A 115,343-nucleotide genomic window follows, 5' to 3' on the forward strand; every position below is an offset into this window, starting at 1 on the left:
CTGACGCGCTATCATGTCAGTCTCGTTCCGCGTCTGACGTACCTCGGGCAACGGATCAATCAGCGGATCTTCCAGCATCTGACGGTTCCGCAGATTGTCGCGCAAGTCCTCAAGGATCATTCGATCTTGCGTGATGCCTTCGAATTTCGCCTCGGCAGCGAATACCCGGTGCGCGAGTATTGCGTGCAATACGCCGAGAGTGATCTGGCCTTCATTCAGCGGTTGTGTGCAGAGGTCGGCATTCACTACCACTTCCAGCACAGTCCCGAAGGCCATCTATTGGTGTTCGGCGACGACCAGACGGTGTTTCCACGTCTGGCTGAGTCGACGGTATATCTGCCGGGCAGCGGCATGGCGGGCGGAGCGCGGGCGATTCAGCGTTTCAACGTGCGGGTGGAAACCCGCACCAGCGTGGTGACCCGGCGCGATTACAATTTCATCAAGCCGCGACTGCAGTTGGAAAGTCGTGTCGACGCTGAGCAGCGCCCAGTGCTGGAGGACTATCACTTCCCTGGCAATTTCAACGATCGTGAAACCGGCAAGCATCTCGCCCAGCGGGCACTTGAGCGACATGTCGCCGATTACCGTCAGGCCGAAGGCATCAGCGACGAATCCGCATTGGTTTGCGGACATTTCCTGCAACTGACCGAGCATCCGCGCCATGACTGGAATGACCTGTGGCTGCTGACTGCCGTTGAACACCATGGCCGCCAGCCGCAAGTGCTGGAGGAATCGGTGACCAGCGATGGGGAAGGTTTCCAGGGTTACCGTAATACCTTTCTCGCCACGCCGTGGGACGTGTTCTTTCGCCCGTCGCTGGGGACGGAAAAGCCACGGATGCCCGGTTACCAACCGGCTGTTGTGACCGGGCCGAAAGACACTGAAATCCACTGCGACGAGTACGGCCGGGTCAAGGTGCAGCTCGCATGGGATCGCGACGGAGAATTGAACGAGCATTCCAGTTGCTGGCTGCGCGTTGCCACTAATTGGGCCCACGACCGTTACGGCAGCGTTCTGATTCCGCGAGTCGGCATGGAAGTGCTGGTCGGCTTCATCGATGCCGACGCTGACAAACCCTTGGTCGTGGGCTGCCTGCCCAACGCCGCGACACCGATCCCGCTGGATCTGCCAGCGGACAAGACCCGCAGCATTTTCCGCACTCAGAGCAGCCCCGGCGGTGGCGGCTACAACGAACTGCGCATCGAGGATCGCAAAGGCTCCGAGGAAATCTACCTGCGCGCCCAGCGCAACTGGACGCAGCATGTGATGAATGATCAACAGGTGCAGGTCGACAACCAGCGCAGCATCGTCGTCACCGGCACCGCCCGCCATGAGTTAAAGGCTGATGAGCAGCGCATCACCCACGGCCGGCGCCAGACTGAAGTGAAGCAGGACGACCATCTGAGCGTGATCGGCGACCGGCATATTCGCGTGAGCAATCAGGCGATCAGCGCCAGTGGGCAATTCCACGTCAGCGCCGGTCAGCAAGTGGTCATTGATGGCGGGGCGAGTGCGACGATTCAGGCCGGTGGGCAGTGGATCAACATCGGTCCCGGCGGCATTTTCAGCAGCGTGCCGATTGTCGTGGGCGGCGCACCGATGGCGGCGATGAGTGCCGCACCTGTGGCGCCGGGATTGCCGGAGAAACTCACCGCCGCGCCGGCAGCCATGCTGACCGCCGCACAAATCATGAGCCTCAAGGGTGATGCGCCATTCTGCGAAGAGTGTGAACGTTGCAAGGACGGTCTCTGTGCAGCCTGATTTTCTTTTGCCTGCCGAATGGTTGGCGCGGGAACCGTTGAGTGCATCCGAGCAATTGTTCGTGGTGTTCAGCAATGCCAGCGAGGCGAAGCCGCTTGAGGCCTGGCCAGAAATGGCGAGTCCGATCTGGGCCGAGACGATCTATGCCGAGTGGGATGCGGTGATGCCTTACGTGGGAATTGTCGCCGCTGACAGTGAGTTTCTGCATTGGGTCGCCACTACCGAGTCGCAGGATTGGGGATGGCTGGCGGTGTCTTCGGCAAGCCTTGAAGAGGTGGTGGCGCACTTTCGCAGTCTCACCCAAGTGCTGATGCCGGGCGGCAAAACGGTGTTTTTCCGTTTCTGGGACGGGCGCTTTCTGTTGCCGATTCTTCAGGCCGATAAGGTGGATGCGGCACAACTGTTTCCGCTGATCGGGCGTTGTTTGATCAATGGTCAGGCGCTGGGAATTGGCGGCAGGGCGCAGGTGTCGGGGCGGGCATTTCCGTGGTGGCAGGTGCCGGCTTCGGTGCTGGCGCAGCAGGGTAATGACGTTCGAACGGCCAATGCGTTGCAGTGGTTGAGCGAGGAACATCCGACACTTTTCGAAGCCTTTCCAGAGGCAGTTTTGCGTTGCAAGGTGAGGCGGTTTTTTCAGGTTTCAATGTCGGAAGAATCGTCGCGATTGGCGTTGCTGGCGTTTTTGCTGGCAGAGTCAGAGTGAGTTTTCGGGGTGAAGGTCTCGGACGATTCCTTCAAGTTGCGGCGGTTTTCATGAACGGGTAGGCGGTGGGTTGCTGGGATAGTCTTTTCGTTGTCACTGCGAGAGTGGTGGCAGGGTGAAAGATCTTTTGACTTTGATGGGTGGAATGTACGCATCCTGAGTGTTGATAAAACTGTTGAACGCCTCGGAGTTGTAGACCTTCAGGCAGCCAAAAAACACGACTTTTTCATTCGAGTATTTGCTGTTTGAAGGTGTCTGCTCGTAAGCCGTCAATACGTAGTTTCTGGTTTCTTTATAGGGGTCGTGCAGTACTTGCAGTGTGTCTTCATTTTGCAGGATGGAATGCATGCCTGTGCCCATGAACGAATAGGCATTGGCGGACAGTGCAATGTCTTTTTTAAGCGCGGAGTGTTCGTTGAATGACGCCAGAATGCAGTGGCTCAGGCCATGGTTTTTGAGTGTCTGGCGTGCCTGTTCAATGTGGGTTTCGTCGGCAAGGGCGAGGTATGGGCTAAGCAGGCTGAATAAGCAGATGATCAGATATCGCATGAGCTTTTGACTTCCTGTCGTTCATGGTTAGCCAGTTTAACGCCATAAAAGCAAAGCCCCTCACCCTAGCCCTCTCCCAGAGGGAGAGGGGACTGACCGAGTTGTCTGGGTGATGGACGCCGACTTGCGACTTCAGTGGTGAACTTCGCTTGGCCAAGCCTGAGATCACGCCGATTATTCAGGTCGATGTAACTCGCAAGATCACCACCGTCAGTCCCCTCTCCCTCCGGGAGAGGGCTAGGGTGAGGGAAAGGCTTTTGTCCGCTCGGCTGCGAACCCCTGACTTGCCGCCCGGTAAAAGGTAAACTTTGCGCCCTTCGCAGGAGCAGCCATGAATTATCGTCACGCCTTCCATGCCGGCAATCACGCCGATGTGTTCAAACACCTGACCTTGACCCGCCTCATCGCCCTGATGTCGCGCAAGGAGCAGCCGTTTGCCTATCTCGACACACACGCCGGCATCGGTCTGTATGACTTGCAGGGTGATCAGGCCAACCGTACCGGTGAGTACCTGGAAGGTATCGCGCGCTTGTGGGATCAGCCGGATCTGCCGGCGCTGACCGCCGACTACATGAAGGTGCTGCACGAGATGAACCCGGATGGCCAGTTGCGCTATTACCCGGGGTCGCCGGAGCTGGCGCGGCGTCTGACGCGGCCGCAGGATCGGGTGATGCTCAACGAAAAGCACCCGGAAGACGGCGTACTGCTCAAGGACAACATGGCCGGTGATCGTCGGGTCAAAGTTCATCTTGGCGAAGGCTGGCACGTCGCTCGAGCGATGTTGCCGGTGCAGGAAAAGCGTGCGGTGATGTTGATTGATCCGCCTTTCGAACAGCTCGACGAGATGCAGCGTTGTGCGGCGTCGTTGAAAGAGGCGATTGGCCGGATGCGTCAAACCGTGGCGGCGATCTGGTATCCGGTGAAGGACCAGCGTGCGTTGCGTCGGTTCTATCAGGATCTGGCCGGTACCGGTGCGCCGAAGTTGCTGCGCGTGGAACTGCTGGTGCATCCGCTGGATACGCCGAACAGCCTGAACGGCTCGGGCATGGCGATTGCCAATCCGCCGTGGGGCCTGGAGGAAGAGTTGCGTGAGTTGCTGCCGTGGTTGTCGAAGAAGCTTGGGCAGACCCAGGGTGGGTGGCAGATGGATTGGTTGATTGCCGAGAGCTGATCACTGACTGATCGTTCCCACGCTCCGCGTGGGGACGCAGCCCGGGACGCTCCGCGTCCCAACAGCGGACGCAGAGCGTCCATTGAGGCATTCCCACGCAGAGCGTGGGAACGATCCGTCGACGGGGTCAGTTACCCGCCAGGCTCGGTGGCATGCACACGCCGGTGCCGCCAATCCCGCAGTAGCCTTCAGGATTCTTCGCCAGATACTGCTGGTGATACGTCTCGGCGAAGTACACGGTCGGAGCCTGTTCGATCTCGGTGCTGATTTCGCCCAGACCTGCTTTCGACAGCTCAGCCTGGTAGGTCGCTTTGCTTTTCAGCGCCGCATCCAGATGCTCAGGCGAGGTCGCGTAGATCACCGAGCGGTACTGCGTGCCGATGTCATTGCCCTGACGCATGCCCTGCGTCGGGTTGTGCAGTTCCCAGAACATTGCCAGCAGCTCTTCGTAGCTGACTTTATCCTTGTCATACACCACCAGCACCACTTCCGCGTGGCCGGTCAGGCCCGAGCAGACTTCTTCGTAAGTCGGGTTCGGCGTGAAACCGCCGGCATAACCGACGACCGTGCTGACCACGCCTTCGCGCTGCCAGAAGCGGCGCTCGGCGCCCCAGAAGCAGCCCAGACCGAAAATGGCAAAGTCGACGTCCTGGAAAAACGGGCCAAGCAGTGGGGTTTCTTCGAAAACGAAGTGCTTTTCAGGCAGGGTCATCGCGGTTTCGCGGCCGGGCAAAGCTTGTTCTTTAGTCGGGAGCACGTTTTTGTTCACCAGAATTTCCGAGCGCAGAACCATGATCGTTCCTCTCAGTCAGGTTGGAGGTAAAAAGTCAGACCGCCAGTGTGCCCAATGATGCCCGACTTCGCACTATCCAAATGTGGGAGCGAGCCTGCTCGCGAAAGCGGTATGTCAGGCAATGTTGATGTCGACTGACTCTCCGTCTTCGCGAGCAGGCTCGCTCCCACAGGGGGAGTGTCTTCTAGAGGAACAGCTTGTGGTGATCAGAGGCAGAGCGGGCCGCGCGGGTAGCGTTTCAGCGCTTGAATGAGTTCTGCGCCGGGGATCGGCCGGTCGAACAGGTAACCCTGGCCGACGTCGCAACGATGCCGACGCAGGAACGCCAGTTGTTCGGCAGTCTCGATGCCTTCCGCCACGACCTTGAGTTTCAGGTTGTGGGCCATGGCGATCACTGCTGAGGTGATTTCCATGTCGTCCTGATTGTCGGGGATTTCGTGGATGAAGCTGCGATCGATCTTGATGATGTCGATCGGGAATTTCTTCAGATAGCTCAGCGACGAGTAACCGGTGCCGAAGTCGTCCATGGCCAGCGTCAGCCCGAGGCGCTTGAGCTGGTCGAGCTGCAAGTGCGTGTCTTCGGTGGCTTCCAGCAGCAGGCCTTCGGTCAGCTCCAGTTCAAGCAGATTGGCCGGCAGCGCTTCTTCCTTGAGAATGTTGGCGATGGAGGCGACCAGATCCGGATCGGAGAACTGTTTCGGCGACAGGTTGATCGCCACCTGCAGATTGCCCATCCCAGCAGCGGTCAGCGCTTTGCTCATGCGGCAGGCCTGACGGGCGATCCACTTGCCGATCGGAATGATCAGGCCGGTTTCTTCGGCGACGCTGATGAACTGGTCCGGGCGGATCATGCCGCGTTCCGGGTGATTCCAGCGCAGCAGCGCTTCCATCCCCAGCAGACGCCCGCTGCGCAGGCACAGCTTGGGCTGATAGAACACGTCCAGCTCGTTCTGGGTCAGGGCGCGACGCAGGTTGTTCTCGACGAACAGTTTGTAACTGGCCTCGGCATTCAGCGCTTCGGTGAAGACTTGCACCTGATGTTTGCCGTTGGCCTTGGCCTTGTGCAGCGCCAGACCGGCGTTACGCATCAGGGTTTGCGGGTCGCGACCGTGCAGCGGCGCGCAGGCCAGGCCGACCGAACCGGTAACGCTGATCAACTGGTTGTCGACGAACATCGGTTTATCCAGCGTCGCCAGCAATTGGTTGGCGATCTGCTGGCCGGTCGCCAGATCGGTATCGTCGAGCAGCACCGCAAACTCGTTACTGGCGAAGCGCGCGAGGCTGCCGCTCGGGCTCAGACTATTGCGCAGACGCCGGGCCAGACTGATCAGCAGCTTGTCGCCGGTTTGGTGACCGAGGCTGTCGTTGATCCGTTTGAAGTTGTCGATGTCCACCAGCAACAGGCTGATCGGGGTATCGCTATCGCGGGCGAAGCGTTCGTCCAGATTGCGGATAAACGCCGGGCGATTGCCGAGGTTGGTCAGGTTGTCGGTGTAGGCCAGACGCTCGATGCGCTGCTGCGCCAGTTTGGTCTGGGTGATGTCTTCGTAGATGCCGATGTAGTGGGTCAGTTCACGGTTGTCGCCGTAGACCTTGGAGATCGACAACTGGCCCCAGTACGGTTCGAGGTTCTTGCGGCGGCTCTTGAATTCGCCCTGCCAACTGTTGCTCTTGGCCAGCGCCGAGGGCGCGTCGAACAACAATTCACTGAGGTTTTCCAGCGCCGGCAGCTCGGACAGGCGCTGGCCGTGGACTTCCTCGGTGGTGTACTGGGTGATCGCGGTAAAACTTGGATTGACGTACTCGACCACGCCGTCGCAATTGACCAGCAAAAACGCGTTGGCGCTTTGCTCGACCGCACGCTGGAACAGGTGCAGGGCGCTGGTGGCGGTGCGGCGGTTGTGGTTGTTGATGACTTGCGCGAACTGGTCGGCCAGTTCCCCGGCAAAGGCGATTTCGTCGGACTGCCAGGCGCGGGTGACGCCGGTCTGCTCCAGACACAGTACGCCGACGACCTGGCCGTCGACGCGGATGCTGGCGTCGAGCATCGCGTTGACGTCGCGCGGGCGCAGGGCCTCGGCCATCTCGCGGGTACGCGGGTCACGCATTGCATTGTGCGCATCGATGGCGCGGCTGCCGTGCAGGGCGTCCATGTAGTCGGGAAAGCCGCTGATGTCGATCACGTCCGGGAGAATGTACTCCTGGGTCGCGCGGTGATACGCGGAGATCGGCACCAGATGCTGGCCTTCGAGGTTCCACAGGCTGGCGCAGTCGATCTCATAGATATCGCAGGCGCAGCGGGTGATCAGTTCGGCGGCTTCTTGCAGCGAGTTGTGCGTGCTGTAGCGCTGGCGCGCGAGCAGCAGAATCAGGTCCTGCTGGGCGCGTACGCGCTCCAGGTGCTGCAGTTGTTCCTGCTGGGCGCGCTGGTTGAGTTCCAGAGCGATCTGCAGGCGGGAATTCTGGGTTTCGAGGTCAACGGAGGGCAGTGGCGGCGCTTCGTCGAAGACGTGATCGACCGCCAGCAGATAGCCGCGCAGCAGATGACGGTTGTGTTGTTTGTAGGCTTCGCCCAGTTCCAGAATGCTCAGCGCACCGGCCGCGGTGTGCAGGGTGTATCGCACCAGATAATGCGGGCTGGCGGTCAGCTGTTGCTGGATCGCGTCGTGCAGTTGATAACGCGCTTCGGGTTCCATCAGGCTGGCGTAGGGGGAGCCGACCAGCGCGCAAAGCTCGACAGCCGGCTGACCGAACTGGCGTTCACAGTTGGGATCGAGAAACAGCATGGCCCAACTGGCTTCATTCAAGCGCTCGAAACGCAGCATGCCGAGCCGCGAGGGCACAGGCAACTGCGTCACTACCTCGGCCGCCATACGGCTGGCGGCATCGGGTTGGCTCTTCATGAAGGGAACTCGCTTGGAAATATGCTGAACGCGCCGGGCTCGCGCCCTCTTTACTGTTGCCTGCGGCAAGGTTGCATCATTGCGGCACCGACTGACAAGAGAGATGAAGGCCAAGTGCTATAAGAATATGTCGGCTGCACTGAACATTTCTCCAGCGTGCGCTGAAAAGTAATCCAGTTGAATTGAAAGAACGCCGTTCCAGAGCGGTTCGTGCCCCGCAACGGCGTCCTTTGACTGGAAACTCAGCGCAGAGGAATGCTGATCGATTGCATGCGTTTGCCATCGCGGTCGTGGTAATTGACCTGAATCTGCCCGGCCTCGACCACCATGTGGGCGAAATTGTCTTCACTGACCACCGTGCTGGTCAGCTCATGCCGGTAATCGCCCGCCGCCGTGCGCACCAGCGGCTGATTCAGAATGAACGTGGACGCCTTGGCATAAGGCAGCAGTTTGCTGTTGCACAGCGGCGAGGAGACCACGGTGTGGACTTCGAAGTCCGGGTCTTCGCTGTGGGTCAAGCGAGCGGTCAGCGAGCCATGTACGTCTCCGGAGATGAACACGACATTCTTGATGCGTCGGGTGCGGATGGTCTCCAGCAGGCGCAGGCGCTGCTCGGGAAAGGCTTTCCAGGCGTCATCGCCGTGGAGCTTGCGGTCCGGATAGAACATCACGCTGGTGACCACGAACTTGACCCGCGCGGTGCTGTTGCTCAGCCATTTGAGCAGGGCCTGTTCCTGTGCCTCGTCGAGGATGCGTCGATCATCGGCTGACAAGTTGCGGCGGGTACGACTGTCAGTCACAAACCATTCGATATCGCCGTCGCTGAATTGATACCAGTATTGCTCAAGTGTCGAGTGATCTACTTCACCGTTAGTTGTCAGCGGATGTGCCGGACTATGACTGGCCTGATACAGATCATAAGCGGCCATGGCGTTACGGTATAAGTCGTCGTCGGATGTGCTGGCATTGGCGGGCCAGTTATCTTCGATTTCGTGATCGTCGAGAATCATGTAAGTCGAAGTGCCCGACATCAAACGTTGAATATTCGGTTGGGAAAACGCGGCGCGGTACTTGCTGAGGATATCTTTGTATTCGCGATCGGGTGCGAGCAGATTCAAATCGTCGACGTAGATTTGGTCGCCGGTCATCATTACTGCGCTGATCGGCGGTTGTATGCCTTCGATCACCTGATTGATGGACGCGAAGATCCGGTCGCCCAGTTGTGGCAGGGAAGCGATGCCGGCGGTCATGCGCAGATAGCGGCAGGAGCCGACGATATAGGCTCTGGGCTGCCGGGCTTTGCTGGAACGAGTGCGCAGGCGATAAATCTCGCGCGGCCATTGCAGCGGCAGTTCGGCGACGCTGTCCGGGGTATGCACGGGACTCATCGGACTGAACCAGCCGGCCTGATATTCATACTCGGTATCGCTACTCAAGTTATTGATTGCGAACACATGCGACATATCACGCCACTCGCTCAGGCGCGCAAAGTTACCTTTTGACCACGGTTGTGCACCGGCGGCGCGATAACGTACGCCGGCAAATACCAATGCATTGTTCTGCCGGTCGCCACGCATGAATATGCGTGCGTGATTAGTTGTAATGTGGCCGATAATCGGGCCGATAGTTGGTTTTAACATGTCGAATCCATTCGAATGAATTTTAATAAATATGTAAGTTTGCAAGTGTTGCTTAGTTGAATTGGTTGCGCCTAGGTTAGTTGCGTATTGAATAAAAAAGATCGGGGCCAAGTCGACCAGGGCTGTGGCCGAAATCAGCGCAGCTTGTGGGAAAAAGACGAGAAAGGATTTTCTTCAGGCAAAAAAAAGCCCCGCCAAACTGACGGGGTTGAGGTACGAGCGTGTGGCGCTCGAAAGGGTGCAGCAATCGGCCCTCCGTTGCCGGAGGGCCGATCGAGTTACAGCAGGATCGTGCGAATGTCCGCCAGCAGGCTGCCCAGACGCTGGGTGAAGCGTGCGGCAGCGGCGCCGTTGATCACACGGTGATCGTAGGACAGCGACAGCGGCAGCATCAGTTTCGGCTGGAAGGCTTTGCCGTCCCAGACTGGCTGGATGGTTGCCTTGGAAACACCGAGGATCGCCACTTCCGGCGCGTTGACGATCGGCGTAAAGCCGGTGCCGCCAATGTGGCCGAGGCTGGAAATGGTGAAGCAGGCGCCTTGCATGTCGTCAGCGGTGAGCTTCTTGTCGCGGGCTTTGGCGGCCAGCGCAGCGGCTTCGGCTGCCAGTTGCAGCAGGCTCTTCTGGTCGACGTTCTTGATGACCGGTACCAGCAGGCCATCCGGGGTATCGACGGCGAAGCCGATGTTCACGTATTTCTTGCGGATGATCGCTTTGCCGCTTGGCGCCAGCGAACTGTTGAAGTCCGGCAGCTCCTTGAGCATGTGCGCGCACGACTTGAGCAGCAGCGGCAGGATGGTCAGCTTGACGCCGGCCTTCTCTGCAACGGCTTTCTGCGCCACGCGGAACGCTTCCAGCTCGGTGATATCAGCCGAATCGAACTGAGTCACGTGCGGGATGTTCAGCCAGCTGCGGTGCAGGCTCGACGCGCCGATCTGCATCAGGCGAGTCATCGGCACTTCTTCGATTTCGCCGAAACGGCTGAAATCGACGACCGGAATCGGCGGGATGCCCGCGCCACCGGTTGCGCCAGCAGCAGCGGCCGGTGCTTCCTTGGCCTTCTGCATCATCGCTTTGACGTAAACCTGCACGTCTTCTTTCAAGATACGACCGTGCGGGCCGCTGGCACCGACAGCGTTCAGCTCGACGCCGAACTCGCGGGCCAGTTGACGCACGGCTGGGCCGGCGTGAACTTTCGCGCCCGGCTTGGCCGGTGCGGCGGCTGGAGCGGCGGCAGGTGCAGGTGCTGCGGCAGCCGGAGCTGCAGCGGCAGGAGCACTTGGTGCAGCAGCGGTAGCTGGCGCCGGGGCAGCAGCAGGAGCCGCGCCTTTGACTTTCAGCTTCAGAATCAGGTCGCCGGTACCGACTTCGTCATCCAGCTTGATGGAAACGCTTTCCACCACGCCAGCGGCAGGCGATGGAATTTCCATGCTCGCCTTGTCGGATTCCAAGGTGATCAGCGATTGATCAGCTTCGACGGTGTCGCCAGCCTTGACCAACACTTCGATGATCTTGGCTTTGCCAGCCGAACCGATGTCCGGAACGTGGATGTCCTGAACACTGTCAGCAACCGGTGCTGCTGGCGCGGCTGCCGGAGCAGGCGCGGCGGCAGCGGCCGGTGCAGCAGCCTGAGCCGGAGCGGCCGCAGCAGGGGCCGCAGCACCCGCCACTTCGAGGTCCAGAATCAGGTCGCCAGTGCCGACTTCGTCGTTGAGCTTGACGCTGATGGCCTTGACCACGCCAGCGGCAGGCGACGGGATTTCCATGCTCGCCTTGTCGGATTCCAGAGTGATCAACGATTGATCAGCTTCGACGGTGTCGCCGACCTTGACCTGAATCTCGATGATCTGCGCCTTGCCCGACGAGCCGATGTCCGGCACGTGCACTTGCTGAACCGAAGCGGCAGCAGGGGCAGCCGCTGGCGCGGCAGCTGCAGGAGCGGCAGCCGGTTTGGCTTCAGCTTTTGCAGCCGGCGCAGCAGCCGGAGCAGGGGCCGCTTCAGCGGCGCCCTCGACTTCCAGCTCAAGCAGTTCGTCGCCTTCTTTGAGACGGTCGCCCAGCTTCACTTTCAGGCTCTTGATGACGCCGGCTTTCGGGGCCGGCACTTCCATGCTGGCCTTGTCCGATTCCAGGGTCAGGATGCTCTGGTCGGCTTCGATACGGTCGCCGACCTTCACAAACAGTTCAATTACTTCACCTTCACCGCTGCCGATGTCAGGTACGCGAATGAGTTCGCTCACAAAATGTCTCCTCAGCAGTCCAGTGGGTTGCGTTTTTCCGGGTCGATGCCGAACTTGACGATGGCCTCAGCCACCACCTTAGGTTCGATATCACCACGGTCAGCCAGTGCTTCCAGGGCTGCCAACACCACGAAATGACGGTCGACTTCGAAGAAATGACGCAGTTTCTTGCGGCTGTCGCTGCGGCCGAAACCGTCGGTGCCCAGGACTTTGAATTCCTTGGACGGTACCCACTGACGGATCTGCTCGGCGAACAGTTTCATGTAGTCGGTAGAGGCGATGACCGGACCTTTACGGCCGTTCAGGCACTCTTCGACGTAGCTCAGCTTAGGCTTCTGGCCAGGCTTCAGACGGTTGCTGCGCTCGACAGCGAGGCCGTCGCGACGCAGTTCGTTGAAGCTGGTAACGCTCCACACGTCAGCGCCAACGTTGAACTCTTCACGCAGAATCTTCGCCGCTTCACGGACTTCACGCAGGATGGTGCCGGAGCCCATCAGCTGTACGTGGTGCGCCGCATCGCGGGTGTCTTCTTCGAGCAGGTACATGCCTTTCTTGATGCCTTCTTCGGCACCGGCCGGCATGGCTGGCTGCTGGTACGACTCGTTCATCACGGTGATGTAGTAGAAGATGTCCTGTTGCTCTTCGGTCATCTTCTTCATGCCGTCCTGAATGATCACCGCCAGCTCGTAGCCGTAGGTCGGATCGTAGGTGCGGCAGTTCGGGATGGTCGCGGCCAGCAGGTGGCTGTGACCGTCTTCGTGTTGCAGACCTTCACCGTTCAGGGTGGTACGGCCGGCGGTGCCGCCGATCAGGAAGCCACGGGTACGGCTGTCGCCAGCGGCCCAGGCCAGGTCGCCAATACGCTGGAAGCCGAACATCGAGTAGAAGATGTAGAACGGCAGCATCGGCTGGTTGTGGCTGGAGTACGAAGTACCGGCAGCGATGAACGAGCTCATGGCGCCTGCTTCGTTGATGCCTTCTTCAAGGATCTGACCTTTCTGGTCTTCCTTGTAGAACATCACCTGGTCTTTATCGACTGGCTCGTAGAGCTGGCCGACGGACGAGTAGATGCCCAGCTGACGGAACATGCCTTCCATACCGAAGGTACGGGCTTCGTCCGGGATGATCGGAACGATGCGCGGGCCGATTTCCTTGTCCTTGACCAGTTGCGCGAGGATCCGCACGAAAGCCATGGTGGTGGAAATTTCACGGTCGCCGGAGCCATCAAGGATTGCCTTGAGGGTGTCCAGGTCCGGCGTCGGCACGCTGAAGCTTTGTGCGCGGCGCTGAGGCACGAAGCCGCCCAGTGCAGTGCGACGCTCGCTGAGGTAGCGGGCTTCGGCGCTGTTTGGCTCTGGCTTGAAGAACGGCAGGTTCTCCAGCTCTTCGTCCTTGACCGGGATGTCGAAACGATCGCGGAACAACTTCAGGCTGTCGACGTCGACTTTCTTGGTGTTGTGCGCAGTGTTTTTCGCTTCGCCGGCACCGGTGCCATAACCCTTGATGGTCTTGGCGAGGATGACGGTTGGTTGTTCTTTGTGGTTGACCGCTTCGTGGTACGCCGCATAGACCTTGTACGGGTCGTGGCCGCCACGGTTGAGTTTCCAGATCTCGTCGTCGGACAGATCAGCAACCATCGCCTTGAGTTCTGGCGTGTTGAAGAAGTGTTCACGGACGAACGCGCCGTCTTTGGCTTTGTAGTTCTGGTACTCGCCGTCGATGACTTCGTCCATGCGACGTTGCAGGATGCCGTCGACGTCTTTGGCCAGCAGTGGGTCCCAGAAACGGCCCCAGATGACTTTGGTCACGTTCCACTGAGCACCACGGAACACGCCTTCGAGTTCCTGGATGATCTTGCCGTTGCCGCGAACCGGGCCGTCGAGGCGCTGCAGGTTGCAGTTGATGACGAAGATCAGGTTGTCCAGCTTCTCGCGGCCGGCCAGGGAGATCGCGCCCAGGGATTCCGGCTCGTCGCACTCGCCGTCGCCCAGGAAGCACCAGACTTTCTGTTTGCCCGGCTGGATGAAGCCGCGGTGTTCCAGGTACTTCATGAAGCGTGCCTGGTAGATCGCCTGAATCGGACCCAGACCCATGGATACGGTCGGGAACTGCCAGAAGTCAGGCATCAGCCAAGGGTGCGGGTAGGACGACAGGCCCTGACCGTCGACTTCCTGGCGGAAGTTGTTCATCTGGTCTTCAGTGATGCGGCCTTCCATGAATGCGCGGGCGTAAACGCCTGGCGAGGTGTGGCCCTGGAAGTAGATCAGGTCGCCGCCGTGTTCGTCGGTCGGGGCCTGGAAGAAGTAGTTGAAGCCGATGTCATACAGGGTCGCACTGGAAGCGAAGCTGGAGATGTGACCACCCAGGTCAGAATCTTTCAGGTTCGTACGCATTACCATGGCCATCGCGTTCCAGCGTACCAGCGAGCGAATGCGGCGTTCCATGAACAGGTCGCCAGGCATGCGTGCTTCGTGGGTTACCGGGATGGTGTTGCGGTAAGGCGTGGTGATGGCGTAAGGGAGCTGCGAGCCGCTGCGGGTCGCGAGTTCGCCCATACGGGTCATCAGATAGTGAGCACGGTCTTCGCCTTCTTTGTCGAGAACCGATTCCAGGGCGTCCAGCCATTCCTGGGTTTCGACGGGATCGAGGTCTTGCATGGCTTGCTCCAGGGCGGAAAGGCTTCCAGAATCGGTTGCCTGAGTTTGCGACTGGCCTTGTGGGCAGACGATTTAAAATTCTTGGATTGCCGATAGGTTGTTCCGGCGGCGTGTAGTTTTACTACAAATCTTCCGGCATTTCAGCCTTTCGAATGTATAGACGAGTAGTAAAACTACAGAAGAATGGCTTGTGGCCTCCGGCTGCGTTGTGAGAATAATCGTTAAGGTTGGTCTTTTGCCATCCGAAAAAGGTGAAACTTTGATGTTCGCTGCCAAAGAGAAAGAAATTTCAGCTATTTCTAACTTTTGTTCGACAGTCCTCCGGGTAGCGGGTTTTCACCAATCACTACAAGCGGCCATTTACACGCCGATCAAGGATAGACCATGACCCTGCCCGTGCTTGCCGAACTGCCCGCCATTCTCCTGCCGTTGGTCACTCGATCCGAGCAGTCGTTCCGTACGGCCGTCGCCGCGCTGGAAGACGATCATGGCTTTGTGAACTGGACGCCAGAGCGCTGGGCGCAGTTCGCCCGCGTCACCGCCGCCAGTGAATTTGTCATTGAACAGAGCGTTCGTGACCCTTTGATGTTGTTGTCGCTGGTGCAGTCCGGCGAACTCGACCGGGCCTTTGCGCCGGGTGAATTGTGTGCGCAGATTGCCGCCGCGGTGAATGCTGCGCAGAGTGAAGATGAACTCGGCCGCGCCCTGCGCCGCCAGCGCGCTCGCCATCAAGTGCGGATCATCTGGCGTGACCTCACCCGTCAGGCCGATCTGGTGCAGACCTGCCGCGATCTCTCGGACATGGCCGACGCCACTATCGATCAAGCCTATCAATGGTTGTACAGCCGCCATTGCGAACAGTTCGGCACGCCGACCGGCCGCCGCAGCGGTGAGCCGCAGCAAATGGTCATCCTCGGCATGGGCAAGCTCGGCGCGGTCGAGTTGAACCTGTCTTCGGATATCGATCTGATCTTCGCCTACCCCGAGGGCGGTGAAACGGTGGGCGTTAAGCGCTCGCTGGATAATCAGGAATTTTTCATTCGCCTCGGCCAGCGCCTGATCAAGGCGCTGGACCCGATGACCGTTGACGGTTTCGTCTTCCGGGTCGACATGCGCCTGCGCCCGTACGGCTCGTCCGGCGCGCTGGTGCTGAGCTTCAATGCGCTGGAGCAGTATTACCAGGATCAGGGCCGCGACTGGGAGCGCTACGCGATGATCAAGGCGCGGGTGGTGGCCGGCGATCAGGTCGCGGGCGCGCAGTTGCTCGACATGCTGCGGCCGTTCGTTTATCGGCGTTATCTGGACTTCTCGGCGATCGAAGCGCTGCGCACCATGAAGCAGTTGATCCAGCAGGAAGTGCGGCGCAAGGGCATGGCCGACAATATCAAGCTCGGCTCTGGCGGCATCCGCGAGGTCGAGTTCATTGCTCAGGCCTTTCAACTGATCCACGGCGGTCGCGACTTGAGTTTGCAACAGCGTCCTCTATTAAAGGTGCTGAGCACGCTGGAGGGGCAAGGCTATCTGCCGCCGGCAGTGATCAGCGAGTTGCGCGAGGGCTACGAATTTCTCCGTTACACCGAGCACGCCATTCAGGCGATCGCCGACCGCCAAACGCAGATGCTGCCGGATGGCGCGCAGGATCAGGCGCGCATTGCCTTCATGCTCGGCTTTGCCGATTGGGATGCTTTCCACGAAAACCTGATGTTCTGGCGCGGTCGTGTCGCTTGGCACTTCGCTCAGGTGATCGCCGATCCCGATGACGATGAAGGCGCCGAAAGCGAAGTGGTGGTCGGCGGTGAATGGCTGCCGCTGTGGGAAGAGGCGCAGGACGAAGAAGCGGCCTGCCGTCAGTTGGAAGAGGGCGGTTTTGCTGACGCGAGCAAAGCCCTGAAAGCGTTGGCCGGATTGCGCAGCAGCCCGCAGTTGCGCGCGATGCAGCGGTTGGGGCGTGAGCGGCTCGATGCCTTTATTCCGCGTTTGCTCGCGCAGGCAGTGGAACACGCCAACCCGGATCTGGTGCTTGAGCGGGTGTTGCCGCTGGTGGAGGCGGTTGCCCGGCGTTCGGCTTATCTGGTGTTGCTGACGGAAAACCCCAGTGCCTTGCGCCGCTTGCTGACGCTGTGCGCGGCGAGCCCGTGGATTGCCGAACAGATCACGCGCTTCCCGCTGCTGCTCGATGAATTGCTTAACGAAGGTCGCCTGTTCAAGCCGCCCTTGGCCCCAGAGTTGGCTGCCGAGTTGCGCGAGCGCCTGACGCGGATTCCCGAAGACGACCTCGAACAACAAATGGAAGCCCTGCGTCATTTCAAACTGGCGCACCGCTTGCGCGTCGCCGCCTCGGAAATTGCCGGCAGCCTGCCGCTGATGAAAGTCAGCGATTACCTGACCTGGCTGGCCGAGGCGATTCTCGAGCAAGTGCTGGCCCTGGCTTGGCGCCAGACCGTGGCCAAGTACGGCACGCCGCTGCGCACCGACGGCACCTTGTGCGATCCCGGTTTCATCATTGTCGGTTATGGCAAAGTCGGCGGTCTGGAACTGGGGCATGGTTCGGATCTGGATCTGGTGTTCATTCACGACGGCGATCCGCAGGCGGAAACCGATGGGCCGAAGTCGATCGATGGCGCGCAGTTCTTTACGCGGCTGGGGCAGCGAATCATTCACCTGCTGACGGCGCAGACCAACTCCGGTCAGCTCTATGAAGTGGACATGCGTCTGCGCCCATCCGGTGCTTCCGGGCTGTTGGTGAGTTCCCTCGGCGCGTTTGCCCGCTATCAGGAAAATGAAGCCTGGACGTGGGAACATCAGGCCTTGGTGCGTGCGCGAGTGCTGGTCGGCAGTCAGGATGTCGGCCAGGCGTTCGAGAAAGTTCGCGCCCAAGTGCTGGGCAAGGCGCGCGATCTGGCCACGCTGCAACAGGAAGTCAGCGAGATGCGCGCGAAGATGCGCGATAACCTTGGCACCAAGAGCACCGCAGCCGGTACGGCAGCAAATGCCTTCGACGCCACGGCGCCGTTCGACCTCAAGCAGGACGCCGGTGGTATCGTCGATATTGAATTTATGGTGCAATACGCGGCTCTGGCGTGGTCGCAAAGCCACCCGCCATTGCTGCGCTGGACCGATAACATCCGCATTCTGGAAGAGCTGGAACACGAAGGGCTGATGCCTGCCGAAGATGCCAGCCTGTTGCGCGAGGCCTATAAAGCCTACCGCTCCGCCGCCCACCGGCAGGCCTTGCAGAAGGACGCCGGGGTAATTGCGGGAGACCAGTTTGCCGACGAACGTCGGCAGGTTTTGCGGATATGGAAAGAGATGGGGCTAAGCTGATCCGCAGATGTATGAATGAATGCAAAACCCTGTGGGAGTGAGCCTGCTCGCGATAGCGGAGTATCAGACGACAACGATGTTGAATGTAACGACCCCATCGCGAGCAGGCTCACTCCTGCAATAGATCTGCGGTGAGTCGCAGATGTGTGAATAGATGCAAAACCATGTAGGAGCGAGCCTGCTCGCGATAGCGGAGTAACAGTCGACAGAAATGTTGAAGGTAATGACCCATCGCAAGCCGCCGGTGTTCCCACAGTGATTATCGAGGCGGGGAGGCGTAAATGCCTCCCCGGTTCGTTTATGGAAACCACATGAATATTCTGATCGTTGGGCCCAGTTGGGTCGGTGACATGGTGATGGCGCAGACACTGTTTCAGTGTCTCAAGCAGCGCCACCCGCAATGCGAAATCGACGTGCTGGCCCCCGAGTGGAGCCGGCCGATCCTTGAACGCATGCCTGAAGTGCGCAAGGCCTTGAGCTTCCCGCTCGGCCACGGCGCGCTGGAATTGGCGACGCGTCGGCGCATCGGTAAGTCCCTGCGCGGCCAGTACGATCAAGCGATCCTGCTGCCCAACTCGCTGAAGTCGGCGCTGGTGCCGTTTTTCGCCGGCATCCCGAAACGCACCGGCTGGCGCGGTGAGTTTCGCTACGGCCTGCTCAACGACGTGCGCACCCTCGACAAAGAACGTTATCCGCTGATGATCGAGCGTTTCATGGCGTTGGCCTTTGAAGCGAACGCCGAGCTGCCGAAACCGTATCCACGTCCGAGCCTGCAAATCGACCCGGTGACCCGCGAAGCGGCGCTGGCCAAATTTGGTCTGACCCTCGATCGTCCGGTGTTGGCCCTGTGCCCCGGCGCCGAGTTCGGCGAGTCCAAGCGCTGGCCGTCCGAGCACTACGCCAAAGTCGCCGAAGCGCGCATTCGCGAAGGCTGGCAGGTGTGGTTGTTCGGCTCGAAAAACGATCACGCGGTGGGCGAAGACATTCGCGCCCGGTTGATACCGGGCCTGCGTGAAGAATCGGTCAACCTCAGCGGCGGCACCTCGCTGGCCGAGGCCATCGACCTGATGTCCTGTGCTGACTCGGTGGTGTCCAACGACTCCGGCCTGATGCACGTTGCCGCCGCGCTGAACCGCCCATTGGTGGCGGTCTACGGCTCGACGTCGCCGGGCTTCACCCCGCCGTTGGCCGAACACGTCGAAGTCGTCCGGCTGGGCCTCGATTGCAGCCCTTGCTTCGACCGTACCTGCCGCTTCGGCCATTACAACTGCCTGCGCCAGCTGATGCCGGACGCGGTCAACGATGCCTTGCAGAAGTTGCAGGGCTCTGTGGTCGAGGTTCAATAAGTTGCGGGTACTGTTGATCAAGACTTCATCGCTGGGCGACGTGATTCATGCGTTACCGGCGCTGACCGACGCCGCCCGGGCCATTCCCGGGATCAAATTCGACTGGGTCGTGGAAGAAGGCTTCGCCGAGATTCCGACCTGGCACCCGGCCGTTGGCAAGGTGATCCCGGTGGCGATCCGCCGCTGGCGCAAAAACATCTGGAAAACCATCACCAGTGGCGAATGGAAACGCTTCAAGCAAAGCGTGCGTGCCAACAAATACGATTTGGTCATCGACGCTCAAGGCCTGCTGAAAAGTGCCTGGCTGACCCGTTACGTCAAAGCCCCGGTGGCGGGTCTCGACAAAGGTTCGGCCCGCGAGCCGATGGCTTCGCGTTTTTACGATCGCAAATTGGCCGTGGCCCGTGGTCAGCACGCCGTCGAGCGGGTGCGGCAGTTGTTCGCCATCGCCCTCGGTTACGACTTGCCCAAAGGTCTGGGCGATTACGGCCTCAACGTTGAACGTCTGGTCGAATTGCCGCGCAAAAACGCCTTTGTGGTGTTCCTGCATGGCACCACGTGGGACACCAAGCACTGGCCGGAAGCCTACTGGCGTGAACTGACCGAACGCGTCGGTTACCTCGGCGTCGGCGTCAAACTGCCGTGGGGCAACCCGCAGGAAAAGGCTCGCGCCGAGCGGATTGCCGCAGGCTTCAAACACGCCGAAGTGCTGCCAAAACTCAATCTGGCCGGCGTGGGCAAAGTCCTCGCCGGCGCGCAAGCGTGCGTAGCGGTGGATACCGGTCTCGGCCATTTGGCCGCAGCACTCGACGTGCCGACCATCTCGCTGTTCGGCCCGACGAATCCGGGCCTGACCGGCGCCTACGGCAAATTGCAGATTCACTTGGCCAGCGACTTCCCGTGCGCGCCGTGCCTGCAAAAGAAATGTACCTATCAACCGACCGCGCAGGATGCCCGTCAGTTTGACCTGAAGCGTGAACAGCCTCTGTGCTTCACGCGTCTGAACCCCGAGCGTGTCGCCAGCCGACTGAGCACGTTGTTAATGGCTGAGGAGCTGCGCTGATGCAATTGGCATTCGTCCTGTACAAATATTTCCCGTTCGGTGGCTTGCAGCGCGACTTCATGCGCATCGCCCTCGAATGCCAGAAGCGTGGTCATCAGATTCGCGTCTACACACTGATCTGGGAAGGCGACGTGCCGCCCGGTTTCGAGGTGCTGGTGGCGCCGGTCAAGGCGTTCTTCAACCATCGTCGCAATGAAAAACTCAGCGCATGGATGGAAGCGGATCTGGCCAAGCGCCCGGTCGATCGCCTGATCGGTTTCAACAAGATGCCGGGGCTGGACGTCTACTACGCCGCCGACGGCTGCTTTGAAGACAAGGCGCAGAACCTGCGCAACTCGCTGTACCGCCGCTGGGGCCGTTATCGTCACTTCGCCGAGTACGAGCGCGCGGTGTTCGCCAAAGACGCGAAGACTGAAGTGCTGATGATTTCCGAAGTGCAGCAACCGTTGTTCATCAAGCATTACGACACGCCGATCGAACGCTTTCACCTGCTGCCACCGGGCATCGCTCAGGATCGCCGCCGTCCGGCAGATGCCGACGAAATCCGCGCCGGTTTCCGTGCGGAATTCAATCTGAAGGATGACGAACTGCTGCTGGTGCAGATCGGTTCCGGCTTCAAGACCAAAGGCGTTGATCGCAGCCTGAAAGCGCTGGCCGCATTGCCCGCTGAACTGAGAAAGCGTACGCGGCTGTTTGTAATCGGCCAGGATGACCCCAAATTGTTCCAGATGCAGAGTGCGACTTTAGGTCTGGGCGACAACGTGACGTTCCTCAAGGGCCGCAGCGATATTCCGCGTTTCCTGCTCGGTGCCGACCTGTTGATTCACCCGGCGTACAACGAAAACACCGGTACCGTGTTGCTTGAAGCGCTGGTCGCCGGTTTGCCGGTGCTGGTCAGCGCGGTCTGCGGTTACGCCCATTACATCGCCGAGGCCGATGCCGGGCGAGTGCTGGACGAGCCGTTCGATCAGGCGCAACTGACGCAATACCTGACTGACATGTTGAAAGATGACGCTGCACGGGCGGCCTGGAGCCGCAATGGTCTGGCTTTTGCCGAGACGGCCGACCTCTACAGCATGCCGCAGCACGCGGCCGATGTGATTCTGGCGGAGCACGCTTAATGAAGTTGATGCTGGCTGAACCGTTCAAAAGCCTTTGGGCCGGACGCGACCCGTTCGCCGAAGTCGAAGGCTTGCAGGGCGAGGTATACCGCGAGCTGGAAGCGCGTCGGACACTGCGTACGGAAGTCGATGGCAACGGATTTTTCGTCAAGATCCACCGCGGCATCGGCTGGGGCGAAATCTTCAAAAACCTGCTGACCGCCAAGCTGCCGGTACTCGGCGCAGGCCAGGAGTGGAAAGCCATCCAGCGTCTGCAGGAAGTCGGCGTGCCGACCATGACTGCCGTCGCGTACGGCGAGAAGGGCAGCAACCCGGCGGATCAGCACTCGTTCATCGTCACTGAAGAACTGGCGCCGACTATCAGCCTGGAAGACTTCAGCATCGACTGGGTCAAGCAGCCGCCCGAGCCAAAACTCAAGCGCGCTCTGATCGCCGAAGTCGCGCGCATGACCGGCATGATGCACCGCGCCGGCGTTAACCATCGCGACTGCTACATCTGCCACTTCCTGCTGCACACCGATAAACCGGTGACACCGGAAGATTTCAAGCTCTCGGTGATCGACCTGCACCGCGCCCAGACCCGCGCAAAAATCACGCAGCGCTGGCGCAACAAGGATCTGGCGGCGCTGTACTTTTCCGCGCTGGACATCGGCCTGACCCGCCGCGACAAGCTGCGCTTCCTCAAAGGCTATTTCCAGCAACCGCTGCGCCAGATTCTCGCTGAAGAAGCGCCGTTGCTGAACTGGCTGGAAGGCAAAGCCAACAAGCTCTATGAACGTAAGCAGCGTTACGGGGATGCGCTCTGATGGCGGGTTGGACTCTCGAGCCGCAATACAGCGAACTCGCCGAAGACTTTGGCAGCCTCGAAGCCGTATTCGCATTGCAAGGCGAACGCCTGACCCGCGACCCGCTGTCGGAAGTGATTCGCGTGCAGCGCAATGGCGTCAACTATTACGTCAAACGCTATGTCGGCGCCGGTAAAGGCCTGCGCCGTTACCTCGGCAAGCCGCGGGTGAAGATGGAATGGCAGAACCTCAAGCGCTTCGCCAAGTGGGGCATTCCCACCGCTGAAGTGGTGGCCTGGGGCCTGGAGCGTCGAGGTGCGGCGTATGATCGTGGCGCGATGATCACCCGCGAACTGCCGCACACCGAAGACCTCTCGGCGCTCGCCGAGCGCAAGGATCCGAAGCTCAAGGATCGCGCCTGGGTCGACGCTGTCAGTCGGCAACTGGCCGGTTATACCCGGACGATGCATGATCACCGATTTACCCATAACGATCTGAAATGGCGCAACCTGTTGATCGATGACCAGGCGCGGATATTTCTGATCGATTGCCCTAACGGCGAGTTCTGGCGTGGCTTCTGGCTCAAGTATCGGATCACCAAGGATCTGGCCTGTCTCGATAAACTCGCCAAATACCACCTGTCCAATACCCAACGCCTGCGCTTCTATAAGCAATACCGCCAGTGCGATCGGCTTGATAGCGCCGACAAGAAACGGATTCGGCACGTGGTGAGATTTTTCGAGGGACGCGAATGACTGATTTTCTCGCCGCTGAAGACCGCGCATTGCTTGAGCGCCATGGCCTCGGCACTTTCGACGCATTGTGGGCCAAGCAGCTTGAGGCTGTGGACGAGCCCAATACCGCCCGTGGTGGCTGGAGCAGCGTCTTCCGCCTGGACCTGGAAGGGCAGGGTTATTACCTCAAGCGCCAGAGCAATTACCTGACGCGCACCTTGCACGCGCCTTTCGGTGAACCGAGTTTTGCCCGCGAGTTTCGCAACATCAGCCGCTATCGCAAGCTCGGTATCCCGGCGCTGCAAGCGGCGTTCTTCGGTGAACGCAAAGTCGACGGCGAAGTCCGCGCGATCCTGCTGACCCGCGCGCTAGATGGCTGGAGCGATCTGGAATCGCTGTTGCAGCGTTGGGTGCAACTCAGTGCTGCACAGCATTCAGCCATCCTCAAGGCTTGTGGCTTGCTGGCTCGGCATCTGCATGGTGTGCGTCAGGTACACGGCTGTTTCTACCCCAAGCATATTTTTCTGCGGGCCACCGGTGACGGGTATCAGGCGCAATTGATCGACCTGGAAAAAACCCGTCCTTTATTGTTCGGCATGCGTGACCGGATCAAGGATCTGGAGCCGCTGCAACGCCGCGCGCCGGAATGGAACGAGGCGCAACTGCGTGAATTGCTGGCGGCTTATCTCGATCAGCCCACCGATAGCTCGCTGCTCGACAGCTGGCTGGCCCGGCTGACCGCGCGCCGCAGTCACAAGGAGACGCGTTGATGCAATTGTCCGAGCTGGCCGGTGTCGGGCGAACCCCGCAACTGCCACTGACTGTGACCCTGGCCGATGCTGCCGGCAGTGCGGATCTGCAATTGCTCAGTCTGCTGCGAGTGCTGCCGGGGCAGCGTTACGTCGGTGCCGGTGTCTGGCGCGGTCGTCCGGTGTTGGCCAAATTGCTGGTTGGCGGCAAGGCGGCGCGGCATTTTCAGCGTGAGCTGGAAGGCGTGCGCTTGCTGGCCGCACAAGGCCTGACGACACCGCTGTTATTGGCCGATGGTTTGAAGAATGGCGAAGGTGGCTGGCTGCTGTTCGATTTCCTTGAGGGTGCCGAAAGCCTTGGTGATGCCTGGGCGAAAGTCGAGTCGCTGCCGGTACTGGCCGACGAGCAATCGGCGGTGTTGGCCGAGGCGCTGGGCGCCATTGCCCGGTTGCACGGCAAGGGGCTTTGGCAGGAAGACCTGCATCTGGACAATCTGCTGCGTCACGGCGGCCAGTTGTACTTGATTGATGGTGCCGGTATTTGTGCCGAGACCGCCGGCCAGCCGCTGTCGCGACAGAAAGTCCTGGAAAACCTCGGGGTATTTTTCGCCCAGTTGCCCAAAGCGCTGGAGCCATTTACCGAAGAGCTTTTGGTGTATTACCTGTTGAGCAACAGTGAGCACGCGTTGCCGCTGGAAGCCTTGCAGAAGCAGATCGACAAGGTGCGCCGCTGGCGTTTGAAAGACTTTCTGATCAAGGTCGGTCGCGAGTGCACGCTGTTCAGTGTGCAGCGTGGAGCGTTCGGACTGCGCGCAATTCGTCGCGAAGAAGAACCGGCCATGCTGCCGGTGCTTGCGCAGGCCGATGCGTTGCTCGATCAGGGGCATCTGTACAAGACCGGTGGCGCGGCGAGCGTTGGCAAGGTTCAGGCCGGTGCGCGTACGCTGGTGATCAAGCGCTACAACATCAAGGGCTTTGCGCATTGGCTCAAGCGTTTCTGGCGGCCGAGTCGGGCCTGGCATTCGTGGCGCGAAGGCAATCGCCTGGCGTTTCTCGGTATCGCCACACCGAAACCGCTGGCGGTGCTGGAGAAGCGCTTTTTCTGGCTGCGCAGTCGGGCGTATCTGGTGACCGAGTACCTCCCCGGGCCGGACATCATCGAGCGTTTTGCGCCGTACGTTGAAAATGGTGACGCACCAGAAGTGGAGTTGCAGGCGCTGGACCGACTGTTCGCGCGCTTGATTGACGAGCGCATCAGCCATGGCGACTTCAAGGGCCACAACCTGTTCTGGCAGCAGGATCGCTGGGCGCTGATCGATCTGGATTCGATGTGCCAGCATGGGACTGTGGGCAGTTTTGCCCCGGCCTATGCCCGTGACCGTGCGCGATTCATGCGTAACTGGCCGGAAAGCAGCGCGCTGTATCAGGTTATTGATCAGCGTCTGCCGAAAGACATTTCCAGCGCGGCCTGAATCAAACGCCGGAGGACAAGATTTAACGACTTGTCCTACGGCTTCTACAGAAACCATGAACTGTGCCCTGCACAGCGCCGATGCTAATTTGCCCGACGACCTTGGAGGGCAAATCTTGACCATCAAACAGGCTGTAACGCTGGGTGTTTTTTCATGGCTTTTAGCCGGTTGCGGCAGCGTCCTGAGCGTACTGCAGGACGATGCCGACGTCGCCCGTGACCTGCGCAAACAAAAAACCTACTGCCAATCCATTCCGCGTATTTACAGCGGTCTGGCCTTCGATTTCTGCGTGTTGAACGCGCCTCCCGATCCGAGTGGGGTTCTTTTGCCATTCGTGCTGCTGGATCTGCCACTGTCCGGTGTATTCGATACGGTAGCGCTGCCCTATACGGTTTATCGTCAGGTCACTGACGGCAATCTTGGTATTTACTGGCGCAAGGGTGGTTATTGAGTGCGGATAATGCATGGAAAGCCGGTCACGCAGGCTGTCCATGCAGGGCTATTCAGCGAATGTCAAAAAAGGAAATTCCGGTGCTCCACAGAAGTCGCGAGTCGATCTCGGTGCCCAATTGAATCCAACACTGGAATTCTCCCTTGAAGCCTTTGAAGGGGCTGTAGGCTTGAGCCGGGAGGGAATACATGAACGCTTCTTCAGGTCGGTTGGCCTGAAGCTCGACGGACTGATCGAACACCTTTTCGTTTCCAGCGTAGACACGCCATTGAAGCAGGAGCGTGTTGTATGGACGCAAGTGTTCGATGACCGGAATGGTAATGAGGCGTCCCTGAGGGTGGGTGCCGGCATCGATGCCACCATCCACCAGACCCTCAATGATTGCAGGCTGATAGTTCAGTTCACGTGTGACGTCTGTCAGCAGGGCAGGAGAGTTTTCGATCACTCCATTGGGTAGTTTGATTTCAGCGGTGACGTTCACGGACTTGCCGCTGAACGGCTCCAGTTGTTCGAGTGAGAGTCTGATGAACTCAACATTTCCGGCTACTGAAACATCGAAGGGGCCGAATGATGCTTTTGCGAGATCATCAGTACTGACCCAGTGAAGGGTAATGCGTGCGCCGATATCAGATTTTCGTGTACTGACAGCCATCATTACTGGCAGGGTTTTGATGATCTCCATTGGCAAAACTGCACCCCATTTTTCCGTTTCTCTGAGGACCACAAATTCGCCTGAAATAAATGCCAGGAAGCCTAATGCAGGTTTTTCCCGTTGTTCACGCGTGGCGCTTTTATCAAATTGGGGGGAGCTCAGCTTGCTCGAAAAGCCGACGTCCTTATTGCTGTAAATGAGAGTGTCCATGCATTGCTCCGTGTTCTCGGTTGCCCGGTATTTCCGGGTACAGGGAGTAAGCCGCGCAGGTTCAATTTGCGTAACTGTCAAAGTTGACAGGTTTTTAGTTTTTTTTGTTCTAATCAAGACCGTTTTGATGCTCACTGGATCCCTTTTGAACAAACGGAAATCGAGCCGCAACTTCATGGTGACTTTCTTTTTCAGAGGTTCCACCTCTGCGCGGTGGGCGCATTGGATTGCTGGCATCAGGTTAGCGATTGCGAATCCCAAACCCGGCGGGATTAACGCTATAATCCCGCCCTTTAGCTGTCACTCGCCCTGTGCGAGGGCACATCAATATTCAAGGCGCATCGCGCCTGCACGCAGACTAAAGAGGCTAGACCCCTGTGGCATTGACGATTCTTGGCCTGTCCGGCGCCCTTAGCCATGACCCTTCAGCAGCCTTGTACATCGACGGCAAGCTGGTGGCGGCGGCTGAAGAAGAGCGTTTCGTACGTGATAAGCATGCAAAGAACCGCATGCCCTACGAATCGGCGAAGTTCTGTCTTGAACAGGCCGGCATCAAGCCGTCCGATGTTGACGTGGTTGCGATTCCATTTGCCCCGATCAGCCTGTTCGGCAAGGCGCGCTGGCACTACGCCAAGCGTTACTGGTACGCGCCGGATCGTGCCCTCGATGCGATCCTGATGGGCAACCGTCGCTACAAGCGCTATCGCAACAAGATCGTCTGGTGCCTTGAGCAACTGGGTTTCGATCCGAAAAAAATCAAGATCGAGCCGGTCGAACACCATTTGGCTCACGCCTCCAGCGCTTACCATTGCTCCGGTTTCAAAGAAAAAACCGCGATTCTCGGTATCGACGGCAAAGGTGAGTACGCCACGACCTTTTTCGGCTACGGCGAAAACGGCAAGATCCACAAGATCAAGGAATTCTTCGATCCTGACTCTCTCGGCGGCCTGTATGGCGCGATCACCGAGTTCCTCGGTTTCGAGATGCTCGACGGTGAGTTCAAGGTCATGGGCATGGCGCCGTACGGCGATGCCAGCAAATACGATTTCTCACGTCTGGCCTCGTTCGAGAACGGCGAGCTGGTGATCAACACCGACTACGCCAACGTCATCGGCCTGCGTCGCTACAAAGAGAAGGGCAAAGGCTTCTACTTCTCGCCAAAGCTGATCGAATGGCTGGGTCCGAAGCGCGAAGGTGACATCGCTGACGAACCGTACATTCACTACGCCGCGAGCATGCAAGCGCTGTTCGAGAAACTGGCGTTGCAGATGATCGACCACTACCTGGGCGACGTACTCAAGGAAACCGGCAAGCTGGCTTTCGCCGGTGGCTGTGCATTGAACGTCAAGCTGAACCAGAAAATCATTGCCCGCGACGACATCACGGAGCTGTTCGTGCAACCGGCGTCCGGCGATGCCGGCACTGCGGTTGGCGCTGCTGCCTATGTGTCTCACGCTCGTGGCGTACCCGTCGAGAAGATGGAACACGTCTACCTCGGCCCGTCGTACAGCAACGAAGACGTCATCGCCGCCTGCGCCCGTCACGAGAGCAAGCCGACCTGGCGCAAGCTCGACAACATGCCTGAGCAGATCGCCAAAATCATGGTCGACGGCAACCCGGTTGCCTGGTTCCAGGGGCGCATGGAATTCGGTCCGCGTGCATTGGGTGGTCGTTCGATCATCGGTTGCCCGAGCGTGGCCGGTGTTGCTGACCGGATCAACCACCAGATCAAGTTCCGTGAGCGCTGGAGGCCTTTCTGCCCGTCGATGCTCGACACCGTTGCGCCACAGATGATCAAGATCGATCACCCGGCGCCGTTCATGACCTTCACGTTCGAAGTGGCAGAAGAGTGGAAGACCCGCGTGCCGGAAGTCGTCCACGAAGATGGCACCTCTCGCGCTCAGGTGCTCAAGCGTGAATACAACCCGCGCTACTACGACATGATGAAGGCGCTGGAAAACCTGACCGGTAACGGCGTATCGCTGAACACCTCGCTCAACCGTCGTGGCGAACCGATGATCTGCTCGCCGACCGACGCACTGAACATGTTTTTCGGTTCTGACCTGGAATACCTGATCATGGAAGATATTCTGGTCGTAAAAGAGGGTGTGAAAGGATACGAACTTGACTGAAACACTGATCAGCGTCGTCATTCCTGTTTACAACTATGCGCGAACCCTGCCACGTGCAGTGGAGTCGGTGTTGGCGCAGCTGGATGAGACGACGGCGGATCTGCTGGTCATCGACGATGGGTCGACGGACGATACGCCTGAGGTGGTGGAAAAGCTCCTGCTCAAGCATGGCGGGCGTTTTCGTGCGCTGCGCAAAAGCAATGGCGGCTTGTCGTCGGTGCGCAATCGTGGGCTTGAGGAGACGACCGGGCGGTATCTGGTATTCCTCGACTCCGATGACGAAATGGCTCCCGGCGCACTGGCTGCGCTTTCTCAGCACATTGCCAGTCATCCGCACAGCCTGATGGTGATCGGTGCGCACTGGTCGGTGTTCGCTGACGGACGACGCAGCCTGCAGGCGGCCAAGCCGTTGCCTGTGACACCGCGGCAGCGCTTGCAGGGCTACCTGTTGAGCAAGACTGTGTCGATTTCAAACGGCGCCTGCGCGATGCATCGCGATGTTTTTGTTTTGGGTAACTACCCGGAACATTTGCGCAACGTCGAGGATTTGCCAGTGTTTGCCCAGGTGCTGGCGCGCTATCCCTGCACCGTTCTGGACAAGCCTTTGGCGCTGATCTACAAGCATGCCGACAGCATGCGCCATGACTTGCGCCAAAGCCTTGCCGCCGGTACGGAGCAGGTGGTCAGCGAAGTCTTTTCCAGTCGACGAATGCCCGAGGAAATGAGTGATTTGCGCCAGGCATTTCTGGCGCAGCGCTGTTTGTCGTTGTTTCGTGACTGTTATTCCCATGGCGAGTACAAGCTGGCCAAGTCATTCTATTTTCAGGCCTTGCGCGCAGACTGGCGGACGTTTTCGCGTTGGTCATACACGCGCAAGGCGTTGCGGTTGCTGTTTCGGTAAGCGGGTCGCGCTGATGTGTGCGTACCTTGTAACGAGTGTCGATGAGGTGGCTGGGTGAAAGGTACGGGCGGCAAGGTAGGGGCTCAAGTCTCCAGAATCATCGACGAATACCCGGTTTGGCTGGCGTTTTTGGGCAGTGCACTGTTATCGCTGATTGCGGTTCTGGGCACTGCGACGGTGGGGCGTGATGCCGCGCTGTACATTGATATTGCGCAACAGGTCACCGAGCACGGGCCAGATGTGGCCTGGGCAACTTTCGACTGGCCGTGGTTTTCCTTTCTGCTGGCCGGTACGCACGCCGTCCTCCATCTGCCGCTGGAGCTGAGTGCCTACCTTTGGTGCGCGCTCTTTTTCGCCGGCACCAGCGCGCTGATGGTGGATTGCGTTCGTCAGCGGTCTGCACATCTCGCCGGTTGGGCCTGCCTCGTGGTACTGGCCATGCCTGCGGTGAATGCCTTTCGCAATGACATCATTCGCGAATGCGGTTTCTGGTTCTTCTGCACACTGACGCTCTGGCTTGCGCTGCGCTGGCAAGCGCGTGGCGGCTGGCTGCGGGCGGCATTGATTCATTTGGCGATCGTTGCGGCAGCCTTGTTCCGGTTGGAAGCCTTGCTGCTGGTGCCGGCGTTGGCGCTGTGGCAGTTGCCCAACCTGTGGTCGTCGACCCGACGGATGCAGTTCGCTCAGTTTTCGCTGCTACCGGTTCTGGGGCTGCTGGCCGTTTCGGTGTCGGGTGTGCTCATGTCGGCGCGCGTGATGCTGTATCTGGACATGATTGCGCCGCACAGTGTGTTTGCCGCCTTCCAGATGCTGAGCGATCAGTTCGCCAACTCGCTCATCAACAAGTATTCCCAGGATGAAGCCGGCCGGATCATTTTCTTCGGCATTCTGGCGACCATGACCATCAGTTTCGTGAAATTGATGGGGCCTTTCGCGGTGCCCTTCCTTCTGCGGCGCAACTGGGGAGTTCTCGGTACTTACTGGCGTGATTATCGTCCTTTTGCCTGGGCGGCCGTGTTGTATCTGGTGGTGCTGGTGCTGTTTTTCATCAAGCAACAGTTCATGAACACGCGTTATCTGAGCTTTCTGAATCTGTTGTTTGTGCCTGTGCTGGCCATGGGGCTGGCCGCGTTTGTTCGCGAGTTCCCGCGTTGGGGCAAATGGCTGGTGGTCCTCGGGTTGCTGGTGATGCTGTCCAACGTCATTTCCACCGGCGCCGGTAAAACGCACTACGTGGAGGCCGGTCGCTGGTTGTCTGCTCATGTCGAGCCGGGTGCGAAGACGTATTTCGAGGATGGGCGGATCAGCTATTACGCCGGACGCGGTTACGTGTTGCCGGTACTGACTGCGGATGAGGCGATGTCGGCAGCGCATGCTGGCGACTATCAGTATTTCCTCATTGAAGCCAAAGGTGACGAGCCGTGGCTGAGCGAATGGCTGGTGGCGCACAAGCTGCGCATCATCGAGCATTTCGCCAATCGCAAAGGTGCCACCGTGGTGGTCATCGGCCGCTGAGATTCAACCGAGCAGCGGACGCAGGCGCGAGATCAGCGGCGCTTGTCGGTTGCTCGGCAGCGCCTGCCGATAACCTTCGATAAACGTGTCGCCGGTGTCCTGGCCCAGCAGCCATTGGCGGTCTTCCTTGTAGCGCAGCAAGTGCGCGAAGTTGCGCAGGCGTTTGCTATCGCTGAGTGCGCGTCGCTGGCAGCGCAGGTCGGCGATATCGATCAGGCCCAAATGGTTGTCCGGCGTCAGCACCACGTTGCCGAAGTGCAGCGATCGAAAGTACACGCCTTTTTCGTGCAGAAGGGCGAAGTACCCGCCCAGCTGGAATCGCAATGAGTCAGCCTCATCGTCAGTGCCTTGTAACTGACGCACTGTATTGCCTTCCAGCGGGCTGTAATACACGCAGTCACGTTCAATGCTCGGGATGCGATAGACCGCGATGACTTTCGGGCAGAGGATGCCGCGTTGTTCGAGGGCGCGGGTGTTGTCGGCAAAGCGTTGTGCATAGGGGTAGAACAGCGCCGAACTGAGCAGCCGCTTGCGGCGGAACAGCTTGAGCATGCGTCCATCGGCCAATCTGAGCACTTTGTCGCCGGAACCGTCGGCCTCCAGTACGTGTGCACCTTTGCGCAGTGCCTCGTAAGTGCTGTGATCAATCGATTGCATATCGGGCTCCCCATCATTAGCCGGGTATCTTAACCGACTTGGCCGAAGGCTGGCTTGAAGTCATGTTTATCGGGGCAAAAACGCGTGTGATATCATCGGCGCCTCACTGAATTGCGCGGATCACCATGAGCAGTCCTGAACCGAAAGCCCAGTCCACGCTGGCGATCTATTTCCGCCTTTTGGCTTACGTGCGGCCTTATGCCGGCCTTTTCCTTCTCAGCATCGTCGGGTTTCTGATCTTCGCATCGACTCAACCGATGCTCGCTTACATCCTCAAGTACTTTGTCGACGGTCTGGCCAATCCTGAAGCCAGTCTGTTCCCGGGCAATCCTTATCTGGGCAAGCTGCAGTTGCTCGAAACCGTGCCACTGATGATCGTTTTCATTGCACTGTGGCAGGGTGTGGGTTCGTATCTGGGCAACTTCTTCCTGGCGCGGGTTTCGCTGGGGCTGGTGCATGACCTGCGGGTGGTGCTGTTCAACAAATTGCTCGAGTTGCCCAATCGCTTCTTCGACAAGAACAATTCCGGCCACCTGATTTCCCGGATCACTTTCAACGTGACCATGGTCACCGGCGCGGCAACGGATGCCATCAAAGTCGTCATCCGTGAAGGCATGACCGTGATTTTCCTGTTCTGCACGCTGTTGTGGATGAACTGGAAGCTCACCCTGGTGATGGTCGCGATCCTGCCGTTGATCGGCTTGATGGTGAACAGCACCAGCAAGAAATTCCGCAAGCAGAGCAAGAAGATCCAGGTCTCGATGGGCAACGTCACGCACGTCGCGTCCGAGACCATTCATGGCTACCGGGTTGTGCGCAGCTTCGGCGGCGAGCAGTACGAAAAGGATCGCTTTCGCGATGCCAGTCAGAGCAATACCGACAAGCAGTTGACGATGACCAAGACCGGCGCGGTTTACACGCCGATGCTGCAACTGGTGACGTACAGCGCCATGGCCGTGGTCATGTTCCTCGTGCTGTACCTTCGCGGCGATGCTTCGCCGGGCGATCTGGTGGCCTACATCACCATGGCTGGCCTGCTGCCCAAGCCGATCCGTCAATTGTCGGAAGTCAGTTCGACGATTCAGAAAGGCGTGGCCGGTGCCGAAAGCATTTTCGAGCAACTGGACGAGCCGGCGGAAGTGGATCAGGGCACGGTCGAGCAGGATCGTCTCGAAGGCCGTCTGGAAGTGCGTAACCTCAGCTTCCACTATCCCGACACCGACAAAGCGGTACTCAACGACATCAGCTTCGTCGTCGAACCGGGGCAGATGGTCGCTCTGGTGGGGCGCTCGGGCAGTGGCAAGTCGACCCTCGCCAGCCTGATTCCACGCTTTTATCAACATGATCATGCGCAGGGCCAGATCCTGCTTGATGGCGTGCAGGTGCAGGATTTCACCCTGCGCAGCCTGCGTCGGCAGATAGCTCTGGTGACCCAGCAGGTCACGCTGTTCAACGATACGGTGACCAACAACATCGCTTACGGCGATCTGGCCGGCGCACCGTTCGATGAGGTCAAGCGCGCGGCCACCGAAGCCTATGCCGATGAGTTCATCATCAAGATGCCGCAGGGTTACGAAACCATGGTCGGCGAAAACGGCGTACTGCTGTCCGGCGGCCAGCGTCAACGCATCGCCATTGCCCGGGCCCTGCTCAAGGATGCGCCGCTGCTGATTCTCGACGAAGCCACCTCCGCGCTCGATACCGAGTCGGAGCGGCACATTCAGGCTGCGCTGGATCATGTGGTGCAGAACCGCACGACACTGGTGATCGCTCACCGTTTGAGCACCATTGAAAAAGCCGACCTGATTCTGGTCATGGACGAGGGCCGCATCGTTGAGCGTGGCTCTCACACGCAATTGCTCGAGCAAAACGGCTATTACGCGCGTCTGCATGCCAAAGAGTTCGAAGAGGGTGACGAGCCACAACCGGCACACGTGACCAACGTATGCTGACGATGTTTCGCAGCTTTCGCGAGCGTGGCTGGAGCGAAATTGACCGTGACAGCTACACCCGGGCCTGGCAGCGTTTCGGCGGCAGTTTTGCCACGCATCCGGAAGTCGTCGAGCGCTTGTCGACATTCCTGGGCATCGAGTTGCGCTACCTGGGCTGGGTGATTGGCGGTGAAGTGCTTGCCGCCGTTCCCTGCTGGGGGCGGCATGTCGCCTTGTCCAAGGAAGTGCTCAAGCGCGAGGGCAAGCGCGGTTTGCTCGATATGGGCAATGCGGAAATCATTCTGCCGATCGCGCCAGATGTCATCGTGCCGGTGCGCCAGCGCATGGCGTATGTGTCTCAGCTCAATGCCGAGCAGATCAGCACGTTGAAGCCGCAGCCTGAGGGTTTGGCGCTGGCGCGGTTGCCGGAAGAGTATTCGAAGAAATTCCGCTACAACCAGCGTCGCGAGCAGCGCCTGCTGGAAGAAGCGGGCGGATCGCTGGTGCCGATGTCCGATTTTACGCCGCAGGAACAAGCCGCTGCTTACGCTGATCTGTTTCAGCGTCGCTGGGGCTTCGAGGTGCCGGGCAAGGCCGGGCTGGTTGAGGTTTTTACCTTGCTGCGCGAATTCATGACCGGTTCGGTGGCAATGCTCGATTCAGCGCCAGTTGCCTTTCAGGTGCTGTATCGCGTTGAAGCCCCGCAATGGGTTTCGCTCGAATACATCAACGGTGGCGTCGACCCGCAGAGCCGCGAGTTCAGTCCTGGCAGTGTGCTGAGTTTCGTCAACACCCAAGAGGCCTGGGCGCACGCGCAGGCGCTGGGCAAACCTCTGCGCTATTCATTCGGTCGTGCCGACCGTGAGTACAAGGATCGCTGGTGCCACACGGTGCCGGTCTACAAGGTCTGAATCCATGAGCGCTCGCAAGCAACAGCTTCTCAAGGCCCATCGACGCAACAAACGTCTGTTCCTGATTGCCTTTATGGTGGCGCTGTTGTTGATCGGCTTCCTGATCGCCTGGTGGCTGGTGCCGGTATTGCTGGTGCTGGCCTGGGTCGCTCACGAGGCCTGGTTTGCCGATCATCTGTTTTACCGGCCTTCTGACGACTATCAGTACAACTTCCCGGCGCAAACCGCGCGGCAGGTCGTGAGTCTTGAGGGCGGCGTTTTGCGCCTGAGCGAGCTGCTGGCGCAGGGCGAGACGTTGGTACTCGAACTTGAAGTGAAATCCACTTGGCTGGGGCGCTGGTTCGACCCCCATGTTGAAGTGGGCGATGATCGCCAGGACTTCGAGCGCGGGGTCAATGGCCGGCGTTTCCTCAATTTGTCTGGTCAGGCCGATGCGCTGGCGCAAGGCGTTCTGGCACTGCGTGGTCAATATTGCGTGCCCGCCGCGACGGGCGTGCTGTGGGTCATGGCCAATCCTGACTACAGCCGCCAGCGGGTGATGGTCATCGCTCCCCATGCCGACGATGCCGAACTCGCTGCATTCGGCCTTTACAGTCGATCTGAAGACGTCAGTATCGTCACCCTGACCCAAGGTGAGATCGAGGCCGAAGACTTTCAGCGTCTGGGCCTTGATCAAGCCGCAGCCGCGCGATTGAAGGGCCGTTTGCGCAGTTGGGACAGTCTGGTGATCCCGTTGTGGGGCGGCGTGCCTGCCGATCGCTGCGTGCAATTGGGTTATTACTGCCTGCAACTGCCTTCGATGGCCGAAGAACCTTCCCAGGTGTTCGGCTCCCGTGAGTCGCAGGAAAACGACGTGCGCAGTGTGCGCCGGCACAATCCGTTGACCCTGCCCGCCGACATCGATGGGCAGCCGACCTGGCAAAATCTGCTGGGCGATCTGAAGGCCCTGCTTGAGCACTATCGTCCGGAAGTGGTGGTGACGCCCCATCCTGAGCTCGATCCTCACAGCGATCACGTAGCCTCGACCCAGGCGTTGCTTGAGGCTATCGCGCTGAGTAGCTGGAAACCGACAACCCTGCTGATGTACGCCAATCACCTGCACGACAACGATCGCTGGCCGATGGGCCCTGCCGGTGCCGGTATCGCGCTGCCGCCTGCTATCGAGCCATTGCCGACCGACCGGTTGTGGAGCCCGCTGTTGTCGGCAGACGTGCAACTGGACAAAGCCATGGCCCTGGCGATGGAGCACGATCTGCAGGGCGAGCAAGTGTTCAAACGGCAATTACGCCGCTGGATCCAGCAAGGCCTGGCGGGTCGTCGCTGGCCTGCAACAGGCAGTAACGAGTTTTTCCGCAAAGCGGTCCGGCGTCATGAATTGTTCTGGGTACGCGACCCTTCAGATTGAGGCGGACGGCGCTTTACCCTGTGTTAATATCGCGCCCCTGTTCATTTTGTATGTGGGTTGCTCCATGAAGTTGTCCATGCCGCGTTTCGATCAAGCCCCGGTCTTGGTAGTCGGCGATGTCATGCTCGACCGTTACTGGCATGGCGGAACCTCACGGATTTCCCCTGAGGCGCCGGTGCCGGTCGTTAAGGTCGAGCAGATCGAAGATCGTCCGGGCGGTGCCGCGAACGTTGCCTTGAACATTGCCGCGCTGGGTGCGCCGGCATCGCTGGTCGGTGTGACCGGCGATGACGAAGCCGCCGACAGCCTGAGCAACAGTCTCAAAGGCGCGGGCGTACGTGCCCTGTTCCAGCGCATTGCGCACCAGCCAACCATCGTCAAGCTGCGGGTCATGAGCCGGCACCAGCAATTGCTGCGGATCGACTTCGAAGAACCGTTCGCCACCGACGCTCTGGCCCTCGGCTCGCAGGTCGACGACCTGCTCGAAGGCATCAAGGTGCTGGTGCTCTCCGACTACGGCAAAGGAGCCCTGAAAAACCATCAGGCGCTGATCCAGGCTGCACGCGCGAAGAATATTCCGGTGCTGGCCGACCCGAAGGGCAAGGATTTCTCGATCTATCGCGGCGCCAGCCTGATCACCCCCAACCTCAGCGAATTCGAAGCCATCGTCGGCGGTTGCGTCGATGAGCATGAGCTGGTGAACAAGGGCGCTGCGTTGATGCACGACCTTGAACTCGGCGCGCTGCTGGTAACTCGTGGCGAGCACGGCATGACCCTGCTGCGTCCGGACCAGCCGGCACTGCATTTGCCGGCCCGTGCCCGCGAAGTGTTCGACGTCACCGGTGCCGGTGACACGGTGATTTCTACCCTGGCCGCAGCGATTGCCGCCGGTGAAGACCTGCCTCATGCCGTTGCCCTGGCCAACCTGGCCGCAGGCATCGTGGTTGGCAAACTCGGTACAGCCGCCATCAGTGCCCCGGAACTGCGTCGTGCGATCCAGCGCGAAGAAGGTTCCGAGCGTGGTGTTCTGGGTCTGGAGCAATTGTTGCTCGCCGTGGCCGATGCCCGCGCGCACAACGAGAAGATTGTCTTCACCAACGGCTGTTTCGACATCCTGCACGCCGGGCATGTGACCTATCTGGAGCAGGCGCGGGCACAGGGCGATCGTCTGATTGTCGCGGTCAACGATGATGCATCGGTCAGCCGCCTCAAAGGCCCGGGCCGACCGATCAATAGTGTTGACCGGCGCATGGCCGTTCTCGCTGGACTCGGTGCTGTGGACTGGGTGATCAGCTTCCCTGAGGGCACCCCGGAAAACCTGCTGCGCGAGGTCAAGCCGGACGTGCTGGTCAAGGGTGGCGATTACGGCATCGATCAGGTGGTCGGCGCAGATATCGTCACGGCTTATGGCGGCACCGTGAAGGTCTTGGGACTTGTCGAAAACAGCTCGACAACTGCGATTGTCGAAAAAATTCGCAGTCGTTGACCAGATGAATTTTTACCGTTGTGTACTGCGTGTGAACGGATTTTGCCTTGGGGATTTTGCCGTTTCCGTTGATTTGGGCAGCTTTGAATCCGATGCGCTTGCCTGCCTACGTCGCGTGGTCAATTAAACTATGAAAGTCATGCTCCTGGTGATGGACGAGCAGCGGGTCATTCTCGACCGGCTCTACGACATCGTGCAGCAGAACTGTGATGAATGTTTCATCTATCGTTTGAGCAAACAGCAGCAGTTGAATCTGGGGTCGTTTCTCGCCTCGGTCGATTACCAGACCTTCGATCGCGTGGTGATTTTCTCCCGGGTCAAGCGTCTGGCCACGCAACTGCAAGTGCTCAAATGTATACCGGGGCTGGTCTTTCTCGAGCACGACGCGTACCAGAACTACATGCCGGCGAGTAAGTACCGTGGCGTGTATTCACGGCTCTATCGTCGTCTGCCAAGTTGTCGGGCGCTGGTGTCCGGTGCTGTTGTCGCTCGCAAGATGCTGGCGGAAGGTATCGACACGGTGTTCGTCTCCAAGGGTTATGACGAACAGATGCTGCACAACACTGGCGTTGATCGGGACATTCCCGTCGGCTTTCTTGGCAGCCTGAAAAGCACCGAGTATGCCGAGCGCAAAGCCATGCTCGAATCGCTCTCCAGGCGTACCGGTATGCTGGTGACCCGCACCAAGTCAGGCGCGGAATATCTGCAGACGCTCAATCGCATCAGGATTTTCGTCAGTGCCGACATCGGCATGAACGAGTTCATGATCAAGAACTATGAGGCCATGGCCTGCGGCTGTGTGCTGCTGGCCTGGAGTCAGGGCGAAGAAGACCGCTTGCTCGGCTTTGAAGACATGCACAACACCGTGTTCTACCGCAGCGAAGAAGAGGCGGTGGAAAAGATCAAGCTGCTGCAAAGCGATCCGGAACTGGCAGAGCGCATTGCCCGCAACGGTCAGGAATTCGCGCAAAGCCGCTATTCCTTTGCCCGTGTCGGTCAGGCACTGGCCACGGAAATCCAGCGTGAGATGCGCCCATGGCAGCCGCCTTCGGCATTCACACGTTGGTGGGTGAAGCTGCGTTACGGGCTGAAGGTACCGGTCTGAATGAAGGACGAGCACATGGCGCTGGATGCGCTGCCCGGTGGTGATCAGTCCGTTGCGGGCGCTTTGCCCACAGAACTTCTCGACTGTCTGAGCCGTGCGCCTCGGGTCGTGTTGATTGCCAACAACCCGGCCATCACGGCGGCGGACTTTCAGGCGCTGAACATTGGCGCCGATGACGTCGTCGTCAGCTTCAATACCTGCATCAAAGCGGCGCTGCTCAACAAGCAGAGCGTCAATGTCTTCGTGCATGGCTACAACGCGCCCGACGCATATTTTTTTGGTCTGCCTTACGCGCAGCCGGTACAGCAAATGTTCGAACAGGCGAGCGACCGCTGTTTCAGCATGCTGGTGGGCTGTGCCGCCCCGATGTGTCCGTTGCCACGTGTGACCATGTATCGGGATCGCATTCCACTGCCGCCGCTGTGGAACTATCCGGTCGACCGACCGGGCGGCAAGCGTTATGTCGGGCCGTCCACGGGTTTCAATACGCTGGTATTGTTCGACTGGTTGCGCGGCCATGCCGGTTATACCTATCAGCTCATGACCTTGGGGTTTTCCAACGAAGCAGGAAAACTGTGGGGTGGCCATGCCTGGGATTACGAACGCGACTGGCTGCAAAAATCGGACATCATCGTCATACCGCTGCAACCCCGACGCTGGTGGCAAAAGCTGTTTCGGCAAAAGTAAGCGACAGCGTATTACCGGTTGCCAACAGGCGCGAACTACTTTCAAAAGGTGCTGTTGAGTGTTGAAAATTGCCGTGGCTTTTTTCGGAATCCCGAGAAACTCGCAAATCTGTTTCCCTTCCATCGAGCAGAACGTGCTGGCGCAGTTGCCTGCGGGCAGCGATGTAAAGTGCTTCTACCATCTGTACAAGATCGATGAGGTGCAGAACACGCGATCCGGCGAGCAAGGCGAATTGAAGGCGGACAACTACGAGCCGTTCGAATCGATGAGCGGCACACTCACCTCGACCGAGGGCGTGCTGGAGCGCTGGGATTTCGAACAGGTCAAAGCACAGGGCGATACCTGGGCCGATGACTTTGCGTCACTGCGCAATCTGATTTTTCAGCTCAACTCATTGCACACCGTGACCAACATGATCGAGCCGTTCAATCCGGATTTCGTCGTGTTCGTGCGCCCGGACAATTTCTTTCACAGCGCATTGCCTGGCTATGTCTTCGCTCACCCTGAGGCTCGCAAGCACAACGCTTATATTCCGGACTGGCAGTGGTGGGGCGGCTTGAACGACCGCTTTGCGGTTTGCGGGCGCGATACCTATGTCGCGTACGGCAAACGGGTCGAGCGTATCTTCGATTTCTGCAAGGCGACAGGTCGAAAGCTGCATTCCGAGCGCTTGCTCAAATATGCGCTGCAGCAGGTCGATGCCAAAATCTGCACACTGCCGACCCAGGCATCGCGGGTGCGCATTACCGGTGCCTTTGCCGAAGAATCGTTCTCGCCCAAGCGCGGCATGGGCAAGCGCGAAAACCGCTATTTCCACTTATTTGCCGCGTTGCGCACGTGGTGGGATCGCCGCCGCTAAACCGCTATTTAGCGGTTTTTTTGCCCAGCCCGACTAATCGCAGCGCCTTGATACTCAACTGCTTGAGCCCCTGACGTGGGGCTTTCGCCGGTTGCAGACCCTGCTGCACCAACCAGTCCTTCCAGCGAATCCGCTCCTCGCGCACGACCCAGCCGGTTTGTGTGGCAAAGCTCTCGGCCAGATAAAGACCACGGGTACTGGCAGGAACGAGTTTGTCGCGCTTGAGGGTGTACAACTCGGCCAGTGGCGCGCCGTCCTTGAGTGGCATCAAGTACAGATCGGGGCGCTTGCGGTCGAGTCGGGCAACCAGTTGATCACCTTCAAGGCGCTCATCGACATGGAACAGGCTCAGGGATTTGGCTTCCTTGGGCACATCCAGGCGCAAATCGTAGATCAATTGCAGTGACGCGGTCGGCAGGTGCACATAGGCCCGTGGCCGCTCCAGCAATTGCAGGTTGGCGCAGCGTATTGGCCGTGCCGAGCCGGACAACGGGGTCAGGCGAAACGGCAGGGCCTCGCGATAATGCAATGCGGCCGAATAGGGCGCAGGCAGCCAGGTGTCGTTGAAGCGTCCGCCGAGCCAGCCTTCCGGGGTTTCCAGCAAGCACTCTTCGGCAATTTCCTGAATCGCCGTGTGCAGCGGAATATTCAGTTCATGGGCCGGTACGTAACCGGAAATCAACTTCAGGACGACGTCACCGCGATCCTGCCGGCGCTGGCGCACCAGCACCCAATAATCGCGATTCTGCCAATGCAGGGTCAGGCGCACTGAAACGCCGAGGTTGGCCAGTTCCAGCGAGAAGCGCTCGGTGTCGGCCACGCTCACCGGTTTGCGCCGCTGCAAGGTTTGCGCGAAGTTCAGCGGCATGCCGACGCTTTGGTAGGTCAGGCCTTCCGGGGTAGCTTCGACGAACAGCGGCAGGGTCTTGAAGTTGCTCGGGTTCTTTCTGATGAGCGTGCGCGGCATATCGGCTCCTGCTTAAGGCCGCGAGGCGGCGTCAGTGACCACGCAGGACCTGGGCAACGGTCGCAACGTTGTGGGCGAGGTGCAGCGGGTTGATCGTGCCGACAATAGCACTGGCTACGCCAGGCTGGGCGAACAGCAATTCGAAGCTGGCGCATACCGGATCTACGCCCGGACTCAGACACACGTGACCGCTGGCCAAGGCTTTTTTCACCAGAATGGCTTTGCCGTGGGCAGCAGCATAGTCAATGACAGCCTTCTCGTTTTGTTCGTTCAGATTGTAGGTGACCATTGCGCAGTCGCCTTGCTCCAGAGCTTTCAAACCACCTTCGACGGTTTTGCCGGAGAAGCCGAAACCGCGAATCTTGCCTTCGGCCTTGAGCGCCGCGAGTGTCGCATAAACCTCTTCGTGCTCGAGAATGGCCATGTCGTTGCCATCGGAGTGCACCAGCACCAGGTCGATAAAATCGGTTTCAAGACGTTGCAGGCTGCGTTCCACCGACATCCGCGTGTGCGCTGCGCTGAAGTCGTGATGCGAGAGGCCTTCTGCAAACTCTTCGCCGACTTTGCTGACGATCACCCAGTCTTGACGCTGACCCCGTAGCAGCGGGCCAAGGCGTTCTTCGCTGCGGCCATAGGCCGGGGCGGTGTCGATGAGGTTGATGCCCAGATCGCGTGCCTGTCGCAGCAGCATCCGCGCTTCATCGTCGCCGGGAATCTGGAAACCGTTGGGGTATTTCACCCCTTGGTCGCGGCCAAGTTTGACCGTACCCAGGCCCAGTGGCGAAACCGTCAGGCCGGTGCTGCCCAGTGGGCGATGAAGGTCGTGCAGGGTGGCGATAGTCATGGCAGCAATTGCTCCCAGGCGGGAACGCCCATCGGTGGTTTTGGCAGCGCCGGCAAGGGCTCGGCGGCTTGTGGCTGGACGCCGTCGCGTTGCAGGGAGGCGATGACCCGGTCTGCGAAGTCCGGCGCCAGCGCCAGTTTGGTTGGCCAGCCGACCAGCAAGCGGCCCTGTTCGGCGAGAAATGCGTTGTCCGGGCGGCTCAGCCCGGTTTGCAGCGGCTCGGCACGATCAACGCGCAGGGTTGCCCATTGCGTGGTGCTGAGGTCGATCCACGGCAATAACTGGGCGATTTCCTTTTGCGCGGTGGCGATCTGCTCGGCCGGCTCGCGGTGCACGCCTTCGCTTTCGGCGATGTCACCGCCCATGTACCAGACCCACTGGCCGTCAGCAGCCGGGTGGGTGGTCACGGTGATGCGCGGTTTGGTGCCGCCACCGAGGCAGTGGGCGTACAGCGGTTTGAGGCCCGGGCCTTTGGCGATGATCATGTGCAGCGGCCGGCGCTGCATGGCCGGTTGGCTCAAACCGAGGTCTTCGAGCAGTTGGGCAGTACCGGCGCCGGCGCTGAGGACGATGCGCTGAGCGCGAATCTCGCGGCCGTCGACCTTCAAGCCGACCAGCACACCCGCTTCCAGCAGCGGCTCGATGGTCTGCCCCGCGAGCAGGCCATCACCGGCCAGATCGGCCAGACGCTGCACCAGGCTCGGGACATCAACGACGAGTTCGGCGAGGCGGTAGACCTTGCCCTTGAAGCGTTTGTCTTGCAGGGCCGGCGGCAGCTGCGCGCCCTTGACCTGATCAACGCGACCACGCACGGCCTTACTGGCGAAGAAACTGGTGAGGTTGCCGGCGAGGGTGCCCGGCGACCACAGGTAATGGGCTTCGGACAGCAGGCGCACGCCGGACAGATCCAGCTCGCCATTGCCGGCCAGCGCTTCACGCCAGCGGCGCGGCATGTCGGCGATGGCTTCCGAGGCGCCGGTCAGTGCACCGTGCAGCGCGTACTTGGCGCCGCCGTGGATGATGCCCTGGGACTTCACAGTCTGCCCGCCGCCGAGGCTGGCGCTTTCCACCAACACGGTCGAAAAACCCTGACGACGCAGGCGCGCATTCAGCCAGAGGCCGGCGACACCAGCGCCGACAATCAGAACGTCGGTGGAAATAACGGATGGCATGCAGCGACCTCAGTGTTCAAGACGAGGGCGCAGTATACAGACTCGGGAAAGAGGCGGATTTGTCGATGATCAACAGGCCGAACATAGGGGCCAATGTGGGAGCGAGCCTGCTCGCGAAGAGGGAATGCCAGTCGACATATCTGTTGACTGATATACCGCATTCGCGAGCAGGCTCGCTCCCACAGGGGATTGGGGCTGGCGGTTAATGGCCGGCAGTTTTCGAGAACAGCTGAATCACAACGACGCCCAGTACGATCAACGCCATCCCCAGCATTGCCGGGATATCCAGTTTCTGCCCGTAGATGAACAGCGCCGCGACGCTGACCATCACGATGCCCATCCCGGCCCACACCGCATAGGCCACGCCGACCGGAACGGTGCGCACCACCAGCGTCAGCATCCAGAACGCAATCGCGTAGCCGACGATGACCAGCACCAGTGGCAGCGGTGTGCTGATGCCTTTGACGGCCTTCATCGACACGGTGGCGATCACTTCAGCGCAGATGGCGATGGCCAGGTAGGCGTAGGCGTTCATGGTTCAAATCCTCATGTGAAACGTTGCTTGCTGAGTCGGCATTCTAGTGATTCGCCAGATGGGGTAAAGTCATTACCTATCTGTTTTGAAGATGGGTTGGTAAGCCAGTATGCAGTGGAATCTCGATCAGCTACGGGTGTTTGTCGGCGTCGCTGAGCAGCGCTCGTTTTCCGCCGTGGCGCGGCAGCAGCGCAAGGCCCAGTCGGCGATCAGCAGCGCGATTGCCATGCTTGAGGACGACTTGGGCGTGAATCTGTTTGAGCGTAGCAGCGGTCGCCAGCCAACCCTCACTGAGGCGGGTGAAGCGTTGCTGGAAGAAGCACGAGAAGTCCTGCGCCAATGCGAGCGCCTCAACGGTCGTGCCATGGCGATGATGCGCGGCCAGGAAGCGCAACTGCGCGTGGCTCAGGATGAGGCGATGCCGTATCAGGCGCTGGTGGAAAGTTTCGGTGAACTGGCCGAGCAGTTCCCCAGCCTTGAAGTGCAACTGACCAGCGCTGCGCAAGGTGAAGTGTCGCGCAAACTGGTCGAGCGTCGCGCCGACCTTGGCCTGCTGTTTTATCACGATGAAATTCCCGAAGCGCTGGAGCGCCGCGTGCTGGGGAGCGTGGAAATGGTCACGGTGTGCGGCATCAATCATCCGCTGGCGAAGCAGTCTTACGTCACCTGCCAGCAACTGGCGCAACATCGGCAATTGCTCATGTCGACGCAAACCAGCGTCTATCCCGGCAACGAGCCGGCCAGCCCGCAGGTGTGGCGCGCGGACAGTTTCTACGTCATGTCCGAATGGCTGGTGCGCGATCTCGGTTGGGCCTGGTTGCCGCGTCATGTGGTGCAGTACTCGGCGTATCAGGGTTTGATGGTTGAACTGGACAGCGAATGGACGCCGCCGGCGCTGGTGGTTGAACTGGTCTGGCGCCGCGACGAACCCCTCGGCCCTGCCGCGCGTTGGCTTGCGGAACGTTTTGCCGTGCACTTGCGCGCGATCGGCGACAAAAGTCGATAAACTCCGCCGCCATGAATAGAACTCTGTACACCGCGCTGTTTTACCTGGGGCTGCCATTGGTGGCGATTCGGCTATGGCTGCGCGCACGCAAGGCGCCGGCGTACGCCAAACGGATTGGCGAACGTTTCTCTTACGGCATGCCGAAATTGCACCCCGGCGGCATCTGGGTGCACGCGGTGTCGGTGGGCGAAAGCATTGCTGCGGCGCCGATGATCCGCGCCTTGCTGCAACGTTATCCACAGTTGCCGATCACCGTGACCTGCATGACCCCGACCGGTTCGGAGCGGATTCAGGCGCTGTTCGCCAACGAACCGCGCATCCAGCATTGCTATCTGCCGTATGACTTGCCGTGTGCGGCGGCGCGCTTTCTTGATCGCGTTCAGCCAAAGCTTGCGGTGATCATGGAAACCGAGCTGTGGCCCAATCATATTCATCAGTGCGCCAAGCGTGGAATCCCGGTGGCGCTGGCCAACGGGCGCTTGTCCGAGCGTTCCGCACGCGGCTATGGCCGCTTCAGCAAACTCACCGCGCCGATGCTCGCCGAAATGAGTTTATTCGCCGTACAGACCGAAGCAGAAGCCCAGCGCTTCCGTAATCTCGGCGCGCGTGCGGAGACAGTCGAGGTCACCGGTTCGATCAAGTTCGACCTGACCATAGACCCGCAATTGCTGCAACGCGCGGCCGACCTGCGCGGCCAATGGCAGGCGCTGGAGCGCCCAGTGTGGATCGCCGCCAGCACCCACGAAGGTGAGGACGAAGTGATCCTCGACGCCCATCGTCGTTTGCTGGCCAATCACCCGGATGCGTTGCTGATTCTGGTGCCGCGTCACCCGGAACGCTTCAACTCGGTGTTCGAACTGTGTCAGCGCGAAGGCTTCGCTACGGTTCGGCGTTCGACCGAAGCCAATGTCGATGCGCAGACGAGCGTACTGCTCGGCGACACCATGGGTGAATTGCTGTTTCTCTACGCACTGGCGGACAGTGCGTTTGTCGGCGGCAGCCTGGTGGCCAATGGTGGGCACAACCTGTTGGAGCCGGCAGCCTTGGCGAAACCGGTGATCAGTGGCCCGCACCTGTTCAACTTCCTCGACATCGCCGCGCAGTTGCGTGAAGCCGGGGCATTGGCGGAAGTGGATGATGCCGAAGGGCTGGCGGTGGAGGTGCAACGCTTGTTCGAGTTGCCGCGTGATGCGCAGCGTATGGCCGAGGCCGGGCTGGCGGTGATGCGCCGCAACCAGGGCGCGTTGCAGCGTTTGCTGGATGGTTTGGGCAGACTGATCAAGTAAGCAAAAAGATCGCAGCCTTCGGCAGCTCCTACAGGAAACGTATTCCAATGTAGGAGCTGCCGAAGGCTGCGATCTTTTGTTTTTAAGGCTTAAGGCCGGGCCTTGAGCTGCGCCTCGGCCGCTTTGGCCAGATCCGGCGGGAGAAAATCCTTGTCCGGGTTGTAGTCGGCTTTCAGATAACGCCGCAGATCTTCCAGATCCCCCGGATTCAACGTCCCCGCCGCCTGCTTCAAACGCAGGTTGTCGAGAATGTAGTCATAACGCGTGTTGTTGTAATTGCGCACCGAGGTGTACAGCTGACGCTGCGCATCGAGCACGTCAACGATGTTGCGCGTACCGACCTGATAACCGATTTCCGTGGCTTCCACTGCGCTCTGGTTGGAAATGATCGACTGACGACGCGCCTGCACCTGCTCGACATCGGTGTTCACTGCGCGGTGCAGGTTGCGGGTGCTTTCGACGATCTGCCGACGCAGCGATTCGCGCTGTTGTTCGCTCTGATTCAGTTGCTCATACGACTGGCGCACCTGTGAGCTGGTCAGCCCACCGCTGTAGATCGGGATGTTCAGTTGCAAGCCGACTGTGCTCTGCTCGACGTTGTCGCGGTATGGCACACCGAAAGCGTTCGGGTTGGAAAACCCCAGGGCGTCGTTGTCACCCTTTTCGTATTTGGCCACGGCATCGAGGGTCGGCAAGTGGCCGGCCTTGCGCTGCTTGAGGGTCTGCTCGGCGGAGCTGACGGCAAAGTTGCTCGCCAGCAAATTGAGGTTCTGTTTCGCTGCAGTATCGACCCACGCCTTGGCGTCGTTCGGCGCCGGCGGCAGGATCGGCAGCGTGTGGACGATGCCTTGGATCGAGTTGTACTGACGGTTGGTCAGGGTGATCAGCGCTTCGAACGCATCATCGACCTGACGCTGCGCAACAATACGGTTGGCGCGGGCGGTGTCGTAACTGGCTTGCGATTGCAGCACGTCGGTCTTGTCCGACAGGCCCACATCGAAACGCTCGTTGGACTGGTCGAGCTGGCGCTTGAACGCGGCTTCTTCAGCCTTGGTCGAGGCGAGGTTGTCCTGGCTGCGCAGCACGTTGAAATAGCTTTCGGCCGATTGCAGGATCAGGTTCTGTTCGGTCGCTGACAGTTGTAGCGCGGCTTGCTCGTTGACGTCCTTCGCGGCCTGGTACTGGAACCAGCGATCGGCGCGGAACAACGGCTGGGCCAGAGTCGCCTGATACGAGTGAGCGCTGCGGTTGGCAGTGGCCGAGGGCTGATCGATCGACGTCCGCACATTGGCCACTTCGGCACCGCCCGACAGGTTTGGCAGCAGCCCGGCGCGGGCCTGCGGCACCACTTCTTTCTGCGCGCCGTACTGGGCGCGGGCGGCGGCCAGATCGGCGTTGTTGTCGACTGCCTCCTGATAGACGCTGACCAGATCGGTTTTGGTCGACAAGGGCGCTTCTGCTGCCCAGGCCATTGCGTTGGACGCACAAGACACGGCAACAGCCAGTGAGAGTTTGCGCAGCATGAGGCGATCCCTAGCATTAATATTATGGAAGTAATCCGGGCGCCAAAGGTAAGGCGCAGGCCCCACAGCGTCAAGGCATGGCAGGGCAAAGCGAGTGTAGTTGCGCATTTGCCTCACAACAATCGGGCGAACCTGTGTATTTGCGCCATTCATCATGGTGATTGCTGCGGTGTTGGCGTTCTTTGCCGGTTGTGTCTAGACTGGCCGGGTTCTTGTCGGGGTGCCTTGCTATGAGGCTGAGATCGAATAATTTCGGATCCCGTTGAACCTGATCAGGTTAGCGCCTGCGTAGGGAACAAGATTTCTCGTCACCCGGCGAGTCCTCTTGTGCTTCGTCCGGGAAATTGTTCGACAATCGAACGCTCGACGACGATGCACAGCACCGGTCCTGGTGCGTCCGTGCCTTTCAGGTTCTGCTCCGACAATCCACTGCCTGGATGCTGTCTGGAGAGCCCGTGATGACTACAAAATCAAAAAACGCGATCAACCTGAGTGACTCGGCCAAGGTCGACGAGCAATCGGTCAAGCCGTTCACCCGTTCGCAAAAAGTCTACGTTCAGGGCTCGCGCCCGGACATCCTCGTGCCGATGCGCGAAATCACCCTCGACGTGACGCCGACCGATTTCGGCGGTGAAATCAACGCGCCGGTGACCGTCTACGACACCTCTGGCCCGTACACCGATCCGAACGTGGTGATCGACGTACGCAAAGGCCTCGCCGATGTGCGTTCGGCGTGGATCGACGACCGTGGCGACACCGAGCGTCTGGCCGGCCTGAGCTCCAACTTCGGTCGCGAGCGCCTTGCCGATCCGGAACTGACCAAACTGCGCTTTGCCCACGTCAACAACCCGCGTCGCGCCAAGGCTGGTGGCAACGTCACGCAAATGCACTATGCGCGTCAGGGCATAATCACGCCCGAGATGGAATTCGTCGCCATCCGCGAAAACATGAAGCTTGAGGTGGCCCGCGCCGCCGGCCTGCTGGATCAGCAGCACCCGGGCCACAGCTTCGGCGCCAGCGTGCCGAAAATCATCACCCCGGAATTTGTCCGTGAAGAGATCGCCCGTGGCCGCGCAATCATTCCGGCCAACATCAACCACACCGAACTGGAACCGATGATCATCGGCCGTAACTTCCTGGTGAAGATCAACGGCAACATCGGCAACAGCGCGCTGGGTTCGTCCATCGAAGAAGAAGTGGCGAAACTGACCTGGGGCATTCGCTGGGGCGCGGACAACATCATGGACTTGTCCACCGGCAAGCACATTCACGAAACCCGCGAGTGGATCATCCGCAACTCGCCGGTGCCGATCGGCACGGTGCCGATCTATCAGGCGCTGGAAAAAGTCGGCGGCGCGGCCGAAGACCTGACCTGGGAGCTGTTCCGCGACACGCTGATCGAGCAGGCCGAGCAGGGCGTCGACTACTTCACCATTCACGCCGGCGTGCTGCTGCGTTACGTGCCGCTGACCGCCAAACGCGTGACCGGTATCGTTTCCCGTGGCGGCTCGATCATGGCCAAGTGGTGCCTGGCGCATCACAAGGAAAACTTCGCCTACACGCATTTCGAAGAAATCTGCGAAATCATGAAAGCCTATGACGTCAGCTTCTCGCTGGGCGATGGCTTGCGTCCGGGGTCGATTGCCGACGCCAACGATGCCGCGCAATTCGGCGAACTGGAAACTCTCGGCGAACTGACCAAGATCGCTTGGAAGCACGACGTGCAAACCATGATCGAAGGCCCGGGCCACGTGCCGATGCAGTTGATCAAAGAGAACATGGACAAGCAGCTGGAATGCTGTGACGAGGCGCCGTTCTACACCCTCGGGCCGCTGACCACTGACATTGCGCCGGGTTACGACCACATCACCTCGGGTATCGGGGCGGCGATGATCGGCTGGTTCGGTTGCGCGATGCTTTGCTACGTGACGCCGAAGGAACATTTGGGCTTGCCGAACAAGGATGACGTGAAGACCGGGATCATCACCTACAAGATCGCCGCCCACGCAGCGGACTTGGCCAAAGGGCATCCGGGCGCGCAGATTCGCGACAACGCCTTGAGCAAGGCGCGTTTCGAATTCCGTTGGGAAGACCAGTTCAACCTCGGTCTGGATCCGGACACCGCGCGTTCGTATCACGATGAAACCCTGCCGAAGGATTCGGCCAAGGTCGCGCATTTCTGTTCGATGTGCGGACCGAAATTCTGCTCGATGAAGATCACTCAGGAAGTCCGCGAGTACGCGGCCAACCAGCGGATCGACGCGGTCGACGTGGACGTCGCCCAAGGCCTGGCGGAACAGGCCGAGCGGTTCAAGAAGGAAGGCAGTCAGCTGTACAAAAAAGTGTAAGCGGCAAGCTGCAAGCTGCAAGACTGATCGTTCCCACGCTCCGCGTGGGAATGCAGCCCGTGACGCTCCGCGTCACTGGACGCAGAGCGTCCCTAGAGGCATTCCCACGCAGAGCGTGGGAACGATCACAACACAACAACAAATGTCCCTCTGAGATAACACCCTTGAGCATTCAACCCAGCACTTATTCCCCCGACCTCGTCGTGCCCGCCGACAAGCGTGTATTCGGCGGTCGCGATCTGTTTTCCCTGTGGTTCTCCCTCGGCATCGGCCTGATGGTTTTGCAGACCGGCGCATTGCTCGCGCCAGGTTTGGGCCTGTCCGGTTCGCTGCTGGCGATTTTCCTCGGCACGCTGGTCGGCGTGCTGTTGCTGGCCGCTGTCGGCGTGATCGGCAGTGACACCGGCCTGTCGTCGATGGCCGCGCTGAAACTCAGCCTTGGCAGCAAAGGCGCCAGCCTGCCGGCGCTGCTTAATCTGCTGCAACTGATCGGCTGGGGCTCGTTCGAAATCATCGTCATGCGCGATGCGGCCAGCCTGCTCGGCACTCGCGCGTTCAGCGAAGGTTCGCTGTGGTCGAACCCGCTGTTGTGGACGCTGTTTTTCGGTGCGTTGGCGACGTTGCTCGCGGTGAGCGGGCCGCTGACCTTTGTGCGGCAGATTCTGCGCAAGTGGGGCATCTGGTTGCTGTTGGCGGCGTGCCTGTGGCTGACCTGGAACCTGTTTGCCAAAGCCGATCTGGCCGATCTCTGGTCGCGCGCCGGTGACGGTTCGATGCCGTTTGCCGTGGGCTTCGACATCGCTATTGCGATGCCACTGTCGTGGCTGCCGCTGATCGCCGATTACTCACGATTCGGCAAGCGGGCGAAGAACGTTTTCGGTGGCACCGCTGTGGGTTTTTTCATCGGCAACTTCTGGCTGATGAGCCTCGGCGTCGCCTACACCCTGGCCTTCGCGCCAAGCGGTGAAGTCAACGCGCTGTTGCTGGCACTGGCCGGCGCCGGGCTGGGCATTCCGCTGTTGCTGATTCTGCTCGATGAGTCGGAAAACGCCTTCGCCGATATTCACTCGGCAGCGGTTTCCAGCGGGATTCTGTTGCGCCTGAAAGTCGAGCATCTGGCCTTGGCCATCGGCGTGATCTGCACGCTGATCGCACTGCTCGCGCCGTTGGCGCAGTACCAGAATTTCCTGCTGTTGATCGGCTCGGTGTTTGCGCCGCTGTTCGGCGTGGTGCTGGTCGATCACTTCATTCTGCGCAAGCGCAGCGCTCAGGTCGCGTCGGCCGCATTGCGCTGGCCGGCGTTGTTGGCGTGGCTGGGTGGCGTGAGCACCTACCACTTGCTGGCGAATCTGTATCCGGATGTCGGCGCAACCCTGCCGGCGCTGGTGCTGGCAGGGCTGTTGCAACTAGTGCTGGGCCGGGCCTTCAGTTACGGCCGGGAAACAGCTCAGGCTTGAGAATGCCGTTCAGACGCGGATAAGGAATCTTCAGTTCGACGTGGCCCAGCGCGTAAGGCGCGATGGTGGTCACGTCGTACTTGAGGATCACGCCGCCATAGGTCAGCGCCACGTTCGGGGTTTTCACGAACGGCCAGTTCGCCACGAACTCCGGCTCCTGATCGAGCTTGGTGCTGATCAACCAACTGTTGTGCGCGACTTGCGCCGCCTTCCAGAACGCCTCTTCCTGACCCGGCACAAGCATGTCGGACAGGTTCAGCACCTTGTGCTGCTGGCGCGAATAGTTGATGAAGCCGCGACCCGGGGTGCCATGCGCACCGCCGGTGTCGAGGTAGCTCGACACCTCGATGATCACCAAGCCGTCATGCTGCTCGCGTACTTTCGCTTGCAGGTAGCTGCTGTTGCGTGGGCCGGCGCTGGCCAGAAACTGATCGCGATAGGCCGCCAGAGTCGGCGCAACCGGGGCGTTCTTCTCGGTGCGGGTCATTTGCAGCAGGCGTTTTTCGATGATGCCGTCCAGCGCAGGTTCGTCCGGGAAGCGCAAGGTGTCGATGTTCACCAGCGGGCAATCCGGGTTGGAACAGCCCGGTTTCAGTTGCTCTGATGCATCGCGGGTGGTTTCCAGCGGCGTGCGGTAGTTGGGCTGGAACAGGCTGGCACACGCGCCCAGGGTCAGGGCAATGGCGGCCACGGAGGCAATTTTGAAAAGCGACATGGGCGTCCTTTCGAAAGCAGGGGAAGGCAAAAAGTTACCGCTTCGACTCTCAACGAAGCAGTCAGTTCGCCACTAAGCTAATTAGAGTGGGTTTCGCCTCCACCGTCCATCCCGCTGACGGTAAAGGGGCTGCATCAAACGGTGCGGGCGCGTTAGGATGGCGCGAAGTCGAGGTTGCCAGCGACCAAAAGCAACTTCGTGATGGATGTGCAGTAAAGAGGATGCTTATGACTGATTTTGCCAATGCCATTCCGACCACCGTCGACGTCGTGCGGCGCGAACGTTGCTATGAGGGCTTCTACAAGCTCGACCGTTTGCACCTGCGCCATGAATTGTTCGCCGGTGGCATGAGCCGGGAGATCAACCGTGAAGTGTTCGTGCGCCACGATGCCGTGTGCATGCTGCCGTACGATCCGCAACGCGACGAAGTGGTGTTGATCGAGCAGTTCCGCGTCGGCGCCATGGGCAAGACCGATAACCCGTGGCTGGTCGAACTGGTCGCTGGTCTGATCGACAAGGATGAACAACCGGAAGAAGTTGCTCACCGCGAGGCGCAGGAGGAAGCTGGGCTGGACATCAAGGCCTTGTGGCCGATGACCAAATATTTCCCGTCGCCGGGCGGCAGCAACGAGTTCGTGCATTTGTACTTGGGGCGTTGCAGCACAGACGGCGTTGGCGGCCTGCATGGCCTGGAAGAAGAGGCAGAAGATATCCGTGTCACGGTCTGGGCCTTTGAAGATGCCTTGCAGGCCGTCCGTGACGGACGCATTGCCAACGCGGCGAGCATCATCGCCTTGCAGTGGCTGGCGCTCAATCGCGCCGAAGTGAGGGGGTTATGGTCGTAAACAAGTTGCGCGATCGCTATCGAGTCGACCTCGTGGGGCTGCAAGCCGCCTGCGAGGCCAACTACGCGCGCCTGATGCGACTGCTGCCGGACATGCGCAACGAGCCCGAGGCGCGGCGCATCGCCGTGACGCAGGGCGAGCAGATGCTCGGCGTGCTGGCCCTCGAAGTGCTGCAAACCTGCCCGTACACCACCACTTTGCAGGTGCGTCAGGAGCACAGCCTGCCATGGCTGCCGGTGCCGCAACTGGAAGTGCAGGTCTATCACGACGCGCGCATGGCTGAGGTCGTCAGTGCCGAACATGCACGACGCTTTCGCGGCATCTATCCTTACCCGAACGCGGCCATGCATCAGCCGGATGAAAAGGCCCAGCTCAATCTTTTCCTGGGGGAATGGCTGAGTCATTGCCTGGCGTTGGGGCACGAGTACGAAGTCGTACGCTAGTTGTGAACTGCGTCCGGTTCGCCGCTTTCCTCTTTCACTGATCCCCCAGCATAATTGCGGCACTTGATCGATTCCGTGCTTTTGCCTTGGGAGAACGCCTTGCCGAGCGTATCCACGTTGACCCCCGCCGATCCGGCGTTGCTGGTGCAGTTGTCCGACAGCCATTTGTTCGCTGAAGCGGACGGCGCGCTGCTGGGCATGAACACCCGCGAGAGCCTGCAAAAGGTCATCGAACTGGTGCTGGGGCAGCAGCCGCAGATCGATCTGATTCTGGCCACCGGCGATATCTCGCAGGACGGCACGCTGGAGTCGTATCAGCAGTTTCGCCAGATGAGCGCGCAGATCGACGCACCGGCGCGGTGGATTCCTGGCAATCACGACGAACCGATGATCATGGCCCAGGCCGCCGTGCAGAGCACGCTGCTGGAACCGGTGGTCGATATCGGCAACTGGCGGGTGACGATGCTGGATTCGGCGGTGCCGGGTTCGGTGCCGGGGTATTTGCAGGACGATCAACTGCAACTGCTGGCCCGCTCGCTGAGCGAAGCGCCGGAGCGCCATCATCTGGTGTGCTTCCACCATCATCCGGTTTCGATTGGTTGCGCATGGATGGAGCCGATTGGCTTGCGCAATCCCGAGGCATTTTTCGAGGTGCTGGATCGTTTTCCACAGGCCCGGGCGGTGTTGTGGGGGCATGTGCATCAGGAGATCGATCGTGAGCGCAATGGCGTGCGGTTGATGGCTTCGCCGTCGACGTGCATTCAGTTCGAGCCGGGGAGTGAGGATTTCAAGGTAGGGGAGCAGGCGCCGGGATATCGGTGGTTGCGGTTGTTGCCGGATGGGCGGTTGGAAACCGGAGTTGAGCGCGTTACCGGTTTCGCCTTCACCGTCGATTACGGCTCTGACGGTTACTGATTGCCAATCAAAAGCCCCTCATCGGAACGCCGCCCGCCCAGCCCTCTCCCAGAGGGAGAGGGGGCCGACCGAGGTGCCTTTCGCTATCCATCGACCTGAAGCAGCGTTGTCGATTATGGATTCACAGCACAGCGTTCAGGTCGATGTAGTTCGCAAATATCCCCCATTCGGTCCCCTCTACCTCCGGGAGAGGGCTAGGGTGAGGGCAGCTCGTGCTGTCACACCAAATTATCGAGCCCACCCCCAATCCGCTCTTCTCTCCCTGTAAACTCCGCAAACCCAAACCGACACCCAGGGAGCTCAAATGTCTGGTTCGATCCTCTATATCCACGGTTTCAACAGCGCCCCGGCCTCGAAAAAGGCCTGTCAGTTGGTGACGGTGATGGAACAGCTGGGTTTGAGCGACAAACTGCGTGTCCCGGCCCTGCATCACCACCCGCGCGAAGCCATCGGTCAGTTGGAACAAGCGATTGCCGAACTGGGCAGCCCGCTGCTGGTGGGAAGCTCACTCGGCGGCTACTATGCGACTCACCTGGCCGAGCGCCATGGCTTGAAAGCCCTGCTGGTCAACCCGGCGGTCAGCCCGCACCGGATGTTCGACGGCTATCTGGGCCCGCAGAAAAACCTGTATACCGATGAGATCTGGGAGTTGACCCACGACCACGTCACGGCCCTGGCCGAACTGGAAGTGCCGGCGCCTCAGGATGCGCAGCGCTATCAGGTATGGTTGCAGACCGGCGATGAAACACTGGACTATCGCCTCGCCCAACAGTATTACCGCGCCTGTGCCTTGCGCATTCAGGCCGGCGGCGACCATGGTTTTCAGGGTTTTGCCGGGCAATTGCCGGCGTTGCTGAGTTTTGCCGGCATTGGCGCCGATTTGTTTCAGGCAATCGATTTCACCGCACTGTGAAGTCTTGCCCCTATTTCATGAATGACTGACGACGAGACCCTATGGCCACTCCCAGCGCTAGCTCTTATAACGCCGACGCCATCGAAGTCCTCTCGGGCCTCGACCCGGTGCGCAAACGCCCCGGCATGTACACCGACACCAGTCGGCCGAACCACCTCGCCCAGGAAGTCATCGACAACAGTGTCGACGAAGCCCTGGCTGGCCACGCCAGATCGGTGCAGGTCATCCTGCACGCCGACCACTCGCTGGAAGTCAGCGACGACGGCCGTGGCATGCCGGTCGACATCCACCCGGAAGAGGGCGTGTCGGGTGTCGAGCTGATCCTCACCAAACTCCATGCGGGCGGCAAGTTCTCGAACAAGAACTACCAGTTCTCCGGTGGTTTGCACGGCGTAGGTATTTCCGTGGTCAACGCCTTGTCGACCGAAGTGCGCGTACGCGTGAAGCGTGACGGCAACGAATACCAGATGACGTTCAACGACGGCTTCAAAGCCTCGGAACTGGAAATCGTCGGCACCGTCGGCAAACGCAACACCGGCACCAGCGTGTACTTCGCGCCGGATCCGAAATACTTCGACTCACCGAAATTCTCCATCAGCCGTCTCAAGCACGTGCTCAAGGCCAAGGCTGTGTTGTGCCCGGGGCTGCTGGTCAGCTTCGAAGACAAAGGCACCGGCGAGAAAGTCGAGTGGCATTACGAAGACGGTCTGCGCTCGTATCTGGTCGATGCGGTCAGCGAATTCGAACGCCTGCCGGACGAGCCGTTCTGCGGCGCTTTCGCCGGTAACAAGGAAGCGGTCGACTGGGCGCTGCTGTGGCTGCCCGAAGGTGGCGATGCGGTGCAGGAAAGCTACGTCAACCTGATCCCGACGGCGCAGGGTGGTACCCACGTCAACGGTTTGCGTCAGGGCCTGCTCGATGCGATGCGCGAGTTCTGCGAATTCCGCAGCCTGCTGCCGCGCGGTGTGAAGCTGGCGCCGGAAGACGTCTGGGAACGCATCGCGTTCGTCCTGTCGATGAAAATGCAGGAGCCGCAATTCTCCGGCCAGACCAAAGAACGTTTGTCGTCCCGTGAAGCCGCGGCGTTTGTCTCCGGTGTGGTCAAGGACGCGTTCAGCCTGTGGCTCAACGCCAACCCGGAAACCGGTCTGGCGCTGGCTGAACTGGCGATCAACAACGCCGGTCGGCGCCTCAAGGCCAGCAAAAAGGTCGAGCGCAAACGCGTCACTCAGGGCCCTGCGTTGCCGGGTAAGCTGGCTGACTGCGCCGGGCAGGACCCGATGCGTTCCGAACTTTTCCTCGTCGAAGGTGATTCCGCCGGCGGTTCCGCCAAGCAAGCGCGGGACAAGGAGTTCCAGGCGATCCTGCCGTTGCGTGGCAAGATCCTCAACACCTGGGAAGTCGACGGCAGCGAAGTGCTGGCCAGCCAGGAAGTGCACAACATCGCCGTGGCCATCGGTGTCGATCCGGGCGCGGCGGACATGAGCCAGTTGCGTTACGGCAAGATCTGCATTCTCGCCGACGCCGACTCCGACGGTCTGCACATCGCAACCTTGCTGTGCGCGCTGTTCGTCCAGCATTTCCGTCCGCTGGTGGATGCCGGTCACGTCTATGTGGCGATGCCGCCGCTGTACCGCATCGACCTCGGCAAAGAGATCTACTACGCCCTCGACGAAGCCGAGCGTGACGGAATTCTCGATCGTCTGGTCGCCGAGAAGAAACGCGGCAAACCACAGGTCACCCGATTCAAAGGTCTGGGTGAAATGAACCCGCCGCAGCTGCGTGAAACCACCATGGACCCGAACACGCGGCGTCTGGTGCAACTGACGCTGGGCGAAGACTTCGCCGAAACCTCGGAAATGATGGACATGCTGCTGGCGAAGAAACGCGCCGGTGACCGCAAGACCTGGCTCGAATCCAAAGGCAACCTCGCCGAGGTGCTGGCCTGATGCGGTTTGGCTGGGCCTTGGCGGGTGCGTTGCTGTTGTGTGCGATGAGCGTGTCGGCCGAGCCGTTGCAGGAGTTGCGCGTGCTCTCCGGGCACCCGGTCGACGGCATGCGCGGCGGTAACCTGTCGGGGCTGGCCATGTGTGGCGGCGAGTTGTGGACGGTGTCGGACCGCGATGACGATCAGATCTATCGGCTCAATACCGCCGATCAGGTCTGGCAGGCCGAAGCCTTGCACATCGACGTGCCGCTGGTGCCGGAGACCGGTTTGCCGTGGGGGTTGCGCTCGCGCAATTGGGCCGCGTCGTTCGTGCGCGGTGGCGATCTGGATTTCGAGGGCATCAGTTGCGACAGCGCCGGCAATCGCTACATTGTCAGCGAGGGCCATGCGGCGGTTTTGCAGGTGCCCGTCAGCGGCCCGGTCAACTGGCTGAAGATCTCGCCGATGATGGTTCGCGAAGCGCGGGCCAGTGGCATGCTCCTGCATTTCAATGCGATCTTCGAAGGCCTGGCGATCAGCCCTGCGGGTGATCAGATGTGGCTGGCCGCCGAGCGGCAAAGCCGTGGTTTGCTGCTGATCAAGCGCCAGCAGACGGTGTGGGATTGCGATGGTCGTTGCGTGCTGCTCAGCGAGGGCGGCAAGGAAATGCAGCCGCCGCAGTTCCCGAAGGCCAGAGCGGTCGACCGAGACTTTTCCGACCTTTCGTTGTTTAACGGCAAATTGTTTACCCTTGAGCGCAACGCCTTCCAGATTTGTCGGCGCGATGCGCAGACCGCCAAGGTCGAGCGTTGCTGGTCGTACGCCGCTGAACTGTTGCAGGCCAACCGCCGTTACTCGCAGAACTTCGGGTTGGAAGAGGCGCTGATCGTTGACGCTGATGGTGCATGGGTCGGCGTCGACAATAATTTCGGCCCGCGCGCCGACGGTGAGGTTCGGCCGATCGTCTGGCGCTTCGCCGCACCTGACGGTGGCTGGAGCGCCAAGCCATGAGCCAGCAACCGCCGGGCAAGCGCGCCGGTCGGGTGCTGATGATTCTGGCGTGGTGCGCGGCGCTGTTTCTGGCGACGCGGTTTTTCGGCCAGTGGGAGCAGCGCCAGCAGAATCCGAACGTGGTGGTCAGTTCGGAGCAGGGCGAAGGTTTTATCGAAGTGAAACTGGCCGGCAATGCCCAAGGGCATTTTGTCGCCAGCGGTCAGATCAACGGTGAGCCGGTGGAGTTCATGCTCGACACCGGCGCAACCGATGTGGCGATCCCGGCGGATCTGGCCAAGCGCTTGAAGCTGGAAGAAGGTTTCGGAGTGACCCTGAGCACGGCGAACGGCCTGAGCCAGGGCTATCGGACCAAAATTGCCCGTCTGCAACTGGGTGACATCGTGCTGCGGGACGTCCGTGCATTGGTGGCGCCGGGGCTGCATGGCGATCAGGTGCTGCTCGGCATGAGCGCCTTGAACAAACTTGAATTTACTCAGCGCGGTGGCACCATGCTGCTGCGCCAGACAACGAACCGATGAGGCCTGCATGAGCAACCCCCTTGATCTCAGCCTGGACGGTGTAGAACGCCGCTCGCTGGCCGACTTCACCGAAAGTGCCTACCTCAACTACTCCATGTACGTGATCATGGACCGTGCCCTGCCGCATATCGGCGACGGCCTGAAACCGGTACAGCGGCGTATCGTCTACGCCATGAGCGAGTTGGGCCTGGACGCCGATTCCAAGCACAAGAAATCGGCGCGTACCGTCGGTGACGTGCTCGGCAAGTTCCACCCGCACGGCGACTCGGCGTGCTACGAAGCGATGGTGCTGATGGCCCAGCCGTTCAGCTATCGCTACACGCTGGTCGACGGCCAGGGCAACTGGGGTGCGCCGGACGATCCGAAGTCCTTCGCCGCCATGCGTTACACCGAAGCACGCTTGTCGCGGTATTCCGAAGTACTGCTCAGCGAACTGGGCCAAGGCACTGCCGACTGGGGCCCGAACTTTGACGGCACCCTGCAGGAGCCGCTGGTACTGCCGGCGCGCCTGCCGAACATTCTGCTCAACGGCACCACCGGCATCGCCGTGGGCATGGCCACCGACGTGCCGCCGCACAACCTGCGCGAAGTCGCCACTGCGTGCGTGCGCTTGCTCGATGAGCCGAAAGCCACGGTTGAACAGCTCTGCGAACACATTCAGGGCCCGGATTATCCGACCGAAGCGGAAATCATCACGCCGCGCGCCGACCTGCTGAAAATGTACGAAACCGGCAAGGGCTCGGTGCGCATGCGCGCCGTGTACCACGTCGAGGACGGCGACATCATTGTCACCGCGCTGCCGCATCAGGTCTCCGGTGCGAAAGTGCTGGAGCAGATTGCCGCGCTGATGCAGGCGAAACCGTCGAAAGCCCCGCAGATCGCTGACCTGCGCGACGAATCCGACCACGAAAACCCGTGCCGCATCGTGATCATTCCGGTCAACAGCCGCGTCGATCACGAAGCGCTGATGCAGCACCTGTTCGCCAGCACCGAGCTGGAGTCGACCTACCGGGTCAACGTCAACATCATCGGTCTGGACGGCAAACCGCAGTTGAAAAACCTGCGGGCCTTGCTGGTCGAGTGGCTGGAATTCCGCGTGTTGACCGTGCGTCGCCGCCTGCAATTCCGCCTCGACAAGGTCGAACGTCGCCTGCACCTGTTGGACGGTTTGTTGATTGCCTACCTCAACCTGGATGAAGTGATCCACATCATCCGCACCGAGGAACACCCGAAAGCCAAGCTGATCGAGCGTTTCGCCCTCAGCGAGATTCAGGCCGACTACATCCTCGACACGCGTCTGCGTCAGTTGGCGCGACTGGAAGAGATGAAGCTGCGCGACGAGCAGGACGAACTGCTCAAGGAACAAGCCAAGCTGCAAGCGCTGCTGGGCAGCGAAGCCAAGCTGAAGAAGCTGGTGCGTACGGAGCTGATCAAGGATGCCGAAACCTATGGCGACGACCGTCGTTCGCCAATCGTTGAACGCACCGAAGCCAAAGCGTTGACCGAACACGATCTGCTGCCGAACGAGAAAGTCACCGTCGTGCTCTCGGAAAAAGGCTGGATTCGTTCGGCCAAAGGTCACGACATCGACGCCACCGGCCTGTCGTACAAGGCTGGCGACGGCTTCAAAACCTCGGCGGCGGGGCGCTCCAACCAGTCTGCCGTGGTGATTGACTCCACCGGCCGCAGCTATTCGGTTGCTGCGCATACGCTGCCGTCGGCGCGTGGCCAGGGCGAACCATTGACCGGTCGTCTGACGCCGCCACCGGGCGCTTCGTTTGAGTGCGTGCTGATGCCGGAGGATGACGCGTTGTACGTGATCGCCTCCGACGCCGGTTACGGTTTCGTGGTGAAGGGCGAAGATCTGCAAGCCAAGAACAAGGCCGGTAAAGCCCTGTTGAGCCTGCCGAACAACGCCAAGGTGATCCCGCCGCGTCCGGTTGCCGATCGTGAGCACAACTGGCTGGCCTCGGTCACGACCGAAGGTCGCCTGTTGATCTTCAAAATCAGCGATCTGCCACAATTAGGGAAGGGCAAAGGCAACAAGATCATCGGTATTTCCGGTGAGCGTGTGGCCAGTCGCGAAGAATATGTCACGGACATCGCCGTACTTCCGGAAGGCGCCACTTTGGTGTTGCAGGCCGGAAAACGCACCTTGTCGCTGAAGGCTGACGACCTTGAACACTACAAAGGTGAGCGTGGACGTCGTGGCAACAAGCTTCCAAGGGGCTTCCAGCGGGTCGATGCGCTGCTCGTCGAAAACCTCAATTAGGCGTCCTAGAGGCGTCGATCCACGATTTAACGCGTAGATCGACGCTTTGGCGCTGGAGTCGGAACGCATATTCACGGATGATATGGCCTTTCCAAGCGCCGGCGTGGCCGAGCGTTCTTCATATTTATTGAGTATTTTCACTGTGGTCAGCCTTGTGGCGGCCACCTGGACGGGATGATGACTGCTCTGCGCCCCCTTATTTTCCTGCTCGCCGGCGTTTTGGGCCTGGCGGGTTGCAGCGTTCACCAGCCGGTGTCGCTGTATCAACTGGACAGCGGAAGTCCGGTTCAGCCTGCGCAAAGCGCGGGCATGGCGGTTTTGTTGGGCCCGGTAGTCGTAGCCGATTACCTGCAACGTGAGACCTTGCTGCAACGTCAACCGGACGGCAGTCTGCAAGCGGCGACCGACGGTCGTTGGGCTGGCAGCCTTTCGTCGGATATCGATCAGTTGCTGATGCGTCAGGTGGCGGGTCATCTGGACAGCCAACGTGTGGTGCTGGCACCGGCCACCGGTGGGTTTACCCCGGATGTACAGGTATTGCTGACCATCACGCGTCTGGACTCCGGCGCGAAACAGCCGGCGATCCTCGATGCGCAGTGGCGCTTGATCGACCGCCGTGGTCAGGTGCGCGATAACCGCATCGTTCATCTGCAGGAGCTGCATGCCGGCAGTACGGCGTCGCAGGTGCAGGCTCAGGGCATTTTGCTGCAGCGTCTGGCCGAGCAATTGTCGGTGGCGCTGAAGCCTTTGGCCAATCAGCCTCCGGTGGCTGAGGCACCGCGTAAATCGGCACCAAAACCGGCAGCACCGGCAGCGGAAGCCGAGAAGCAGCCGAAGATTCCGATGGCATCGCCGATTCGGACTGACATGGAAGTGTTCCGCTTCTGACGCTGGATCGAGACAGAACAGAGCCCGCCTTGTGCGGGCTTTGTTGTGTCTGGGGTTCTGCGTGAAAGATCAAAAGCCCCTCACCCTAGCCCTCTCCCAGAGGGAGAGGGGACTGACCGAGGTGTCTTGCGTCATACGTGGACCTGAAAGTACCTGGCGATTATGGATTCGGTAAAGCAGAGGCGGACTGGGAGTATCTGGCGTCATACGTGACCTGAAAGAGCTTGGCGATTCTGGATTCACAGCAGGGCGCTCAAGTCGGTGTAGCTCTCCAATATCCCCCAATCAGTCCCCTCTCCCTCGGGGAGAGGGCTAGGGTGAGGGGCTTTTCAGTCATCCACAAAAAAGCCCGCAGACAATCACTCGTCTGCGGGCTTCTGTGTTTCAGGCTTAAAGCTTAAGCCCGGCGCTCATGCATCCGCGCCAGTTGCCGCTCGAGCATCGATGGATAAGGCTCCATCAACCGCTCGACGCAGCAAGCACCCTCAGGGCTGGCAATCGGCCGAATCCGCGCGCGCTGACGGATCAGCGCATCGTCGCCGATCTTGCGTTCAACCAGCAGCAGATTGCGGCTGTGTTGTGACAGAGCCAATGCATCCTGCGCCGAATCGGTCAGCAACAGATCGATCTGGCTCAAGCCGAACAACTCATCGCCCAGGGTCAGGCCCAGTTGCAACTGCAGGGTGATGCCGCTGTCCGCGACTTCAATCTGCAACTGATGACCCAAGGCCCGCAGCAACTCGCCACAGCAAATGGCGTTGGTCAGGTAATCATCGCCACTGTCTTCGGTGTGGAACAGCATCAGCGTGCTGCCGTCGTTCAGGGTTTCGATTTCGCCCTGATACAACGAAGCGGCCTGATAGAGGCAGTCGCGATAGCGCTCCTGCAATTCTTCCAGGCGTGCCCGTGGCAAGCGGCGCAGTTGCTCCTGAGAGCCCAGTTGCACGGCCAGTACGGCGGTGTGCTGCGGCACGCTTGGCGACGGTTGGCGGATAACGGGTTGGGGCGCGCCATTGAGCGACTCGTCGCGCAGGTCGGCGAATGCGTCATCGTCATCATCGTCTTCGACGGTGCTGACCAGATGCCGCGGTGCAGGCTTCTGCGCGGCCATCGGACGGGTTTCGTCGAAACTCGGATCACGCAAGTTGCGCACCTCGAATTCCGGCTCGTCTTCTTCGTCCTCGAACTCAGGCTCCGGTTCCGGTGCAGGCTCCGGCGCGTAGTTGGCGTGCAGCTGACGCGCCAGATCGCCAATCTCATCCTGACGATCGATGCCCGGCGTGTGCTCGTCGATACGGCGCAACCAGACGCGCAATTGCAGCAGCGGCGTCGACAGGTAGCGGCCCATGCGCAGGCTCAGGGCCAGCGACAGTGCCAGCAGAATCCCGCTGAGAATGCCCATGCTTTGCAGGCTGATGGTCATCGGCTGCTGGAACTGATCCATGTCCAGGCTGATGCGCAGTTGCCCGGCGGTCACGTCCTGAAAAGTGATCTTGCTCTCGTACATGCCTTCGGCTTCGCCCAGCAGGCTGTGCTTGGGCCGCTGACCGGACTCGGCGAGGATGCGGTTATCCACGCTGTAGATCGCCGCGTGGGCCACCAGTTTGTTCTTGGTCAGGTTGTTGAGCAGCACGTTGAGGCTGAGGATGTCGTTGGACACCAACAGCTCGGTGGCAGAGGTCGCGGTCTGCGTGGTCAGGCTTTCGCCCAGCGCATCGGCCTGCTGGTGCATGGCCTGCTTGAATTGCAAACCCATCACGCCGGCATAGATCACCAGGGCCAGAGCGACCAGGATCACGTTATGGCTGGCAATGCGCAATGCAATCGGTACACGGCGGTGGCGCAGTGCACGGAAGATCAGCAGGAAGAAGTTATCGGTTTTAACTGGCGTGGGCCGGTTCACTGAGCTCGGCTCTTTTGTCCGTGAAGTTGACGCGCAGTATAGCGACAGGCCCTAGACCGGCAAAGCGCTCGCGGTGCCCGATGGTCACTGAAAGTGGGTAGAATGCGGTTTTTTTCCAGTTGCGGGGGTGCGCGTTGCGCGAAATCGTCCTGATTAACATCACGGGAGTCGACCGTCCGGGTCTGACGGCAGCCATTACCGGTGTTCTGGCACAGGGTGGTGTGAACATTCTCGACATCGGTCAGGCGGTGATCCACGACACCCTGTCGTTCGGCATCCTGGTTGAAATTCCCGATTCGGAGCAAGGTAAATCCGTGCTCAAGGACATCCTGTTCAAGGGCTACGAGCTCGACCAGCAGGTGCGCTTCACCCCGGTGTCCGAAGAGGATTACCAGCAATGGGTGGGCAATCAGGGCAAGAAGCGCCACATCGTCACCCTGCTGACTCGCAAAGTGACCGCTGGCCAATTGCAGGCGGTCAGCTCGATCACTGCCAAATATGGCCTGAACATCGATCACATCGACCGTCTGTCGGGTCGCATGCCACTGGACACGCCAGCGGACAAGGGCAAGGGCTGCATCGAGTTCTCCGTGCGTGGCGAAGCGGCTGATCCGCAAGCGCTGCGTGCCGAATTCCTCAGCGTTGCCCAAGAGCTGAATGTCGACATCGCCTTCCAGGAAGATTCGCTGTTTCGTCGCAACCGTCGCCTGGCGGTGTTCGACATGGACTCGACCCTGATTGAAGCCGAAGTCATCGACGAACTGGCCAAGGCGGCCGGGGTGGGCGAGCAGGTATCTGAAATCACCGAGCGCGCCATGGCCGGTGAACTGGACTTCCGCGCCAGTTTCAAGGAGCGCCTGGCCTTGCTCAAAGGCCTGGATGTCAGCGTGCTGGATTCGATTGGCGCCTCGCTGCGTCTGACCGAGGGCGCTGAAACCTTGTTCGCCGAACTCAAGCGTCTGGGCTACAAAACCGCGATCCTGTCCGGTGGTTTCACCTACTTCGCCAAGCAATTGCAGGCCAAGCTCGGCATTGACTATGTGTTTGCCAACGAACTGGAAGTGGTCGATGGCAAGTGCACCGGCGTGGCGATCGAGCCGATTGTCGATGCCCAGCGCAAGGCTGATCTGTTGAAAGAGCTGGCGCACAAGGAAGGTTTGCGTCTGGAGCAGACCATTGCGGTCGGCGACGGCGCGAATGATCTGCCGATGCTGGCAATTGCCGGGCTGGGCGTGGCGTTCCGTGCCAAGCCACTGGTCAAGCAGTCGGCGAAGCAGGCGATCTCGACGTTGGGTCTGGATGGCGTGTTGTATCTGCTGGGCTTCCGTGATCGCGACGGGCAGCTCTGAGTTCTCTGTTGCCTGAAACGACTCCTTCGCGAGCAGGCTCGCTCCCACAGTTGAAATGCATTCCAATGTGGGAGCGAGCCTGCTCGCGAATGTAGCGCCGCCGATCCATCGGCGGGTACTTAAAGCGACTTCCACAGCGAGTCAAAATCCTCCTCGCTCCCGCCATTCTGCGCGGTCTCCAGTGAGCGATAGGCAAACTGATTGAAGCTATGCGTACTCGCCACCCGTCGATCCAGTCCGGCGCGGTGCTCTTCGCCCTGGGTGTTGATCAACACCTTGCTGCCCTCCTGAAACGGCAAGCGCGGTGCCAGCAGGGTCGCCGGCACATCGATCGCACTGATCTCCGGTAACAGTAATCCGCGCAGATATTGACTGTGATCGTCCCGCGAACGCACCAGTTGCAAGCCGCACGGCTGTGCATGTGGCGCCACCAGTTCAATGCCCATTTGCGTGCCGCCGCCGCGCACCTGACGTATCCAGCGAATGACCGCGATGCTCCATCCCTGACTGACACTGTCCTGAATCCCGAGCATTTCGCCGGCCTGCAATTCTGCGGGCACTTCATTTGGCCACGCCAGGCAGTAACCTCCGGGGCTGTGATTGATCACCGGCAGGGCGTAGGTCGGGTAATGCGGTGTGCTGTCGGTGTGGCTTTCATCCTCAAGCAAATGGTCGTACTGAATCTCCTCATAGGGTAAAAACTCCTCAGGCTGGCTCTGCGGCGCAGCGTCGAAGGCCTGGCTCCAACTGTCCTTTTCACCTTTGGCGACGGCACGGCTGAAGTTCGCCGAGCGCGCTCCGGGATGTTTGAGCAGGTCGCTGAAACTGCGCTCGCCGCCGAGGTAGAAGTGCAGGGCGCTCATGCCTACGCACACGGTCAGATGACCCTGGCCGACGGTGCGCTGAAAACTGCGTTCGGCCGTCTGGCCCCAAGTCGCGTGCAGGTGCTGCAGGGTGTCGAAGCTCAGCCCGGCCGGGACGGGCAAGGGTGTCGAAGTGTCCTGATGCTGCAAATGCGCTTCGATGGCGTTCACCAGCGGCTGTGGATCGAAACCGAGCAACCCGCGCTGTTGCTCGCGACGAAACATGCTGCGGTAGCGCGGGCCTGCATCCAGTTCTGCGCTGATCGCCAACAAGCCTGCGTCCGGGCTGGCGGGATGCAGCTTGAGCAGCGCGCTCCACGGCTCCAGCACTTCGGCGAGCCGGGCGATCTGGTTCTGCCGCAACTGATTGCACCGGGCGCTGCCCAGCAAGAGTGCGGCGATGTAGGTCTGTTCAAGGCTCAATTCTGTAGTGAGGCTGGCCAGGTCGTCACGCACGCGTCGGTGTTGCAGTTGTAATTCAGCGGCGCTGCGGTACAACTGATGCAGTTCGAACCACAGCTGCTCCGGCGGCGAGCTATACAGCTGCGTGGCGCGCAGCAGTTGGCCTTTGAGTGCATGGGCGGCACGTTGCAGAGCCATACTGACCAGCGCTGCACGATCCTTGCTGTACTTCGGCGCAATCCGCAACACGATCTGTTTGTAGCCGATGGCCAGATGGCTTTGCAGCGCCTGGCACAGGTTGCTGATCTTGCGCGAGCGCTCGTCGAGCATGATCGCCTGATGCAGGAAGTGCCGCTCCAGATGCTGGCAGACGAAATAAACCTCGGGTCGCAGCAACTCAAGCAGGTTGAGACGGTTGTCACTGGGGGTGAGCAGCTGGTTGAGTTCGCCCAGGCCTTGATACAGCAGGCGGGCGGTTTCGCCGATGTTGGCCTTGGGCAGGTCAGCGATCCAGCGCTTGAGATCACGCGGGGAAGCTTCGCAAAACGACAGGCGCGTTTGCGACGGTGTTGGTGCTTGAAGGGACGGCGGGGAGATGGTCTGGCTCATGCCAAAAACCATAGCAGCAAATAACGTAATCTGCGGGAGCGCCTGAGGCGACTCCCGCAGCGGTCAATCAGGCTTTTGGCAGCGCCAGGCCCTGGCCCATCTGCACAGGCGAACCAGCGACCAGTTCTTCAGCCCATTTCACCTGATCCGGCCCAAACAGCACGATGGCGGTCGAACCCAGCTTGAAGCGACCCAGTTCGGCACCTTTTTCCAGATGGATCGGCGCACGCGCGGCTTCGTCATAGCGGAAGGTTTTCAGTTCACGCTTTGGCGGCGTGACCAGACCGGCCCACACGGTTTCGATCGAAGCGACGATCATCGCGCCCACCAGCACCACCGCCATCGGCCCGCGCTCGGTGTCGAAAATGCACGCCACACGCTCGTTGCGGGCGAACAGTTCCGGAACGTTTTCAGCCGTGGTCTGGTTGACCGAGAAAATCCGCCCCGGGATATAGACCATTTCGCGCAGGGTGCCGGCCAGTGGCATGTGCACACGGTGGTAATCCTTTGGCGACAGGTAGATGGTGGCGAAGTCGCCGCCCATGAACGGCGCCGCATTGGCCGCATCACCGCCGAGCAGTTCGAGCACGCTGAAGCTGTGGCCCTTGGCCTGGAACACGCGACCGTGTTCGATCGGGCCAAGCTGGCTGACCGCACCGTCGGCTGGGCTGAGGATCGCGCCCGGGGTTTCGTCCAGCGGACGCGCGCCGTCTTTCAGGGCACGGGTAAAGAAGGCGTTGAAGTGTTCGTAAGCGGTCAGGTCTTCGACCAGCGCTTGCGACATGTCCACCTGATAGCGCTTGGCGAACCACTGGGTGAAGGCATTCTTGAACCAGCGCACGCGGCACTCGGCAACGCAGCCAGCCAGGCGCGACAGCAGGTGATGAGGCAGCAGGTACTGGCTGAGGATAAACAGACGCTCTTTCATTGGTTGTCCTTAAAAAACCTTAAATCTCGACTGGCGTGTCAGGGTGGTTGCCCCATTCGCCCCAGGAACCGGCGTAGCCTTTGACCCGCGGATAACCGAGGGACTTGGCCACCAGATAAGTGAAGCCCGACCGGTGATGGGTCTGGCAGTGGGTAATGATTTCTTTGTCCTTGGTGATCCCGAGGTCTTCGAGAATCTGCGGCATGTCCGTGCGAATGCGCAGCTGACGCGCCTTGTCCATGCCGGCGGTCCATTCGAAATTGACCGCGCCGGGGATGTGCCCGGCCTTGGCGGCCAGTACTTTCTCGCCGGAGTACTCCAGTGGACCGCGCGCATCCCAGATCGCCAGATCGGCAGCACCGAGACGGCTTTGCAGGTATTCGCGGGTGGCGGTCGGCGCTTCGTGCAGGGTCAACGACAATGGGCCGCCAACGGCTGCCGGTACCTGGATCGACATCGGCATGCCATCCGCCAGCCACGCCGGCAGACCACCGTCTATATAGTGGTACTTGTCGTGACCGATCACGTCGAGCAGCCAGATGAAGCGCCCGGCCCAGCCACCGCCTTCGTCGTCATAGACCACGTAGACCGCGTCTTTGCGATGGCCCAATTCACCGAACAGCGCCTCCAGATCAGCTTTGGCCGGCAGCAGGCCCGGCGCCGGCGGCTGGCCGAGCTGAGTGCGTTTCGGGTCGACAAAGCGTGCGCCGGGCAGATGACCTTCGGTATAGCGGGCGGCACTGGTCAGATCCACCAGAATCAGTTCAGGGGATTCGAGGCGCGGGAGCAGGTCGCTCGGCTCGATGACGAGCGGCAAGCCAGAGAAGTCAGACATGTGAGGTCTCCAGAGCACAAAGGGGGGGATTGTAGCGCAGCCTCATCGGGCACGGCTGCTAAAGCTGTGCAGGGCCTTTTCGATGCACTGCGCGGTTTTGCCAAAGGCTTGCACGGTGATGTCAGCGAACGGTCCACCGCCCTGATCGGCGACAACGATCATGATCACCCGGCCATTGTTGACCAGAGAGCGCAGGAATAGATGCTCGCCCCGAAACAGCGTGCGCAGGCTCGGTGGCAGCAGCGCGGAGAACTGCGCGTTGTTGTCCGGGGTAATCCGCACCTGCGCCTGTTGCGCCAACAGCCTTTGCAGCACGCTGCTCTGGCTGACGACAAAATTCAGCGCCGCCGCTTCTTTCGGCAGCCCGGCGGTTTGATTCACGCGCAGATTCGACTGCGTGCGATCGGCCATCAGGATCATCACCCGGCGCATGCCGCTGGCGACCAGTGCATCGCGAGCGGCGACGGTCAGGCTCATGGCATTGGTGAAGCGGCTCGGTTCGGCGAGCAGTTCGGCACATTGCTTGCGCCACTGGCCCAGGTCTTCAGCGCTTGGCGCGGCGGCGGGCAGCATGCCGGCCGGCAAACGACGAGTGCCCAATGGCCACAACAACGAAACCGCCGGATGCCACAGATCCGGCATCGCATGCTGGCGCGCGCTGTTCGCGGCTTGCTGGTGCAACTGTTGTTGCACGTCGTCCATCGGGATTTGCAGATAAAGGCTGGTCAGGTATTGCCAGCGTTCGCTGTGCGGACTGTCCCAGGCCTGTTGCGCCGACAGCGCCAGACCATTGGCCAGCAGCACGGTATTGGCCGGTTGATTGAGCCAGCGGCGCAGGGTCGGGTCATCGTCGAGGCGGTTTTGCTGACGCAGCGGATGTTCGCTGTCGCGAGCAATACGCAGCACTTTCACCAGCTCGCGTTGCTCGCTGAGCAGCAGTTTATAGCCCTGCTGTACCCATATCGGCAGATGCCAGACTTGCACCAGCGCTTCGGCGATTTTCAGCAGACGCACGCCGAACAATTGCTTCTCGACCACGCGGGCCGATTCGCCCTTGTGGATAACCCGCAGCTCCCACTCTTCAAGCAATTGCGGATACGTCAGCGCCAAGGGCCACAGCGGCGACAGAAACAGCAGGCTGCCCCAATGAATGTCCTGCCACAGCCGCGCCAGGCGACTGGCAAAAAAACCGTTGGCCTGTTGCGTCGCGTGCTGGCTGATCATTTGCAGTTGGCGCAGGGCCTTGGGGATTTGCATCAGCGGTTCGGCGGGCAAGCGCGTCAGCAGCTCTTCGGTGCGGGCGAGGCCCAGACGATTGATCGCTACCTCGAGATTTTCCGCTGGCGTGGCCATGGTGCCGTGGGTGTGACGATTCGCCTCACGGATGATGCTCAAGGCCAGTGCCGGGCTGTCCTGCATCAGGTCGGCGATATCGCGCAGCGAGCTGCGATTGTCACGGATCGCGCGGCAGACTTTGTCGTGAGCCTCTTGCGGCACGGGCAGTCGCACGCCATCGAGCAACTTTACCCAGCCGTCGAGCGTGGTCGGTTTTGCGTGTGGGACGTTCGTTTCATTAGCCATGTCTGGACGGGATCTTCACTGACTGTAGACGCGCCCGGCATGGGCTAAATTGGCTTTTCGCCTGAACTGGCTATAGTCTGGCGCAGTTTTGCCGATAAGTAGAAGAAGAGATTTTTTAACTTCCGAATATGACCTTGAACCCGACTTAAGTAAGTACTTTCTACCTATGGCTAAAATTATCGGCATCATCGTCGTATTCGCGAGCGTGCTCGGCGGATACGTGCTCTCCCACGGCAAGATTGCCGCCCTGATCCAGCCCTTCGAGGTGTTGATCATCGGTGGTGCTGCACTCGGTGCATTCCTGCAGGCCAACCCCGGCTACATGACGATGCACGTGCTCAAGAAATCCCTGAGCATGTTCAGTTCGCGCTTCAGCCACACGTTCTATCTGGAAGTGCTCGGCCTGATCTACGAGATCCTCAACAAGAGCCGCCGCGAAGGCATGATGGCCATTGAAGGCGACATCGAAGATGCCGCCGCGAGCCCGATTTTCGCCAAGTACCCGGCAGTGCTCAAAGACGAACGCATGACCGCGTTCATCTGCGATTACCTGCGCATCATGTCGTCCGGCAACATGGCCCCGCACGAGCTGGAAGGCTTGTTCGACATGGAACTGTACAGCCTCAAGGAAGACCTTGAGCATCCGTCCCACGCGGTGAACGGCATCGCCGACGCCATGCCCGGTTTCGGTATCGTTGCGGCGGTACTCGGTATTGTGGTGACCATGGCCTCGCTGGGTGAAGGCGATCAGAAGTCCATCGGTCTGCACGTCGGTGCGGCACTGGTCGGTACCTTCTTCGGTATTCTCGCGGCGTACGGTTTCTTCGGCCCGCTGGCGCATTCCCTGGCCCACGATGCCAAGGAAGAGCTGAACGTCTACGAAGCCATCAAGGCTTCGCTGGTGGCTTCGGCTTCCGGCATGCCGCCGTCGCTGGCGGTCGAGTTCGGTCGCAAGGTGCTGTACCCGGCCCACCGTCCAAGCTTTGCCGAGCTGGAACAAGCCGTTCGCGGTCGCTAAGCCATGGAAAATAATCAGCCGATTATCATCAAGCGCGTCAAGCGCATAGCCGGCGGGCATCACGGCGGGGCGTGGAAAATCGCCTTCGCCGACTTCGCCACGGCGATGATGGCGTTCTTCCTGGTGCTGTGGTTGCTGTCCACCGCAACGCCGGAGCAGAAGATCGCCATCGCCGGTTACTTCAAAGACCCGGTCGGCTTTTCCGAAAGCGGCACGCCGTACATCATCGACCTGGGTGGCACACCGACCCTGGCCCCGGAAAATACCCTGAACCCTGAGGTGAAATCCCAGCCGCAACCGGACAAGGTCACCGTCGACACCGAGCAAGTTGAAGGCATGGCTGAAATGGTCGAGAAAGAGCGCCTCGAACTGCTGCTGCAAGAACTGCAGAACAAGGTCGACGAGAACCCGCAACTGCAGAAATTCAAGGATCAGATCCTCTTCGAAATCACGCCGAATGGCTTGCGCATCCAGATCATGGACGCCGAGAACCGGCCGATGTTCGACTCCGGTTCTGCACGCCTGAAGCCGTATTTCGAAGACATCCTGCTGGCCATGGCCGACACCATCAAAGCGGTGCCGAACAAGATCAGCATCAGCGGCCACACCGACGCCAAGCCATACACTGGCACTGGCGATTTCGGTAACTGGGAACTGTCGGCCAACCGGGCCAACGCTGCCCGTCGTGCGCTGATCGCCGGTAGCTATCCGGATGCGCAAGTGGCGCGGGTCGTCGGTTATGCCTCGTCGGCACTGTTCGACAAGGAAAACCCGTTCAACCCGGTCAACCGCCGCATCGACATCGTCGTGCTGACCAAAAAGGCTCAAGCGGCGATCGAAGGTTCGCAAGGTGCCGATCCTGCGAAACCTGCAGATCAAGGTCAGAACGGCGCCGCTCCAGCGACACCGGTTGATCCGAATGCGCTGCCGGCGGACCAGCAGCCGGTGCCGGCGCATGAGTTACGTGAACGGTTGAATCTGTTTGATGACGCCGCGCCGAAACCGGCGGAACCGGGGAGTGCGGCGCCAGCGCCAGCAACCACTGCACCGGCGCCTGCGCCCAAGCAGTAATCGACAAAAAGCCACGGTCACCGTGGCTTTTTTGTTTCTGCCTGCGTCGCAATGACCAGTCGCAGTTTTCGCAATCACGGAAGATCAGTTAATGGAAAGACTCAAAGCCTATTTTCAACGGCATGGCAACGCACCCTTCAAATTTGGCGAGGGGCGGGTCAGTGGCTATATTTCGGCCACCCTCGGGCTGTTGAGCCTGTTGGCGGTGTTCTGTTTCCTGTTTCCCGAGTGGCTGACCACGGCCGAACTGCGCAAGGTCTATGACGAGCAGTTCGCGCGCACCACGCTGTTGCTCGGTCTGGTGCTGTCGTTCAGCCTCGGCACCCTGAATATCCTGCTCAACAAGCGCAAACGTCTGGGGATTACCGGATTGGTGGCGTCGGGGCTGGCGGTATTCCTCGGGGGCACCAATGTCCAGGTCAGCTCGATCGGGCAGACCCCGTACTCGCTCGGTCTGGACTGGTTTGTGCTGGCGCTGCTGGTGTCGGCGATCGTGTTCATTCCGCTGGAGAAGCTCTATTCCAAGGATCCCGAACAAAATATCCTGCGCCCGCACTGGCGCACCGACCTGACCTACTTTTTCGTCAGCCACATGCTGGTGCAGTTCATCCTGATCTTCATCACCGCCTCCTCGAGCTACATCGCTGGTTGGGCGATGTCGCCGAGCTTGCAGGCAAGTGTGCAAAGCCTGCCGCTGGTGGTGCAGTTTCTGTTGGCGATCCTGGTCGCCGATCTCGGCCAATACTGGCTGCACCGGCTCTACCATGTGGTGCCGTGGCTGTGGCGCATCCACGCGGTGCATCACTCCAGCACGCACATGGACTGGCTCGCCGGTTCGCGCGTGCACTTCATCGAAATCCTGCTCACCCGCACCGGCGTACTGGTGCCGTTGATGCTGCTGGGTTTTGCCCCTCAAGCCTTGAACGCTTATGTGATTCTGGTCGGTGTTCAGGCGGTGCTCGCCCACGCCAACGTGCGGATCAACGGCGGCTGGCTGAATTACCTGGTCGTGCTGCCGCGCTATCACCATTGGCACCACGCCCGGCACAAGGATTACATCTACAAGAACTACGCGATCCACACGCCGCTGGTGGACATGCTGTTTGGCACCTTCAAATTGCCGCCCAAAGAGTGGCCGGTGCGTTATGGCGTGTTCGGCAAGGAATTGCCGGGCGGGATCGTGCGTCAGCATTTGTATGCGTTTCAAAAGCCTGAGCCGAAGACGGCTGTGCCAAAGCCGCCAGCCAGCGTTTGAGGCAAAAAAAAGCCGCGAGATGATCGCGGCTTTTTTACGTCTGTCAGAACCCGCGCCGAATCCGGTTCTTCAGTTGTTCGTGGAAAATCTCGGCGTTGCGCTTATAGGTACCGCTAAAGGATTCATTGCTCGAATCCAGCGTCATCGAGCGTTTGTTCGACACTTCCTCGCGATACGCGTCGATAAAGAAATTCAGATCACTGTCCGTGCTCAGCTTCGGCCACTTGTCCAGATACAACGGCAACTCCGTCGGCCCGGTCTTGAACGAACAGATCCGGCGGTTGCTGATAGTCGCCTCACCAATTTCGAACGGCACCCACCACGACAACGCGGTCTTCTCCGACACCACCGCCAGCAAGTGCGTGCACTCGGTGATGTTGCGGGTGATGACGCCGGTGATGTCATCGGTGGTTTGCGATTCAGGGTCCAGCACGTCGAGGTAGGTTTTGATGTTGGCCTGCATCAGGCGTCTGTTGATGGCGATGGCGTGGGCGCGATCCATGTGGCGGTAGCTGATGAAGACAGGCATCAGAAGTGTCCTTTGAGGGCGAGTTCGCGGTAGTAGGCGCCGAGCGCGGTGAGGCGGCAGCCGGTGGAGTTGATGGCGGCGTAGTACATGTGTTCGGCGTCCACGGGCTCGATCAGGCTGTGGCGATTGCACATTTGCAGTTGCTTGAAGATGTCACCGTGCTCGGGATCGAACAGCGCTTCGGTGGGCTCGTAGCTGGGGTCGAGTCTGAAAACGAAGCTCGGTTCCGGGAACCAGTCCTTGAGTTTGCGCAGGGTTTCTTCGGCGATCAGCGGCGCGACCTCGCGTAGCGGCACAAACTGCGAGACATTGGTCTTGAATACCGGACGCTGTTCCCACGCTCCCAGCGCATTGTCGACAAACGAATAGACGCTACCGGGGGTGACCTTGCCGAGTACGTTGGCAGCGCCACCATGCAGCGCTTGCAGCAACAGATCCGTGAATACACCGTGACCGCGGCTTTCCAGGGCGTACTGTTCTTTTTTGCAGGCGGTGAGAATGGTCACGCCTTCGCCGATCACACTGCTGCCACCGCGCAGATTGCGCAAGGCGCCTGCTGCACCGGCCTGGCAGCAATCGAGAATGATGATTTTATTCTTGATGTGCGGGGCCTTGTCCGCCCATTCCAGAATGTCGCTGATACGGATACCGTCTCCGCCAGGCTGATAGTCCTGGGGAATCAGTAGTCCTTCGTCGATGCTGGTGTCGAACTGCCCATGACCGGCGAAGTACAGCAGTGCCACGTCACAGTCGCCTGAGAACAGGCTCTGGATCTGCTGTTTCATGTGTTTGAGCGTGAGTTGTTCTTCGGCCGACGTCAGCACTTTACTGCTGAAGTTCGGGCGCCCGTTGGCGTGACGTTCCAGCACCGATGCCATGGCCATCGCATCGTTGTTGCAGCCGCTCAATGGCGCGACGTGCTGGTAATGATTGATGCCGATAAACAGTCCCTTGCGCATGGTTACACCGCCGTATGCAAGCGAATCGCGCTAACGATGCTGTTGGTGTTCCATGCGCATTCGGCGTTCGCGGCGTTGCGCACGACCGTGGAAATACGCTCGGCGCCGAATGGTTTGATCGCGATGATCACCTTGCCCATACGCTTGGCGATCTCGATTTCCTTGTTGATCCACTTGCTGTAGGTCGAGTACATGCCAGCCATGATCAGCACCGCTGAGCAAGGACGGATCTTGTTCTCGATGGCTTCTTCGAGCTGCCTGTCGGTCTGCGCGCCCATGATGGGGTTATGTGGCGGTACGGAAAAATTCTTGAAGGTGAAACCCGGTTGCGCGCCGAGCAGACGGACCAGATTGTCGTGGGCGTGGGAGTAGTTCCACGAGTGGCTGATGAACAGGTGATAGGTTTGCATGGGGTTCCTCGAAGGTCGCGAAGGTGCGAAGGAGGACCCCAATCTAGGCATCTGGAGCTTGCCTACAAGGGTTGGGCGGTGAAAGAGAAATGTCCTGCAAGCAGGTGTGTGCGGGTCTGTCAGAAAAGTCTGACGTTTAGCGGAGTCGGGGGTTTGTCAGGCGTGATCCGACATCCGGCAGCCCTCGGGCGAGGTGCTGCCGGTGCAGATGTTTAGTAGCCGTTTTCCGGCAGGCTGGCGATGATCGAGCGGTAGCTGTTCATGCGCTGCTGCTGCACGCGGCCATCTTCCAGCGCTTTGAGCAGTGCACAGCCCGGTTCGCGATCGTGCTTGCAGTCGCGGAAACGGCAAGTGCCGAGCAAGTCATCGAACTCGATGAAACCGGCTTCGACATCGGCGCGACTGACGTGGCCCAGGCCGAATTCACGAATACCCGGGGAGTCGATCAACTCGCCGCCGCCCGGGAAGTGGAACAGTCGCGCGGTGGTCGTTGTGTGCGTGCCCTGGCCGGACAGTTCGGACAACGGCCCGACACGGGTTTCAACTTCAGGCAGCAGGCTGTTGACCAGCGACGACTTGCCGACACCGGACTGACCGACGAATACGCTGATACGGCCGTCGAGTTGCTGTTGCAACTGTTCCATACCGTTGCCGTGGTGCGCCGAGACTTCCAGCACCGGATAACCCAGCGTGCGATACACCGCCAGCAATGCGTTGAGCGCCGGGGCGTTCTGCTCGTCGATCAGGTCGAATTTGTTCAGCAGCAGCAACGGTCGGATGCCGGCGTGTTCGGCGGCGACCAGATAACGGTCGATCAGGTTGGCGTGAGGCTCAGGCAGCGGCGCAAAGACGATGACGATCATGTCGACGTTGGCCGCTACCGGTTTGAGCTGGCCCCGGCTGTCCGGGCGGCACAGTTCGGTGGTACGCGGCAGTTGCGCGACGATCACCCCGATGCCTTGGTTACCGGCACGCCAGACGACCGTGTCACCGGTCACCAGTGCTGGCAGGTTCGCGCGCAAGTGGCAGCGGAACACTTGGCCGGCCTGATCACCGTCAACCGCCTCGACCTCGACCTGGACACCGAAGTGGGCGATCACCAGGCCGGTTTGTTCCGGGCCCAGGTCGCCACCCTCAAGGGCTTCGACAGCCGAGGACTCGCGTTTGGCGGCGCGTGCAGCGCGTTCGCCCTGAATCTTTTCGATGCGCCAGTTTTGACGACGATTGAGTTGGCGTTTGGCCATGGGTGTTCCGTCTGAAGAATGCAGCGATTAGGTAAAACGGCCGCGAGTTTAGCACGCCCGGCCAGCGGCCTAGGCTAAACTGCGCAGCATTGCCTAGGAGCCGAAATATGCCAAACCCGCAGAACCTGATCTGGATCGACCTGGAAATGACCGGTCTGGATCCGGAAAACGACGTCATCATCGAAATGGCCACCATCGTTACCGACAGCGATCTCAACACGCTGGCCGAAGGACCGGTGATCGCCATCCACCACAGCGACGAAGTGCTCGCCCGCATGGACGAGTGGAACACCCGCACCCACGGTAACTCCGGCCTGACCCAGCGCGTGCGCGACAGCCGCATCAGCATGGCCGAGGCAGAAGCCGAAACCATCGCCTTCCTGGAAAAGTGGGTGCCGAAGGGCAAATCGCCGATCTGCGGCAACAGCATCTGCCAGGATCGCCGCTTCCTTTATACGCACATGAAAGGGCTGGAAAGCTACTTCCACTACCGCAACCTCGATGTCTCCACGCTCAAGGAACTGGCTGCGCGCTGGGCGCCGGACGTGCGCGACAGCTTCAAGAAGGGCAGCACGCACCTGGCGCTGGACGACATCCGCGAATCGATCGCCGAGTTGCAGCACTACCGCAAGCATTTCATCAAGTTCTGATGTGGTTTGTGCAGGAGCTGCCACAGGTTGCTCCTGCATTGGAACGTGTCGGTCGCAGCTGTTGCAATGACATCCTGCTAATCTTTCGAAGTGTATTTTATCCCGACATTGTTGTTGCAGTATTCTGATATTGAGTGATGTGCCTTTATTCTGCGCGTGAAAAAGTAATGGCTTTGACGAGTTTTAATTAAGTGCCCCGCTTGAATTGAAGTTATGATCGCCTTTTTGTTTTTTCTTACACTTTTGAGGAAAGAGTTTTCCCTGGTGCATGTTATTACTGATGCTCTGTATTTTCGAACACTCGAAGTGTTCGATTTGATATCTATCAAGGAAGAAGTTCATGAGTGAAACGTTGAGTGCATCACAGGGGCAATCTGTTGAGTCAGGTGCGGCAGAAAGCATTGGTAGTTTTGCCGTAAAGTTTGACGCGGGTGCATCCAGTCGGAGCAAAGTGCTATACGCCAATGGGCGCATGCAGGTTAAGGTCCAGGTTGTAGTGGCGGGTGTGGATCGCGATGGTAACGTCGTTGCTGTTTCCGACGAGGTCATGGAGAGTATTCGTCTTATTCACTATGACAGCGGCAAAACCTTGCGCAATGGCTGGCGAGCCAGCACGGAGCAGGGCCGCTTCACCTTGGCAGTAGCGCCCACCGCCACAGTTACGGAGAATGATGGAGAAGAAGATTCTTCGGGCCAGCAACGCGTACGCACATTCTGGGTTTCCAGCGAAAATGTCGAAACCATCCAGATAGGTGCATCCGTTAAATTCGATAACACAATCATCCGCAGTAACGGCACAACTCTGTCGAGCAGGCATGACAGCAGCATCAACATTGAGGCCATCCTGCCGGTAACCTATGCGGTTGAGCAATTCCGTTGGCAAGATGTCTGGTATGACGGCGGATTTAGAAATCAACGTATTTACAAATACTACCTCGGCTTGTATCCCGATGCGCGACAAGTCAAGTTGGTGGACTGGATTGCTGAGGGCTCTGACAAGAACGTTGTTTTTGCCTTCGGGAATAAAACCAAAGGATGGAATGCAGCATTCCAGGCAGGCATTATGATCCGCCCTGACCGGCAAAGTATTGACGTGTCGTTACCGTTTACCGACGTCGTAGGCTGGACGCCAGACGCCATCAGAGATATTTATCATGAGAAGGACTACGAGGTTCGAGTCAACGACCGCATCGGAGAACTGACGGTTGTCCAGTTACTGTCTCCAGCTGCACGAGATCAACCACCGGTCGACAGATCGGAAGTTTTCCGCTTCACCGCTCTGGACCAATTTGGCACTGAACATAAACTGGCTATCCGCACAGACTTTAAAGAACGAAGCTTCAGGCTGGAACGAGGTTAACGTCATCTCTTTTGATACCGGCGCGAAATGGCTAGACTGCGCGCCTCTCTGCCGGGATCGCCACCATGTTGCTGATGCTCTATCTGATTGCCATTACTGCTGAAGCCATGACTGGCGCGTTGTCTGCGGGCCGTCGTGGCATGGACTGGTTTGGCGTGGTGCTGATTGCCTGCGTCACGGCGTTGGGTGGCGGTTCGGTTCGTGATGTGCTGCTGGGGCATTATCCGCTGACATGGGTCAAACATCCGGAATATCTGGTGTTGACCTCGGTCGCGGCGATGTTCACCGTGTTCACCGCGCGCTGGATGCGCCATCTGCGCTCGCTGTTTCTGGTACTCGATGCAGTCGGTCTGGTGGCGTTCACCCTGATCGGCTGCATGACCGCTCTGGAAATGGGCCACGGCATGCTGGTGGCATCGGTCAGCGGGGTGATCACCGGGGTATTCGGCGGCATTCTTCGCGATATCTTCTGCAACGACATTCCACTGATCTTTCGGCGCGAACTGTATGCGAGCGTGTCGTTTGCTGCAGCATGGTGCTACATGCTGTGTCTTTATCTGAATGTGGCAAGCGATCAAGCCATTTTGATCACGCTGTTTGGCGGTTTTCTGTTACGTCTGCTGGCCATACGTTTTCATTGGGAAATGCCGAAGTTCGTTTATAACGACGAGCATTAACCCTCGTTGCTGGAAGATGGTGGTTTCCGGATAAAAGCCTGTGAGCCGCCGAAACTTGCAAGTGTATGTTTCTTACATTTTTCGCTTTGCTGTTTATTTGAAAGGTCTGTAGTTTTTTTGTTGGCATTTCTTCGGTGCCAATATTTAAATATAACTCTTCAAAGGAATACATCATGAGTGAAAGCATGGACGCTACACCCAATCAGCAAGCCAGTCCGACCATTCTTGCTGGACTTGGCAGTTTCAAAGTCAAGTTTGATGCCAGCGACAATACTCGCAGTAAATCGCTGTACGCTAATGGACGGATGCAGGTGAAAGTGCAAGTTCTGGTTTCCGGGGTTGATGCTGATGGTGATGTTGTGCACGTACCGACAGAGGTGATGGAAAGCATCGAATTGATTCATTACAGCTCTGGCAAAACGTTGCGCGACGGCTGGGCCGCGAATATCGTGCAAGGGCGGTTTACTATCGAGGCGCCGCCCTCAGCCGCTGCAGGAGAGGTTCAAGACGATGATCTGGAAAATGACAGCATCCATCCTCAGGTACGTACGTTCTGGGTATCCTCATCGAGCGCTGGTACGACGCAGATCGGTGCACGCTTGTCTCTGAACGGTGTGAGGATCGTCAGTAACGCGACCACGTTTTCCAATGTTCATGACAGCAGCGTAACGCTCGAAGCACAAACACCTGAGACCTATTCGATTGGACTGTTCGATTGGTTTCAGACGCGGCGGGGCAATGAAGAACCCGGCAATCGTATCTGGAACTACTATCTAGGGTTGTTTCCGAAGGGGCAGCAGATCAGGCTGGTCGACTGGATTGTAGATGGAGTGGAGCCAAACGCTGATGATATCTTTGCAGGCGGTAACAAACTTAATGAATCAAAAACAAATTATATGGAGATTACACTTGTTCGTCGCGAACGAACTGAGTTCATAACGTACTTGCCTTTTTCCGGGAATAGTAATCTGCATACTTTTACTGCTGACGCTATAACAAGGCAAGAGAAGCGATATAGCGTAACCGTCAATGATCGTGAAGGTTATCTGACCGTGGTTCAAGCACTGTCCGAGTATTCGAAAGATGCGGGAAAATACAAAGTCGGCAATGTGCTTCACTTTCGTGCCATTGATCAGCACGGTACCGAGCATAAATTGGCTATTCGCACGAATTTTCATGAGCGTAATTTATACCTCGAACGTGGCTAGGTCTCATCGTCACTGATTCAATTTCTGTGGATGCAGTAATATATGCTTTTGATATGGTGATTACCGATAAGCTGTGATGTTCAATTGTCCGGTATTCGCACCCAAAGTGCTTTTACTGATGTCCGGCGCTGACCCTGAAGTTATGCGGGGTCAACGCCATCTCACTTTAAGGATGAGTATTGATGACTGGCAGGCTCTTACCGGCCACCGTTTGCTTCTCCAGCAATGCTGCATCAGTCCACACCGCATTGCCTAGGGCCGTTGCGGCCTACCTACAAGCCTGCCTCGATCACATTGATGCCAGCGATCAAGGTAACGTGATCCCGAGATCTTCCGCGATCAATGAGTTCGCCAAGCATGCTGCGAAGTCTTCATTGAAAGATTTCTGGATCCCCTACCCAAAAGCCTCGGCGGGACCGATGCGTAAGGCAACCTGCCCAAAACGATGGACCAGGCATTCGGATGGTGACTACAAAGTACGCCCGTAATTGCGCACTTTCTGAGTATCGTCCTCCGGTACCGGGGAGCCCCGGATTGTCGTTCGCCTGACAGTGAACCAGCAATTCATTCGCAGTAATGGAACGCCCCTTTACAGTAGCCACGACAGCAGTGCGCCCCTGATCAAGGAATTCGACGCTTATTCCATCAAAAGTTTCAGGTGGCAAAAGGTTCGACGTGAGAATCAAGAGCACGCCGGTGTAGCTATCTGCCGCTTCATGTGCTCCGTTTTGGATTTTTAAGAAAGTTTACAATCTGCTTATCGGATTTCGTGTTCTGGTGATTCCTGCGCAGGTTATCTTTTGCGTGTTGTCTGGCGACGATTTGTTTGAATGGTTTGCTTCAGTGTTGCAATTACAATTTGTCAATCATCCCTGGTTTATTTGGTTTTTTGGTTGTGTGTAAATGGCGCTGTGTTAATCCTGCTTTTTATTTTTTATCAGGTTAAATATATGTTTGAGAAAGATCTAAGTATTCAGCACTTTGAAGTTAAGTTTGATTCTTCGGCCGCTGATCGCCGTCGGACGTTATATGCCAACGGACGTATGCAAATTCGGGTATTGGTGCGAGTCTCCGCAGCGGATGCGCAAGGTAATGAAGTCTCTCTGCATGGGCATCCGGCGCTGCAGACCCTTAAACTCATCAGCTATAACGACGGCACACCTCTCGAGGGTAACTGGATTTCCAGTCGCCAAGAGAACCGCTATGCCCATGACATGTCAGGCCGCGAAGCGAGCATTACGCCGCTGATACCCGCTTCCGACAATCGGATATCCGACCCTTCCGAAACCGTTCAAGTGTTCGAGTTCTGGGTGTCTAGCAAGCGAGTGGGATCGTTGCAGATTGCCGCAGAATTAATGTTGGACGGCAAGCGGTATCGAAGCAATGGGCAAAATGGCTACGACAGCAGCGTTAGCCTGGACGCCGTTGCTCCCAAGCGATATCCGGCTGCCAGTTTCCTGTTCGGTGGAATCAGGAGTGTCGAGCAGAAAAGTAGTTACGACAGGCTTGAACAGTTCAGTCTTTCGCTTTTTTCGGAGGGGCGGGTTATTCACTTGCTCGACTGGTCCAGTGATCAGGTGAAATATGACCCGGACTACGCTGGTGAATTCTTTTACTCCGGCAATCTTGATGATGGTGTGAATAACCTGAGTACTTACTTTGGTTTCATTGCTCCGGTCTATGGCGAATCAGTCACAGTAAAGACGCACTATGGCTTTAGGACGCTACCTCAGGAAGCCGGTCGGATTTCCATATTCGTCTATGCCAGTGCGGAACCTGCCAATAAACCTGCGCGTACCGAAACCTTCGAGCTGAAAGTTTTTGATGAGTTTGGTACTGATCACCGTTTGCGTATTAATTCAAACACAGCTCTTCGCAGCTTCTTTATAAGCTGATTCCTTTTATTTCGTTCGTCGGCCTGCTCTTGTTGCTGAGTCTCAGGTCGACGGTTGATGTTTGTATGGATGCATTGTTTAAAATAACAGGAAGTTGTTTATGAGTAGTCATTTTCCAGAGCCCGTGCATTCGAATGCATTTAATTTTAGCGAATTTGTGAGCGGTGGCGTTGATCCTCGAACAGGTATATATACCTGCTCGTTGTCCCTGGGTGCCATTCGTTCCGCAGATTTGAACGGCCCCTCGTTTAATCTTGCGCTGAACTTCAATCCGCTTAATTCGCGCAACACAGGTTATGGCCTTGGTTGGTCGCTGACCCTGACGCGTTATGACGTTCGTAACAAGGTCATGACGCTATTCACCGGTGAAACCTACCGGGCAGTTGAATCACGAAATGCGCTTCATTTTAAAGAAATGAAGCTGGAGAGCGCCAAGGTGCTGAAGCACGGCGACGGACACTACGAAGTACGTTACAAGGATGGTCGGCGCGAAGAGCTAAAGGTCTTCGGTGCTACACAGATTGCCGTACCCATTCGAATCTTCGCAGCGAACGGCGTGAGCATCAGCCTGAAATACGCGTTGTTCAATGAGCAGCCGATGCTCATCGAAATCGCGGACGACAAAAGGACTTTGTTGAAAGTTGGCAGCACGCGTAGCCGCGTCACCTTGACTCGCGATCCCGATACGCCAGCCAGCGCCGGATTTACCTTAAAGCTCAAGAATGATCGGGTCAGCACCATCAGCTTGCCTGTCGGCAGGGGCTGGGATCTGCAGTACGAGGACATCAATGGCACCGGTTATTTGAAGCGAGTGGTTTCGCCGCTGGGGGCTGTGGAAAATATCCGCTACAAGGAAATCGGTCATCTGTTACCCACCTTGCAGGGTGTCCAGAGTCTGCCTTACGTGATTGCTCACGATATTTATCCAAAGCAAGGTCAGCCCAGGGTCGTCAAGGCTTACACCTATTCGGACTGGAACTTTCTGGGGCACGGCGTGGCGGCGGATCCTTCGGATGACGGCGACCCGCTTTACCGGGCGGCCAGCACTTACCAGTACAGCAGTGTCGAGCGTCTGATGATGGGTGAGAAAGTTCATACCCAGGTCAAACGCACCTACGATAAGTTCCACCTGTTGGTTTCTGAAGTCACCACTTGTGGTGATGCGGTAGTGACAGTTGCCACCGAATATCACGGTGATGTCAAAAAAACACTCGACCAGCAGCCGGCTCAGTTCCGGATGCCCAAGACGCAGACCCGCAGCTACGAGAACCGACTAACCAAGAAGATCCGTTCCGAGACGTCGACCACTGAGTTCGATGCCACCGGTAATCTGCGTAAACAGGTCGGAATCGATGGCGTGACGACGCTGTTTGAATACTTCCCCTCCTTCCAAAGCCCGGACTGCCCCGCAGACCCACTAGGCTTTGTCCGATTCCTTAAACAGCAGACCGTGATCCCGGCTTCAGGTGGTGGAGCGTCCACCGTTAAACGCTTTCGCTATGCGTTGCAGCCGGGTGTTAAAGGTTCGACATTGGCAAATGTGATGCCCGTCGAAGAACAGCTGTACGAGTGTGTGGCGGACAGTGAAGTGCTGCTGTCGACCGTCAGCCTGACCTATGTGAATGCACCCCACGACTCGCTTAAGCATGGTGTATTGCAGCAACGAAGTGTCTCGCGTGATAGCAAGACGTCGCGAGTCGAGTATTCCTATGTGCTTGACGACAATACGCTTGTGCTGAAGAAAATCTTCCAGGGTTTTGACGGTACGAGCGCGACGACCGAACACGCGCTGTCGACACTCAATGCGCTGATCTTGTCCGAGCGTGACGCAGATGGCCAGGTTGTCGAGTATGAATACGACAAAATCGGCCGGCAGTTGCGCAAGACCATGTCCCCGGGTGCGACCAACGCGTCATCGATCCATTGGGTTTATCACGCTGCAAGCGCTACCGCGCCGGCGATGGTGGTCATGACGGATTCCTCGGGCGGCAGGCAGGATGTCAGCTATGACGCGCTGGGGCGGGTGATCGGCATTCAGGAAAAGGACCGCGACAACCCGGATCATTCGGGGGGAAGTCCAATGCGTACAGTCTTTGCCGCTGTTCATGATCAGGTCGGGCGGTTGGTGGAGCAAACCCACTCGGATTGGTGGGAAGGCGTTGCACGACCGGTTAAAACCCAATCGCTTTACGATGACTGGGGGAATGTCAGGGAAACCCGTCATGGCGACGGTCGAATCGAACATATCGAGTTTGATCCGGTGGGCCGGCAGCAGAAGGCCTGGCAGCACGGTTTTGGCAAGACCGTGACGATCATCAATGACTTCAGCAAGCCGGACAGCATCGAGGTATTCGATCTCAAGGATCAGAGCCTGGGTAAAACCGTTTTTGAATACGATGGGTTGGGCCGAACCCTGAGCCAGACCGATCAGGCAGGTAACAAGACCCGCTACGAATATGACGTGTTCTCCCGGATGGTTCGCAGTGTTCTCCCGGACGGGCATGCCGTGGAAACCACGTTTGCCGCCCATAGTTGCGATGAGTTACCAGTGGAAATCAAAGTGGCCGGTTTGTCATTGGGGCAACAGAGTTTCGATGCTTTGAACCGTGTGACGGAGATTTCAGTGGGGGGGCGTAAATCGGTTGCCAGTTTCGAGGCTGGTCGCAGTCTGCCCAAGTTCACCACCGACGCCACGGGTCAGAAAATCGAGTTCGTTCATGCGCCTGAACTGGGAGGGGTGTTGACTGAGCGCAAAGCCGTGACCGCGGAGGGCAAAGATGGGTTGAGCACGCGGTTCACCTACGAAGCCCTGAGCGGAAGAACCAAAAGCTGTATCGAAGAAGATCGCGAGAGTCATTTCGAGTACTTTCCCTCCGGACGTCTGAAATCGGAAACCACTCGATATGGCGAACAGCGCCGTACCGTTTCCCATACTTACTCATTTGCCGGTCTACCCCTGACGTACACGGACGTGCTGGGTGTAAAGCACCACACCAGTTACGACAAGTGGGGGCGCAGAACTACGTTCAAGCAAGGTGCGGTGCAGGCTGAATACGCCTATGACAAGCGTGGTTTGCTGCAAACGATTGAAACTCGCGATACCTCCTCCAAGCGACAAATGAAGACGCGTCTGACTTATGACGATATCGGGCGCGAAGCCAACCGCAGTTTCGAGGTCAATGGGCTGCCCACTCAGACGCTGACCTCCAGCTACAACATGACCGGAAAACTGGCGCGCAAGGTGTTGACGCGTGGCGCTGCCGTGTTGCGCGATGAGCAATTTACTTACGACGTGCGCGGGCGACTGGTTCAGTACGATTGCGGCGGCAGCCAGCGACCGCGAGATCCGTACGGAAAGGAAATTGTTCAGCAGATCTTTACCTTCGACGCTCTGGATAACATTCTCACGCTACAAACCACGTTTCCTCAGGGGGTCAATGTAACCACCTTCAGTTTCAGCACGCTTGACCCGGCGCAGCTCATCGGCGTCTCACACTCCCATGCCGACTATCCGGCGTCGATCGTTCTGGAGTACGACGCCGACGGTCGGATGATCAAGGATGATCAGGCACGCGCCCTGACATATGACGCTTTTGGACGTTTGGTGCAGGTGACCAATGCGCGAGGGGAAGTGGTGCGTGGTTACCATTACGACGGCTTTGATCGGCTCGTCGAGTTGTCGCAACCGCGAATGCTGGATGTGCAGCGCTACTACCACAACGCCAGAGTCAGCAGCGAGGTCCGTGGCAATGACTCGCGCAGTGTCGTGCGCCATGACGGCTTGATATTGGGGGATCAACAGCTTGGGACCGATGCGGGGAGCCGGATTTTTGGCACTGATCAACAGAACAGCGTGTTGACCCGTTTGCATGGCGAGCAATGGGTCGACAGCACCTACAGTCCCTACGGGCATCGTCCTGTCGACGGTGGTCTGTTCAGTCTGGCCGGTTTCAATGGCGAGCAACTCGATGTGGTCACAGGCTTGTATCTGTTGGGTAACGGCTACCGAGCCTACAGCCCTACGCTGATGCGTTTCACCAGTCCCGACAGCATGAGTCCGTTCCGTGCGGGTGGTTTGAATGCGTACGCTTACTGCCTGGGCGACCCGATCAATAGGGTTGACCCAACGGGCCATGTTTCCTGGCAGTCGATTGCCGGGATCGCATTGGGGTTCATCGGGATTGTATTGAGTATTGTGACCATGGGGGCTGCCACGCCACTGGGCCTGTTCGCCATGGGGTTGGGTGTCGCATCGGGAGCTGCCGGTATCGGCAGTGAGGTGGCAAATGCCTACGACTCACAATCCCAGGCAGGAGCGATACTTGGATGGGTGAGTCTTGGTCTTGGAATCGCTTCGATAGCAGCGGGAGCGCTTGCGGTCCAGAAGGCCTTGTCACAGACCAGTAGAGCCCGTGCTTACATCGCCACGGTTGCGGACGAGCCGCCAGTCAAAATCGTTGAAAAGGAATTCGCTATCTTCACCAAGCCCGGGGGCAAAAAAATCCCTCAGCGAGCTGCTCCAGAACCTTGGACTTTCGAGATTGACGGCGTGAAGGTGGATGGGCAAGCCGACTTGAGTGTCATTAAGGGTTTTAGCAAATTAGATGACCGTGAAATTGGAAAGGCCAAAAGATTCCTGACCGAGATCGTCGACGAGGGGAAGACGCCAACCGACGCGGCTAGCATGTTGGGAACTAATACTAAATATAGAGGGCTAACCCCGTTCCGCAGCGCCAATGCCAAAGAGCTTAACGACCCTGCTTTCGTCAACACGACGGGGCAAACCGAAATCAAGCTAAGTGCTGCCCAACGTTTTATATTTTTTGCGAACAGAGATACTCGGACGGTGACGGCGCATGCGTTTGGGCACACGGTGAAAGGAAGTTGAAAGGTCTGTAAACGAATTTGACGCAAATACGCGAATAGTGTGATTTGCCGAATTTAGCTCGGTTCTGCACTTGAGTAAAACGGGGCTGCGTGAAGATCTATGTATATCTTCACGCAGCAATCATCCCGATAGACTGCTCCTTTCAATCGGCAAGTTATCCAGAGGGATGACTTGTGTCGATGTCCGGCGTTGCTTGTGCAGAGCTGCTGGATCAGTGCAATCAAATCAAGGATGAGAGCTTATGTCTGGCAAACCACCAAAGATCAAACCTTCCCTCGGAAAAAATAACGACTCCAGCGCTGGGGGGGCCCATCGTCAGCTACGTACCAGCCCGCCCCACCCGTCGAATGTCTCGCATCAGGTAGCGCAATCTCCTCTTCTCATGTCGGCGACTGAAGCCGTAGCGCAGTCGGTCAGCGTGACCCCGATGACTTCCTACATGGGAGTTGCAATGGCTGCTTCGGCACCTGCGTTCCGGGACTACTGGGTACGTGCCTGGAACAATCTCGGTGAGGCCGACGCGTTGGGCATTCGGCTATGCAAGCAGCGTCAGTATGTCGCCGTTGCCGATGACTATTTCGTGCAAGTGGTCAAAGATGCCGAAAGCGGTCTGTACCGTGCCACGGTCGCCAGAGAACTCAATGCTTCCGGCCCGCTGATGAAGCTGGATGCCGAGGGCAAGTTCTGGCGTCCGGCGGACAACGATGACTTGCCCGGGCAGGTAGCAGTGGAACGAGCCAGGGAGTTGTCCGGTGAGGGGGAATTTCAGCAGGGGTCGATTCCCACGATAGACGAGCGTCTGGCCGAGCTGTACCCGACCATGACCGAGGAGGCCCGATCAACCATGCTTAGCGAGCGATTTAGCGGCGATCCGTTGCTCGCGGTGGCTCGCCTGGAGAAGGAATTCTCCACACTGGTGGAAGACCTTGGAGCGTGGGTGGCAGAAGTGCCGCCTCTCCACCCCGTCACGGGGCTGTCGCTGACAAAGACCGAGATTGAGTCTCAGCGAGCCCACAGAGAGTTTTTCGCACTGGAGTTACAAGCCAATTGGTCTCGCAAGGCAACAACCGTAAACCCTTACACCCCGTCAACGCTTGATTACGATCTGGATATGCTGGGAAGCCTGCCGCGTTTATCGGCTGACTTCAGTCATGTCCGTGAACTGAGTCTCTCCAGCACTTCGCCACTGAGTGGCAGCGCTTTTCTCGAAGCTTTTCCGGGCGTGCGGTATCTGATCCTCTCGGGTTTTGCGCTGAAAACGTTTCCCGTTGAAATTTTTCAAATGAGAGAACTGGCGACATTAACACTGGACAACTGCGACATTCGACTCTCCGAAGCAACCGTCGAAGGCCTCGCCCATATTGAAAACTTGACGCTTCTGGATTTAAGCGACAACCCGCTTGGCCTCGCGCCTGATATCAGTTTCATGCGGCGCCTGGACAGTCTCTATCTTTCGAATACAGGGCTGATCGAAGTTCCAGTCGGGCTGTTTGACATCGAGAGTCTCGCCTACGCAGATTTGGGGAGTAATGGAATCAAGAACTTGCCACTGGAATTGTTCGACGTGCCCGATGTTTGGGAAGTCAACTATAACTTTCGAAACAATCCGCTGGATGAAGATACCCTGCAACGAGTCACTGACTATATGAATGCCGCCGGTTTAGACAGAAAAGTCCTGATTCAAGTGGGTGGCGATGTCTGGGTGCCCCAACAGAATATAGTGTTCGATGGCGTGGACAGTGGGCTGGAGAGTTCCGACGAGGGCTGACTCATTGGCTGGCAACATGCTCGGGCCAGCGGACTGTGCAGGCTATTGGTCGCACCGCAAAAGTGGATCGAAAGGATTTTACAGTGTGTCAGGGACATGCTGACGCAACGCCCACTCCACATGCTCTCTAACCAACTCTGACGGATAATCCCGTCGCGCCTTCAATGCTTCCAGTACCGGAATCGTTGAAGGCGCATTGCCCAATCCCACCGCCAGATTCCTCAACCAACGCTCATACCCGGCTCGCCGCAACGGCGAACCTTCAGTGCTACCTAAAAATTTCTCTTCGTCCCACAAAAACAGCTCAGCCAATTCGGCATTGTCGAGATTGTGCCGCGGCTTGAAATCGCTTTCCCCGGAAGGCTTGGCGAAACGGTTCCACGGGCAGACGATCTGGCAGTCATCACAACCGAACACGCGATTGCCGATCAACGGACGCAGGTCTTCAGGGATGGCGCTTTTCAGTTCGATGGTCAGATAGGAAATGCAGCGCCGCGCGTCCAGCACATACGGGCCGACGAAGGCATTGGTCGGGCAGATATCCAGGCATGCTGTGCAGCGCCCGCAATGTTCGCTGCTGTGTGGTTCATCCACCGGCAATGGCAGATCAACGAACAATTCGCTGAGAAAGAAGTAACTGCCAGCCTTGCGATTCAGCACCAGAGTGTTTTTGCCGATCCAGCCCAGCCCGGCCTGTTCAGCGATGGCTTTTTCCAGTACCGGGGCGCTGTCGACAAACGCGCGAAAACCGAACGGGCCGATCTGCGCCTGAATCTTGTCGGCCAATTGCTGCACACGTTTACGGATCAATTTGTGGTAATCGCGGCCCAAGGCATAACGCGACACGTAGGCTTTTTCCGGTTGCGCGAGCATTTGCGCCATTTGCGTATCGCCCGGCAAGTAGTCCATGCGCAGCGAAACCACGCGCAAGGTGCCCGGCACCAGCTCTTCGGGGTGCGAGCGTTTGCTGCCATGGGCGCCCATGTAATCCATTTCGCCGTGGTAGCCGGCCTTGAGCCAGCGTGCGAGGTGCTGCTCATGCTCGGCCAGGTCCAGACCGCTGATGCCGACTTGCTGAAAGCCCAGCTCGCGGCCCCAATCCTTGATTGATTGGGCGAGGGCGGGCAGGTCTGTGGTGATAGCGGACATGAGACGAGAGAAACCGGAGCTGAGGTGCGTATAATTCTGCCAGACATCGGAGCCCGAAGACGCATGCCGCACACGAAAGATCAATTACCCGACGCGCTGTATGGTGCCGCGCAGGTGCGCGAGCTCGACGCACGGCTGATCGCCGCCGGTATGCCGGGCTTCGAATTGATGCAGCGCGCGGCGCATGCGACGTGGCGAGCGCTGGTGCGGCAATGGCCGTCGGCGACTGAACTGACGGTGCTGGCCGGGCATGGCAACAATGCCGGTGACGGTTATCTGGTCGCGACCATGGCGCAACGAGCCGGTTGGCAGGTGCGGGTGTTGGCAGTCGGCGATCCGCAGCGTTTGCAGAGCGATGCCGCACTGGCCCATGCCGAAGCGCTGAATGAAGGTGTCGCGGTGCAGGCCTGGCAGGCTGAAAGTGAATTGCGCGGGATCATTCTCGATGCCTTGCTCGGTACTGGGTTGAGCGGTGAAGTTCGCGAGCCTTACGTGTCGGCGATCAAAGCAATCAACACCCGCGGTTTGCCGGTAACCGCCGTCGATATCCCTTCAGGTCTAAGCGCCGACTCCGGGCATGTTCTGGGCGCCGCTGTGCAGGCTGATCTTACGGTGACCTTTATCGGGCTGAAAATCGGCCTGTTTACCGGGGACGCGGCGGATCATGTCGGCCAATTGGTATTTAACGATTTGCAGGCCAGCGCCGACATTTATCGTGACATTCCTGTCATCGCCCAACGGCTCAACACGGCTAATCTTCCAAGGTTGGCGGCGCGAGCCCCGACTTCGCACAAGGGCCGTTTCGGCCATGTGTTGCTGATCGGCGGCGATCACGGGTTTGGCGGGGCGATTTTGCTCAGCACGGAAACGGCCCTGCGCAGTGGCGCGGGTATGGTTTCGCTGGCGACCCGTCCTGAACACGTCCCGGCGGCGCTGACGCGAGTGCCGGAAGCCATGGCGCTCGGAACCTCGTCGGCCAATCAGTTGATGAGTTTGCTGGAGAAAGTTTCTGTACTGGTGGTTGGTCCGGGGTTGGGACAGGCTAGCTGGGGGCGGGCGCTGTTGTCAGCTGCCGCGAATGCCGCGCTGCCGCAAGTCTGGGACGCCGACGCATTGAACCTGCTGGCGAGCGGTTTCGTTGAGTTGCCCAAGGATTGCGTGATCACCCCGCATCCGGGCGAAGCCGCACGTCTGCTGGGAATCAGCACCGCTGAAGTGCAAGCGGATCGTCCGGCGGCGGCGCTGGCATTGAGCAAAAAATATACAGCGGTTGTGGTGTTGAAAGGCGCTGGCAGCCTGATCGCGCATCCCGATGGACGTCTGGCGTTGTGTCATCAGGGCCATCCGGCCATGGCCACCGCCGGACTCGGCGATGTGCTGGCCGGTTTGACCGGTGCATTGCTGGCGCAAGGCATGGACGGCTTCGATGCCGCGTGTCTGGCGGTCTGGCTGCACGCCAATGCCGGTCTGCAACAAGGAAAATTCGGCCGTGGGCTGGCGGCCAGTGATCTGATTCCAGCCATTCGTCAGTTGTTGGAGGAGCAAGCACCGTGTCTGAAGTAACCCTGTACCTGGCCGATGAACAGGCCATGAGCGACTTTGGCGCACGGATCGCCCGCGTGACCCAGGGCCATGGCCTGATTTTTCTCGAAGGCAACCTGGGGATGGGCAAAACCACGCTCTCACGGGGCATCATTCGCGGCTTGGGTCATGTCGGCGCGGTAAAAAGTCCGACCTTCACTTTGGTCGAACCTTACGAAATCGGTGACATCCGCGCTTTCCACTTCGATCTGTATCGACTGGTCGATCCGGAAGAACTGGAGTTTCTCGGCATCCGCGACTACTTCGAAGACGACGCGATGTGCCTGATCGAATGGCCCGATAAAGGTGCAGGCTTTTTGCCAAAGCCTGACCTGACCATTACCATTAGCCCGCAAGACAGCGGGCGTTCGCTGAAAATTTTATCCCAGGGCTCGCGTGGCGAGGCCTGGTGTGCCGCTTTGGCATTGGAATCCAATTAAATGATGGGGTTAGGTATGCGCTTTCGCGCGTTGGTGGCTGCCGCTGGACTGTTGTTGATGGCAGTAACCGTCAACGCTGTGGCCGATTCGAAGGTCAACAGCGTGCGCCTGTGGCGGGCGCCGGACAACACGCGACTGGTCTTCGACCTGAGCGGCCCGGTCCAGCACAGCGTCTTCACCCTGACCTCACCGGACCGGCTGGTGATCGACATCAACGGCGCCACCCTCGGTGCGCCGCTGAATGTACAGACCGCGAACACGCCGATCACCGCGATGCGCTCGGCCCAGCGCACGCCGACCGACCTGCGCGTGGTCATCGATCTGAAGAAAGCCGTCACCCCGAAAAGCTTCTCGCTGGCGCCAAACGCGCAGTACGGCAACCGTCTGGTGGTCGATCTGTTCGACAACCCGGCCGACGCCGCACCGCCGCCTGCGCCAACGCCGCAGGTGGCCACCGTGCCAGCGGTGCCAGTAACCCCGACCGAGCCTGCGATCAAGTTGCCGCCAGCCCCGGCCGGCAAGCGCGACATTATTGTGGTGATCGACGCCGGCCATGGTGGCGAAGACCCGGGTGCATCCGGCTCGCGTGGCCAGCGTGAGAAAGACGTGGTACTGCAGATCGCCCGTGAACTGCAGCGTCAGGTCAACGGCATGAAAGGCTTCCGTGCCGAGTTGACCCGTACCGGCGACTATTTCATCCCGTTGCGCGGCCGTACCGAAATCGCCCGCAAGAAGGGCGCCGACCTGTTCGTCTCGATTCATGCCGACGCTGCGCCATCCGCTGCAGCCTTCGGCGCCTCGGTGTTTGCCCTGTCTGATCGCGGCGCTACTTCCGAAACTGCTCGTTGGCTGGCCGACAGTGAAAACCGTTCCGACTTGATCGGTGGTGCCGGCAACGTCAGCCTCGACGACAAGGACCGCATGCTCGCGGGCGTATTGCTCGACCTGTCGATGACCGCCTCGCTGACTTCCAGCCTCAACGTCGGCCAGAAAGTCCTGACCAACATCGGCCGCGTCACGCCGCTGCACAAACAGCGTGTGGAACAGGCCGGGTTCATGGTGCTGAAATCGCCGGACATCCCGTCGATCCTGGTCGAAACCGGGTTTATCTCCAACGCCAACGAAGCGAACAAGCTCTCGGCATCAAGCCACCAGCAAGCGCTGGCGCGTTCGATCAGCAGCGGCGTGCGTCAGTTCTTCCAGCAGAATCCGCCACCGGGCACCTACATCGCCTGGCTGCGTGATTCCGGCAAGATCGCCCAGGGCCCGCGTGATCACCGTGTTGGCCCGGGGGAAACGCTGGCGATGATCGGCGTGCGCTATCAGGTGTCGCCGGCCACGCTGCGCGCCGCCAACAACCTGAAAAGCGATGAGCTGAAAGTCGGTCAGCACTTGACCATTCCTGGCACCGAACTGGCGTCCAAAGAATGAACGAAGTGCTGAACGCTGCTGCTCGCATTGAACTGCTCAGCCCACGGCTGGCGAACCAGATCGCCGCCGGTGAGGTGGTTGAACGCCCGGCCTCGGTGATCAAGGAGCTGTTGGAAAACAGCCTCGATTCCGGCGCCAAACGCATTGATGTCGACGTCGAGCAGGGTGGCGTCAAGCTGCTGCGGGTTCGTGACGATGGCAGCGGAATTTCCGCCGACGACCTGCCGCTGGCCCTGGCACGTCACGCCACCAGCAAGATTCGCAATCTGGAAGACCTTGAGCAGGTGATGAGTCTCGGTTTCCGTGGTGAAGCGCTGGCGTCGATCAGCTCCGTGGCGCGCCTGACGCTGACCTCGCGTACTCGCGATGCCGATCAAGCCTGGCAGGTGGAAACCGAAGGCCGCGACATGGCGCCTCGGGTTCAGCCAGCAGCGCATCCGGTCGGCACCTCGGTGGAAGTGCGTGACCTGTTTTTCAACACCCCCGCGCGGCGCAAATTCCTCAAGACCGAAAAAACCGAATTCGATCACCTGCAAGAAGTGATCAAACGTCTGGCACTGGCGCGTTTCGACGTGGCATTCCATCTGCGCCACAACGGCAAGACCATCCTCAGCCTGCACGAGGCCCACGATGATGCGGCCCGCGCCCGCCGTGTGGCGGCAATCTGCGGCTCAGGTTTCCTTGAGCAGGCGCTGCCGATCGAGATCGAACGCAATGGCCTGCATTTGTGGGGCTGGGTTGGATTGCCGACGTTCAACCGCAGTCAGGCGGATTTGCAGTATTTCTTTGTGAATGGCCGGGCGGTGCGCGACAAACTGGTGGCCCACGCGGTGCGTCAGGCCTATCGCGACGTGCTGTTCAACGGTCGCCATCCGACGTTTGCATTGTTCTTCGAGGTTGATCCGGCGGCGGTCGACGTCAACGTGCACCCGACCAAACACGAAGTGCGCTTCCGTGACGGGCGCATGGTGCATGACTTCCTTTATGGCACGTTGCACCGCGCGTTAGGCGATGTGCGGCCGGAAGACCAGTTGGCCGGGTCAGTGACCACCGCCGTCGTCCGCCCAACCGGCCTTGACGCCGGTGAGTTCGGCCCACAGGGCGAAATGCGTCTGGCGGCCAATGCCCTGCTGGAGCAACCGCAGGCGCAACCGGCGTTCAATACGTCGTCCGGTGCCAGTGCTGGCGGTGCTTATCAGTATCAATACACGCCGCGCCCACAATCGGCGGTGCCGCCGGCTGCCGAGGCTCAAGCCGCGTATCGCGAGTTTTTTGCGCCGTTGCCTGAGGCCAATGCCAACGCATTGCCGGCCGGCCAGGAAGACATTCCGCCGCTCGGCTACGCACTGGCGCAGCTCAAGGGCATCTACATCCTGTCCGAGAACGCCCAGGGGCTGGTGCTGGTCGATATGCATGCCGCCCACGAGCGGATCATGTACGAACGCCTGAAAATCGCCATGGCCAGCGAAGGCCTCAGTGGGCAGCCGTTGTTGGTGCCGGAATCGCTGGCGGTCAGCCAGCGTGAAGCCGATTGCGCTGAGGAGCATGCGACGTGGTTCCAGCGTCTGGGCTTCGAGTTGCAGCGTCTGGGCCCGGAAACCCTGGCAATCCGCCAGATTCCGGCGTTGTTGAAGCAAGCTGAAGCCAACCGTCTGGTCGGCGACGTACTGTCGGACCTGATGGAATACGGCACCAGCGACCGGATTCAGGCGCACCTCAACGAATTGCTCGGCACCATGGCCTGTCACGGCGCGATTCGCGCCAACCGGCGCCTGGCTCTGCCGGAAATGAACGGCCTGCTGCGTGACATGGAAAACACCGAGCGCAGCGGTCAATGCAACCATGGCCGACCGACCTGGACCCAATTGGGTCTGGACGATCTGGACAAACTGTTCTTGCGCGGTCGTTGATGAGTCAGCTCCCTCCAGCGATTTTCCTGATGGGCCCGACCGCTGCGGGCAAGACCGATCTGGCCATCGAACTGACCAAGGTGCTGCCGTGCGAGTTGATCAGTGTCGATTCGGCGCTGGTCTATCGCGGCATGGACATCGGCACGGCCAAGCCTTCGAAAGAATTGCTGGCCGAATTTCCGCACCGTCTGATCGATATTCTTGATCCTGCCGAAGCCTATTCAGCTGCAGATTTCCGTCGCGATGCCCTGCAAGCCATGGCCGAGATCACCGCACGCGGAAAAATTCCGCTGCTGGTCGGTGGCACGATGCTCTATTACAAGGCTCTGGTCGAAGGCCTGGCAGACATGCCCGCCGCCGACCCCGAAGTCCGCGCGCAGATCGAAGAAGAGGCTGCACGCCTTGGCTGGCAAGCCTTGCACGACCAATTGGCGGTCATCGACCCGGTGTCAGCGGCGCGGATTCACCCGAACGATCCGCAGCGCCTGAGTCGCGCGCTGGAAGTTTATCGGGTCAGTGGTCAGAGCATGACCGAGTTGCGCTTGCAACAATCTGCGCAAAGTACTGAAGCAGCCGCTTCGGGACTGCAACAATTGCCCTATACTGTCGCGAACTTGGCCATTGCCCCGGCAAATCGTCAGGTATTGCACGAGCGCATTAAACAAAGATTCACAAATATGTTGGAACAGGGGTTCATCGACGAGGTCGTAGCCCTGCGTAAAAGAAGTGACCTGCATTCGGGGTTGCCGTCTATACGTGCGGTAGGCTACCGCCAAGTCTGGGACTACCTGGATGGCAAGCTGACATTGGCCGAAATGCAGGAGCGCGGCATCATCGCCACGCGCCAATTGGCCAAACGCCAGTTCACCTGGCTGCGCAGCTGGGAAGATATACACTGGCTGGACAGTCTTGATTGCGACAATCTGCCACGCGCCTTGAAATACCTTGGGACCATCTCCATATTGAGCTGAGTCCTTGCAATTGCCGTCTATCCTTGGGGGTGTGACGGCCAAAGCCATCTGAATTACCTATTTTTATTATTGAATCCTTAAAGGAGTGCGGCACATGTCAAAAGGGCATTCGCTACAAGACCCTTACTTGAATACTTTACGTAAAGAGAAAGTTGGGGTTTCCATCTACCTGGTCAACGGTATCAAACTGCAAGGCACGATCGAGTCGTTCGACCAGTTCGTGATCCTGCTGAAAAACACCGTGAGCCAGATGGTTTACAAACACGCTATCTCGACAGTAGTGCCGGTTCGTCCAATTCGTCTGCCTAGCGCAACCGAATCCGAAGCAGGTGACGCTGAGCCAGGTAACGCCTGATAGGAGTCTCCTTTGTTCTTTGAGCGCCACGGTGGTGGTGAACGAGTCATCCTCGTTCACTTGGATGGACAGGACCCTGAGGCGCGCGAAGATCCGCAGGAGTTTCAGGAATTGGCTAATTCGGCCGGCGCCGAGACCGTTGCGTTTTTTAACGTGCCGCGTCATCGGCCAACCGCCAAATACCTGATCGGCAGCGGCAAGGTCGAGGAACTGCGCGACCTGGTCAAGGCTGAAGAAGCCGATCTGGTGATTTTCAATCACATCCTCACGCCCAGTCAGGAACGTAACCTCGAACGTGTTTTCGAGTGTCGCGTGATCGACCGTACCGGCCTGATTCTCGATATTTTCGCCCAGCGCGCCCGTACCCATGAAGGCAAGCTCCAGGTCGAACTGGCCCAGCTTGACCACATGAGCACGCGGCTGGTTCGCGGCTGGACTCACCTTGAGCGTCAGGGTGGCGGTATCGGCATGCGCGGTCCGGGTGAAACCCAGCTGGAAACCGACCGCCGTTTGCTGCGGGTCCGCCTGCGCCAGATCAAGGGCCGGCTGGAGAAGGTGCGCAGCCAGCGCGAGCAATCGCGACGCGGTCGCTCCCGTGCGGACATTCCTACCGTGTCTCTGGTGGGCTACACCAACGCCGGCAAGTCCACACTCTTCAACAACGTGACGAAATCCGACGTCTACGCGGCCGACCAATTGTTCGCCACGCTGGACCCGACCCTGCGTCGTCTGGAACTGGACGACCTGGGGCCGATTGTCCTGGCGGACACGGTGGGCTTCATTCGTCACCTGCCGCACAAGCTGGTCGAGGCATTTCGGTCTACCCTCGAAGAGTCGAGCAATTCCGATCTGCTGCTGCACGTGATCGATGCGGCCGAACCGGATCGCATGTTGCAGATCGAGCAGGTGATGGTGGTGCTGGGCGAGATTGGTGCCCAGGACTTGCCGATCCTCGAGGTCTATAACAAACTCGATTTGCTTGAAGGCGTTGAGCCACAAATCCAGCGCGACGAAAACGGCAAGCCCCAGCGGGTCTGGCTTTCGGCGCGTGACGGTAGTGGTCTGGAATTGCTTGAGCAAGCCATCGCCGAATTACTTGGCAGTGATTTGTTTATCGGTACCTTGCGCTTGCCGCAACGATTCGCCCGACTGCGTGCGCAGTTTTTCGAACTCGGTGCGGTGCAGAAAGAAGAGCATGACGAAGAAGGCATCAGTCTGCTGGCCGTTCGTTTGCCCCGTGTCGAGTTGAATCGACTGGTAAGCCGCGAAGGATTGCAGCCGATGGAATTCATCGAGCAACACACTTTGCAATAAAAGCCTGACAAAGCGGTTGTGCCGCAAAGGCAGGCATTCTGTAGCATTGGTCGGCGCGCCGTGGGTGCGTCTTTGCTTTATCAGATGGAGAGCGCTATGGCTTGGAATGAGCCGGGTGGCAACTCGAATAATCAGGATCCTTGGGGTGGCAAGCGCCGCAATAACGGCGACCGCAAGGGGCCACCGGATCTCGACGAGGCCTTCCGAAAGCTGCAGGAAAGCCTGAACGGGTTGTTCGGTGGTGGTAAGAAACGTGGTGATGACGGCGGTGGTTCGGGCAAGAGCAGTGGCGGCTTCGGCGGTCTGCTCGGCATCGGCCTCGTTGTGCTGGCGGCTGTCTGGCTGTACAGCGCGGTCTATGTGGTGGACGAGCAGGAGCAGGCCGTGGTGCTGCGTTTCGGCAAGTACTACGAGACTGTCGGCCCGGGCCTGAACATCTACTTCCCGCCGATCGACAAGAAGTACATGGAAAACGTCACGCGTGAGCGTGCCTACACCAAGCAGGGCCAGATGCTGACCGAAGACGAGAATATCGTCGAAGTGCCGCTGACCGTGCAGTACAAGATCAGCAATCTGCAGGACTTCGTGCTGAACGTTGATCAGCCGGAAATCAGCCTGCAGCACGCGACCGACAGCGCCCTGCGCCACGTGGTGGGTTCGACCGCCATGGACCAGGTGCTGACCGAAGGTCGTGAACTGATGGCCAGCGAAATCAAGGAGCGTCTGCAACGCTTCCTCGATACCTATCGCACCGGTATCACCGTCACTCAGGTCAACGTACAGAGCGCAGCGGCACCGCGTGAAGTGCAGGAAGCCTTTGACGACGTGATCCGCGCCCGTGAAGACGAGCAGCGTTCGCGCAACCAGGCTGAAACCTACGCCAACGGCGTCGTGCCGGAAGCCCGTGGTCAGGCCCAGCGCATACTCGAAGATGCTAACGGTTACCGTGACGAAACGGTCTCGCGCGCCAAGGGTGAAGCAGATCGCTTTACCAAACTGGTTGCCGAGTACCGCAAGGCACCTGAGGTTACCCGCCAGCGTCTGTACCTGGACACCATGCAGGAAGTCTTCAGCAACACCAGCAAGGTACTCGTGACCGGCAACAAAAACGGCCAGAGCAACCTGCTTTACCTGCCGTTGGACAAAATGATTCAGAACAGTTCAGGCAGCAATGCACCGGTCACCGGTTCGGCTGCCGCCAGCAACAACACGGACGTCACGCCGCATGTCACTGACCTGCCGCAGTCGCGCACAAGGGAGACCCGCTGATGAGCAATAAATCGCTGATCGCCCTGATCGTTGGCGTCGTTGTCGTGCTGGTGGGCTGGAACTGCTTCTACATCGTCGCTCAGACCGAGCGTGCGGTGCTGCTGCAATTCGGTCGTGTGGTTCAGGCCGATGTTCAGCCGGGTCTGCATGTGAAAGTGCCTTACGTTAACCAGGTGCGTAAATTCGACGCACGTCTGATGACGCTCGATGCACCGACGCAGCGCTTCCTGACCCTGGAAAAGAAAGCCGTGATGGTCGATGCCTACGCCAAGTGGCGAGTGAAAGATGCCGAGCGCTTCTACACCGCGACTTCCGGTCTGAAGCAAATCGCCGACGAGCGTCTGTCCCGTCGTCTGGAATCCGGTCTGCGTGACCAGTTCGGTAAGCGCACCCTGCACGAAGTGGTGTCGGGTGAGCGTGACGCACTGATGGCTGACATCACTGCTTCGCTGAACAAGATGGCGGAAAAAGAGCTGGGTATCGAAGTGGTCGATGTCCGGGTCAAGACCATCGACCTGCCGAAAGAAGTGAACCGCAGCGTGTTCGAACGTATGAGCACCGAGCGTGAGCGTGAAGCTCGCGAGCACCGCGCCAAGGGTAACGAGCTGGCGGAAGGCATCCGTGCTGACGCCGATCGTCAACGCCGCGTGCTGCTGGCTGAAGCCTATCGTGAATCCGAAGAGGTTCGCGGTGACGGTGATGCCCAGGCCGCTGCGATCTACTCCAAGGCATACGGTCAGGATCAGGAGTTCTACAGTTTCTACCGTAGCCTGCGTGCCTACCGTGAAAGCTTCGCGAACAAATCCGACGTATTGGTCCTCGACCCAAGCAGCGACTTTTTCCACTACCTGGAAAAGGCCAAGCCTTGATACGCCGTTGACCTGAATCATTCCGCCCGGCGGCTAAAACCTCGGGCGGGGTGATCCTTTGGGAAAACGTGTGTATGATGCGGCAGCCGGGAAATTCCCGGCTTTTTTGCGTCTGCACGTTTGATTGCTGTTTTTTGTTGCAGGCATCGGGTTGAATGGCCCGAGAGTATTTCGAGGAAAGTGATGGGCGAAGCCGGTAACAGGCCTTTCGCCGCGTCGTTCATGCGCGTGCGTTTTGAACGGATTGGTCATTTTCTGCTTCACTCAAGGCTCGCCCGCAGGCTGGCCGCCCGGATCAAAGGGGAATGGCGTAATGGCAACGGTAGACCGCTGGCTGCTGCCAGATGGCATCGAAGAAGTACTGCCACCGGAAGCGGCGCGCATTGAAGTCGCGCGTCGTCAGGTGTTGGATCTGTTCCAGAGCTGGGGTTACGAGTTTGTCGTGACTCCCCATATCGAGTACCTGGAATCCCTGCTGACCGGCGCGGGCCAGGACCTGGATCTGCGTACCTTCAAGGTCATCGACCCGCAGTCGGGCCGGCAGATGGGTTTCCGTGCCGACATCACGCCGCAAGTGGCGCGCATCGATGCGCACACTCTGCGTCGCGAAGGCCCGAGCCGTCTGTGCTACGCCGGCAGTGTGCTGCATGCTCAGCCGCGTGCACTGTCGTCCTCGCGCAGCCCGATCCAGTTGGGCGCCGAGTTGTACGGCGACGCCAGCCCGAGCAGCGACGTTGAAGTGATCAGCCTGATGCTGGCCATGCTGCAACTGGCCGACGTGCCGGATGTGCACATGGATCTTGGTCATGTCGGCATCTACCGTGGTCTGGCGCGTGCCGCCGGTCTGTCGGGTGAAGTCGAGCAGCAGTTGTTCGACGCGCTGCAACGCAAAGCCATCGACGAGGTCATTACCTTGACCGAAGGCCTGCCGGCCGATTTGTCCGGCATGCTGCGTGCGCTGGTTGATCTGTGCGGCGGCCGTGAAGTGCTGAGCGCTGCCCGTGAGCGTCTGGCCAATGCGCCGGCGCCGGTTCTGGCGGCACTGGAAGATTTGCTGGCGATCGCCGAGCGTCTGTCGGCGCGCTTCCCGGAGCTGCCGCTGTATTTCGATCTGGGCGAGTTGCGTGGCTACCACTACCACACCGGTGTGGTGTTCGCGGTATTCGTGCCGGGTGTTGGCCAGTCCATCGCTCAGGGCGGTCGTTACGACGACATCGGCGCGGATTTTGGTCGCGCACGTCCGGCAACTGGCTTTTCCACCGATTTGAAAACCCTGGTGACCCTGGGGCGTGCTGAGATCGAGCTACCGTCTGGCGGTATCTGGATGCCTGACAGTACGGATGCGGCACTCTGGCAGCAGGTTTGCCAGTTGCGCAGTGAGGGTCAGCGTGTCGTTCAGGCGTTGCCTGGACAACCTTTGGCCGCCGCCCGTGATGCGGACTGCGACCGGCAATTGATTCAGCAGAACGGGCTTTGGCAAGTATCGCCACTGGCTTCTTGAGTTTTCCTGCCGGCCATCGCCGGCACCAAGTTTGCGCGAATGAGGACAAGTGTTATGGGTAAGAATGTCGTAGTCCTGGGCACCCAATGGGGTGATGAGGGCAAAGGCAAGATCGTTGATCTGCTGACCGAACATGCTGCCGCCGTAGTGCGCTACCAAGGTGGCCACAACGCTGGCCACACACTGGTGATCGACGGCGAAAAAACCGTCCTGCACCTGATTCCGTCGGGCGTGCTGCGCGAAGGCGTGCAGTGCCTGATCGGCAACGGCGTGGTGGTTGCACCTGACGCCCTGCTGCGCGAGATCACCAAGCTGGAAGAGAAAGGCGTACCGGTGCGCGAGCGTCTGCGTATCAGCCCGTCTTGCCCGCTGATCCTGTCCTTCCACGTGGCGCTGGACCAGGCCCGTGAAAAGGCCCGTGGCGAGCTGAAGATCGGTACCACCGGTCGCGGCATCGGCCCGGCGTACGAAGACAAGGTTGCTCGTCGTGGCCTGCGTGTTGGCGACCTGCTGAACATGCCGCGCTTCGAAGACAAGCTGCGTGAGCTGGTGGATTACCACAACTTCATGCTGGTCGGTTACTACAAAGAGCCGGCCATCGAGTTCGAAAAGACCCTGGCCGAGTGCAAGGAATACGCTGAGCTGCTGAAGCCGCTGATGCTCGACGTGACGGCTGAGCTGCACGACCTGCGTCGCGCCGGCAAAGACATCATGTTTGAAGGCGCCCAAGGTTCGTTGCTCGACATCGACCACGGTACCTACCCGTACGTGACCAGCTCCAACACCACCGCCGGTGGCGTGGCCACCGGTTCCGGCGTTGGCCCGATGTTCCTGGACTACATCCTGGGCATCACCAAGGCTTACACCACTCGCGTAGGTTCGGGTCCATTCCCGACTGAGCTGTTCGACGACGTCGGCGCACACCTGGCCAAACAAGGTCACGAGTTCGGCGCGACCACCGGCCGTGCCCGTCGTTGCGGCTGGTTCGACGCCGTTATCCTGCGTCGCGCTATCGATGTGAACAGCATCTCGGGCATCTGCCTGACCAAGCTGGACGTTCTCGACGGCCTGGAAACCATCAACATCTGCGTCGGCTACAAAGATGCGGACGGCAATGCTGTTGCCCCGACCGACGCTGACAGCTACGTAGGCCTGCAGCCTGTGTACGAAGAAGTGCCAGGCTGGACCGAATCGACCGTGGGTGCGAAAACCCTGGAAGAGCTGCCAGCTAACGCTCGTGCCTACATCAAACGCGTTGAAGAGTTGATCGGCGCGCCGATCGACATTATTTCGACGGGCCCGGATCGCAACGAAACCATCGTTCTGCGTCATCCGTTTGCTTGATAAGTCGTTGATGTAAAAACACAAAGGCCCCTTCATCGGGGCCTTTGTCGTTTATGCCTGTTGGACGGCATGACCTTTGCTGTGAATCTGTCTACAAGAGTGCCATCAAATTAATGGCGTCAGAAGTAGAGGGATTCACAGTGTCGGCCGTTCTCTCACTGTTACAAAGCCGTTTGTTGCGGCCCGTGTTCGTTACCCTTGGTATCGCCCTTTTGGTGCAGGTGTTGGTGGCCGTTGCCCTGACGCGGAGCACCGTCACCGCGCTGGAAGCTGATTTGGCGGTGCGCCTCGGCGCCGACAGCCAGAAACTCTCCGGCGAACTTGAGCAGGCGGGACGTGAAGTCACGTCGAGCCTCGATGCGTTGTCTGCCAGCACTCGTCAGCGCCTGACTGCCGGTCTGTCTTCGCGGCTGAAAGACGAGCAGGCGCAGTTGCGGGCGACGCTGGAAAAGGATCTGAAGGATTCGGCCAACGACATGGCGCAGTTGCTCGCCTCGGTGGCGCCGCGCGCCATGTGGGACAGCGACGTGCCGACCCTGTCCGAGTTCGCCCGCCGGGCCCAGCGCAATCCCAATGTGCTGTTCGTGGTCTACGACGACGCCACTGGCCAGCACCTGACCCGTTATCTCAACCGCGAAAACCCGATCAACAAGGCCTTGCTGGAAAAAGGCCAGGGCGAGCGTGCGCTGGATAAAGTGCTGGATGCGGCCAAGAACGATCCGTCGGTTTATTACCTTGAAGCCTCGATCAATCCCAACGGCGTGGAAATCGGCAAGGTGCTGATGGGGGTGTCCACAGCCTCGGTGGAGACCGATCTGGCGGCACTGGACAAGCGCTTCTCGGCGTTGATCGCCAGCAGTGATCAGTTGGTCGGCGACAGTCTCAAGGGCGCCGCAGGGGACAGTGCCAAAGCCATGCAGTCGCGCCTGCAATCGGCGCAGTCCACCGCAACCGAGATGAAATCCAATACCGCCAATACCGTTCAGGAAGCAGCAGCAACCTTGCGCTGGCGCATTGGCCTGGGCCTGGCGCTGGTCGGTTGTGGTGTGCTGTTGTTGCTGGCGGTAGTGTTGGGCCATCGCGTGGTCAATCGCCTGAAGATGCTCAACGCAGCGATGGATGACCTGGCGGCGGGCGAGGGCGATCTGACCAAGCGTGTGCAGATCAACAGCAAAGACGAAATCGGCGACATGGCCTCGGCGGTCAATCGCTTTGTGGATAAGTTGCAGCCGATCGTGCGTGAGGCGGGCGACGTTGCGCAGCGTACCGGCGTCGAGATTGGCGCGATGACCCTGCGCAATGCCGGTGCAGATGCGGCGGCCGGCATGCAGCGTGATGAGGTGGCGGAAAGCCTGCGAGCGCTGTCGCAAATGGCTGATGAGGCGCAGTCGGAAAGCCATGCAATGCAGGCTGCGTTGAAGCAGGTGGTGGATATTCGTCAGGCCACCGACGAAAACACCCGCACCTCCGCCAAGGTCGGCAGTCTGATCGAAGCGCTGGCGGGGCAGGTCGACACCGGGGCGAAAGTCATCGAGCGGCTGGCGCAGCAGAGCGAACAGATTGAAGTGGTGCTGACGGTGATTCACGGGATTGCCGAGCAGACCAATCTGCTGGCGTTGAACGCTGCGATTGAAGCGGCGCGTGCTGGCGAGACTGGGCGTGGTTTTGCCGTTGTTGCCGACGAAGTGCGTGCGTTGGCGAGCAAGACACAAAGCTCTACCGGCGATATTCAGGCGCACATCGTCGCGTTGCAGCAGGGCGCGCGTGAGGCGGTCGAGGCGATCGGCCAGGCCGGGCGTCAGGCCAGCGAAGGGTTGCTGGTGTTGCGCGACAGCGCGCGCTTGCAGCAGTCAGTGCAGGCGTCGGTCGAGCAAGTGCATGCGGCGATTGGCCTGGCGACGCAAGCGGCGGCGCATCAGGCGCAAGGTGCGCAGGCGGTGCGCGGGCGAGTCGAAACGATTCATGCCCAGGCCGAGAAAGCGGCGCAGGCGGTGGTGGAGACCACGGCCAGTGGCAAGGTGCTGGATGGTTTGGCGGCGCAGCTGAAGGCGAGTCTGGGGCAGTTCAGGGCTTGAGGTCATCTGGGCGGGCCGCTTCGCGAGCAGGCTCGCTCCCACATTGGAATGCGTTTCTCTGTGGGAGCGAGCCTGCTCGCGAAAGCGGTATCAGCGGCTCAGATACATCCGCGTCGTCAGTAAATAAACCGGCAATCCCGATACCAAAATCAACAACGCCGCATAAGGCGCCGCCGCGGCAAACTCGACATTCGCGGTATGCGCCCAAACCTCAGTCGCCAACGTGTTCAGCCCGGTCGGACTCAGCAGCAGCGTCGCCGTCAATTCCTTCATCGCATCCAGAAACACCAGTGCAAACGCCGCGCCCAATGCCGGGAAGATAATCGGCAGCGTCACCCGGCAAAACGCCGTAAACGATGAAGCGCCCAGCGTGCGCGCAGCCTCTTCCAACTGCGGCGCAGCCTTGTTCAGCGCTGTGCGAATCGGCGCCTGTGCCAATGGCAAAAACAACAATGCATAAGCGATCAGCAGCAAGCCTGAAGTCTGGTACAGCGCCGGCACGTAATGCAGGGCGAAATACACCAGCGTCAACGCAATGACCAATCCTGGCAGGGCATGCAGCAGATACGGCAAGCGCTCGGCCCAGATCGCCAGTTGGCCTTTGTAACGCACCACCAGCAAACCGACCGGCACCGCCAGTACCAGACATAACGCCGCGCCGCCGAGCGACAGCGCCAGCGAGGACAGCAGTGCTTCGGTAATCGCTGCCACGGGGAATGCCGCCGAAGAACCCACCGCCAGCCAATACGCCAACATTCCCAGCGGAATCCCGCTGCCGACAATCGCCAGCAGCAGGCAATACAACTGACCGACCGCTGCCCAAGGCCCGAGCCGAACCTGCTCAGCCTGTCGCGCAGCACCTTGGCCGGTGCGCACATGCCGGCCTTTGCCGCGCACGCGCAGTTCCAGCCACAGCAGCACCAGACACAGGGCCAGCAATACGGCCGACAGCATCGCCGCGTTGGCGTTACTGAATTCCAGTTCGAATTGTTGATAGATCGCGGTGGTGAAGGTTTGCAGGCCGATGATCGACAGCGCGCCGAACTCCACCAGCATGTGCAAAGCAATTAGCAGCGAACCGGCCAGCAACGATGGCCAGAGCAGCGGCAAGGTGACGCGGAAGAACACGCCCCAGCGATTCTGTCCAAGGGTTCGCGCGGACTCTTCAAGGGAGGGATCGAGATTGCGCAGGGTTGCCGCTACCGGCAGAAAGATCAGCGGGTATTTCGACAGGCTCATCACCAGAATCGCCCCGCCAAGCCCTTCGAACTGCGCGCTCAAAGAGACCCAGGTGAAGCTGCTGACAAACGCCGGCACCGCGAACGGCAGGCACAGAATCACCCCCCACAGGCGTCGTCCCGGCAGATTGCTGCGCTCCAGCAGCCAGGCCAGCGACAGACCGATCACGCCGCACGCGAGGGTCACGCCAACCATCAATGCCAAGGTGTTGCGCAGCAGGCCGAACACATACGGGCGCCACAGCAAGTGCAGCGCCTCGGCCCAACCGGCCTGCCAGGCTTTGAGTCCGACATAGGCCAGCGGCAAAAGGCTCAGCACCACCAGCAGCAACACCGGCAGCACCAGCCAGATCGAAGGCCGCTTGCGTTTTGGCACGTAACCCCCGCGCGCGGCGGGGGCGGATAACGATGCGGCCATCAGTTCAAGCCAACTTCACGTTCCAGCTCCAGCGCTTCTTCGGCATTGCCCAGATCGGCAGGCGTTACGTTCGGCGCTTCCAGCTCGCTGAACGGCTTGAGTCCGCGATCCGATTCCATGCCTTTATGCAGCGGATACTCGGCGGTGGTCTGAGTGATCACGCGCTGGCCTTCTTCGCTGGCCATGTAGGCGAGGAATTGCTGGGCTTCTTTTGGATGCTTGCTGGATTTCAGCACGGCAGCGCTGGACACAGTGATCAGGCCGCCGACGTCACCACCCGTGAAGTAATGCAGTTTCGAGTCGAGTTTGCCTTTCTCGCGCTGCAGGGCGAACCAGTAATAGTTGTTCACCAGTACGGTGGCGACTTCGCCGTTTTCCACCGCTTTGAGGGCAACCATATTGTTGCTGTAGGTCTTGCCGAAGGCGCGCAGACCGGTTAACCATTCTTCAGCAGCATCGCGACCGTGCATCTTGATGATCGCCACGGCCTGTTCCTGGAAGGCGCCGCTGGTCGGTACGAAGCCGACTTTGCCCTGCCACTGCGGATCGGAAAACTCCATCACCGATTTCGGCAGGTCTTTTTCGTCGACCAGTTTCGGGTTGTAGGCGACGACGCGAACGCGTGCAGTCACGCCGATCCAGGTGCCGTTACCAGCGACATATTTTTCCGGAAGCACGGCCAGAGTGGCTTCATCGGTCTTGGCCAGCAGGCCCAGTTCGCCGAGATTGTTCAGCGGTGGCGATTCTTCGGTGTAGATCACGTCGGCGGGGGAGCGGTCGCCTTCTTCGATGATCTGGCTGGCGAGCTGATTGCTGCTGCCTTTACGGACATTGACGTGAATGCCGGTCTTGGCTTCGAAGGCTTTGGCGATCGCGTCGCCGACTTCCTTGTGCTGGCCGTTGTAGAGGGTCAGGGAAACCGCATCGGCAGCCTGGGTGAGGGGAGTGGCGAGCGCCAGGCCGAGGAAGGTGAAGGTCAAGCCTCGGCGCAGGGTATTTCGAAACGTCATTCGCAGGGTTCCTCACTGTCGCATTGCAAAAACTTGCAACAATGATAAACGATATTGTTTCTCAAGTGCGCCTTGCGGTGGGGCTGGCGTTTTGATAGGCGGGGTGGCGATAAAATTCTGGAAGCCAGAAACGCAAAAACCCGCTTTCGCGGGTTTTTGTGAAACTCAACGTCGTAACCTTGAGTTTGAATTGGTGCCCAGAAGAAGACTCGAACTTCCACGACCGTAAGGTCACCAGCACCTGAAGCTGGCGTGTCTACCAATTTCACCATCTGGGCAATCATCGCGAGCGTTGCCGCTGTTGATGTGGCGCACTATACGGAGCGCCTTTTGATCTGTAAACCCCTGATTTAATTTTAATAAATCAGTTTTAAGAAAACCTGGGCTTAGAATGCAAAAAACCCGCTTTCGCGGGTTTTGTGTGAGCCTTGAAACTGATCTAGTCTCAAACTCGAAATTGGTGCCCAGAAGAAGACTCGAACTTCCACGACCGTAAGGTCACCAGCACCTGAAGCTGGCGTGTCTACCAATTTCACCATCTGGGCAGTATCGGTAACGCTTGTGCGTCGTCGATGGCGCGCACTATACGGAGCGTCTTTTTAACTGTAAACCCCTCTCAGCAAAAAACATGATTTTTTTTACCGGCGGTGGTCAAAACGGCTTTCAAGCAACGCTACAGCCCCGGATACGCGCCTTATAGAGTCGGAAATTTCCCGTTTCATGGCGCCTATGCCAAACTAACCCGCATATAGACAAGGTGAAAACTCTCTAATGGCCGATTGGCAGTCCCTCGATCCCGAGGCCGCTCGTGAAGCGGAAAAATATGAAAACCCTATTCCTAGCCGCGAACTGATCCTGGCGCATCTCGCCGATCGGGGTTCGCCTGCTGCCCGCGAGCAACTGGTCGAAGAGTTTGGTCTGACCACAGAAGACCAGATTGAAGCTCTGCGCCGCCGCCTTCGCGCCATGGAACGCGACGCACAACTGATTTACACCCGTCGCGGTACGTACGCGCCGGTCGACAAGCTCGACCTGATCCTTGGCCGCATCAGTGGTCACCGTGACGGGTTCGGCTTCCTGGTGCCGGACGACGGCAGCGACGACCTGTTCATGAGCCCGGCGCAAATGCGTCTGGTATTCGACGGCGACCGTGCGCTGGCCCGTGTTTCCGGCCTCGACCGTCGCGGTCGCCGCGAAGGCGTGATCGTTGAAGTGGTTTCGCGTGCTCACGAAACCATCGTCGGTCGCTACTTCGAAGAGGGCGGCATCGGTTTCGTCGTTGCCGACAATCCGAAGATCCAGCAAGAAGTGCTGGTGACGCCGGGCCGCAACGCCAACGCGCAGATCGGTCAGTTCGTCGAGGTGAAAATCACCCACTGGCCGACGCCGCGCTTCCAGCCGCAAGGCGATGTGGTCGAAGTGGTCGGCAACTACATGGCGCCGGGCATGGAAATCGACGTTGCCCTGCGCACCTACGATATCCCGCACGTCTGGCCTGAAGCGGTTCTGAAAGAAGCCGCCAAGCTCAAGCCGGAAGTCGAAGAAAAAGACAAAGAGAAGCGCGTCGACCTGCGCCATCTGCCGTTCGTCACCATTGATGGCGAAGATGCCCGCGACTTCGACGACGCTGTTTATTGCGAAGCCAAACCGGGCAAGCTGCGCCTGTTCTCCGGCGGCTGGAAGTTGTACGTGGCGATTGCCGACGTTTCCAGTTACGTGAAGATCGGCTCGGCGCTGGATAACGAAGCGCAAGTGCGCGGCAATTCGGTGTACTTCCCCGAGCGCGTCGTGCCGATGTTGCCTGAGCAGTTGTCCAACGGCCTGTGCTCGCTGAATCCGCACGTCGATCGTCTGGCCATGGTTTGCGAGATGACCATCTCCAAGTCCGGCGAAATGACCGACTACTGCTTCTATGAAGCGGTGATCCATTCCCACGCTCGTCTGACTTACAACAAAGTCAGCGCGATGCTGGAAACGCCGAAAATCACCGAAGCGCGTCAGCTTCGCGGTGAGTACAACGACGTTCTGCCGCACCTCAAACAGCTTTATGCGCTGTACAAGGTACTGCTGGCTGCTCGTCACGTACGTGGCGCGATCGATTTCGAAACGCAGGAAACCCGAATCATCTTCGGTACCGAGCGCAAGATTGCCGAAATCCGTCCGACCACCCGCAACGACGCGCACAAGCTGATCGAAGAATGCATGCTGGCGGCCAACGTGGCCACCGCCGAATTCCTCAAGAAGCACGAAATTCCTGCGCTGTACCGCGTCCACGATGGCCCGCCACCGGAGCGTCTGGAAAAATTGCGTGCGTTCCTTGGCGAGCTCGGTCTGTCCCTGCACAAAGGCAAGGACGGCCCGTCGCCGAAGGACTATCAGGCCTTGCTGGCGAGCATCAAGGACCGTCCGGATTTCCACCTGATCCAGACTGTGATGCTGCGTTCGCTGAGCCAGGCGGTGTACAGCGCTGACAATCAGGGCCACTTTGGCCTGAATTACGAAGCCTATACCCACTTCACTTCGCCGATCCGTCGTTATCCGGACCTGCTGACGCACCGCGCGATCCGCAGCGTGATCCATTCGAAACAGGACACCCCGCACGTTCGTCGTGCCGGTGCGATGACCATTCCGAAGGCGCGCATTTACCCGTACGACGAAGCGGCACTGGAGCAACTCGGCGAGCAATGCTCGATGAGCGAGCGCCGTGCTGACGAAGCGACCCGCGACGTAGTGAACTGGCTCAAGTGCGAGTTCATGAAGGATCGCGTAGGCGAATCGTTCCCGGGCGTGATCACCGCAGTGACCGGTTTTGGTCTGTTCGTCGAACTGACCGATATCTACGTCGAAGGCCTGGTGCACGTCACCGCGCTGCCGGGCGATTACTACCACTTCGATCCTGTGCATCACCGTCTGGCGGGCGAGCGCACCGGTCGCAGCTTCCGCCTCGGCGATACCGTTGAAGTACGCGTGATGCGCGTTGACCTCGACGAACGCAAGATCGACTTCGAGATGGCCGAAAAAACCATCAGCGCGCCGATCGGTCGCAAAAAACGTGGCGCCGAAACCGCTGCGCCTGCTGCCAAGGCTTCGGAAGAAAAGGCTCCGGCAAAAACCGCCAGCCGTCGTCCGGTCAAGGAAAAGGCTGCCGAAGCCTATCGCCCTAGCGACGCCGTGGCGAAAAACGCCGAGCTGCGCAAAAGCCGTGAAATGAAGAAAGCGCTGCTTTCCGACGCTAAAAACGGTGGTAAAGCGGCGTCCGGGGGAAAGACCGGACGGTCGGCGCCTGAAAAGGCCTCCGGCAGCAAGCCAGCAAAACCGAGCAAACACCGTAAAGGCCCGCCAAAAGCGGGTTCTGCTCCAGCCAAAAGTGGCGGGGCACGTAAACCGAAGGCGAAGTCATGAGTCAGTTGGAAAAAATCTACGGCGTTCACGCGGTAGAAGCGTTGCTGCGTCACCACCCGAAACGCGTCAAGCAGATCTGGCTGGCGGAAAGCCGCAACGATCCGCGCGTGCAGACCCTGGTTGAACTGGCTAACGAAAATCGCGTTCAGGTCGGCCAGGCCGAACGTCGCGAAATGGATGCCTGGGTTGAAGGCGTGCATCAGGGTGTGGTCGCGGAAGTCAGCCCGAGCCAGGTCTGGGGCGAAGCCATGCTCGACGAGCTGCTCGATCGCACTGAAGGCGCGCCGCTGTTGTTGGTGCTCGACGGTGTGACCGACCCGCACAACCTCGGCGCTTGCCTGCGCTCGGCCGATGCGGCCGGTGCGCTGGCGGTGATCGTGCCGAAAGACAAATCGGCAACTTTGACGCCGGTCGTGCGTAAAGTCGCTTGCGGCGCGGCGGAAGTGATTCCGCTGGTGGCGGTGACCAACCTCGCTCGTACCCTGGAAAAACTACAGCAGCGCGGTCTGTGGATTGTCGGTACGGCGGGTGAGGCCGAGATCAGCATTTATGACCAGGATCTGACCGGGCCGACCATCCTGATCATGGGCGCCGAAGGCAAAGGCATGCGTCGCCTGACTCGCGAACACTGCGACTATCTGGTGAAGCTGCCGATGGCCGGTAGCGTCAGCAGTCTCAACGTCTCCGTAGCCACTGGCGTTTGCCTGTTTGAAGCACAGCGTCAGCGCGGCGCTAAAGCCAAGGCTGCCGCGAAGAAGTAGTCTTGAGCTGAAAGCGGTTCAAATGTGGGAGCGAGCCTGCTCGCGAAAGGGGTGTGTCAGACGACATTAATGTTGCCTGATGTATCGCATTCGCGAGCAGGCTCGCTCCCACAGTGTTTTGTGGTGTGGCATAAATGGGTGGTTGTTCAAATAATCACCAATTGCCTTGCACCTCTTCTGTCCCTTCTCTACAATTGCGCCCCTTGCTGTGACGGCAGGCACGCATGTGCCCCGCGCCAGCAAGTCCATAAGTGTCATTCACTCCTTGTCTGACCGTTTTTGAGCGGCAGGCTACAACCCGTAAGGAGCATTCATGCGTCATTACGAAATCATCTTTCTGGTCCACCCGGATCAGAGCGAGCAAGTCGGCGGCATGGTTGAGCGTTACACCAAGCTGATCGAAGAAGACGGCGGCAAAATCCACCGTCTGGAAGATTGGGGCCGTCGTCAACTGGCCTACGCAATCAACAATGTTCACAAGGCTCACTACGTGATGCTGAACGTTGAGTGCACTGGCAAGGCCCTGGCCGAGCTGGAAGACAACTTCCGCTACAACGATGCAGTGATCCGTAACCTGGTCATCCGTCGCGACGAAGCCGTAACTGGCCAGTCCGAGATGCTCAAGGCTGAAGAAAACCGCAGTGAGCGCCGTGAGCGTCGCGATCGTCCTGAGCACGAAGGCGTTGAAAGCGCTGAAGGCGAAGAGAACGACAGCGATAACGCTGACGAGTAATCCACGGACCTTATTAAGGAGCCTATCAAATGGCACGTTTCTTCCGTCGTCGTAAATTCTGCCGTTTCACCGCTGAAGACGTGAAAGAGATCGATTACAAAGATCTCAACACTCTGAAAGCCTACGTATCCGAGACCGGCAAAATCGTTCCAAGCCGCATCACCGGTACCAAAGCTCGTTATCAGCGTCAGCTGGCCACCGCTATCAAGCGCGCCCGCTTCCTGGCCCTGCTGGCCTACACCGACAGCCACGGCCGCTGAGACCGGGCAGTCGACAAGTAGCAAAGGATTGAATGCATGCGTGCCTTAGCTGAGTTCATCATGCGAGGCCGTATGCAGGCCACTCTCGTGGTGGCCGGATGTGCAACATTGCCGTTGTTGTATTGGTTGGGCGCTGCCGCGGGGAGCCTTGTGCTGCTGCGGCGCGGACTGACGGACGCCCTGGGTGTTCTGTCTCTGGGGCTGCTGCCGGCATTGATCTGGTGGCTGTATGCCGATGACCCACGGGCACTTCTGGTGCTGCTGGGGTCTTCGGGACTTGCGTTGGTTTTGCGCGCAAGTGAGTCCTGGGTTCGCACGCTGCTGGTCAGCGTAGTGATTGGAGTGGTGTTTTCAGTGGTGCTCGGGGCCGCGTTTGCGGCCCAGATCGAGATGCTCGCGCAGGCCTTGATAAAGGTCATGCCGGCGCTTCTTGGTGAGACTTACAAGCAATTGTCGGTCGATGAGCAAGCGCGTTTCGCGTCCCTGATTGCACCGGTCCTGACCGGACTGATTGCGGCTTTGTTGCAAATCGTCAGCGTGCTGAGCCTGATTGTCGGGCGGCATTGGCAGGCGTTGTTGTACAACCCGGGTGGTTTTGGTCGCGAGTTTCGCGCCATCCGGATCCCGCTGGGGCCGGCGATGTTACTGCTGGCGTTGATGCTTCTGGGCCCGAATCTCGGTGCACAGATGGCCATGTTGACGCCGTTGTGCAGTGTACCGCTGGTGTTCGCCGGACTTGCCCTGATTCACGGGCTGGTCGGGCAGAAGCGACTGGCCGGTTTCTGGCTGGTGGGGTTGTACGTCACGCTGCTGTTGTTCATGCAGCTGATCTATCCGTTGCTCGTGGTCCTGGCCATTGTCGACAGCCTGATTGATTTTCGCGGTCGTCACGTGTCGAAAGACACTGATAACGCGAACGGTGAAGGTTAAAAGTTAAGAGGATTTCCACATGCAACTGATCCTTCTGGAAAAAATCGCCAACCTGGGCAACCTGGGCGACAAAGTAAACGTTAAGGCCGGTTACGGCCGTAACTACCTGCTGCCTTTCGGCAAGGCTACCGCTGCGACCGCTGCCAACCTGGCTGCGTTCGAAGAGCGTCGTGCCGAGCTGGAAAAAGCTGCCGCAGACCGTAAAGCATCGGCTGAAAGCCGTGCTGCCCAACTGGCCGAGCTGGAAGTGACCATCACTGCCACCGCTGGCGACGAAGGCAAGCTGTTCGGTTCGATCGGTACTCACGACATCGCTGACGCACTGACCGCCTCCGGCGTTGAAGTTGCGAAAAGCGAAGTTCGTCTGCCGAACGGCACCATCCGCAACGTGGGTGAATTCGACGTGGCTGTGCACCTGCACGCCGAAGTTGAAGCCACCGTACGCGTTGTCGTGGTAGCAGCTTAAGCAACACTGATCGGCTGGCGGCTTGTCCGTCAGACGGTTAACATCGGGCACGATCCTGTTTACAGGTCGTGCCCTTTGTCTTTCTGAACTCCCCGTTTTTCCAAACAACACAAGTGGCCATGAACGATATCTCCGCTCCCGAGCAATACGATCTGCAAACCGCTGCCCTGAAGGTGCCGCCGCATTCCATCGAAGCCGAACAGGCTGTACTCGGTGGTCTGATGCTGGACAACAACGCCTGGGAACGCGTGCTCGATCAAGTCTCCGACGGCGATTTCTATCGACATGACCACCGTCTGATCTTCCGTGCGATCGCCAAGCTGGCCGATCAGAACATGCCAATCGACGTCGTGACCCTGTCCGAGCAACTGGACAAGGAAGGTCAGACTTCGCAAGTGGGTGGCCTCGGTTACCTCGGCGAGCTGGCAAAAAACACGCCGTCCGTCGCCAACATCAAGGCCTATGCGCAGATCGTTCGCGAACGAGCGACCTTGCGCCAGTTGATCGGCATCAGTACCGAGATCGCTGACAGCGCCTTCAATCCTGAAGGTCGTACTGCCGCCGAGATTCTTGATGAAGCCGAACGGCAGATCTTCCAGATTGCCGAGGCCCGGCCTAAAACCGGTGGCCCGGTAGGTGTGAACGATTTGCTGACCAAGGCCATCGACCGCATCGACACCTTGTTCAACACTGACAACGCCATCACTGGCCTGTCCACCGGCTACACCGACCTCGACGAGAAGACCAGCGGCCTGCAGCCGTCCGACTTGATCATCGTCGCCGGCCGTCCGTCGATGGGTAAAACCACCTTCGCGATGAACCTGGTGGAAAACGCCGTGTTGCGCAGCGAGAAGGCGGTTCTGGTGTACTCCCTCGAGATGCCAGGTGAATCGCTGATCATGCGTATGCTCTCCTCGCTGGGCCGCATCGACCAGACCAAAGTGCGTTCCGGTCAACTCGAAGACGATGACTGGCCGCGCCTGACCTCGGCAGTCAACCTGCTCAACGATCGC

General features: G+C 59.2%; 91 protein-coding genes, 2 tRNA genes and 1 riboswitch (2 of these 94 only partly in view). Of the genes, 65 read left to right on the forward strand and 28 right to left on the reverse strand.

Features of this window, described 5'->3' with window-relative positions; translation table 11 throughout:
• Together PspS49_RS02325 and PspS49_RS02330 are read left to right on the forward strand one after the other, a co-directional pair.
• A protein-coding gene (locus tag PspS49_RS02325) for a type VI secretion system tip protein VgrG (protein ID WP_160037974.1) crosses the window boundary here: on the forward strand, positions 1-1,761 show its 3' portion. It extends 255 nt beyond the left edge of the window; 1,761 of the gene's 2,016 nt are visible here — the last part of the coding sequence; its start codon lies off the left edge, out of view; the stop codon is at positions 1,759-1,761.
• The gene (locus PspS49_RS02330; RefSeq protein ID WP_160037976.1) at positions 1,751-2,464 is read left to right on the forward strand and encodes a DUF4123 domain-containing protein; all 714 of its coding nucleotides are present in this window, start codon (positions 1,751-1,753) and stop codon (positions 2,462-2,464) included. The genes PspS49_RS02325 and PspS49_RS02330 overlap by 11 nt, the downstream gene beginning before the upstream one ends.
• A gap of 93 nt (positions 2,465-2,557) precedes the next feature.
• On the opposite strand, the gene PspS49_RS02335 is transcribed toward PspS49_RS02330, so the two are convergent.
• Entirely contained in the window at positions 2,558-3,013 is a 456-nt protein-coding gene (locus PspS49_RS02335) for a hypothetical protein (protein WP_137219307.1), read from the reverse strand.
• A 331-nt stretch (positions 3,014-3,344) separates the two neighbouring features.
• Between PspS49_RS02335 and rlmJ the strand changes: the two genes are divergently transcribed.
• A complete protein-coding gene (gene rlmJ, locus PspS49_RS02340; RefSeq protein ID WP_007915674.1) occupies positions 3,345-4,184 on the forward strand; it encodes a 23S rRNA (adenine(2030)-N(6))-methyltransferase RlmJ in 840 nt (279 codons plus the stop codon).
• A gap of 127 nt (positions 4,185-4,311) precedes the next feature.
• Here the strand turns inward: rlmJ and msrA are convergent, their stop codons facing one another.
• The 5 genes from msrA to aceE all read right to left on the reverse strand — a co-directional run bounded on the left by msrA (position 4,312) and on the right by aceE (position 14,417).
• Complete coding sequence (msrA, locus tag PspS49_RS02345; protein ID WP_127925565.1) at positions 4,312-4,977, reverse strand: peptide-methionine (S)-S-oxide reductase MsrA; 666 nt, start codon at positions 4,975-4,977, stop codon at positions 4,312-4,314.
• A 206-nt stretch (positions 4,978-5,183) separates the two neighbouring features.
• Positions 5,184-7,880 (reverse strand): GGDEF and EAL domain-containing protein, encoded by a 2,697-nt coding sequence (locus tag PspS49_RS02350; protein WP_127925566.1) that lies wholly within the window; start codon positions 7,878-7,880, stop codon positions 5,184-5,186.
• Between the two features lie 242 nt (positions 7,881-8,122).
• Positions 8,123-9,520: an alkaline phosphatase D family protein gene (locus PspS49_RS02355; protein WP_160037978.1), complete on the reverse strand. Its 1,398-nt coding sequence runs from the start codon at positions 9,518-9,520 to the stop codon at positions 8,123-8,125.
• A gap of 278 nt (positions 9,521-9,798) precedes the next feature.
• Entirely contained in the window at positions 9,799-11,760 is a 1,962-nt protein-coding gene (aceF, locus tag PspS49_RS02360; RefSeq protein ID WP_127925568.1) for a dihydrolipoyllysine-residue acetyltransferase, read from the reverse strand.
• A gap of 11 nt (positions 11,761-11,771) precedes the next feature.
• Positions 11,772-14,417 (reverse strand): pyruvate dehydrogenase (acetyl-transferring), homodimeric type, encoded by a 2,646-nt coding sequence (gene aceE, locus PspS49_RS02365; RefSeq protein WP_007915682.1) that lies wholly within the window; start codon positions 14,415-14,417, stop codon positions 11,772-11,774.
• A gap of 384 nt (positions 14,418-14,801) precedes the next feature.
• Here aceE and glnE point away from each other — a divergent pair, with 384 nt between their 5' ends.
• The 9 genes from glnE (at position 14,802) to PspS49_RS02410 (ending at position 25,462) form a co-directional block, all read left to right on the forward strand.
• Positions 14,802-17,741, forward strand: a complete 2,940-nt coding sequence (glnE, locus tag PspS49_RS02370) for a bifunctional [glutamate--ammonia ligase]-adenylyl-L-tyrosine phosphorylase/[glutamate--ammonia-ligase] adenylyltransferase (protein ID WP_160037980.1) — start codon at positions 14,802-14,804, stop codon at positions 17,739-17,741.
• A gap of 311 nt (positions 17,742-18,052) precedes the next feature.
• Positions 18,053-19,087, forward strand: a complete 1,035-nt coding sequence (waaF, locus tag PspS49_RS02375) for a lipopolysaccharide heptosyltransferase II (RefSeq protein WP_160037982.1) — start codon at positions 18,053-18,055, stop codon at positions 19,085-19,087.
• A 1-nt stretch (position 19,088) separates the two neighbouring features.
• The gene (gene waaC / locus PspS49_RS02380) at positions 19,089-20,150 is read left to right on the forward strand and encodes a lipopolysaccharide heptosyltransferase I (protein WP_123448344.1); all 1,062 of its coding nucleotides are present in this window, start codon (positions 19,089-19,091) and stop codon (positions 20,148-20,150) included.
• Entirely contained in the window at positions 20,150-21,271 is a 1,122-nt protein-coding gene (locus tag PspS49_RS02385) for a glycosyltransferase family 4 protein (RefSeq protein ID WP_160037984.1), read from the forward strand. The genes waaC and PspS49_RS02385 overlap by 1 nt, the downstream gene beginning before the upstream one ends.
• Complete coding sequence (gene rfaP / locus PspS49_RS02390) at positions 21,271-22,077, forward strand: lipopolysaccharide core heptose(I) kinase RfaP (RefSeq protein ID WP_127925572.1); 807 nt, start codon at positions 21,271-21,273, stop codon at positions 22,075-22,077. Before PspS49_RS02385 ends, rfaP begins: the two co-directional genes overlap by 1 nt.
• Positions 22,077-22,811 (forward strand): lipopolysaccharide kinase InaA family protein, encoded by a 735-nt coding sequence (locus tag PspS49_RS02395; protein ID WP_150750111.1) that lies wholly within the window; start codon positions 22,077-22,079, stop codon positions 22,809-22,811. The genes rfaP and PspS49_RS02395 overlap by 1 nt, the downstream gene beginning before the upstream one ends.
• Positions 22,808-23,560 carry a lipopolysaccharide kinase InaA family protein gene (locus PspS49_RS02400; protein ID WP_127925574.1) on the forward strand — a complete coding sequence of 251 codons (753 nt, stop codon included), beginning with the start codon at positions 22,808-22,810 and terminating at the stop codon, positions 23,558-23,560. The genes PspS49_RS02395 and PspS49_RS02400 overlap by 4 nt, the downstream gene beginning before the upstream one ends.
• Positions 23,560-25,011 (forward strand): lipopolysaccharide kinase InaA family protein, encoded by a 1,452-nt coding sequence (locus PspS49_RS02405; protein WP_150750110.1) that lies wholly within the window; start codon positions 23,560-23,562, stop codon positions 25,009-25,011. Before PspS49_RS02400 ends, PspS49_RS02405 begins: the two co-directional genes overlap by 1 nt.
• Before the next feature lie 115 nt (positions 25,012-25,126).
• The gene (locus tag PspS49_RS02410; protein WP_127925576.1) at positions 25,127-25,462 is read left to right on the forward strand and encodes a YceK/YidQ family lipoprotein; all 336 of its coding nucleotides are present in this window, start codon (positions 25,127-25,129) and stop codon (positions 25,460-25,462) included.
• A 52-nt stretch (positions 25,463-25,514) separates the two neighbouring features.
• Here PspS49_RS02410 and PspS49_RS02415 read toward each other — a convergent pair whose 3' ends face one another.
• Positions 25,515-26,324 (reverse strand): hypothetical protein, encoded by an 810-nt coding sequence (locus PspS49_RS02415; protein WP_160037986.1) that lies wholly within the window; start codon positions 26,322-26,324, stop codon positions 25,515-25,517.
• A gap of 377 nt (positions 26,325-26,701) precedes the next feature.
• Between PspS49_RS02415 and PspS49_RS02420 the strand changes: the two genes are divergently transcribed.
• From PspS49_RS02420 to PspS49_RS02430, 3 genes are read left to right on the forward strand one after another with little or no spacing between them, the layout of a single operon-like run.
• Positions 26,702-28,456, forward strand: coding sequence for a carbamoyltransferase (locus PspS49_RS02420; protein WP_127925578.1), 1,755 nt, complete (start codon positions 26,702-26,704; stop codon positions 28,454-28,456).
• Complete coding sequence (locus tag PspS49_RS02425) at positions 28,449-29,357, forward strand: glycosyltransferase family A protein (protein WP_127925579.1); 909 nt, start codon at positions 28,449-28,451, stop codon at positions 29,355-29,357. Before PspS49_RS02420 ends, PspS49_RS02425 begins: the two co-directional genes overlap by 8 nt.
• A gap of 54 nt (positions 29,358-29,411) precedes the next feature.
• Positions 29,412-30,872, forward strand: a complete 1,461-nt coding sequence (locus PspS49_RS02430; RefSeq protein ID WP_160037988.1) for a hypothetical protein — start codon at positions 29,412-29,414, stop codon at positions 30,870-30,872.
• A 3-nt stretch (positions 30,873-30,875) separates the two neighbouring features.
• On the opposite strand, the gene PspS49_RS02435 is transcribed toward PspS49_RS02430, so the two are convergent.
• Positions 30,876-31,529, reverse strand: a complete 654-nt coding sequence (locus PspS49_RS02435) for a toluene tolerance protein (RefSeq protein ID WP_127925581.1) — start codon at positions 31,527-31,529, stop codon at positions 30,876-30,878.
• Positions 31,530-31,654: 125 nt separating this feature from the next.
• Between PspS49_RS02435 and msbA the strand changes: the two genes are divergently transcribed.
• From msbA to PspS49_RS02470, 7 genes are all read left to right on the forward strand, one after another.
• Positions 31,655-33,481 (forward strand): lipid A export permease/ATP-binding protein MsbA, encoded by a 1,827-nt coding sequence (gene msbA / locus PspS49_RS02440; RefSeq protein ID WP_127925582.1) that lies wholly within the window; start codon positions 31,655-31,657, stop codon positions 33,479-33,481.
• Positions 33,475-34,371, forward strand: coding sequence for a GNAT family N-acetyltransferase (locus tag PspS49_RS02445; protein ID WP_127925583.1), 897 nt, complete (start codon positions 33,475-33,477; stop codon positions 34,369-34,371). The genes msbA and PspS49_RS02445 overlap by 7 nt, the downstream gene beginning before the upstream one ends.
• Positions 34,372-34,375: 4 nt before the next feature.
• On the forward strand, positions 34,376-35,776 hold the full coding sequence (locus PspS49_RS02450; protein WP_160037990.1) for a PIG-L family deacetylase: 1,401 nt from the start codon (positions 34,376-34,378) through the stop codon (positions 35,774-35,776).
• A 64-nt stretch (positions 35,777-35,840) separates the two neighbouring features.
• The gene (gene hldE / locus PspS49_RS02455) at positions 35,841-37,262 is read left to right on the forward strand and encodes a bifunctional D-glycero-beta-D-manno-heptose-7-phosphate kinase/D-glycero-beta-D-manno-heptose 1-phosphate adenylyltransferase HldE (RefSeq protein ID WP_150750104.1); all 1,422 of its coding nucleotides are present in this window, start codon (positions 35,841-35,843) and stop codon (positions 37,260-37,262) included.
• 130 nt (positions 37,263-37,392) lie between these two features.
• Positions 37,393-38,367: a glycosyltransferase gene (locus tag PspS49_RS02460; protein ID WP_150750103.1), complete on the forward strand. Its 975-nt coding sequence runs from the start codon at positions 37,393-37,395 to the stop codon at positions 38,365-38,367.
• Entirely contained in the window at positions 38,368-39,054 is a 687-nt protein-coding gene (locus PspS49_RS02465; protein ID WP_160037992.1) for a hypothetical protein, read from the forward strand.
• A 58-nt stretch (positions 39,055-39,112) separates the two neighbouring features.
• Complete coding sequence (locus PspS49_RS02470; protein WP_160037994.1) at positions 39,113-39,913, forward strand: hypothetical protein; 801 nt, start codon at positions 39,113-39,115, stop codon at positions 39,911-39,913.
• 4 nt (positions 39,914-39,917) lie between these two features.
• On the opposite strand, the gene PspS49_RS02475 is transcribed toward PspS49_RS02470, so the two are convergent.
• The 4 genes from PspS49_RS02475 to PspS49_RS02490 form a co-directional block, all read right to left on the reverse strand.
• Positions 39,918-40,880, reverse strand: coding sequence for a metal ABC transporter ATPase (locus PspS49_RS02475; protein WP_150651801.1), 963 nt, complete (start codon positions 40,878-40,880; stop codon positions 39,918-39,920).
• Between the two features lie 31 nt (positions 40,881-40,911).
• The gene (locus PspS49_RS02480; protein ID WP_160037996.1) at positions 40,912-41,724 is read right to left on the reverse strand and encodes an aldo/keto reductase; all 813 of its coding nucleotides are present in this window, start codon (positions 41,722-41,724) and stop codon (positions 40,912-40,914) included.
• Positions 41,721-42,896, reverse strand: coding sequence for an FAD-dependent oxidoreductase (locus PspS49_RS02485; RefSeq protein ID WP_160037998.1), 1,176 nt, complete (start codon positions 42,894-42,896; stop codon positions 41,721-41,723). Before PspS49_RS02485 ends, PspS49_RS02480 begins: the two co-directional genes overlap by 4 nt.
• A 202-nt stretch (positions 42,897-43,098) precedes the next feature.
• Positions 43,099-43,431 carry an SMR family transporter gene (locus tag PspS49_RS02490; protein WP_007915730.1) on the reverse strand — a complete coding sequence of 111 codons (333 nt, stop codon included), beginning with the start codon at positions 43,429-43,431 and terminating at the stop codon, positions 43,099-43,101.
• Between the two features lie 109 nt (positions 43,432-43,540).
• Between PspS49_RS02490 and PspS49_RS02495 the strand changes: the two genes are divergently transcribed.
• Positions 43,541-44,437, forward strand: coding sequence for a LysR family transcriptional regulator (locus PspS49_RS02495; RefSeq protein ID WP_160038000.1), 897 nt, complete (start codon positions 43,541-43,543; stop codon positions 44,435-44,437).
• A gap of 11 nt (positions 44,438-44,448) precedes the next feature.
• Positions 44,449-45,723: a lipid IV(A) 3-deoxy-D-manno-octulosonic acid transferase gene (waaA, locus tag PspS49_RS02500; protein ID WP_160038002.1), complete on the forward strand. Its 1,275-nt coding sequence runs from the start codon at positions 44,449-44,451 to the stop codon at positions 45,721-45,723.
• Between the two features lie 89 nt (positions 45,724-45,812).
• Here the strand turns inward: waaA and PspS49_RS02505 are convergent, their stop codons facing one another.
• Positions 45,813-47,246: a TolC family outer membrane protein gene (locus PspS49_RS02505; RefSeq protein ID WP_127925592.1), complete on the reverse strand. Its 1,434-nt coding sequence runs from the start codon at positions 47,244-47,246 to the stop codon at positions 45,813-45,815.
• 206 nt (positions 47,247-47,452) lie between these two features.
• Positions 47,453-47,558, forward strand: a riboswitch (TPP riboswitch).
• Between the two features lie 146 nt (positions 47,559-47,704).
• Here PspS49_RS02505 and thiC point away from each other — a divergent pair.
• Positions 47,705-49,594 carry a phosphomethylpyrimidine synthase ThiC gene (gene thiC, locus PspS49_RS02510; RefSeq protein ID WP_077570562.1) on the forward strand — a complete coding sequence of 630 codons (1,890 nt, stop codon included), beginning with the start codon at positions 47,705-47,707 and terminating at the stop codon, positions 49,592-49,594.
• Positions 49,595-49,758: 164 nt separating this feature from the next.
• Positions 49,759-51,051, forward strand: a complete 1,293-nt coding sequence (gene cytX, locus PspS49_RS02515; protein WP_160038004.1) for a putative hydroxymethylpyrimidine transporter CytX — start codon at positions 49,759-49,761, stop codon at positions 51,049-51,051.
• On the opposite strand, the gene PspS49_RS02520 is transcribed toward cytX, so the two are convergent.
• A complete protein-coding gene (locus PspS49_RS02520) occupies positions 51,020-51,766 on the reverse strand; it encodes an RsiV family protein (RefSeq protein ID WP_134175867.1) in 747 nt (248 codons plus the stop codon). The genes cytX and PspS49_RS02520 overlap by 32 nt on opposite strands.
• A gap of 227 nt (positions 51,767-51,993) precedes the next feature.
• Here PspS49_RS02520 and PspS49_RS02525 point away from each other — a divergent pair, with 227 nt between their 5' ends.
• From PspS49_RS02525 to PspS49_RS02565, 9 genes are all read left to right on the forward strand, one after another.
• Positions 51,994-52,611 (forward strand): NUDIX domain-containing protein, encoded by a 618-nt coding sequence (locus PspS49_RS02525; protein WP_034151670.1) that lies wholly within the window; start codon positions 51,994-51,996, stop codon positions 52,609-52,611.
• Positions 52,602-53,054 carry a DUF1249 domain-containing protein gene (locus PspS49_RS02530; RefSeq protein WP_016985685.1) on the forward strand — a complete coding sequence of 151 codons (453 nt, stop codon included), beginning with the start codon at positions 52,602-52,604 and terminating at the stop codon, positions 53,052-53,054. The genes PspS49_RS02525 and PspS49_RS02530 overlap by 10 nt, the downstream gene beginning before the upstream one ends.
• Before the next feature lie 99 nt (positions 53,055-53,153).
• Positions 53,154-53,969 carry a 3',5'-cyclic-AMP phosphodiesterase gene (gene cpdA, locus PspS49_RS02535; protein WP_127925595.1) on the forward strand — a complete coding sequence of 272 codons (816 nt, stop codon included), beginning with the start codon at positions 53,154-53,156 and terminating at the stop codon, positions 53,967-53,969.
• Between the two features lie 304 nt (positions 53,970-54,273).
• Positions 54,274-54,882: a YqiA/YcfP family alpha/beta fold hydrolase gene (locus tag PspS49_RS02540; protein WP_150750094.1), complete on the forward strand. Its 609-nt coding sequence runs from the start codon at positions 54,274-54,276 to the stop codon at positions 54,880-54,882.
• A 41-nt stretch (positions 54,883-54,923) separates the two neighbouring features.
• Complete coding sequence (gene parE / locus PspS49_RS02545) at positions 54,924-56,831, forward strand: DNA topoisomerase IV subunit B (protein WP_034151667.1); 1,908 nt, start codon at positions 54,924-54,926, stop codon at positions 56,829-56,831.
• Entirely contained in the window at positions 56,831-57,820 is a 990-nt protein-coding gene (locus PspS49_RS02550; protein WP_127925597.1) for an esterase-like activity of phytase family protein, read from the forward strand. The genes parE and PspS49_RS02550 overlap by 1 nt, the downstream gene beginning before the upstream one ends.
• Positions 57,817-58,341 carry a TIGR02281 family clan AA aspartic protease gene (locus PspS49_RS02555; RefSeq protein WP_053116749.1) on the forward strand — a complete coding sequence of 175 codons (525 nt, stop codon included), beginning with the start codon at positions 57,817-57,819 and terminating at the stop codon, positions 58,339-58,341. Before PspS49_RS02550 ends, PspS49_RS02555 begins: the two co-directional genes overlap by 4 nt.
• A gap of 7 nt (positions 58,342-58,348) precedes the next feature.
• The gene (gene parC / locus PspS49_RS02560) at positions 58,349-60,613 is read left to right on the forward strand and encodes a DNA topoisomerase IV subunit A (RefSeq protein WP_160038006.1); all 2,265 of its coding nucleotides are present in this window, start codon (positions 58,349-58,351) and stop codon (positions 60,611-60,613) included.
• A gap of 177 nt (positions 60,614-60,790) precedes the next feature.
• Positions 60,791-61,501 carry an ABC-type transport auxiliary lipoprotein family protein gene (locus PspS49_RS02565; protein WP_077570583.1) on the forward strand — a complete coding sequence of 237 codons (711 nt, stop codon included), beginning with the start codon at positions 60,791-60,793 and terminating at the stop codon, positions 61,499-61,501.
• A gap of 397 nt (positions 61,502-61,898) precedes the next feature.
• Here the strand turns inward: PspS49_RS02565 and PspS49_RS02570 are convergent, their stop codons facing one another.
• Positions 61,899-63,404: an AhpA/YtjB family protein gene (locus PspS49_RS02570; protein ID WP_160038008.1), complete on the reverse strand. Its 1,506-nt coding sequence runs from the start codon at positions 63,402-63,404 to the stop codon at positions 61,899-61,901.
• Between the two features lie 134 nt (positions 63,405-63,538).
• On the opposite strand from PspS49_RS02570, the gene serB reads away from it, so the two are divergent.
• Positions 63,539-64,753, forward strand: coding sequence for a phosphoserine phosphatase SerB (gene serB, locus PspS49_RS02575; RefSeq protein ID WP_008079219.1), 1,215 nt, complete (start codon positions 63,539-63,541; stop codon positions 64,751-64,753).
• Between the two features lie 119 nt (positions 64,754-64,872).
• Here the strand turns inward: serB and PspS49_RS02580 are convergent, their stop codons facing one another.
• The 4 genes from PspS49_RS02580 to PspS49_RS02595 form a co-directional block, all read right to left on the reverse strand.
• A complete protein-coding gene (locus tag PspS49_RS02580; RefSeq protein WP_160038010.1) occupies positions 64,873-66,627 on the reverse strand; it encodes a molecular chaperone in 1,755 nt (584 codons plus the stop codon).
• A gap of 67 nt (positions 66,628-66,694) precedes the next feature.
• On the reverse strand, positions 66,695-67,555 hold the full coding sequence (asd, locus tag PspS49_RS02585; protein WP_008079215.1) for an archaetidylserine decarboxylase: 861 nt from the start codon (positions 67,553-67,555) through the stop codon (positions 66,695-66,697).
• A 19-nt stretch (positions 67,556-67,574) separates the two neighbouring features.
• Positions 67,575-68,390, reverse strand: a complete 816-nt coding sequence (gene rhdA / locus PspS49_RS02590) for a thiosulfate sulfurtransferase (RefSeq protein ID WP_127925600.1) — start codon at positions 68,388-68,390, stop codon at positions 67,575-67,577.
• Between the two features lie 42 nt (positions 68,391-68,432).
• Positions 68,433-69,971 (reverse strand): HDOD domain-containing protein, encoded by a 1,539-nt coding sequence (locus PspS49_RS02595; RefSeq protein WP_127925601.1) that lies wholly within the window; start codon positions 69,969-69,971, stop codon positions 68,433-68,435.
• Positions 69,972-70,137: 166 nt separating this feature from the next.
• Here PspS49_RS02595 and motA point away from each other — a divergent pair, with 166 nt between their 5' ends.
• The 3 genes from motA (at position 70,138) to PspS49_RS02610 (ending at position 73,315) form a co-directional block, all read left to right on the forward strand.
• Positions 70,138-70,989, forward strand: a complete 852-nt coding sequence (gene motA, locus PspS49_RS02600) for a flagellar motor stator protein MotA (protein ID WP_007915795.1) — start codon at positions 70,138-70,140, stop codon at positions 70,987-70,989.
• Positions 70,990-70,992: 3 nt separating this feature from the next.
• Positions 70,993-72,060, forward strand: coding sequence for a flagellar motor protein MotB (gene motB / locus PspS49_RS02605; protein WP_150775620.1), 1,068 nt, complete (start codon positions 70,993-70,995; stop codon positions 72,058-72,060).
• Between the two features lie 91 nt (positions 72,061-72,151).
• A complete protein-coding gene (locus tag PspS49_RS02610; protein ID WP_150750090.1) occupies positions 72,152-73,315 on the forward strand; it encodes a sterol desaturase family protein in 1,164 nt (387 codons plus the stop codon).
• A 43-nt stretch (positions 73,316-73,358) separates the two neighbouring features.
• Here PspS49_RS02610 and PspS49_RS02615 read toward each other — a convergent pair whose 3' ends face one another.
• The 4 genes from PspS49_RS02615 to rsgA form a co-directional block, all read right to left on the reverse strand.
• Positions 73,359-73,844, reverse strand: a complete 486-nt coding sequence (locus tag PspS49_RS02615) for a toll/interleukin-1 receptor domain-containing protein (protein ID WP_150750089.1) — start codon at positions 73,842-73,844, stop codon at positions 73,359-73,361.
• Positions 73,844-74,803, reverse strand: coding sequence for a caspase family protein (locus PspS49_RS02620; RefSeq protein WP_150750088.1), 960 nt, complete (start codon positions 74,801-74,803; stop codon positions 73,844-73,846). Before PspS49_RS02620 ends, PspS49_RS02615 begins: the two co-directional genes overlap by 1 nt.
• 2 nt (positions 74,804-74,805) lie before the next feature.
• Positions 74,806-75,213, reverse strand: coding sequence for a TIR domain-containing protein (locus PspS49_RS02625; protein WP_150750087.1), 408 nt, complete (start codon positions 75,211-75,213; stop codon positions 74,806-74,808).
• A gap of 212 nt (positions 75,214-75,425) precedes the next feature.
• Complete coding sequence (gene rsgA / locus PspS49_RS02630; protein WP_034151654.1) at positions 75,426-76,457, reverse strand: small ribosomal subunit biogenesis GTPase RsgA; 1,032 nt, start codon at positions 76,455-76,457, stop codon at positions 75,426-75,428.
• Positions 76,458-76,564: 107 nt separating this feature from the next.
• Between rsgA and orn the strand changes: the two genes are divergently transcribed.
• The 7 genes from orn (at position 76,565) to PspS49_RS02665 (ending at position 88,903) form a co-directional block, all read left to right on the forward strand.
• Positions 76,565-77,107, forward strand: a complete 543-nt coding sequence (gene orn, locus PspS49_RS02635; RefSeq protein ID WP_016985703.1) for an oligoribonuclease — start codon at positions 76,565-76,567, stop codon at positions 77,105-77,107.
• A 340-nt stretch (positions 77,108-77,447) separates the two neighbouring features.
• The gene (locus tag PspS49_RS02640; protein WP_127925604.1) at positions 77,448-78,467 is read left to right on the forward strand and encodes a hypothetical protein; all 1,020 of its coding nucleotides are present in this window, start codon (positions 77,448-77,450) and stop codon (positions 78,465-78,467) included.
• Positions 78,468-78,532: 65 nt separating this feature from the next.
• Complete coding sequence (locus PspS49_RS02645) at positions 78,533-79,144, forward strand: trimeric intracellular cation channel family protein (protein ID WP_127925605.1); 612 nt, start codon at positions 78,533-78,535, stop codon at positions 79,142-79,144.
• 173 nt (positions 79,145-79,317) lie between these two features.
• Positions 79,318-80,352 carry a hypothetical protein gene (locus tag PspS49_RS02650; RefSeq protein ID WP_150750086.1) on the forward strand — a complete coding sequence of 345 codons (1,035 nt, stop codon included), beginning with the start codon at positions 79,318-79,320 and terminating at the stop codon, positions 80,350-80,352.
• A gap of 950 nt (positions 80,353-81,302) precedes the next feature.
• Positions 81,303-82,247 (forward strand): hypothetical protein, encoded by a 945-nt coding sequence (locus PspS49_RS02655; protein WP_150750085.1) that lies wholly within the window; start codon positions 81,303-81,305, stop codon positions 82,245-82,247.
• Between the two features lie 100 nt (positions 82,248-82,347).
• Positions 82,348-87,135: an RHS repeat-associated core domain-containing protein gene (locus tag PspS49_RS02660; RefSeq protein ID WP_238786321.1), complete on the forward strand. Its 4,788-nt coding sequence runs from the start codon at positions 82,348-82,350 to the stop codon at positions 87,133-87,135.
• Positions 87,136-87,376: 241 nt separating this feature from the next.
• Positions 87,377-88,903, forward strand: a complete 1,527-nt coding sequence (locus tag PspS49_RS02665) for a leucine-rich repeat domain-containing protein (protein WP_127925608.1) — start codon at positions 87,377-87,379, stop codon at positions 88,901-88,903.
• A 78-nt stretch (positions 88,904-88,981) separates the two neighbouring features.
• Here the strand turns inward: PspS49_RS02665 and queG are convergent, their stop codons facing one another.
• Entirely contained in the window at positions 88,982-90,052 is a 1,071-nt protein-coding gene (gene queG, locus PspS49_RS02670; RefSeq protein ID WP_150750084.1) for a tRNA epoxyqueuosine(34) reductase QueG, read from the reverse strand.
• 63 nt (positions 90,053-90,115) lie between these two features.
• On the opposite strand from queG, the gene PspS49_RS02675 reads away from it, so the two are divergent.
• The 12 genes from PspS49_RS02675 (at position 90,116) to PspS49_RS02730 (ending at position 105,112) form a co-directional block, all read left to right on the forward strand.
• Positions 90,116-91,615, forward strand: coding sequence for an NAD(P)H-hydrate dehydratase (locus PspS49_RS02675; protein ID WP_160038012.1), 1,500 nt, complete (start codon positions 90,116-90,118; stop codon positions 91,613-91,615).
• Positions 91,603-92,073 carry a tRNA (adenosine(37)-N6)-threonylcarbamoyltransferase complex ATPase subunit type 1 TsaE gene (gene tsaE, locus PspS49_RS02680; protein ID WP_007915806.1) on the forward strand — a complete coding sequence of 157 codons (471 nt, stop codon included), beginning with the start codon at positions 91,603-91,605 and terminating at the stop codon, positions 92,071-92,073. Before PspS49_RS02675 ends, tsaE begins: the two co-directional genes overlap by 13 nt.
• Positions 92,074-93,504, forward strand: coding sequence for an N-acetylmuramoyl-L-alanine amidase (locus PspS49_RS02685; protein ID WP_007915807.1), 1,431 nt, complete (start codon positions 92,074-92,076; stop codon positions 93,502-93,504).
• An 8-nt stretch (positions 93,505-93,512) separates the two neighbouring features.
• On the forward strand, positions 93,513-95,414 hold the full coding sequence (gene mutL / locus PspS49_RS02690; RefSeq protein WP_174245098.1) for a DNA mismatch repair endonuclease MutL: 1,902 nt from the start codon (positions 93,513-93,515) through the stop codon (positions 95,412-95,414).
• Positions 95,414-96,385: a tRNA (adenosine(37)-N6)-dimethylallyltransferase MiaA gene (gene miaA / locus PspS49_RS02695; protein ID WP_127925612.1), complete on the forward strand. Its 972-nt coding sequence runs from the start codon at positions 95,414-95,416 to the stop codon at positions 96,383-96,385. The genes mutL and miaA overlap by 1 nt, the downstream gene beginning before the upstream one ends.
• Before the next feature lie 94 nt (positions 96,386-96,479).
• On the forward strand, positions 96,480-96,740 hold the full coding sequence (hfq, locus tag PspS49_RS02700; RefSeq protein WP_007902656.1) for an RNA chaperone Hfq: 261 nt from the start codon (positions 96,480-96,482) through the stop codon (positions 96,738-96,740).
• Positions 96,741-96,752: 12 nt separating this feature from the next.
• Complete coding sequence (gene hflX, locus PspS49_RS02705) at positions 96,753-98,054, forward strand: ribosome rescue GTPase HflX (RefSeq protein WP_007915827.1); 1,302 nt, start codon at positions 96,753-96,755, stop codon at positions 98,052-98,054.
• Between the two features lie 96 nt (positions 98,055-98,150).
• Positions 98,151-99,323, forward strand: a complete 1,173-nt coding sequence (hflK, locus tag PspS49_RS02710; RefSeq protein ID WP_007915828.1) for an FtsH protease activity modulator HflK — start codon at positions 98,151-98,153, stop codon at positions 99,321-99,323.
• Positions 99,323-100,192 carry a protease modulator HflC gene (gene hflC / locus PspS49_RS02715; protein ID WP_007915830.1) on the forward strand — a complete coding sequence of 290 codons (870 nt, stop codon included), beginning with the start codon at positions 99,323-99,325 and terminating at the stop codon, positions 100,190-100,192. Before hflK ends, hflC begins: the two co-directional genes overlap by 1 nt.
• 313 nt (positions 100,193-100,505) lie before the next feature.
• Complete coding sequence (locus PspS49_RS02720; RefSeq protein WP_007915833.1) at positions 100,506-101,693, forward strand: ATP phosphoribosyltransferase regulatory subunit; 1,188 nt, start codon at positions 100,506-100,508, stop codon at positions 101,691-101,693.
• Positions 101,694-101,747: 54 nt separating this feature from the next.
• Complete coding sequence (locus PspS49_RS02725) at positions 101,748-103,037, forward strand: adenylosuccinate synthase (protein ID WP_127925613.1); 1,290 nt, start codon at positions 101,748-101,750, stop codon at positions 103,035-103,037.
• A gap of 140 nt (positions 103,038-103,177) precedes the next feature.
• On the forward strand, positions 103,178-105,112 hold the full coding sequence (locus PspS49_RS02730) for a methyl-accepting chemotaxis protein (protein WP_150750081.1): 1,935 nt from the start codon (positions 103,178-103,180) through the stop codon (positions 105,110-105,112).
• 90 nt (positions 105,113-105,202) lie between these two features.
• On the opposite strand, the gene PspS49_RS02735 is transcribed toward PspS49_RS02730, so the two are convergent.
• From PspS49_RS02735 to PspS49_RS02750, 4 genes are all read right to left on the reverse strand, one after another.
• Complete coding sequence (locus PspS49_RS02735; protein ID WP_127925615.1) at positions 105,203-106,768, reverse strand: iron ABC transporter permease; 1,566 nt, start codon at positions 106,766-106,768, stop codon at positions 105,203-105,205.
• Positions 106,768-107,778 (reverse strand): extracellular solute-binding protein, encoded by a 1,011-nt coding sequence (locus PspS49_RS02740; RefSeq protein WP_150775609.1) that lies wholly within the window; start codon positions 107,776-107,778, stop codon positions 106,768-106,770. The genes PspS49_RS02735 and PspS49_RS02740 overlap by 1 nt, the downstream gene beginning before the upstream one ends.
• Positions 107,779-107,969: 191 nt before the next feature.
• A tRNA-Leu gene (locus PspS49_RS02745) sits at positions 107,970-108,056 on the reverse strand.
• A gap of 180 nt (positions 108,057-108,236) precedes the next feature.
• A tRNA-Leu gene (locus PspS49_RS02750) sits at positions 108,237-108,323 on the reverse strand.
• Positions 108,324-108,549: 226 nt separating this feature from the next.
• Between PspS49_RS02750 and rnr the strand changes: the two genes are divergently transcribed.
• The 7 genes from rnr to dnaB all read left to right on the forward strand — a co-directional run.
• A complete protein-coding gene (rnr, locus tag PspS49_RS02755; protein WP_160038016.1) occupies positions 108,550-111,180 on the forward strand; it encodes a ribonuclease R in 2,631 nt (876 codons plus the stop codon).
• Complete coding sequence (rlmB, locus tag PspS49_RS02760) at positions 111,177-111,941, forward strand: 23S rRNA (guanosine(2251)-2'-O)-methyltransferase RlmB (RefSeq protein ID WP_160038018.1); 765 nt, start codon at positions 111,177-111,179, stop codon at positions 111,939-111,941. Before rnr ends, rlmB begins: the two co-directional genes overlap by 4 nt.
• Before the next feature lie 313 nt (positions 111,942-112,254).
• Positions 112,255-112,674 (forward strand): 30S ribosomal protein S6, encoded by a 420-nt coding sequence (rpsF, locus tag PspS49_RS02765; protein ID WP_127925619.1) that lies wholly within the window; start codon positions 112,255-112,257, stop codon positions 112,672-112,674.
• A gap of 29 nt (positions 112,675-112,703) precedes the next feature.
• Positions 112,704-112,934: a 30S ribosomal protein S18 gene (gene rpsR / locus PspS49_RS02770; RefSeq protein WP_002551829.1), complete on the forward strand. Its 231-nt coding sequence runs from the start codon at positions 112,704-112,706 to the stop codon at positions 112,932-112,934.
• 36 nt (positions 112,935-112,970) lie between these two features.
• Entirely contained in the window at positions 112,971-113,864 is an 894-nt protein-coding gene (locus tag PspS49_RS02775; RefSeq protein WP_016983782.1) for a hypothetical protein, read from the forward strand.
• 19 nt (positions 113,865-113,883) lie between these two features.
• Entirely contained in the window at positions 113,884-114,330 is a 447-nt protein-coding gene (gene rplI, locus PspS49_RS02780; protein WP_003186385.1) for a 50S ribosomal protein L9, read from the forward strand.
• A gap of 119 nt (positions 114,331-114,449) precedes the next feature.
• A protein-coding gene (gene dnaB, locus PspS49_RS02785; protein WP_007915846.1) for a replicative DNA helicase crosses the window boundary here: on the forward strand, positions 114,450-115,343 show its 5' portion. The gene runs 504 nt beyond the window's last position; 894 of the gene's 1,398 nt are visible here — the first part of the coding sequence; its start codon is at positions 114,450-114,452; its stop codon lies off the right edge, out of view.

It is taken from the genome of Pseudomonas sp. S49, assembly GCF_009866785.1.
Taxonomy (GTDB): Bacteria; Pseudomonadota; Gammaproteobacteria; order Pseudomonadales; family Pseudomonadaceae; genus Aquipseudomonas.

What these genes read in the sequence shown, in the direction of transcription:
- PspS49_RS02335 (WP_137219307.1), bottom strand. Translation starts at nt 3,013, where the DNA reads ATGCGATATCTGATCATCTGCTTATTCAGCCTGCTTAGCCCATACCTC.
- rlmJ (WP_007915674.1), top strand. Translation starts at nt 3,345, where the DNA reads ATGAATTATCGTCACGCCTTCCATGCCGGCAATCACGCCGATGTGTTC.
- msrA (WP_127925565.1), bottom strand. Translation starts at nt 4,977, where the DNA reads ATGGTTCTGCGCTCGGAAATTCTGGTGAACAAAAACGTGCTCCCGACT.
- PspS49_RS02350 (WP_127925566.1), bottom strand. Translation starts at nt 7,880, where the DNA reads ATGAAGAGCCAACCCGATGCCGCCAGCCGTATGGCGGCCGAGGTAGTG.
- PspS49_RS02355 (WP_160037978.1), bottom strand. Translation starts at nt 9,520, where the DNA reads ATGTTAAAACCAACTATCGGCCCGATTATCGGCCACATTACAACTAAT.
- aceE (WP_007915682.1), bottom strand. Translation starts at nt 14,417, where the DNA reads ATGCAAGACCTCGATCCCGTCGAAACCCAGGAATGGCTGGACGCCCTG.
- glnE (WP_160037980.1), top strand. Translation starts at nt 14,802, where the DNA reads ATGACCCTGCCCGTGCTTGCCGAACTGCCCGCCATTCTCCTGCCGTTG.
- waaF (WP_160037982.1), top strand. Translation starts at nt 18,053, where the DNA reads ATGAATATTCTGATCGTTGGGCCCAGTTGGGTCGGTGACATGGTGATG.
- PspS49_RS02385 (WP_160037984.1), top strand. Translation starts at nt 20,150, where the DNA reads ATGCAATTGGCATTCGTCCTGTACAAATATTTCCCGTTCGGTGGCTTG.
- rfaP (WP_127925572.1), top strand. Translation starts at nt 21,271, where the DNA reads ATGAAGTTGATGCTGGCTGAACCGTTCAAAAGCCTTTGGGCCGGACGC.
- PspS49_RS02395 (WP_150750111.1), top strand. Translation starts at nt 22,077, where the DNA reads ATGGCGGGTTGGACTCTCGAGCCGCAATACAGCGAACTCGCCGAAGAC.
- PspS49_RS02400 (WP_127925574.1), top strand. Translation starts at nt 22,808, where the DNA reads ATGACTGATTTTCTCGCCGCTGAAGACCGCGCATTGCTTGAGCGCCAT.
- PspS49_RS02405 (WP_150750110.1), top strand. Translation starts at nt 23,560, where the DNA reads ATGCAATTGTCCGAGCTGGCCGGTGTCGGGCGAACCCCGCAACTGCCA.
- PspS49_RS02415 (WP_160037986.1), bottom strand. Translation starts at nt 26,324, where the DNA reads ATGGACACTCTCATTTACAGCAATAAGGACGTCGGCTTTTCGAGCAAG.
- PspS49_RS02435 (WP_127925581.1), bottom strand. Translation starts at nt 31,529, where the DNA reads ATGCAATCGATTGATCACAGCACTTACGAGGCACTGCGCAAAGGTGCA.
- msbA (WP_127925582.1), top strand. Translation starts at nt 31,655, where the DNA reads ATGAGCAGTCCTGAACCGAAAGCCCAGTCCACGCTGGCGATCTATTTC.
- PspS49_RS02445 (WP_127925583.1), top strand. Translation starts at nt 33,475, where the DNA reads ATGCTGACGATGTTTCGCAGCTTTCGCGAGCGTGGCTGGAGCGAAATT.
- PspS49_RS02450 (WP_160037990.1), top strand. Translation starts at nt 34,376, where the DNA reads ATGAGCGCTCGCAAGCAACAGCTTCTCAAGGCCCATCGACGCAACAAA.
- hldE (WP_150750104.1), top strand. Translation starts at nt 35,841, where the DNA reads ATGAAGTTGTCCATGCCGCGTTTCGATCAAGCCCCGGTCTTGGTAGTC.
- PspS49_RS02460 (WP_150750103.1), top strand. Translation starts at nt 37,393, where the DNA reads ATGAAAGTCATGCTCCTGGTGATGGACGAGCAGCGGGTCATTCTCGAC.
- PspS49_RS02465 (WP_160037992.1), top strand. Translation starts at nt 38,368, where the DNA reads ATGAAGGACGAGCACATGGCGCTGGATGCGCTGCCCGGTGGTGATCAG.
- PspS49_RS02475 (WP_150651801.1), bottom strand. Translation starts at nt 40,880, where the DNA reads ATGCCGCGCACGCTCATCAGAAAGAACCCGAGCAACTTCAAGACCCTG.
- PspS49_RS02480 (WP_160037996.1), bottom strand. Translation starts at nt 41,724, where the DNA reads ATGACTATCGCCACCCTGCACGACCTTCATCGCCCACTGGGCAGCACC.
- PspS49_RS02485 (WP_160037998.1), bottom strand. Translation starts at nt 42,896, where the DNA reads ATGCCATCCGTTATTTCCACCGACGTTCTGATTGTCGGCGCTGGTGTC.
- PspS49_RS02490 (WP_007915730.1), bottom strand. Translation starts at nt 43,431, where the DNA reads ATGAACGCCTACGCCTACCTGGCCATCGCCATCTGCGCTGAAGTGATC.
- PspS49_RS02495 (WP_160038000.1), top strand. Translation starts at nt 43,541, where the DNA reads ATGCAGTGGAATCTCGATCAGCTACGGGTGTTTGTCGGCGTCGCTGAG.
- waaA (WP_160038002.1), top strand. Translation starts at nt 44,449, where the DNA reads ATGAATAGAACTCTGTACACCGCGCTGTTTTACCTGGGGCTGCCATTG.
- PspS49_RS02505 (WP_127925592.1), bottom strand. Translation starts at nt 47,246, where the DNA reads ATGCTGCGCAAACTCTCACTGGCTGTTGCCGTGTCTTGTGCGTCCAAC.
- thiC (WP_077570562.1), top strand. Translation starts at nt 47,705, where the DNA reads ATGACTACAAAATCAAAAAACGCGATCAACCTGAGTGACTCGGCCAAG.
- PspS49_RS02520 (WP_134175867.1), bottom strand. Translation starts at nt 51,766, where the DNA reads ATGTCGCTTTTCAAAATTGCCTCCGTGGCCGCCATTGCCCTGACCCTG.
- PspS49_RS02525 (WP_034151670.1), top strand. Translation starts at nt 51,994, where the DNA reads ATGACTGATTTTGCCAATGCCATTCCGACCACCGTCGACGTCGTGCGG.
- PspS49_RS02530 (WP_016985685.1), top strand. Translation starts at nt 52,602, where the DNA reads ATGGTCGTAAACAAGTTGCGCGATCGCTATCGAGTCGACCTCGTGGGG.
- PspS49_RS02540 (WP_150750094.1), top strand. Translation starts at nt 54,274, where the DNA reads ATGTCTGGTTCGATCCTCTATATCCACGGTTTCAACAGCGCCCCGGCC.
- parE (WP_034151667.1), top strand. Translation starts at nt 54,924, where the DNA reads ATGGCCACTCCCAGCGCTAGCTCTTATAACGCCGACGCCATCGAAGTC.
- PspS49_RS02550 (WP_127925597.1), top strand. Translation starts at nt 56,831, where the DNA reads ATGCGGTTTGGCTGGGCCTTGGCGGGTGCGTTGCTGTTGTGTGCGATG.
- PspS49_RS02555 (WP_053116749.1), top strand. Translation starts at nt 57,817, where the DNA reads ATGAGCCAGCAACCGCCGGGCAAGCGCGCCGGTCGGGTGCTGATGATT.
- parC (WP_160038006.1), top strand. Translation starts at nt 58,349, where the DNA reads ATGAGCAACCCCCTTGATCTCAGCCTGGACGGTGTAGAACGCCGCTCG.
- PspS49_RS02565 (WP_077570583.1), top strand. Translation starts at nt 60,791, where the DNA reads ATGACTGCTCTGCGCCCCCTTATTTTCCTGCTCGCCGGCGTTTTGGGC.
- PspS49_RS02580 (WP_160038010.1), bottom strand. Translation starts at nt 66,627, where the DNA reads ATGAGCCAGACCATCTCCCCGCCGTCCCTTCAAGCACCAACACCGTCG.
- asd (WP_008079215.1), bottom strand. Translation starts at nt 67,555, where the DNA reads ATGAAAGAGCGTCTGTTTATCCTCAGCCAGTACCTGCTGCCTCATCAC.
- rhdA (WP_127925600.1), bottom strand. Translation starts at nt 68,390, where the DNA reads ATGTCTGACTTCTCTGGCTTGCCGCTCGTCATCGAGCCGAGCGACCTG.
- PspS49_RS02595 (WP_127925601.1), bottom strand. Translation starts at nt 69,971, where the DNA reads ATGGCTAATGAAACGAACGTCCCACACGCAAAACCGACCACGCTCGAC.
- motA (WP_007915795.1), top strand. Translation starts at nt 70,138, where the DNA reads ATGGCTAAAATTATCGGCATCATCGTCGTATTCGCGAGCGTGCTCGGC.
- motB (WP_150775620.1), top strand. Translation starts at nt 70,993, where the DNA reads ATGGAAAATAATCAGCCGATTATCATCAAGCGCGTCAAGCGCATAGCC.
- PspS49_RS02610 (WP_150750090.1), top strand. Translation starts at nt 72,152, where the DNA reads ATGGAAAGACTCAAAGCCTATTTTCAACGGCATGGCAACGCACCCTTC.
- PspS49_RS02615 (WP_150750089.1), bottom strand. Translation starts at nt 73,844, where the DNA reads ATGCCTGTCTTCATCAGCTACCGCCACATGGATCGCGCCCACGCCATC.
- PspS49_RS02620 (WP_150750088.1), bottom strand. Translation starts at nt 74,803, where the DNA reads ATGCGCAAGGGACTGTTTATCGGCATCAATCATTACCAGCACGTCGCG.
- PspS49_RS02625 (WP_150750087.1), bottom strand. Translation starts at nt 75,213, where the DNA reads ATGCAAACCTATCACCTGTTCATCAGCCACTCGTGGAACTACTCCCAC.
- rsgA (WP_034151654.1), bottom strand. Translation starts at nt 76,457, where the DNA reads ATGGCCAAACGCCAACTCAATCGTCGTCAAAACTGGCGCATCGAAAAG.
- orn (WP_016985703.1), top strand. Translation starts at nt 76,565, where the DNA reads ATGCCAAACCCGCAGAACCTGATCTGGATCGACCTGGAAATGACCGGT.
- PspS49_RS02640 (WP_127925604.1), top strand. Translation starts at nt 77,448, where the DNA reads ATGAGTGAAACGTTGAGTGCATCACAGGGGCAATCTGTTGAGTCAGGT.
- PspS49_RS02645 (WP_127925605.1), top strand. Translation starts at nt 78,533, where the DNA reads ATGTTGCTGATGCTCTATCTGATTGCCATTACTGCTGAAGCCATGACT.
- PspS49_RS02650 (WP_150750086.1), top strand. Translation starts at nt 79,318, where the DNA reads ATGAGTGAAAGCATGGACGCTACACCCAATCAGCAAGCCAGTCCGACC.
- PspS49_RS02655 (WP_150750085.1), top strand. Translation starts at nt 81,303, where the DNA reads ATGTTTGAGAAAGATCTAAGTATTCAGCACTTTGAAGTTAAGTTTGAT.
- PspS49_RS02660 (WP_238786321.1), top strand. Translation starts at nt 82,348, where the DNA reads ATGAGTAGTCATTTTCCAGAGCCCGTGCATTCGAATGCATTTAATTTT.
- PspS49_RS02665 (WP_127925608.1), top strand. Translation starts at nt 87,377, where the DNA reads ATGTCTGGCAAACCACCAAAGATCAAACCTTCCCTCGGAAAAAATAAC.
- queG (WP_150750084.1), bottom strand. Translation starts at nt 90,052, where the DNA reads ATGTCCGCTATCACCACAGACCTGCCCGCCCTCGCCCAATCAATCAAG.
- PspS49_RS02675 (WP_160038012.1), top strand. Translation starts at nt 90,116, where the DNA reads ATGCCGCACACGAAAGATCAATTACCCGACGCGCTGTATGGTGCCGCG.
- PspS49_RS02685 (WP_007915807.1), top strand. Translation starts at nt 92,074, where the DNA reads ATGATGGGGTTAGGTATGCGCTTTCGCGCGTTGGTGGCTGCCGCTGGA.
- miaA (WP_127925612.1), top strand. Translation starts at nt 95,414, where the DNA reads ATGAGTCAGCTCCCTCCAGCGATTTTCCTGATGGGCCCGACCGCTGCG.
- hfq (WP_007902656.1), top strand. Translation starts at nt 96,480, where the DNA reads ATGTCAAAAGGGCATTCGCTACAAGACCCTTACTTGAATACTTTACGT.
- hflK (WP_007915828.1), top strand. Translation starts at nt 98,151, where the DNA reads ATGGCTTGGAATGAGCCGGGTGGCAACTCGAATAATCAGGATCCTTGG.
- hflC (WP_007915830.1), top strand. Translation starts at nt 99,323, where the DNA reads ATGAGCAATAAATCGCTGATCGCCCTGATCGTTGGCGTCGTTGTCGTG.
- PspS49_RS02720 (WP_007915833.1), top strand. Translation starts at nt 100,506, where the DNA reads ATGGCAACGGTAGACCGCTGGCTGCTGCCAGATGGCATCGAAGAAGTA.
- PspS49_RS02725 (WP_127925613.1), top strand. Translation starts at nt 101,748, where the DNA reads ATGGGTAAGAATGTCGTAGTCCTGGGCACCCAATGGGGTGATGAGGGC.
- PspS49_RS02735 (WP_127925615.1), bottom strand. Translation starts at nt 106,768, where the DNA reads ATGGCCGCATCGTTATCCGCCCCCGCCGCGCGCGGGGGTTACGTGCCA.
- PspS49_RS02740 (WP_150775609.1), bottom strand. Translation starts at nt 107,778, where the DNA reads ATGACGTTTCGAAATACCCTGCGCCGAGGCTTGACCTTCACCTTCCTC.
- rnr (WP_160038016.1), top strand. Translation starts at nt 108,550, where the DNA reads ATGGCCGATTGGCAGTCCCTCGATCCCGAGGCCGCTCGTGAAGCGGAA.
- rlmB (WP_160038018.1), top strand. Translation starts at nt 111,177, where the DNA reads ATGAGTCAGTTGGAAAAAATCTACGGCGTTCACGCGGTAGAAGCGTTG.
- rpsF (WP_127925619.1), top strand. Translation starts at nt 112,255, where the DNA reads ATGCGTCATTACGAAATCATCTTTCTGGTCCACCCGGATCAGAGCGAG.
- rpsR (WP_002551829.1), top strand. Translation starts at nt 112,704, where the DNA reads ATGGCACGTTTCTTCCGTCGTCGTAAATTCTGCCGTTTCACCGCTGAA.
- PspS49_RS02775 (WP_016983782.1), top strand. Translation starts at nt 112,971, where the DNA reads ATGCGTGCCTTAGCTGAGTTCATCATGCGAGGCCGTATGCAGGCCACT.
- rplI (WP_003186385.1), top strand. Translation starts at nt 113,884, where the DNA reads ATGCAACTGATCCTTCTGGAAAAAATCGCCAACCTGGGCAACCTGGGC.